This is a genomic window from Nocardiopsis sp. CNT312, assembly GCF_000515115.1.
Lineage (GTDB): Bacteria > Actinomycetota > Actinomycetes > Streptosporangiales > Streptosporangiaceae > Nocardiopsis.
The window spans coordinates 1-115343 of the sequence record NZ_AZXF01000012.1 but is presented as its reverse complement, the minus strand read 5'-3'; the positions used below and the strand labels follow the sequence as shown (position 1 = coordinate 115343).

Below are 115343 nucleotides of genomic sequence, written 5' to 3'. Positions count from 1 at the left end.
GCCGTGGCCGGTGCGCACGTGCACCGGGCGACCGGCGGCGTCACGGCACGGGCCGCCGCGCAGGAGCGTGCGGCGGAGTTCCACGCGGAGGTGGTGGAGACCGCACGGGCCCGGGGCGGGCCAGCGCGCCCCGGCCGGGCGGAGTGGGTGCTGCGGGCGCGGACCTCCCTGGTCCGGGAGCACGGCCGGGAACACCCCGCCCACGCCGAGGTCGTGCTCCTGGCCTCGGGCGGGGAGTGGCGGGCGCTGCTGCCCGGGCAGTCGTTCCGGGCCCGGGGTGTCTTCCTGCCCGCAGAGGACGACCCGCTGACCCCGGCCCTCGTCCTGGTTCGCGGGCCGCCCCGGGAGACCGGCCCGCCCAGCGGGCTCCAGGCCTTCGCCGAACGGGTGCGCTCCGGGCTGCGGGAGGCCGCCTCCGGACTCCCCCAGCCCGAACGCGGCCTCCTGCCCGCCCTGGTGGTGGGCGACGTGTCGGGGGTGCCGGAGGGAACCACCGAGGACTTCCGGGCGACCGGGATGACCCACCTCTTGACCGTGTCCGGGGCCAATCTCGCCGTTTTGACTGGGCTGGTCCTGGGGCTGGCGCGCTGGACCGGCGCCCCCACGTGGTGCGCGGTGGCGGGCGGCGCACTGATGATCTGGCTGTTCGTCCTGGTGTGCCGCCCCGAGCCGAGCGTGGTCCGCGCCGCGTTCATGGGGTCGCTGGGGCTGCTGGCCCTGGCCGCCGGACGTCCGCACGCGGCCCTGGGCGCGCTGGGAGCCACCGTGGTCGGGGTGCTGTTCGTCGCCCCGGGGCTGGCGGCCTCCTTCGGGTTCGCCCTGTCGGTGCTGGCCACCGGCGGCATCCTGCTGCTGGTGCCCTCCTGGGCTGCTGCCTGGTCCCGGCGCATGCCCGTGGCGGTGGCCGAGGCGCTGGCGGTGGCGGTGGCCGCACAGGTGGCGGTCGCGCCCGTGCTGGTGCTGCTCTCGGGCGAGGTGTCGTGGGTGGCGGTCCCCGCCAACGTCCTGGCCGCCCCGGTCGTGGCCCTGGTCACCGTGACCGGGTTCGGCGTCACGGCCCTGGCCTGGTTCTGGCCGGCCGGGGCGGCGGTGGCGGCGTACCCGCCCGGGTGGGGGGTGGCGTGGATCGCCCAGGTGGCGCACACGGGGGCCCTGGTGCCGCACGGCGCGGTGCCGTGGCGTGCCGACGCCGCGGGCTCCCTCCTGCTGGCCGCCCTTGTGCTCGTCCTCGTCGTCGCTCGCGGCCGGGTCCGCCTCTGGCTGGCGGCGGCCGTGGCGGTGGTGCTGCTCGCGGCCACGGCCGTCCGGTGCCTCCCGGACGGGTGGCCGCCGCCGCGGTGGGCCTTCGCTGCCTGTGACGTGGGGCAGGGCAGTGCGTTCGTGCTGTCGGCGGGTCCAGGTGCGGCCGTGGTGTACGACACCGGTGAGGAGCCCGAGGCGGTCGACGGCTGCCTGGACCGCCTCGGGGTGCGGGAGGTTCCGCTGCTGGTGCTCAGCCATGACCACGCCGACCACGTGGACGGGGTGGCGGGCGTACTGCGTCACCGCCGGGTCGGCCCGGCCCTGGCCCCGCCGGGGTTCGCCGCCACGCCCACCGGCCGGGACCTGGGACGGGCCGGGGTGGAACTGGTGGAGGCCGGGCGCGGCCACGCCCTGAATGCGGGCCCGTGGCGGCTGCGCGTGCTGTGGCCGCCGCCCGCCTACACCGGTTCGGTCAACGACCGGTCCCTGGTGGTGCGGGCGGACCGCGAAGCCCTGTCGGTTCTGCTGACCGGGGACGTGGAGGAGGACGCCCAAGGACGACTGCTCGCCGGGCCGGACTCCGGCCTGCTTCCGGTGACCGTCCTGGCCGTTCCGCACCACGGCGCGGGAACACAGGACCCGGCCTTCCTGGAGGCGACCGCGCCCGCGGTGACGGCCACCTCGGTAGGCGCCGACAACCGGCACGGCCACCCGGCCCCGTACACGTGGCGGCTGTTGGAGCGGCTCGGACGGGTCAACCTGCGCACCGACCGCGACGGGGACGTGGCGGTGGTCCGCGACGGCGGGGCGGTCCGGGCCGTGGCCAGGGGCCCCTCTCCCGACCGCTGAGCGCCGGCCGCGCCCCGCCGGTCGGTGGGACATGGCATCCTCGGGTTATGCCTGCACCCGCTCTCGTCACCCTCATCGTCGGCACCGAGGAACTCCTCGTCGACCGCGCCGTGGCGGCGGCCGTCGCGGAGGTCCGCGAGTCCGACCCCGACGTGGACGTCCACGACCTCATGCCCGCCCAGGTGGGGCCGTCCACCCTGGTCGAGGCCACCTCGCCCTCGTTGTTCGGCGACCGGCGCGTGGTGGTGCTGCGTTCGGCTCAGGACCTGGTCAAGGACCTGGCGGCGACCGTCGTCGACTACCTCAAGGCTCCGGCCGACGACGTGCACATGGTCATCGCGCACGCGGGCGGAGCCAAGGGCAAGGTGCTGCTCCAGGCCGCGCAGAAGGCGGGTGCGCGGCGGGTGGACTGCAAGGGGCCGACGAAGGGCCCCGAACGGGTGGCGTTCGTCAGGGGGGAGTTCTCCGGCGCGGGTCGACAGATCACCGCGGACGCCGCGCAGGCACTGGTGGACGCGGTGGGGACCGACCTTCGGGAGATCGCCGCGGCCTGCACCCAGTTGGTCGCCGACACCGAGGGTCGGGTGGACGCCGCGGCCGTGGCCCGCTACCACTCGGGGAAGGCCGAGGCGTCGGGGTTCTCCGTCGCGGACCACGCGATCGAGGGCAGGATCGCCGAGGCGCTCGAACAGTTGCGCTGGTCCCTGGCGGTGGGAACCGCTCCGGTGCTGATCAACAGCGCGCTCGCCGGTGCGGTGCGGGGGGTCGCCGCGGCGGGTCGGCCTCCGAAGGGCATCGGTGAGGCGGACCTGGCGAAGCGGTTGAGGATACCGCCGTGGAAGATGCGCAGCCTGCGGCAGCAGGCCCGGGGCTGGAGCCCCGCCGGGCTCGCCCGGGCGATGGGGGTGGTGGCCGAGACCGACGCGCTGATCAAGGGTGCCGGGCGCGACCCCGAGTATGCGCTGGAGCGCGCGGTTATCGAGATCGCCCGCGCCCGCGGCGTCCGCGGATAGCCCCGGGCGACGGGCGGGCAGGGACCGCGCCGCCGGGCGACCGTCGAGGGCGCGGGCGGGCACGCATGAGGTCGGCGCGGGCGTCCCCACGGGCCCGGGACGGATCCCTGGCCGCCTCCTGGACCGGTGGGGGCACCCGCACCGGAGTGACCGTCCAGCCGAAGCAGGCGGGCGGGGTGCACCGCGTAGCGGGCGTCAATTTCGATGCGGTCGTCGCCGGACCGCCGGAGTTTGGAAGGGGCGGCCACCGCACGATCGATGCGGGCACCGGTCGGGGCCCGCGCCAGCGCAGGGCCGGTGGGTCCGTGGATCGCGCACGCGAGGGTGGAGCGGGCGTGCACGTCCAGACCCACGGCCGCAGGCTCGAAGGACACCGGAACCTCCCACGTGTAGGCACCACCCTCCAGGTTCTGCCTGGTCGGCGACCCACGGCACCGTGCGGGCGAGGCTCCGGTCTTCGGCGCGCCCCTCCTGCATACCGTCTAGTGGATGGTCTGGCCGCCCTGCCACACGCGCAGGGTGTTCAGTCCCATCGACCACGCGAACGCGCCCTCGTGGTCGGCGTCCCACTGGACGAGGTCGGCGAGGGCGCCGGGGGCCAGCACCCCGCGGTCGCGCAGGCCGAGGGCCCTCGCGCCGCCGGAGGTGGCCGCTCCCAGCGCTTCCTGGACGGTCATGGCGAACATGGACACGGCCAGGGAGATGACCAGTGGCATCGACGTGGTTCCGGACTGGCCTGGGTTGTGGTCGGTGCCCAGGCCGACGGGCACGGAGTGGTCGAGCAGGGTGCGTACCGGCGGGGTGCGACGCTCGTGCAGGGACGTGGTGGGGCAGGCCACCACGGGCGTTCTGGTGGCGGCGAGCGCGAGGATGTCCTCCTCGTCGGTCTCGTGCAGCAGGTCCACCGACGAGCAGCCCAGTTCGGCGGCCATCCGCACGGCGCCGTGCCGGGGGCGCGAGCAGGCGTGCAGGGTGGTGCGCAGCCCGGCGGACTGACCTGCGCTCAGCAGCATCCGGGCGTCCTCGGTGGTGAACTGCTGGTTGTCGCAGTACACGTCCACTCCGTCGGCACCGACGACGGCGGCATCGTGCACCCAGGAGGCGGCGGTGACGACGTAGTCCCCGGGGCGGCCGAAGAACTCCGGCGGCACGCCGTGGGCGGGGAAGAAGGTGACGTGCAGGCGGGGCATGCCGGGCTCCTCCTCCAGGGAGCGCAGCAGCCGCACGTCGGCGAGTTCGCCGTCGCGGGTGAGGTGGTAGCCGGTCTTGGCCTCCACGGTGGTGGTGCCGGTGATCACCCAGTGGCGGAGGCGCTCTCGGACCGCGTTGCACAGTGTCCAGGGATCGGTTCCGCGGGTGATGGTGACGGTGGTGGACACACCGCCGCCCGCCGCGAAGATGTCGCCCTTGGAGGCGCCCTTGGCCCACATGTTGACCTCGGCGTACCGGTCCCCGGCGTAGACCGGGTGGCAGTGGGCGTCGATCAGGCCGGGGGTGACGAGCCCGCCGCCGATGTTGACGAGTTCGTCGATGTCGGTGACGTCCTCGAACACGCCGGGGATCCGGTGGGGCAGTTCCGCGGACGGACCGGCCCAGGCCACGCGGTCACCGTTGATCAGGAGTGCCGCCTGGGTCAGCATCTCGGTGCCGGTCCACAGCCGACCGATGTTGGTGAGCAGTACCAGTGCCATAGGCGTGCCCGCCCGTCAGGCCCGCCGGTGCGGACCGGGTGCTCGGTCATGAGGTACACGGGCGGACATGGCGACCTCGTATCTGGGGCGGTCAGACAGAGCCGGGCGGGGCTGCGGCGCCGCAGGGCCGTGTCTGCGGGGGAATGCAGGCCGTCGGGAGACGGCGGCCGCTGACGGCCGGTGTGCTTGCGAAAACCGTAGTCCATCCGCCGACCCCGTGTACACCTCCCCTGCAGACTAATGCGGGTTTCCCCCACCATCGGTTCGCGATCGGGGGCAGGGCCGTCCCGGAACGCGGCGGAGCGGCCGACCCCTTGGCGGGTGTCGGCCGCTCACGGCCACCAGCGCGCGTCACGCGGTGCTGAGCGTGTACCCCTCCAGCTTCGCGGCGAGCATCTCGGGGACGAAAGCGTGCAGCCGGGTCCCCTCACCGGTGTGCTCCTCGCTGAGGATGCGCCCCTCCTCGTAGGCCCGGGCGACGAGGTCGCCGCGCGAGTACGGCACGAGGGCGCGGACTTCGCGCGCCAGTTCGGGCAGCGCGCCGGCGAGCCGGTCCACCAGGGCCGGGATCCCCTCCCCGGTACGGGCGGAGACCTCGACGACGTCGGGGTAGCGGGTCCGCAGTGCCTTGAGCACGTCGGGCGCGGCGGAGTCGACCTTGTTGACCACGATGAGCTCGGGCACGTCGCCCGCCTCGATCTCGGCGAACACCTCGTGGACCGCCCGGATCTGCTCTTCGGGGTCCGGGTGGGAGCCGTCGACCACGTGCAGGATGAGGTCGGCGTCGGAGGCCTCCTCCAGCGTGGAGCGGAACGCCTCCACCAGTTGGTGCGGCAGGTGCCGGACGAACCCGACGGTGTCGCTGAGCGTGAACTTGCGGCCGTCGGGTGTGCGCGCGTGGCGGACCGTGGGGTCCAGGGTGGCGAACAGGGCGTTCTCCACGAGCACCCCGGCACCGGTCAGCCGGTTGAGCAGGCTGGACTTCCCCGCGTTGGTGTACCCGGCGATCACCACCGAGGGCACCTCGCGGGTGCGCCGCACGTCGCGCTTGACGTCGCGGGCCGTGCGCATGTGGGAGAGCCGTCGGCGCAGCTTGGCGATCTTGTCGTTGATCCGGCGGCGGTCGGTCTCGATCTTGGTCTCACCGGGGCCGCGCAGGCCGACGCCTCCGTTGCCCCCGCCGCCGCCGGCGCCGCCCGCCTGCCGGGACAGCGAGTGGCCCCAGCCGCGCAGCCGCGGCAGGAGGTAGTTGAGCTGGGCGAGTTCGACTTGGGCCTTGCCCTCGCTGCTGCGGGCGTGCTGGGCGAAGATGTCCAGGATGAGGGCGGTCCGGTCGATGACCTTGACCTTGACCACGTCTTCGAGCTGGATCAGCTGGCCGGGGGTGAGCTCTCCGTCGCAGATGACGGTGTCGGCTCCGGTGGCGGCGACGATGTCGTGCAGCTCGGCGGCCTTGCCCTTACCGATGTAGGTGGCCGGGTCCGGCTTGGGGCGGCGCTGGGTGAGGCCTTCCAGGACGAGTGCCCCGGCGGTCTCGGCAAGTGCCGCGAGCTCGGTGAGCGAGTTGTCGGCCTCGGCCTGGGTCCCGCGGGTCCAGACGCCGATGAGGACGACGCGCTCCAGGCGCAACTGCCGGTACTCGACCTCGGTGACGTCGGTGAGTTCGGTCGACAGCCCCTGGACGCGTCGCAGGGCGTGGCGCTCGGCCAGCTCCATCTCGCCCCGGTCGGGTGCGTTCTCCGGCCCGGTGCCCGGGGCCTCCCGTCGGCCGGTGCCGGGCCCGTCGGACGTCCCCTCGGCGGTGATCGCCTCGCGGAACACCTCCTCACCGGCGAATGCGTCGGTTCCGTCTCCGGTGCGGGCTCTCCCGCGGGTATCAGCAGTACTCACATATCCCTCCAGGTGGGTCAACGTCCCGGCCGCCGCGGATCTTCCCGGACCCGGGGCCGATGGATCGATGGTCCCACCTCGGAGCGGTCCTGGCACGTCATTATCCCGGGCGGTGCGAGCCCGGCGCGCGGGGCCGGGCTTGCCCCGTCGGCGATGGGATACTCACGAACGGGAAAACACTCCGCGAGAATATTCGCAAATCTTTACATGAGGGAAATTTACCCCACCGCTCACCACGCGATTCGCGTTGACCACCCCCCGGCAAGAGAGTATCTTTTCCACATAATAGAAGCTTATTTCGTATTGCGGAAGGTTTGACATGGGTGCCACGCCAGGGGTCGAGATCACGGGCCCGCTGCACGACCGCTTCGACGAGATCCTCACCGACGACGCCCTCGCCCTCGTCGCCGAACTGCACCGCGCCTTCGAGGAGCGCCGCCAGGAGCTGCTGGCCGCCCGCAAGGAGCGCCAGGAGCGGATCTCGGCCGGCGAGGACCTCGACTTCCTCCCCGAGACCAAGCACATCCGCGATGACACGGGCTGGAAGGTCGCCGCACCCGCCCCGGGCATCGAGGACCGCCGGGTCGAGATCACCGGCCCCACCGACCGCAAGATGACCATCAACGCGCTCAACTCCGGCGCGAAGATCTGGCTGGCCGACTTCGAGGACGCCAACACCCCGCTGTGGGAGAACATGGTCCAGGGGCAGCTCAACCTGCGCGACGCCCTGGACCGCACGATCGACTTCACCTCCCCCCAGGGCAAGAGCTACGCCCTCAAGGAGGACTCCGCACTCGCCACCATGATCGTGCGCCCGCGCGGCTGGCACCTGGACGAGAAGCACATCCTGGTCGACGGCCAGCGCACCAGCGGCGGCATCGTCGACTTCGCCCTGTACTTCTTCCACTGCGCCCAGCGCCAGCTCGCCAAGGGCAAGGGCCCCTACTTCTACCTGCCCAAGATGCAGAGCCACCTCGAAGCCCGCCTGTGGAACGACGTCTTCGTCCTCGCCCAGGAGCGCCTGGGGATCGAGCGCGGCACCATCCGCGCCACCTGCCTGATCGAGACCATCCCGGCCGCCTTCGAGATGGAGGAGATCCTCTACGAACTGCGCGAGCACTCCGCCGGCCTCAACGCGGGACGCTGGGACTACCTCTTCAGCATCATCAAGACCCACCGCACCCGCGGCCGACGCTTCCTGCTGCCCGAGCGCAACGCCGTCACCATGACCGCCCCGATGATGCGCGCCTACACCGAGCTGCTGGTCAAGACCTGCCACAAGCGCGGCGCCCACGCCATCGGCGGCATGGCCGCCTTCATCCCCTCCCGCAAGGACGAGGAGGTCAACAAGAACGCCTTCGCCAAGGTCCGCGACGACAAGTCCCGCGAGTCCGGCGACGGCTTCGACGGCTCCTGGGTGGCCCACCCCGACCTGGTCCCCGTCTGCCGGGAGATCTTCGACGGCGTCCTGGGCGAGCGCCCCAACCAGATCGACAAGCAGCGCCCGGACGTCGAGGTCTCCGCCGCCGACCTGCTGGCCGTGGACAAGACCGAGGGGGGCGTCACCCTGGCCGGCCTGCGCGGCAACATCAACGTCGCCCTCCAGTACCTGGCGACGTGGATGGGCGGCACCGGCGCGGTGGCCATCCACAACCTGATGGAGGACGCCGCCACCGCGGAGATCTCCCGCTCCCAGATCTGGCAGTGGCTGCACAACGACGTCACGCTCGACGACGGCCCCAAGGTCACCGCCGGCCTCGTCAAGCAGATCATCGACGAGGAGATGGCCAACATCCGCCAGGGCCTGGGCAAGGCCTTCGACGAGGGCCTCTACCAGCAGGCCGGCGAGCTGTTCGCCGAGGTCGCCCTCGCCGACGACTACGCCGACTTCCTCACCCTGCCCGCCTACGAGCGCATGCCCTAGCGGGTGCCGGGGCCGCCCCGCGGGGCGGCCCCGCACCTCCTTGCCCCGCCGCGGGCACCGGCGTACGTTGCAAGCCAGAGGCGGCCGAGACGACGAGCCCCGGGGAGGCGCCATGTCCGAGGCCCTGACCACCCTCATCCCCCTGCTGCGGGAGGCCTGCGGCGGCGACGCGGTCCTCACGGGCGACGAGGAGCGCCGCGGCTTCGACCACGACGGCATCACCCACCGGCGCTCACTGCCCGGCGTGGTCGTCCTGCCGACCACCACCGAACAGGTGTCCGCCGTCCTGGCCCTGTGCGCCGAACACGGCGTGCCCTTCGTCCCCCGGGGCGCCGGGACCGGCCTGAGCGGCGGGGCCCTCCCCCACCGCGAGGGCGTGCTGCTGAGCACCGCGCGAATGCGCCGCGTCATCGAGATCGACCCCGACAACGAGTGCGCCGTCGTCGAACCCGGCGTCCCCAACCTCGACGTCACCACCGCCGCGGCACCCCACGGGTACTACTACGCGCCCGACCCGTCCAGCCAGGCGGTCTGCTCGGTGGGGGGCAACGTGGCCGAGAACTCCGGCGGAGCGCACTGCCTCAAGTACGGGTTCACCGCCACCCACGTGCGCGGTCTGGAACTGGTCCTGCCCGGAGGCGAGACCGTCCGCCTGGGCGGCAAGGCCCCCGACGCTCCCGGCTACGACCTGATCCGCGCGATCGTCGGCTCCGAGGGCACGCTCGGCATCGTCACCCGGGTCACCGTCGGCCTCACCCGGCTGCCGGAGAGGACGGTGACCCTGCTGGCCGCCTTCGACTCCCTCGACTCCGGGGGCGCAGCGGTGAGCGCCATCGTCTCCTCCGGGCTGCTGCCCTCGGCGATCGAGATGATGGACGCCCTGTCCGTCGAGGCGGTCAACGCGCTGATGGACACCGGCTATCCCACCGATGCCGCCGCCGTGCTCATCGTCGAGCTGGACGGCCCCGCCCCGGACGTGGACGCGCACCTGGCCGAGGTGCGGGACCTGTGCGCCGAGCACGGCGCCCGCGCCACCCGCACCGCCGCCGACGGCGGGGAGCGGGCCCGGATCTGGGCGGGGCGCAAGGCCGCCTTCGACGCGGTCGGCGCGATGAGCCCCGCCTACGTCGTCCAGGACGAGGTCGTCCCGCGCACGGCCCTGCCGCGGGTGCTGCGCGCGATCGCCGACCTGTCCGCGAAGACCGGTATCCCCGTGGCCAACGTCTTCCACGCGGGGGACGGCAACCTGCACCCGCTGGTGATGTTCGACGACACCGACCCCGACGGCCACCGCCGTGCCGAGGAGGTGTCCGCGGCCATCCTGGACCTGTGCGTGGCCCACGGCGGCTCGATCACCGGCGAGCACGGGGTGGGCACGGACAAGGCGTGCTCCATGCCGCGCATGTACTCCCCCGACGACCTCGACACCTTCGACCGGCTTCGGCGGGCGTTCGACCCGCGGGGCATCGCCAACCCGGACAAGCTCCTGCCCACGCCGCGCCTGTGCGGTGAACGGCCGGGGGTCCGCAGGGGCGTGCACCCGCTGGTGGAGTCCGGCCGGGCGACCCAGTTCTGACCGGAGGATCCGCGTGCGTCCCGATCACCCCGCCCCCGTCGAGGGCTCCCTGCGCACGGCCCTGGCCGAATCCGGGTCCCGTGTCCGTCCGGGCGGCCCCGGGGACGCCGTGGGCGGGGTCGTCCCCGCCCTGGTGGTGCGTCCTGCCGACACCGCTGCCGCCGCCCGCGTCCTGGCCGCGGCCGACCGGCACGGTGCGGCCTCGGTGTTCCGGGGCGGGGGGACCGCCCTGGACTGGGGAGCGCCGCCGTGCTCGGCGGACCTGCTGGTGGAGACCGCCGGTCTGAGGGGGATCGAGCACACCGCCGAGGACCTCGTGGTGACGGTCGGGGCGGGGACACCGGTGTCCGAACTCGTGGACGTGCTGGCCGGGGCCGGACAGAGACTGTCCGTCGACCCGGTGCGCACGGGCGGCACGGTGGGCGGCATGGTCGCCACCGGGGTGTGCGGCCCGCGACGCCTCCTCCACGGCGCCCTCCGGGACCTGGTGATCGGGATGACCGTGGTGCGTGCGGACGGGGTGGTGGCGCGCACCGGCGGCCGGGTGGTCAAGAACGTGGCCGGGTACGACCTGGCGAAGCTGCACACCGGGGCCCTGGGCACCCTGGGTCTGGTGGCGTCGGTCACCTTCCGGACGCACCCCCTCCCGCCCGCCCTGAGGACGGTCACCGCGCCGGTCCCCTCGGCCGCGCGCGGGGAGCGGATGGCGGCCGCACTGCGCGCACGCACGGTCGTACCCTCCGCCGTGGCGCTGGACTGGCCCGCGGAGGGCCGGGCGGACCTGACCGTGGCCCTGGAGGGGACGGCCGAGGGGATGGCCGCGCGCGTCGCCGGGACCGTGGCGGCGCTGGGCGGCGGTGAGGTCGCCGATCGGCTCCCGGCGGGGTGGGGACTGGTCGCCGAGCAGGGCACGCTGGTGTTCCTGTCGGGGCCTCCGGCCGCTTCGGTGGCGGCGTCCGCGCGGACGTGCGAGCTGGCCGGTGCGGTCGGGGCGCGGGTACGCGTCCGGGGGTCGGCGGCCAGCGGCGCGCTCTACGCGGCCTTCGCCCCGGGAACCGGCGCCGCCGCGGTCGGTGAGGTCCTGGCGGGTGTGCGGGCCCTGCCGGAGTGGTCGGCGACGGTGCTGCGTGCCGAGCCCGGTGTACACGGCGCCGGGATCGACCTGTGGGGGACGGTGCCGGGCCTGCCGCTGATGCGCGCGGTCAAGGACGCCTTCGACCCGGGCCGCCGCCTCGCGCCGGGACGTTTCACCGGTGGTATCTGACCTCGTCCGTCCGCTGCCGGCCCCTTCTTCCACCGGCGTGCCGGGAAAAGGACTTTCGCCACCCCTGAAATATGCCCTTCTCTAATTATGAGATGACCGAAACGCTTATCGCGCGATGATCAGGCATGATGACATTCCCACTCCCCATATAGGACACAGAACACACTTTCCCCTCCCAATCAACGGACGATATCCCACCTGCCCCATTGAAAAAATTCACATGCAGGTATATTCTTCCCTCGGGCTCCGCCATGGGACAAAAACGCACAAAGGCGGACACCTCGAAGGGGACACATGAAACTTCTGAAGAAAGCCGCCGTGACCCTGTTGATCGGAGCGGGCGTCGGCCTCGGAGCCGCGGGGATCGCGTCGGCCGCGACCTCCTACGTCGGCGGCGGCACCTGGTCACACGGTGTCACCAAGACCACCGTCTACTCCATCTACCACCACTCCACCCGCTGCCACGGCGCGACGGCGGTCGGCACCTACACCGACCGGACCCCCTCGACGCTTCCCGGGTACACCGCCCAGGCCTACGCGCCCCCGCGCTGGTGGGGCGGCAACGAAGCCTACTGGAACCTGTGCTGAGGGCTCTTCCCGTTCCGGCCCCGTCGGCCCAACGCCGTGCCGGCGGGCCACCCCTCCCCCACCATGGACACCATGCCCCACCGGACCACCGCCTTCGCCCACGTCGCGCTCCTCCTGCTCGCCGCCCTCATCTCCGCGCTCGTCCTGTCCGGCTCCGAACTCCGGATGCCCACCGCCGGAGAGCACTCCGACGTCGTGTGGATCACCGAGAACCCCCGAGGCACCGAGGCCGCCGACGTCGCCCCCACCCTCACACGGGTCGCCGCCGAACAGGGCGCCGCGATCGGGTACACCTTCCCCGACGTGGACGAGCCCGACACGCTCTGGCACATGTACCTCGTCCTGGACGACCCGGACTCCCCCAGGGCCGACTGGCTCACCGACGGCTTCCCGACCTTCGGTCGCACCATGGAGCTGAGCGTCCACCCTCTGGAGGAGTACACCGGCACCTCCCCACGGGGCTACTACACCCTCTTCGGGCCGCCGGAGAGCGAACAGGCCCTGGAGGAGGCCCTGGCCGAACACGGGCTCTCCCAGGCACCCGGCGCCACCGAGTCCGACCAGTGGTTCCTCCTGACCGGCGGCGCACTGTCCAACACCCTGGCCGCCACACTGCTCGTGGTGGTCACCTCGGCCTCCGTCGGCGTCCTCCTCGACTCCAGGGACTACGCGGTCCAGCGCCTCCAGGGGCGCTCCTACACCCGCATCCTCATACGCGACCTGGTCCGGATCGCACGGTTGTGGGCCGTGGCGCTCCCCAGCGCGGCAGCGGCCGTACTGGCCGTGCTCGGCCTCTACAACGGCTGGAGCCGCCTCGACTCCTACGCCCTCACCACCGCGGCCCTGCTCGTCCCCCTGCTCGCCGCAGCCCTGGCGACCCACGCCGCCGCGCTCGGCGCCGTCCACCTCACCGCCGTCCTGCCCGCCCTCAAGGGGCGCCTCCCGGCCCGGACCGCCACCACCGCCGTCTACCTGGTGCGGGTTCCCGTCCTCCTCCTGGTTCTCAGTGTCCTCGGAGCGGTCGTCCACCACACGGCGACGGTACGGGAGCAACAGGCCGGCCTGGAACTGTTCGCGCGAACGGGAGACACCTCCCTCGTCACCGTCAACGGCAGCGTCAGCCTCGACGAGCACGGCACCATGGACGAACGGCTCGGCCCCTGGCTGCGGCGGGTCGACACCGGCGGCGGCCTCATCCTCTCCGACCAGGTCCCGCCCGAGTCGGTCCTGCCGTTGGGCGGGACCCGCCCCGGCTTCGACCTGCTCGTGGTCAACGACACCTACCTGGAGGCGGAGGAACTCCTCTCCCCCTCCGGCGAACGCTACGGCGCCACCCCCTCCGGCGGTCCGGTCCGCGCCCTGGTCCCGGAGCGCCACTCCGGGTTCAGGGAGGACATCGCCTCGGCGGCACCCGCGTGGATCGGGGCCCTCTCCGGCGGAGCGGGCCCCGAGGCCGAGGTCGAGACGTTCCCCCTGGCCGACGGACAGTCCGTGTTCACCTACGGCTCCAGGCCCCCGGCCCCCGGCGCGTCACCGCCCCTGCTCCACGACCCGGTGGTCCTCGTGCTGCCCAACGGCGCGGTCCTGTCCGATACTAGTTACGTCGGCGCCGCGAGCCGCGCCGCGCTCCTGTTCCCCGATCCGGGCATCGTCGAACGGGCCCGGCGGGACCCGGCGACGGCCGAGTACATCAACACGGTGCCCACCGTCGAGAGCCGCGCGGTCGCCGACCACGCCGCCACCCTGACCACGCTGCGCACGGAGACGTTCAACCTGGTCGCGGCGGTCGCCGTGCTGCTGCTGACCGGTGTCGCCGCCTGCGTGATCCACGCCCGGACCCGCGCCCAGGTCATCTTCGCCCGGCACATCAGCGGGTGGTCCTTCGCCGCCACCCACCGGTGGTTCCTGCTCCTGGAGGCGGCGATCGCCCTCGGCTTCGTCGGCTGGGCTGCCTGGACCACCGCGAGCACGCTCCGGGCACTGCGGGACCCCACGGTGCCGACCCTGCCCGCGTACATTCCCACGAGCGGGCTCGAACCCCTCTACGCCCTGGGCACCGCGGCGGCGGGGCTGGCGCTCACTTTGGGAGCGCTCACCGTGTTCCACCGCCGGATCGTCCGCGAGGGGGCCTCCCAGGCCTGAGGTTGCCTCACACCAGGGACGTCTCCCCCTCAGCGACGATGACGGCCGGGCCGTGCAGGCGGGCGCCGTCGGCGTCCAGGAACACGGTGCACGCGCCGCCGGGTACGCGCACCCGCCACGTGGCGCCCTCGCCCTCGGGGGTGGCCGCCGCGGCCGCCGCCACGATCCCGGTACCGCACGAGCGCGTCTCGCCCGAGCCGCGCTCGTACACGCGCATGTCCAGGACGCCCGGCCCGGACTGGGTGTAGACCTCCACGTTGGCACCCTCGGGGAAGGCCTCGGCGTCGAGCTCCGGTGCCGCGGTGAGGTCGACCCCGGACACGGGGCCCTCGACCTCGCAGGCCAGGTGCGGGTTGCCCACGGACACCCGGACGCCGTGCACCGCCTGCCGCGCCAGCTTCGCCGAGGAGGGCCCGCCCCTGCGCACCCGGCCCATGTCGAGGGTGACGCCGCCGTCGTCGGCGATCCGGACCTCCTTGGCGCCGTCCCGGGTCCCGATCCCGAACCGGTCCCCCGCGACCAGGCCGGCGTGCAGCAGGTAGCGGGCGAAGACCCGCGCGCCGTTGCCGCACATCTCGGCGACCGAGCCGTCGGCGTTGCGGTAGTCCATGAACCACTCCGTCCCCTCGGCGGAGCGCGCCGCCGGGGGCAGCCCCTCCCCCAGGGCGCGGGTGCGCACCACCCGCAGGACGCCGTCACCGCCGATGCCCGCGCGGCGGTCGCACAGCAGGCGGACGGCCCCCTCCGTGAGGTCGAGCTCCCCGTCGGGGTCGGGGAGGATCACGAAGTCGTTCTCTGTGCCGTGGCCCTTGGCGAATCGCATGCCGCCATCCTAGGGCGTCGGGAGGGTGCCGCCGCGCCGCTGACGGCGCGGCGGCACCCCCTCACCCGCGCTTCCTGTCGGCGGTCCACCACCCCCGGACCGCCCAGCCGCCCATGGCGACGCCGGCGGCGATCACGGCCGCCGTCATCATCCACTCGTTCGACCCCTCCGGGCCGTAGACGCGGCTGGCTGCCCCGATGTCCACGGCCTCGTCGGGCTCACCGATCAGACAGGTCTCCCGGTCGCGACCGTAGAGGTAGATGTCGCCGCGCTCGGGACCGCCGTCGTCGGGGACGTAGGTGCCGTAGCAGGTGCACGACTCGTGCCCCGGGTGCTGGACGCAGTCGACGTGGGATGCGGTGAACGTGCCCGGCTCCCCCTCGGCGCGGGCCGCCCGGATGCTGCGGTCCATGTTGGAGGCGCCCATGTAGACGAGCATCCCCGCGACGAGGAGGAAGACGGCCGTGAAGGCGCCGCCCCGGCGCGCGCGGGCCCTCACGCACGCTCCTCGTCCGCGCAGTCGCAGTCCATCTCCTCCAGTTCCCGTTCGGTGGGCCAGGTGTGCCGGACCATCGCCACGACCATCGGGACGAAGACCAGCGAGTTGTACAGCAGGTGGAGTTCGACCCTGGGAATGACCAGCTGGACCAGGCTCGTGGGGGCCGCCGCGCCGCCGATGTAGGCCCCGCTGAAGGTCTGGACGAGCAGGAGCAGGTGCTCGAAGTGGTGCCAGACCTGGATGAGCAGCGACGTCTGCCACCAGAAGCGCGACCGGCCTCCGAAGCCGGGCAGGAGGAGGATGAGGCCGACCAGCATGACCAGGGCGTAGCCGTAGTGCAGCCACTCCGAGGTGACCAGCCACGGGAAGGGCATGCCCAGCACCCCTCGGGCCTCGGGGACGGGCCAGGCCAGAACGTAGATCTGGACGGCCTGGACGATGTGCTCCGCCCAGTGGGCGAGGACGATGACCATGAACACGCGCAGGGAGATCCGGTGCCAGCGGGCGTTCAGGGGTGCGACGGCCCTGCGGAGAGGGCCGGTCCGCACGTCGGAGACGGTCATGAGGAGGCTCCCCCGTCCCGGGCCGCCGCGGCGGGCTCGGGCGCCGACGGTTCGGCGGCCCCGGTGCGGCGGTCGAACCAGGGGGCGGCGACGAGAACCGCTCCGCGCAGCAGACAGGTGATGACGAGGGCGAAGAAGAGCCCGAAGACGACGTGGAGGCTGACCAGGACGCCGTACACCAGCGCGGTCGTCAGGCCGAAGACCATCTGGTTGCGGGGGCGGCCGGGGGTCGTCCCCGGGTCGGTGATCATGTAGTTGGTGAACAGGATGAAGGCCACGCCGGTCAGCGGCGCCAGCGCCGCCACCAGCATGTGGTCGAGGAACAGCCACCGCAGGAGGGCCTGGAGGACGAAGCCGCCCACCCAGCCCAGGATCAGAGGCCACCGCTTGGTGAGGTTGGCGTTGAGCATGGTCCCGGCCATGAGGATCCCGAGCGGGATCAGCCAGTCCGCGGTGCCCCAGGTGTCGTTGGTGAAGTGGTACGGCGGAGCGATGCCCACCCACGGGAAGAGCAGCAGCGTCACCGCGATGCCCAGGTTGGACGGGTTGAGAAAGTGCCGCCAGCGCCCCTTGACCGGGATCCGGAAGAGGTACTTGCTGCTCACCGCGATGGACACGGCGAACAGGTACGGCCACAGCGAGGTGTTCCCCCACAGCAGCATCGCGCAGGCCAGCCCGGCGATGTGGGTGGGCAGGAGGTAGTCGACCATGGTGCCGACGCCGCCCCGGTACCCGGGGGTCCGGCATGCGGCCCGCGCGTCCAGGGTCTCCAGGGCGAGATCGAGGACGTAGGCGAACAGGACGGCGACGATGGGTGTGACGGGCGACTGCTCGAACCCCAGGAACACGTGCCCGACGACGGTGAACACGGTGATGGAGGTGGCGAACATGCGCAGTGCCTTCAGGCGCCGGTCCACCGGCGGCTTCGGCGCGGGACCGGACGTGGTGGGCGCCGCGGTCGGCTCCCCGGCGGCGCCCGTGGCGGGCCCGCCGTCTCTGGTGACAGTCATCGGACAACCGCCGTTCCGTCGTCGTTCAGCATGATCGTGTGGGTGCCCGGCCCGACCGCCAGCTCGGCGCTGTGGGTGTCGCCGCGGCCGTCCCGCCAGGTCAGGGCCATCGGCAGGTCGCCCTCGGGGGCGGCCAGGTGGACGATGGAGTCGGAGGCCCCCACGTGGCCGTTGGCCGGGTAGAGCTGGCGGGTCTGCGGGGGGTGCCCCTCGTCGGCCACCACGACCGACGCGCCGATCGCCGGGGTGGACGCACCGTCGACCGCCCCCGGACGCACCAGGCGCAGCACCACGCCGGACTCAGCACCGGGCGCGGTGTTCAGCAGCAGGCGCGAGTCCTCCCACTGGTTGGCGACCACCGCGTCCAGGAGCCCGTCGCCGTTGACGTCGCCGAAGGAGTAGGCGCGGGTGACGTCGTCCTCGGCGATCCCGAGCGGTCCGGACAGGTCGTCGTAGCGTCCGTCCTCGCCCCGCACCCAGAAGGGGTTGTGCTCGTGGCCGGACAGGTCGTCGCCCTCGCCGAAGTTGGGCCAGACCCAGGGGTACTTGAGCAACTGGTCGTTGCCCATGGCGATCTCCTGGAGCTCGGGCCAGCGCGTGTCCTCCCCCTGGATGAAGCCCGTGGCCTGGAACAGCTCCTCGGTGCCGTCGTTGTCGAAGTCGCCGGCCTTGACGTCCCAGGACCAGCCGCTGCGGGCCAGGCCCAGCTCCTCGCTGGTCTCGTCGAAGGGCACGGAGCCCTCCAGCAGGTCGGTGCCCTCCCCGTCGGGCACGAAGGCGAAGTTGCTCTCGTGGAGCGCGTAGGGGCTGGTGATGTTGCTGACGACCATCATGGGCAGCTCCTGGCCGTCCACGTAGGTGAAGGCGATCCCCATGCCCTTGAACGACCCGTTGCCCAGGATCTGGGACTTGGGGGTGGTCAGGTCGCGGTCGCCCTCGACCAGCTCCAGCCGCACGTTCCCGGGCGTGGAGGTGTTGACGAGGAGGTTGTCGTTGCCGAAGTCGTTGCCCAGGTAGAGGTCGGGCAGGCCGTTTCCGGACAGGTCCTGGAAGCCGATCGCCAGGGTCCAGGCGTTCATCGCCCGCTCGGGTAGGCCGATCGAGGCGTCGGTGATCGTGGGCGGGGTGTCGGCCTCGCCGGTGGGCTCGGTGCGCAGGATGCGGTTGCGGCCGGCGTTGGTGGCCAACCCCATGCTCTGCTGCATCTCCATGCGCGTCTCGTCGTCCGCCTCGGGGTCCAGGACGCGGGCGCCGTCGGGGAAGTAGTTGCCGACCAGGACGTCGAGACCGCCGTCGCCGTCCATGTCGGCGACGTTGAGCGCGGTGGTGTTCCAGACCTGCATCGGCTCGACGAGCTCGTGGGCGGTGAAGCCGTCGGCCTCGGGGTCCGTTCCGGGTTCGGCCGTGTTCAGGAACAGGACGGGCGAACGGCCCCAGTAGTAGACGATGAGGTCCTGGTCGCCGTCCTCGTCCAGGTCGGCGGGGACGCAGCCCATGGGGGCCATGGTGGTGTCGTAGGGCAGGCCCTCGGGCAGCAGTTCGACCACGGGGTAGTCGTCCTGGCCGCTGCCGGGGGCGTTGCGCAGGGTGACGCTGTCGTCGCGCGGGTCGACCAGGCACACGTCCGAGGACGTGCCCAGGTTCCGCAGGTCCGTCAGGGCCCCGCCGGCGCCCACCGCGGAGATCCATCCCCGGAAGTGGTGCAGAGCGGGTGCCACGTCCCGCTCGGAGCGGGCGTCGTCGGGTTCGGAGTTGAGGGCGAGTGCTTCGAAGGCGAAGGGCGCGGCCCGGTCCGTGAGCGTCTGCTCACTCGCGACCGGTCGGACGGTCAGGGCGCCCAGGGCGCCGATGAGTGCCACGGCCAGCGCCACGGTCGCCATGCGGTAGACGTACCTCATGTGCGATTCTCCCAGTGCAAGGGTTTGGATCGTACGGGCCTACGGGGAAGGAGGCGCTCAGGCCGCCCTCACAGTCAGGGGGTCGGCCCCTGACCGACCCGGGTGGGTTCGGTGCGGGTTCGGGCGGCCCTGGGTCCCCCGCGCAGCACGCGGAGGGCCAACCGCGGGGTGAGGAGTCCCTCCGGCGGGTCCACCAGACCGATCACACGGAGGAACGCCTCAGAGAGCCGGACATCGTCATGCGCAGCGTGGCGGAGACGGTCCAGGTATCCATTGACGAAGCGGAGCATGGGCGTACGCTTCCCCTCCACCTCGGGGAAGGCCAGGTCACCGCCGGTCGCGATGGACCAAGCCGGGTCCAGGGCCCGGCGGGTGGCCCGGTAGAACGCACGTGGCGAGGGGTCGGCCCCACCCTCGACCTGCTCTCTCAGGACCCGCGCCTGGAGCGCCGCCATCGTCATCCCCTGCCCGTAGACCGGGTTGAACGTGCACGCCGCGTCGCCCATCACCACCAGCCCGGAGGGAAGGCGGCCCATCGCCTCGTACCTGCGGCGGACACTGGCGGGGAATCTGAAGGTAACCGCGTCCCCCAAGGGCTCCGCGTCGCGGATCGCCTCGTACACGTCGGGCACCGGCAGGGACCGGGTGAACTCCACGAACTCCTCCAGGCCGCCGGGAGGCGTGTCCCCCAGCACCCCCGTCAAGGACACGGCGCACCGGTCACCGCCCAACGTGGTGAGAAAGGCACCCCGCGGATGCTCCGGAGTGGCGACCGGGTTGACCGACACGTCCGCGCCGAAGGGGTCCTTGCGGAAGCGGAAACGTCGCGTGGTGTAGCTCAGCCCGATCTTGACGCTCTCCTCGGGAACACGCCCGTAGCCCATCGAGTCCAGCCAGACAGGAGTCCGAGAACCGCGCCCCGAGGCATCGACGACCAAGTCCGCGTCGATCACCTCCGCCGATCCGCCGTCACGGGGCTGGACTCGGACCCCGGTGACGCGCGCGGCCCGGTCGTCGTGAACCAAGGACACGATGTCTGTGTTCTGCCGGAACTCCGTATTGGGCAGCAGCTCGGTACGTCGGCGTATGTGGTGTTCCAGGATCGCCCGGTCACCCCCGATGACCACGAGCCCTGTGCGTACCGGCGCCAACCGCCTGCCGTTGAAGTACCAGCGCAGCTGCCCGCCCAGGTCCCCCATCGGAACCCCGCCGTCCAGCAGGTCGCGTTTCAGTCCGGGGATGAGGTCCTCGGCCATCAACTGGCCGTTGGCGAGCAGGCCGTGCACATGGTGTCCCTGCGGGACACCGCGGCGGGCGGTATCCGTCCCGATCACCTCGTCCCGGTCCACCAGGACCACCCTCGTGTGGTCACGGGCGAGGGCGTGGGCGGCGAACAGCCCGGCGATACTCGCCCCGAGTACCACCGCCGTCCCCCTCTGGGTTCCGGTCATGGTGGCGGCCTCCTTAAGTGATCGATTCAGCGAATCCGGGGGCATTGGAGCGCCCGTTTCCCGAATCTCGCACTCGTTGCTGGCCAACCGCGTCTCCGGAATTGCGACCCTGCTTTTACACACCTTCCTCCTTTGCCGGCAATCCAGGAGATGCCACCGGAACGAAAATGCCGTGACGATGGGCTGGCGCCCGGGAATTCGGTCGCGATCCACAGGCACGAGGAGGCTGACCATGCCCGGAGAAACGACGGTCGCGAACGGGGCGTCCGCCGACCACGGGACGAGCACGGCCACACGCGTCCTCGCTGAGGCGGGGGTGGTGGAGGACCCGGAGTACTACAAGGACTTCCCGGACGACCTGAGCCGCGAGGTGCTCACCGTCCCGCAGCTGATCCAGGCCGCGTGGCTGGCCAACGACGCCGATTTCTTCGCCTCGGTCTTCACCCCGGACGGCAGCCTGCTCATCCAGGACGAGGAACTGCCCGACCGCCGGGCGATCCACTCGTTCATGGCGGTCGGCTTCGAGGGGCCGCTGCGCGGGGCCCACGTCAAGGGATGGCCGATGGCCATGCGTTTCCTGTCCCCCGACGTCGCCCTCGTGGTCACCCAGGGCGGCATCGTCATGCCCGGGGAGGACGCGGTCGCCCCGGAGCGCGAGATCCGGGCGGTGTGGGTGATCGTGCGGCGTTCCGGCCGCTGGCACCTGATGTCCCATCAGAGCAGCCCCATCCGGGGCTGAACCCCGCGCCCACCGGGCGACGGAGAGCACAGCAGAGCCGAGAGCAGACGAGAAAGGACCAGCGATGACCGCAGGCAGCATCCCCGAGGACGAGACCTTCTCCCCCGACCGCCCCTCACCGGCGCGGATGTACGACTACTTCCTCCACGGAACCGATAATTTCCCGGTTGACCGGGAGGCCGCGGACCGGGTGATCGATCGACTCGGCGTCACCCTGACGCGCTCTGTGGTCTGGGAGAACCGGCACTTCCTGGGCAGAGTCGTCCGCCACCTGGCCGCCGAGCACGGAATCCGCCAGTTCATCGATGTCGGGGCCGGTCTGCCCAGCGTGGACAACACCCACCAGGCCGCCCACTCCGTGGCCCCCGAGGCGAAGGTCCTCTACGTCGACAACGACCCCGTCGTGGCCGCCCACGGCGAACGGCTCCTCAAGGGGGCCGGGGACCGTGCCCGAACGCTGACCGCCGACCTGCGCGACCCCGAGTCGATCCTGGACAGCCCGATCACTCGGGAGCTGATCGACCTCACCCAGCCGGTAGCGCTGCTCTTCATCGCGGTCTTCCACTTCATCCCGTCCTCGGAGGACCCGCAGGGCCTCATGGCCCGCTACCGTGAACGGCTCGCCCCCGGCTCCTTCGCCGCTCTGTCACACCTGTGCACGGCGGACTCCCCCGAGAGCGAGCGCCGTCTGATGACAGAGACGTACAAGAACTCCCCCGCCCCCATGGTGTACCGCACCACCGAGGAGATCGGTGCGCTGATGGACGGCTTCGACCTGATCGATCCCGGGCTGGTGCCGCCCGGACTCTGGCGGCCGGAGCCCGGCCAGGAGGAGTCCACCCGACGCTTCCTGAGCGCCGTGGGCCGCCTCTCCTGACCCCGCACCACCATCCGCAACGACTTGGAACGGACCCATGAGAGTCGTCTTCTGCCTCTGGCCCAACGCCGCCCACCTCTACCCCCTCGTCCCCCTCGCTTGGGCCCTCCAAGCCGAGGGGCACGAGGTCCGTGTCGTCTCACACCATGCGCTCGAAGACAAAACGGTCGAGGTGGGCCTTCCCGCCGTCTCCGTGGGCGCACCGGACATGGTCCCCATGGGACCGGGCAACCCCTACCCCGAGGAACGCCGCCACATGGCGGAGTTGAGCGCCGCGCTGTCCCCTTCCGGGGGCGACCGCGACACCTGGGACGTGTTCACCCACTTCATGCTCCCCTCCATCTGGGACTTCTCCCCCATGCGCCCGTCCGGGGAGGACTCGTTCACAGCCGTGGACGACTTCGTGGACTTCGCTCGGAGCTGGAAGCCCGACCTGGTCCTGTGGGACCCGTGCTTCCCCGCGGGGGCCGTCGCCGCGGCCGCCTGCGGCGCCGCCCACGCCCGGCTGCTGTGGGGACAGGACTACTTCGGGTGGAGCCGCGACCTGTTCCTCTCCTCTTCGTCGGCAGACGAGGCGCAAGAGCCCCTGGCCGCCTCGGTGCGTCCGATCGCCGAGCGGCACGGAGTCACGGTCGACGACGAACTGCTTCTGGGGCAGTGGACGCTGGACCCCCTGCCCGAGGCCATGCGCCTGCCCACCGAGGCGCTGACCGTCCCGGTCCGTTGGGTGCCCTACGCGGGGCAGACCCCGGTGCCGGACTGGCTCCGGGGCAAGCCCTCCAGGCCCCGCGTCGCCCTGTCCCTGGGCCTGTCCCAGCGCATGTTCCTCAAGGGCGGCTGGGGGCACGTACCCGCCATCCTGGAAGCGGTCGGCGGGCTGGACGTGGACGTGGTGGCGACCCTGGACTCCACACAGCTGGAGAACGCCGACATTCCGGAGAACGTACGCACCATCGACTACCTGCCGCTCAACCAGCTGCTCCCCACCTGTGACGCCATCATCCACCACGGAGGGGTGGGCACCTTCGCCGCGGCGGCCTCGCTGGGCGTACCACAACTGATCACCGACACCGATGACGACCACGGCGTCATGGCAGCACCCGGTGAGGGCATGGAGGCGTCCAAGCACGCGGAGTCGTCGATCACGGCCGGCTACGTCACCTCCCGGTCCGCCGGACTGCGGCTCAACCACCGCACGCAGGACGTGCAGGACATCAGGGAACACGTGCTCAGCGTGCTCAAGGACACGCGTTTCCGCTCCGGTGCCGACCGCGTGCGCAGCGAGGTCCTCGCGGCGCCGTCCCCTGCGTCCGTCATCGCCACCCTGGAGGCCCTGACCGCCATGCGCAAGGGCACGTCATGATCAACGTGTTCCAGCCGAGCCTGGGCCCGGAGGAACTGGCCGCGGTCGAGGCCGTGTTCAGCGACTCCTGGCCCGGTCTGGGCCGGCGCACCACCGCCTTCGAAGCTGCGTTCGCCGACCACTTGGGGGTCGACCCGGCCCGGGCGGTGTTCGTCAACTCGGCGACCGCGGGGCTCTTCATCGCCGTGGAGCTGCTGGGTCTGGGGCCGGGCGACGACGTGGTGATGCCGAGCGTGAGCTTCGTGGGGGCGGCCAACGCCGTGTGCGCGGCGGGAGCACGCCCCGTCTTCTGCGACGTGGACCCGTTCACCCTGAACCCGACCGCGGCGGACGTGGAGCGAAGCCTGACCGACAGGACGCGCGCGGTGATCCTGCTGCACTACGGGGGCCTGCCGGGAGAGGTCGCGGAGATCTCCCGGCTGTGCCGTGAGAGGGGCGTGCGGCTCGTGGAGGACGCGGCGTGCGCCGTGGCCTCCCGGGTCGGTGACCGCGCCTGTGGGACCTTCGGCGACATCGCCGTCTGGAGCTTCGACGCCATGAAGATCATGAGCACGGGCGACGGCGGGATGGTCCTCCTGCGTGACGGGGAGGAGGCCGAACGGGCGCGACGGCTCGCCTACCACGGCCTGAACCACCACAGCGGCATGAGTGCGTCGCGGTCAGTGGCACGGCGGTGGTGGGAGCTGGACGTGGCGGTGTTCGGCCGCAGGGTGATCGGCAACGATCTGACCGCGGCCATCGGACTCGTGCAGTTGGAACGGCTGCCCGGGTTCGTGGAGCGGCGGCGGAGCGTGGCCGCGGCCTACGACCGGCTGCTGGCAGGCGTCGAGGGCGTGGAGACACCGCCTCCGGTACCTGAGAACCACACCTCCTCCCACTACTTCCACTGGGTGCGTCTGGCCCCGGGCGAACGCGACCGGGTGGCGGCCGAACTCCTGGACCGGGGCGTCTACACCACCTTCCGCTACGCGCCCCTGCACCGTGTGCCCGCCTACGGAGCGGGCCCGGTTCGGCTCCCCGGTGTGGAGGAGGCCGCTGAGCGCACGCTGCTGCTCCCCCAGCACCAGGGACTGTCCGACGCCGAAGTCGAACGCGTGTCCGAGGAGCTCGTCTCCGCGGTCGCACGTCGGCCCCCGCACCGAAGCGAGCCCGACCGATGAGGGCCCTTGTCCTGGCGGGAGGCACAGGGTCGCGTATGCGTCCGCTGAGCCACACCCGACCCAAACAGCTCGTCCCCGTCGCGGGACGCCCGGTCCTCGAACACGTGGTCCGCGGCGTACGTGAACTGGGGATCACCGACATCGGCGTCATCACCGGCGACGGCGGGGACCACGTTCGGAACGAACTCGGGGACGGGAGCCGGGTCGGAGCGGCCCTCACCTACATCCACCAGAGCCGCCCACGAGGGCTCGCCGACTGCGTCCGCGCGGCGCGCGGCTTCCTGGGCCAGGACCCGTTCGTGCTCTGCCTCGGTGACAACCTGCTGCCTTCGGGTTTCACCGGGCTCGCGGAGGAGTTCCGGAGCCGGGCCTCGGACGCCCACATAGCGGTGCAACGAGTCGCCGACCCGTCCGAGTTCGGCGTCGTGGACATGGGTGCGGACGGCAAGGTCGGCCGTCTGGTCGAGAAGCCCGCCGTCCCGGTCAGCGACTGGGCCATCATCGGCGTCTACTTCTTCTCACCGGCGATCCACGAGGCCGTTCAAGCGATCGAACCGAGCTCCCGCGGAGAGCTGGAGATCACCGACGCGATCCAGTGGCTGCTGGAGCACGGATACGGCGTGAGCGCCGGCGCATACAAGGGGTACTGGGCCGACGTCGGACGCCCCGACGACGTGCTGCGCGCCAACCGCCACCTGCTCGACACACTCGATCCCTCCGTGGCGGAGGGCACCGTCACCCCGGACAGCCTCCTGGAGGGACCGGTCTTCCTCGGCGAGGGTGCCAGGGTGGTCCGCTCCACCGTGGTCGGCCCGGTGGTGGTCGGCCCGGCGACCGTCGTCACCGACTCCTTCGTGGGCCCGGCGACGTCGATCGGTGCGCACTGCTCACTCAACGGAGCCGACGTGGCCGACAGCGTCCTGATGGACGGCGTCCGGATCGACGGCCCCGTCCCCCTACGGGGTTCCGTGGTCGGCCGGGAGTCCGTCATCCGGTCGACGGGGACCGGTGCCCGGTCCGGCCACCGGATCGTCGTCGGAGACCACACCCGCATCGAGACGGGCTTCTGACACAGCACGACCACACGAGGAAGGACGAGGGGTGCCGTCATGGAGGAAGCGAAGAAGAGGATCCTGGACGCCGTCCTGGACTATCACGAGCAGACGGAGGCGGAGGGGCCCTTCGTCCCAGGCGAGACCGAGATCTGGCCCTCGGGTGCCGTCCTGGACGCCGACGACCGTGCGGCCTTCGTCGAGGCCGCACTGGACATGCGCATCGCCTCGGGTGCCAGCGCACGCAAGTTCGAGAGCGCACTCGCCCGCAAGGTCGGCGTGCGCAAGGCCCATCTGACCAACTCCGGCTCGTCGGCCAACCTCCTCGCGGTGACCGCGCTCACTTCGCCCCAGCTCGGTGAACGCGCGCTGGTACCCGGAGACGAGGTGGTCACCGTGGCGGCCGCATTCCCGACCACGGTGAACCCCATCCTGCAGAACGGGCTCGTCCCGGTCTACGTGGACATCGAACTGGGAACGTACAACACCACGGCCGAGCGGGTGGAGCGGGCCCTGGGCCCCCGTACCCGGGCGATCGCGATCGCCCACACCGCGGGCAACCCCTACGAGGTGGAGGAGATCGCACGGCTCGCCTCCGCACACGGCCTCTTCCTCATCGAGGACAACTGCGACGCACTAGGATCCCGCTACCGCGGCAAGTACACGGGGACCTTCGGTGACCTGGCCACGGTCAGCTTCTACCCCGCCCACCACCTGACCATGGGCGAGGGCGGCTGCGTGCTGACCTCCGACCTGACCCTCGCCCGCATCGTGGAGTCACTGCGCGACTGGGGACGCGACTGCTGGTGCGCTCCCGGTGAGAGCAACACGTGCTTCAAGCGCTTCTCCTGGCAGCTGGGCGACCTCCCGCCCGGATACGACCACAAGTACATCTACTCCCATGTCGGTTACAACCTCAAGACGACCGACACCGCAGCGGCTCTCGGCCTGTCCCAACTGGGCAAGATGGATCGCTTCTGCGCGGCACGGCGCGGCAACTGGGCACGCCTGCGCGAAGGCCTGGACGGCGTCCCCCACCTCCTGCTCCCCGAAGCGACCGCGGACAGCGACCCGAGCTGGTACGGCTTCGTCCTCACCGTCGCGGACGACGCCCCGTTCGCCTCCGCCGACCTCATCGACTTCCTGGAGGAGCGCAGGATCGGCACACGACGCCTGTTCGCGGGCAACCTCCTGCGGCACCCCGCCTACACCGACCGCCCCGGACGGGTCGCGGAGGACCTGGTCAACACCGACCGGGTCATGGAGGACACCTTCCACCTGGGCGTCTACCCCGGGCTGACCGAGGAGATGATCGACTACGTCGTCTCCTCGGTGAAGGAGTTCGTCGCGGCACGGCGCTGAGAGACCACTCCCTGGCACCCCGCGCCCGGTGGCCAGCGACACCGCGGCACCGGGCCGGGCCCCTCCCACACGACCACTCACACGAGGTGGACCATGCGTTGGATACCCCATGACCGGCTGCCCACGGTGGCGGTGATCGGTCTCGGCTACGTCGGATCGTGCGTCGCGGCCACTCTGTCCGACCGGGGACACGACGTCCTCGGTATCGACACCGACACGGGCCTGGTGGACGAGCTCACACGCGGACACTGCCGGTTCCACGAGGAAGGGCTCCCCGAGAGCCTGGCCCGGGGCCTGGCCGCGGGACGGATCCGGATCGCCACCGACCAGAGCGCTGTCAGCGCGGCGGACGTCGTACTCATCACCGTCGGGACTCCTGTCAGGGAGGACGGCTCGATGGCGGACGACCAGCTCGCCGGAGCCTGTGAGGAACTCGGACGCCACCTACGCGAAGGCCAGATGGTGATCCTCAAGAGCACGGTTCCTCCCGGAACGACCTCGACGAAGGTGCGGCGCGCGCTGGAGCGCCCCGGGCTGGCCGCGGGTGAGGAGTTCGGGCTGGCGTTCGCCCCCGAGCGCCTCGCCGAGGGCACCGCGATGCGCGAGCTCCGTGAACTGCCGATGGTGGTCGGAGGCGTGAACGAGGACAGCACCGCCGACGCCGCCGAGTTCTGGCGGCGGGGCCTGGGGGTTCGGGTGATCACCGTGGGATCGGCGGAGGCCGCCGAGATCGTCAAGCTGACCGACAACTGGTGGATCGACCTGAACATCGCGCTGGCCAACGAACTCGCCCGCTACTGCGAGCTCTTCGGCGTCGACGCCCACGAGGTCATCCCGGCGGCCAACACGGTTCCCAAGGGCTCTGGCAACGTGAACGTGCTCATCCCCAGCGTGGGAGTCGGCGGTTCCTGCCTCACCAAGGACCCCTGGATGATCTGGCACTCAGCACGCGAACACGGGCTGGACCTGCTGACACCGGTGGCGGGACGGGAGGCGAACACGGCCATGCCCGGATACGCTGCCGACCGCATCCTCTCCGGACTCCGGCGCTTGGGCAAGGCACCGGAGGACAGCCGTATCGCGGTCCTGGGCCTGTCGTTCAAGAACGACACCGCCGACCTGCGTGAGACCCCCGTCCTGCCGGCCGTCACGCATCTCGACAAGTCCGGTGCGGACGTGTGCCTGTTCGACCCCCTGGTCGCCCCCGCGGACACGGAGCGGGTGTTCGGCCGCGCCCCGGCCGCGTCCCTGGAGGCCGCCGTGACCGACGCCGACTGCGTGGCGGTCCTCGCCTACCACCGGGAGATGGAGGCGGTCGACCTGACCGCGCTTCCGGTCTCGCGTCCGTGCCTGTTCTTCGACGGCCGCGCCAACCTGCCCCGCGAGTACGTGGACCGACTGCGCGACTCCGGGTTCTCCTACGAAGGAGTGGGACGATGACCGTGTCCGCGCACCGCCGAGCCGTGGTCACCGGAGGGGGCGGGTTCGTCGGCCGCCACTTGGTGGAACGGCTCGTGGAGGAGGGATACGAGGTCACCGTCCTCGACCACGCCCACCCCTCCGACGGCCACCGCCCCCCGGAGGGCGTCCGCTGGGTCTCCGGTGACGTCCGCGATCCGCGGGACGTGGCCCGCGCCGTACGCAGCGGTACGGACGTCGTGTACCACCTGGCCGCCATCGTGGGCGTGGACCAGTACCTCGCGGACCCCCTGGCCGTCATCGACGTCAACTTCACGGGTACACGCCACGTTCTGGAGGCCGCGCTCAGGGTCGAGGCCCGCGTCGTCATGACGAGCACCAGCGAGGTGTTCGGGAAGAATCCCGCTGTCCCCTGGGCGGAGGACGACGACCGGGTGCTCGGGTCGACCTCGACCGCGCGGTGGAGCTACGGAACAAGCAAGGCCCTCGCCGAACACCTGCTGTTCGCCTTCGCGGACCGCTACGAACTGCCGGTCTCCATCGTCCGCTACTTCAACGCCTTCGGTCCCGGCCAGCGGCCTGCCTACCTCGTGAGCCGCCTCGTGCACCGGGCGCTGAACGGCCGCCCCCTGACCGTCTACGACAAAGGTCACCAGACCAGGTGCCTGACCTACGTGGGTGACGCGGTGGAGGCCACGGTCCTCGCCGGCACCGCCGGGTCGGCCGTCGGCGAGGCTTTCAATGTCGGCAGCCGACATGAGAGCACCGTGGCCGAGGTCGCCGAGCTGATCGGTGCGCTGGTGGAGGGCGATGTCCCCGTCCTGCACGTGGACACCGGGACGAGCCTCGGAGCCTCCTACGAGGACCTGGGGCGGCGGATACCCGACACCGGGAAGGCGCTCCGCCTGCTGGGCTGGGAGTGCCGGACACCGCTACGCGAGGGCCTGGCGAAGACGATCGCGTGGGCACGCTCAACACCGTCGTGGCTGGCGCTGCGCGACACCGGGGCCGTGTGACGGGCGGACCCCCACCGCACCCCATCGACACCGGACGATCGACGACGTGAGGAGCACGACTGTGGAGACCATGAGAGAGACCGCCGGAGCGACGACCTTCCAAGGCCGCCCTATGACCCTGTTGGGCGGGCCCCTCCGGGTGGGTGACCCGGCCCCCGAGTTCACCGCCATCGCACCCGACATGACGCCCGTGGGGCTGTCCTGGGCACCGGGCACCGTGCGTGTCCTGTGCTCAGTGCCGTCCGTGGACACCCCGGTCTGTGACCGGCAGACCCGTTTCCTGGGCGATGCGCTGGCCTCCCTCCCCGGGGCCGAGCTGCTGACCCTGTCCGTGGACCTGCCCTTCGCCCAGAGGCGCTGGTGCGGAGCCGCCGGCAAGGAGGGGATCGTCGCCTCGGACCACCGGGACCTCTCCTTCGGCCTGGCCTACGGGGTGGCCGTGAAGGAGCTGCGCCTGTTGTGCCGTGCCGTGTTCGTCGTCGACGCGCAGGACACGGTCAGGTACACGCACTACGCTCCGGCATCGGACGAGCCGATCGACCATGAGGAGGTCCTGGCCGCGGTACACGGATGCCTGTAGGGGCACACGGGGGCGGGCGCTTCATCGAACGCGCCCGCCCCCGCTGTCCGGAGCGGGACGGAGAGAAGGAAGAAGGAGGGGGTGCCCACGGGCACCCCCTCCTCGCCGACCGCTCCAGACGAGCGGGCGGTCAGGCCAGCGGGCTGGACTGGTAGGAGAGCAGCATCCACTCTCCGTCACGCCGCACGGAGACCCACACCGTCCGCGTACGGTACTCCTCGGCCGGAGACTCCTCACCCGAGCGGGCCACGCCGCCCTCGGTCACGACGACCGCGATGTCGTCGCCGAGAAAGCGCATGTCGACAGGCGCCTCCACCAGACGGGTGTCCTTGAAGGGGCCCGAAAGGGCCTTCGACATCGCGCCGCGGATCTCCTCACGGCTGATGTACTGGTCGTCGCCCAGAAGCAGGCTGCCGTTGTCGACGAAGACGTCGGCCAGCGCGTCCGCGTTCCCCTCGGCCCAGGCGGCCCGCGCACGGAGAACGGCACTCAGGGCCGCCCCCTCCTCACCGTTGGGGAAGGGGCCGTAGCTTCCCGCCCACTCCTTCGCCTGCGCGACGAGTGAGGCAGCGTCGTTGGACATTCAGTGGTCTCCTCTCCCGGCCGGGCGGCCGGACTCTGCGGTGCTCCGTGTCCGGACCCGCACACTCACCAGCGAAGGGTGGCGCCTTCGCCGCGCGGACTGTTCTGGTAGGCGGCGAGCTTCCACTCGCCGTCCCGCTTGACGAGGACCCAGGTCGACCGGACCGCCAGTTCAGGGGCGATCTCGGTCTCCCCGGGCGCCAGGATCCCGCCGTGCGTGCGCACCAGGCACACGTCGTCGGCGGCGAAGCGCACGTCCACCGGAGCCCCCGTGACACCGGTGCCCTTGAACGGGCCGGCGTACGCGGCGGTCATGAACGCACGGATCTCCTCGCGGTTCTTCTTGTAGACGTCACCGGGCAGGATCATGACCCCGTCCTCGACGAAGGTGTCTGCGACCTTGTCACCGTCGTTCTCCGACCACGCGGCGACCAGGCGGAGAGGGACGCTCAGCGCCTCCTTCTCCTGGTCGGAGTCGAAGGAACCGTAGTAGGCGTCCAGGTTTCCTGCGTTGGCTGGTGCCTTCGTTGACACACGTGCCTCCATCGTCTGGTGCTCTCGGTTCCGGAGGGGAGACGGGCTCACTACCGCCTTCCGTGTTCTCCGGACCCGCCGTTCCTCCATGGTCTCTCCTGCTTATGCCGTCCACATCTCCTGGATTGTGCTCCTCCCGCCACCACACGAGAAAACGCTTTTCAGACCAGCAATAGAGAAGTCGTCGGAGCGAGGAGAAGATGTGATCCTCCAAAGAGAAAAGTGCACCCGTAGGAAATTCCTGGAATTGTCCTCGGGCCACCGGTAATCGAGACGGAGAAGGAGCACCGGATGGACAGCGATTCCGTTCAGGAGGAGATCGTCAAACGCGTGCGGGCCATCGTGCCCCTCGTGCAGGAACGCGCTCCCTGGCAGGACGAGAACAGGAAGCTGCACCCCGAGGTCGTCGAGGCGCTGGATGAGGCCGGCGTCTTCCGCATGCGGGTACCGGCCAGGTACGGCGGATACGAATCCGACACCCGGACCATGCTGGAGGTGGCGGCCGTCCTGGCCCAGGCGGACGGCGCCACGGCCTGGAACACCTCGGTGTGGTGGATACCGACCTGGATGGTCGGCATGTTCCCCGACCATGTCCAGGAGGAGGTCCTGGGTGAGTACGGCGGCCGTGTGTGCGGCACGCTCAGCCCGGGCGGTGCGGCCGAGCCGGCGGACGGCGGCATCGTCGTCAACGGCCAGTGGGGCTTCATCAGCGGGGCACCGCACAGCCACTGGCAGTCGATCATCGCGATCGCCCCCACAGCCGACGGATCGGGCATGGAGCCGATCATGGCGCTGGTCCCGATCTCCGATCTCCGGCTGGTCGACGACTGGAACGCGGCGGGCCTGCGCGGCTCCGGCAGCGTGACCACCGTGGCCGAGAACGTCTTCGTCCCCTCTGAGCGTGTCCTGCCCCTGGGCGCGGTCATGGGGGGGCAGACCGTCTCCGAGGCCAACCGCACGCTGCCGATGTACAGGGCCCCGCTGCTGGCGGTGGCCGCCGCGACCTCCGCCGGCACCCCGACCGGCCTCGCCGAGGGCGCCCTCGAACTCTTCCTGAAGCGGTCGACCGAGCGCGGAATCACCTACACCGACTACGAACGGCAGGCCGACGCACCGGTCACGCATCTCCAGGTGGCCCAGGCATCCCTGATGGCTGATGAGGCCAGGTTCCACGCTGAGCGCCTCACCGGGCTCGTCGACTCCAAAGGGGCGCTCGGCCAGGAGTGGTCCCTGCAGGAGCGCGCCCGGTGCCGCGCGGACATGGCGGCACTGTGCCGCCGTTCCAAGGACGCGGTCACCCTCCTCGGCGAGGCCAGCGGAGGGCGTTCCGTGTACAGCGGTCACCCGATGCAGCGGATGGTCCGCGACATCACCGCGCTGAACCTGCACGCCCTCATGTACCCGGACACCGGTTTCGAACTGTACGGACGCGTCCTGTCCGGACTCGAGCCGAACACCCTCTACATCTGATGGCGCCCTCAGCGAGCGAAAGGGACGGAAGCACCGTGTTCGACTACGTGATCGTGGGAGCCGGGTCGGCCGGCTGTGTGCTGGCGGCGCGCCTGAGCGAGGACCCCGACACCACCGTGTGCCTGATCGAGGCGGGGCCCGCGGACACCTTGGAGCGCATCCACATCCCCTCGACCTTCGGGCATCTGTTCCGAACCGAGGTGGACTGGGACTACCACACGCACGAGGAAGCACACCTGGGGCGGCGCAAGATCTACCTGCCCCGGGGACGGGTGCTGGGTGGCACCAGCTCCATCAACACGATGATCTACATCCGCGGGAACCAAGCGGACTTCGACGGCTGGGGACAGGAGGGCTGGTCCTTCGAGGACCTGCTGCCCTACTTCCGGCTCGCCGAGGACAACGAACGCGGCGAGTCCCGTTTCCACGGTGTGGGCGGCCCCCTCTCGGTCTCCGAGAACCGGTCCCGCAACCCGATGTCGACGGCGTTCCTGGAGGCCGCGGGGCAGGCGGGCCACCCGGCCAACGATGACTTCAACGGCGCCGAGCAGGAGGGCTTCGGCTTCTTCCAGCTCACCCAGAAGGACGGGATGCGGTGCAGCACCGCCACCGCGTACCTGCACCCGGCCGCGGGGCGACCCAACCTCACCGTCCGCACAGGCACCACCGCTCACCGAATCGTCATCAACGGCTCCAAGGCCACCGGCGTCGCGGTGGGCGGCCCCGAGGGCGAGGAGGTGATCAGGGCCGAACGCGAGGTCCTGCTGTGCGGAGGCGCCTACAACTCACCGCAACTGCTCATGCTCTCCGGTGTGGGCGCACCGGAGTCTCTGGCACCGCTGGGGATCGACGTCACGGCCGAACTGCCGATGGTGGGCACCGGACTTCAGGACCACGTCCTCCTTCCACTGGTCTACACACACGACCACCCCGTCAGTCTGCTGGCGGCGGGCTCTCCCGAGAACGTCCAGCAGTTCCAGGAGACCCGGTCCGGACCCATGACGTCCAACGGACCCGAGGTGGGGGGCTTCGCCCGCACCCGCGGCGACCTGCCCGCACCCGACGTGGAGTTCCTCACCGCACCGGTCATGTTCGTCGACAGCGGACTGGCCGCTCCCACCGGGCACGCCCTGTCCTTCGGTCCGTCCATGCTCACTCCCGCGAGCCGGGGAAGGGTGGAGCTGGCCAGTGACATGCCCACCGCCAAGCCGCGTATCGTGCACAACTACTTCGAGGCCCCGGAGGACATGGACTCGGCCGTCGAGGCCCTGCGCATGGCCTTGGACATCGCCGGGCAGGAAGGCCTGCGCGACTACACGAAGACGGCTCACCAGGTGCCCGACTCCGACTCGGACCAGGACCTGAGGGAGTTCGTTCGGCGCTACGCGCACTCCATCTACCACGCCTCCTCCACATGTGCGATGGGTTCCGTGGTGGACGCGGACCTGCGGGTGCGGGGCGTGGAGGGCCTGCGCGTGGCCGACGCGTCAGTGATGCCGACCCTCGTGCGGGGCAACCCCAACGCGGCGACGATCACGATCGCCGAGCGTGCCGCCGACCTGGTAAGAGGCATCGACCGCCGGGGGAGGGAGTCCGAAGCGGGCGCGTGACGAACGGGGCCGCCGAGTTCGGCGGCCCCTGTACGTGCGGACACGCCGCACGTATCCGTCCCGGGTCCGGCACGGCCGTGCCGGACCCGGGACGGTGTCGTTCAGGACTCCGACACGGTCGGCTCCTGACGGTCCCGCCCCTCCTCGACAGGGCCGGGAACGGCGTCCGCGACGGCGTCATCCGCCCCTGCCTTCGCCGGAGGCACGTGGCGGAGCGCGAAGACGATGACGACGGCGAGCAGCACCAGGAGCGCCGCACTGCCGACCGAGACCGCGTTCAGCCCGTCGACGAACGCCGCCCGCGCCGGTTCCAGCATCCGCGCCGCCTCGGCCGCGGGCATCCCCTCGGCCGAGGCCACGTCCGCGGCGAGCGAGGCGTGCTCCCCTCCGCCCATACTGTTCTGGTAGACGGCCGTGCCGACGCTGCCGAGCACGGCCACCCCCAGCGCGATACCGAACTCACCGCTGCTCTCGGACATACCCGCCGCCGCGCCGGCCTTCTCCTCCGGAGCGGAGCCGACCACCAGGTCCGTGCCGAGCGCGCCCATGGGGCCGGTACCGAAGTAGACGAGGGCGTAGCCGCCCGCCACGACCGCGAGTCCGGCGCCCGGGCCGACGAAGACCAGGATCGTGCAGCCCGCGGCGGCCGCGACCAGCCCCGCGGAGATGACGTAGGCGGGGCGGACCCAGTCGATGAGGACGGGCGCCGCCATCGAACCGATGATCATGCCGACCGCCGCCGGCAGCAGCCACAGCCCCGCGGTCAGGGGGGACAGCCCTCCGACCAACTGGAGGAACTGTGTCACGTAGAGGGAGACCCCTCCCACCGCCGCGGTCGCCAGCAGCAGGCCGACCAGGGCGGCGCTGAAGGAACGGTTCCGGAACAGCCCCAGGTCCAGCAGCGGGCTGGCCAGCGTGCGCTGGCGCACCACGAAGGCCGCTCCCATGGCCGCGCCGACGGCGATGGCGAGCAGGGGAAGCCCGGCGACTCCCTCGGCGGCGATCTCCTTCATCCCGTAGATCACCGGCAGTACCGTGGCCAGGACCAGCAGGGTACTGGCCACGTCCAGTCGAGCCGAACCGCTCGCGGGCGTCTCCGGCAGCAGGAAGGGGCCCACCGCCAGCAACAGGAGCATGACGGGCACCGCGAGAAGGAAGACCGATCCCCACCAGAAGTACTGGAGGAGAAGGCCCCCCACGATCGGCCCGACCGCGATGCCGAGCATGAAACAGCTCATCCAGACCGCCACCGCGATGCCCCGCTGGCGCGGATCGCGGAACGCTGTGCGGACCAGCGCCAGCGTGCACGGCATCAGACTGGCACCGGCCACCCCGAGTACGGCACGCGTCGCGATGAGCATGGCCGCGTTGGTGGACATCGCCGCCGCGACCGAGGCCAGCGCGAAGAGGACGGCTCCGATGAGCAGGAGTCTGCGGCACCCGATCCTGTCGCCGAGCGCCCCCATGACGAGGAGGAAGCCCGCGACCATGAATCCGTAGATGTCGGTGATCCACAGCAGTTGGGTCCCGCTGGCACCGAGATCGGCCGTCAGGTGCGGGAGTGCCAGGAGCAGGACGCTCAGGTCGATCGAGAGCAGCAGTGTCGGGAGCGCCAGGACGGCCAGCACCGTCCACTCGCGTGCGCCCGCTCTGGGCTCGTTACCCGTGGTCGTGTCCATACCGGATCAACTCCCGTACTCGTCGCGCAGCCGCCACCAGGCGTACGGAGATTCCTGGGGGACGCCTTCCGGGCTGTCCTCCCAGCTCTCCTGACGGCCGAGCGGGGTCAGGTCGAGCAGGCTCCAGTTCGTGCCGAGCTTCTCCACGCCCCGCCCCGCGGTGAAGTACGTCCGGTAGGCCGCCTCACCGTCCCAGAAGAGGACACTCAGCCCGAAACCATCGGCACCGTCCACCGTGACGCCCATGTCCTCGTTGAAGGAACCACGGAACGACGAGTACCAGGGCACCTCCCACCCCATCCGGTCGCGGACCCGGGCGATCTCCTCATAGGGCGCTCGGGACACCAGGACGAGAGTGGTGTCCCGAGCGTTGAGGTGTGCGGGATGTCCGAGGTTGTCCACGAACATGGAGCAGCCTTCGCACTGGTGGGTGGATCCAGGCGGCAGCATGAAGTGGTACACGATCAGCTGGCGGCGCCCCTCGAACAGGTCCTCCAGGGAGCTCTCGCCGTCCGGACCGTCGAACACGTAATCCTTGTCGATGCGGACCGCGGGCTGTCGGCGGCGCTCCTCCGCTAGCCGGTCCTGGAGCCGTGTGAGCTCCTTCTCCTGTGCGAGCAGGCGCTCGTGGCCGACCCGCCACTCCTGCTCGGACACCGCCTCTGGCGGATACATGGCTCTCCTCCTCATCCCATGAACGAACGCGGGCGGTGGGTCCGCCCCCACACGAGGCCACACTCGCACCGCCCGCTTACGGTTTCCTGCACGCCGGACTTACCGTCCGCGCGTGCCCGCCGTCAGGAGTCCTCAGCCGTGGCCTTGGAATTCTGGTAGGCAGCGATGAGCCACCCACCGCTCCCGTGGACCAGAGTGCACGTGGCGAAGAACGCCAGGCCGGGTGTCTCCGCGGGGACCCCGGGGATCTCGACCCGCCCCTTGGTGACGAGCAGTGCGACGTCGTCGCGGACGAAACGTACGTCCAACGGCTCGACGACGACGCTGGAGCCCTTGTAAGGGCCCTCGAAACCCTGGGCCATGAAGGCGCGGATGCCCTCACGCCCCCGCATGTACGTGTCGCCGATCAGGCTCGCGTCCGCCTCGAAGAGCGCCGCGAACGCATCCGCGTCGTTGGCCGCCCATGTCCGCATCACACTGTCCGCGACCTCCCGGACCGCCTTGTCGTCCGCACTCGTCCGCGTGTCTCGCGCCATGCCCGGTACTCCTCTCCTACGCCACCGACGACGAACACCCGTCCGCCGAACGCCTCCCATGCTCGCCAGCACGCCTGGAACGAACGTCTCCTTCCTTGCTGGAACGACCATGCGCGGCCACCGCACAAGCATGAGGAAGCCAGGAGAGCGGATCACACCGCAGGATTTCCTGGAAGCAGACCACAGCAACGGAACAAGAGAGGCACAAGCAGTTGACTCGCTCTTCCCCCATGCCCCACCCACGAAGCCAGCCGATCATCAGAGCCACGGCGGGGCTGGCAGTCATCGCCCTGACGGTCTCCCACGCCCCACACGCGTCCGCGCAGACCGAATCCGCCCCCCACGCCGACACCTTCCAGACGACCGTCCTCGACACCGGTGACACCGTGTCGGTGTCACCCGACGGCGCACACGTGGCCATCACCCCCGCAGAGGGACGTGAGGGCACCCGCTTCACGTCCGTGCACTCAGCCGACCGCCATCTCGTCCTGCCCGGCGACCTGCCCCGGACACCGACGGCCCGCCTCCCGACCGCGGCGGCCGCACGCACCCCGGCGTCCTCGGGCACGGGTTGCGGTTCGACCGAGTGCCACGAACTCAGCGTTCGCCACCTGGGACCGGACGGAGCCCCCACCGATGACGCGGAGTCGATGGTGCTGGGGCTGGACAGCGACGTGATGGAGTTCGCGGGCGGTTCGGAGAGTGCCGTCTTCTCACTGCCCGAGGGCCGCTACATGCTGGTCACCGACGTCTCGGACTTCACCGACCCGGACGCCGACTGGCACCGTATGGTCCATCCGCTGGTCACGCTCGACAGCGACGACGAGGTCGTGATGGACGCGACCACGACCCGGCCCGTCAGCACGGACCCCGGTGCGGACGGCACCGAGTCGGCTCTGGTGGAGATCGGTGTCGAGAACCAGGCCGGGAGCGAGGCCGTACGCGTCTCCCTCCAGGCCGACGACTTCTCCGGGCTGCACACCGCCCTGGTCGGCCCGTCGGCCCCGGTGGAAGGCCTGACCTCGTTCGTCGCCTCCACGTGGGCGCACCGCGACAGAGCGGGGGAACTGCGAGGCTCCCCGGAGACCGTCCACCTGCTCGACACGGTGGAGGGGTCGTTCCCCACCGGCTACGACCGGACCGTGGAGCCGGACGACCTCGCCACCGTCGCGGTCGACCACTTCGCTCAGACCCCCGGGAACGCGGCGACGAAGGCCCTGTTCGCCAGCGCACCGGGCGTGAGCGGCATCGCGACGGTCTTCCTCCCCTACGACCTCCCCTCCTCGACCGTCCATCGCGTCGAGGCGGGGGAGACCATGTGGAGCAGCGCGTTCGGAGAGAACCGTGCCATGGACGACGGAACCGTCAGCGACGTCACCGCACTCGGTTCGGTCCCCCGTTCCTACGAGGCGGGCGACTCCTACACGGAACGGTGGAACGCCGCCGTGGTCGGTCCGATGTTCCTGTGGGGCGAGCACGCCGTACGCAGCGGCGACGATCTGTGGTTCGGCATGCCGATGTACTCCGACCAGGACCGCCACCAGGGCGGTTCGGTGACGGACGAAGCCGAGGTCCTGCTGTTCCAGGACGGCGGCCTCGTCGCTTCCTCAGACACGGGGCACCTCCAGGCGTCCCTGGCCCCCGGGGAGAGCGAACTGCGCCTGGAGAGCCGGACCTCGCGGGCGTCGGTAGCGGACCTGTCCACGCGTATCGAGGCGGAGTGGACGGTCTCCTCCGACACGGCCGCGCCCGAAGGCGAACGGCTGCCCCTCTGGGTGGTGCGCTACCAGCCGAGGGTGGACATGTGGAACAGCGTGCGCGCACGGGGCCTGATCCGGATCCCGCTGACCGTCGAGGCCCACCCCGACTCGGTCCACGGAGACGTCGAGGAACTCACGGTGCAGGCGTCCTTCGACGACGGGGACAGCTGGAAGAGGGCCTGGGTGATCCGGCACGGCGCCGACCGCCGCACAGCCCTGATCTGGGTGCCCCGCCGGTCGGACGCCGAATACCTCTCCCTCCGAGCCCACCTGACGGATTCCGACGACAACTCCGTCGAGCAGACGATCATCCGCGCCCTGCGCCTGTCCGACTGACCAGGCCGCACCGAGTCCAAGAAAGGTCCCCATGTCATCCAAGCTCCGCTTGACCCTGGCCTGCCTCGCGGCCTCCACCCTGGCAGCGACCCTCCTGAGCGCTCCGCCCGCACTGGCGGACGCCTCCTCGTCCTCGTCCTCGTGCCTGTCCGTTCCCTCCGAGCCGGCTCTCAACTCCTCCGCGTCCCACATCCAAACCGAGGTCCGCAGCGACTGCGGCGCACCGACCGTGCTGTGGCTCGTGCGGGAGGCGACACCCACCCAACCGCGTACCATTCAGGAGCGCTACGTCCTGCCCGGCACCGAGGCGGCCGTGAGCATGTACTGTCGCCGGAGCGGGACGCACACCTACCAGGCGATCGTGTGGGACCCGAACATGATGTTCCGCCGCACGTCGGACACCGTCACTCTCACGTGCTGAGCGGGACGGCCCTCACCGGGGGTCCGGGACGGCGAGCGCGAACGCCTCCACCGCGCTGATCCTCCGGCCCAGCGCGAACCCGGCCTCGAAGCCCTCGGTGCCGAGCGCCTCCCTCAACAGGCGCTCCACCCGTCGCACGTCCCCCCTCTCCGCTTCGGGGAGGGGGGCTCCGACGGACTCCCTCGTCGCGTACGCGGTACCGAGCAGCCGAGCGGAGACGGCGTGGCGCCCCACCGCCGCGGTGGCCGACGCCAACCCCTCCAGGGAGAGGGCGAGTGCCCTCGGGTCACCGAGTCTGCGGGCGACCGCGTACCCCTCGGCCTGGAGCCGGAGGGCGTCATCGTGTCTGCCCCGCAGTTCGGCGACCAAGCCCAACTCCGTGAGGAGCAGGCCGTCCACCACGTCGGTGTCGACCTCGGAACGACGATTGGTCTCCAGGACACCGGTCAGATGTTCCTGGGCCTCCTCGAGCCTGCCCTCTCGGCGTGCGCCGAGGCCGAGCCCGATCCGGGCGAACAACTCCCCCACCTTGTACCCGCTGTCGACCGCGAGGCGTACAGCCCGTTCGTGGTGCGACCGGGCCTCCGCGAAGTCGCCGACGAGCACACCGATCCTGGCCAGGCCGGTGACCGCGTCCGCCTCCTCTGGCCACATCCGCAGTTCACGGGCCCGGCGGACGCTCTCCCGGTGCAGGTCCCGGGCCTGGTCGTAGTCACCGACCACCTCAGCCCACGAGGCGAGGGCGAACGATGCCTGGATCATGCCCCAGCCGTCTCCGATCCCGGTGAACAGGGTCCGCGCCCGCGTCGCGTCTCGGTGGAGGGCCTCAAGGTCGCCACGCGCCTGGGCCTGGCCCGCCAACACGCACAGGGCCGCTGCCTCGGTCCAGCGATCCCCAGCACACCGCGCGTCCTCAAGCGCACGCTCTGCCACGGGCCTGCCCGCCCCCGCGTCCCCGGTGTTCAACAGGGCATGCGCGAGGAACCAGCGTGTCGACGCCGAGCACTCGGCCGCTCCATCGCGGAACCGCTCCACGACACGTCCCACACGCCCGTCGGTATCGAGCCCCGCCCCGTCCAGGAGGGCGAGGCCGGCCCACCATCCCTCGGCGTCGTTCCTCGTCCGCTGGGTGAGGGAGCCCCCTTGGGCCACCAGTTCGTCGAGCAGGGCACGGCCCTCCGAGAGTCTGCCTCGAAAGAGCCAGTACCAGGTCAGGGAGGCGGCCAGGGACCATGCCCCCTCCGTCTCCTTAGCACGCAGCGCCCGTTCCAGTGCCACCCGTGTGTTGGCTGACTCCGTGTCCAGGCGCATGAGCGCCGAACCCTGCTCCCGCCCTCGCAGGAGCTTCGCGCAACGACTCGCCAGCTCGGTGTAGCGGTCCAGGTGGCGTTGGCCGACCCCGTCCCGCTCCCCCGCGTCGTACAGCCGTTCACCGGCGTAGGCGGCAATGGTCTCCAGCAGCCGGAACCGCCGCGCACGGGGTTCGGATCGCCCGTGGGCCGCAGAAGCCACCAGCGACCGGTCCACCAGGCGAGCCAGGATCCCGGCGACCTCGTCCGGCGCGACCCCGCCGCCCGAGCACACCGACTCCGCGGAGGACAGATCGCACCCGTCGGCGAAGACGGCGAGCCTTCGCAGCACCGCGCGTTCTCCTTCCGCGAGCAGGTGCCAGCTCCAGTCGGTGACCGCGCGCAGGGTCCGCTGCCGTGGAGACGCCGCTCTCCGGCCGCCGTCCAGAAGCCGAAAGCTGTCGTCCAGACGTTCGAGAACCTCGCCCACCCCCAGGGAGCACACGCGTGGTGCCGCCAGCTCCAAGGCGAGGGGGAGGCCGTCCAGCCGACGGCACAGTGTCACGACGTCCGCGGCGTTGGAATCGTCGAGGGTGAAGCCGTGGCAAGCCGCCGAGGCCCGTTCCACGAACAGCATGACCGCCGTGCTCCGCCTCGCCCCTTCCGCACCAATAGCGCCCTGCCGCGGGGGAAGCTCCAGCGGACGGACCTCGTAGCGCCGCTCCCCCGCCACCGCCAGGGGCTCACGGCCGGTGGTGAGGACCCGCAGCCCTTCGGAGCGGGCCAGGAGGGACTCCACCAGCGGCGCGAGGGCCTCGACGACGTGCTCACAGTTGTCGATGACCAGGAGGACTTCCCTGCCCCCGAGAGCGACGGACACCGCTTCCTCGGCCGTGGTCGGCCCGGGGCCCACACGCAGGTCCAGGGCACGGGCCATTTCGGCGGCCAGGCGGGGAACCTCGTCCGGGCCCGGTGCCGGGGCGAGGGATGCCAGCTCCACGAGCACCACCTCCAGCCCCGAGTCCTGTTCCCCTGCCCCGACCTCCAGTGCCACACGAGTCTTGCCGACACCGCCCGGACCGGTGAGTGTGACCAGTCGGTGCCTGTCCAACAGGCAGCGAACGTCCGCGACCGCTTCCTCACGGCCGACGATCCGTGTGAGACCGCGCGGGATCGAACGCCGGGCCGAGGGGACGGAGAGCGCGGTGTGGGACGAGGGGGTCTGGGGGAGCTCACCACGCAGGATCTGCGCCTGGAGCCGACGTACCCCCTCTCCCGGCTCCAGCCCGAGCTCTTCGGTGAGGAGGGTGCGCAGCCGGGAGTAGCTGTCCAGAGCCTCACTCCGACGGCCGGCGTGGTGGAGCGCCCGCATCTGAGCGGCGCGCAGGCGCTCACGCAGAGGGTGCTGGCGGACCAACTCCTCGAGTTCGCCGATGATACGCGTGCACTCTCCCGCGTCCACCGATGCCTCGGCGCGGGCCTCCAAAGCCTCCACCCGTTCCTCGTCCAGCCTCGCGGCCACCGCCCTGAGCGCTGGCTCGTGCGCGAAGTCGGCGTAGGCCGGCCCGCGCCACAGCGACAGCGCCTCGGTGAGGGCGGCGACCCGGGAAACCGCGTCGGCACGTTCACGGGCGGTCCCCACGAGGTCACGGAAGCGCCGGGCGTCCACAGCACCGCGCTCGGCCTCCAGAAGGTATCCGGCCCCCCTGAGCGCGACAAGCTCCCGGCCTCCGGTTTCGGCTTCCCCCAGGACTCGCCTGAGCTGTGAGACCTTGGCGTGCAGGGCGGCCCCGGCGCGCTGCGGGGGACGCTCCTCCCAGATCTCCTCGACGAGACGCTCCGGAGGAACGGGCCGCCCCTCGGCGGCCAGAAGGCAGGCCAGAAGCGCCCGAACCTTGCGTCCCGGCACAGTGACCTGGTCACCCGCGTCCGTCCAGACGGCCACAGGGCCGAGAACTCCGAACCTCATAGCACCGGGGGGGTCAGCGGGCCGTGCGTGTCCGCCACCCCCGCTCCCCTTTTCCGTGCGTTCCGCGCCACCGTGTACGGCGCTCCAGTGATCACGCGGACACGTTACGCCTCAGGGGGCTTCGTTCACCAGCGGGTGGGACACGCGACCCTGCGCGCGGACACGGCCCGACCCGCGCAACGGGTCGGGCCGGGAACACCCTCGGGTCGGACCAGGGGTCAGGACCGGGCGAACTGTCCGGGACGGCGTCCCTCACCGGCCGGCCCGCGGTAGGCCTGGGCGATGTCGAGCCAGTGCTCGGCGTCGGACCCCTCGGCGGTCAGATCGAGGTCGTCGCGGTGGCGGCGGCGGGTGACGAGCAGGCAGAAGTCCGCGGCGTCCCCGGTGATCCGCTGCTCGGCCCCGTCGGGACCGAACTCCCACTTCTGACCGGAGGGCGAGGTGAGTTCGAAGCGGAACTCGGTGTCGGGCGGGGTGAGCCCCCGGGACTGGTAGCCGAACTCCCACACCAGGACGGCGAAACCCACGACGCTGCCGATCCGGTCGGTGCGCTCGACTCCCGTGCCGAGGGCGTCGGCGATGTCCTGGCCGTGGGCCAGGGCCTCCATCATGCCCGCGCAGGCCAGGACCCCCGGGGGGATCGGGCGCACGAGCCAGGGCAGGGGCTGGTCGGCGGGGGCGGCCGCGAGCGACTCCACGGCGAAGTCCCGGTCGGCGCGCCAGCGGGCCAGCAGCGCCTCGGGGTCGTCCAGGGGGTAGGTGTTCAGCACCGCGTTGACGGCACCGTCGAAGTCGTCGGCGGCCTGGGCCGTCATCCGCTCGAACGCCGCCGCGTCGGAGGCGGCGGTTCCGGCGAGCCGGTACACGAAGCACAGGTGGGCGACCTGGTGGGCGACGGTCCACCCCTCGGCCGGGGTCTCGCGTGCCCAGTCGGCGGGGGCGAGTCCCTCCACGAGGGAGTCGATGACCTCGGACTCGGCCCGCAGGTCGGCGATGACCGCGGGCAGCTCGGTGATCACGTTGGGAAGGTTGTTCACGTCTGGTTCCCTCTGTTCGGTTCGATGCGGCGGACGGATGCGGCATTGCGGGCGGTGGTGTGGCGGGCCGCGGCCATCGCGGCCCACGCCGCTGCCCTGACCAGGTCGGCGTCCCCGGCCCCGGCGCTCCTGCACGCGGCGACGGTGTCGTCACCGACCTGGAAGGAGGCGCGCGCGGTGAGCAGGGCCAGCCGCCCCAGGGGACGGTCGGAGGGGGGCAGCGCGGCGACGTGCTCCTCCACCCAGGCGCGGCCGACCCCTGCGGGGCCGGTGCCGTGCGCGGCGAGGTGGTCGCGGACCAGCGCGCGCACGCCCTCCGGGAGCGCACGCGCACCGGCCGCGTCGACGGCGGCGGCCACCCCGGCCAGGACCCCCGCGATCCGCGGCTCCCCGAGCGCCCAGAGCAGATCGTCGGGGACGGGCGCGTTCCGGGCCTCCTCCGGCAGCAGTTCCAGCGACGTGTCCGGCGGCAGCGGCCGCCTGGCACGGGCGGCGATCACCGCCCCCGTGGCGCGCCGCAGCGGTCCGCGCACCGGCCCGGGGGCGAACCCGGGCAGCGGCGAGTCGGGCAGGAACACGTTGACCAGGCGGTTGATGTGCTGGAAGGTCAGTTCGACCGCGCCGAGTTCGGCGCGCTCGGCGGGGGTGAGCGACCCCAGCGGCCTCGGTGCGGGGGTCCCGGCACCGCCCCCGGCCCCGTCGAGGGAGCCGAGGGTGGCACCGTGCACCTCCACGCAGTAGGGGCAGTCGTTGGACCGGGACACGGCCGTGGCCACGGCCTCCCGCTCCTCGCGCCGTGTGCGCCCCGGCACGAGCAGCGACTCGCGCAGCACCGTCCAGGTCGCCGCCGCGCACTCGGGCGCGGGCGAGAGCACGGCCACGGGCGGGGCGAGGACGCCGAAGTCGCGTTCGATCCGCCTGTAGAGGTCGGCGGCGTCCCCGCGGGCCCGCCCCGGAGGGGCAGGCCGGACGTAGCGCGCGTCGCCGAGCGAACGGCGCACGGCCGCCCGCAGGAGGATGGGGAGCACGGAAAGCCTCCTACCGTCTCGAGGACCCGGCGCTCAGGAGGAGCGCCGTCCGGCGAGGTCGAGGACGCCCCCGCGCCCCGACGTGGCGCCGTCGGGAGCGGGGGCGCCGTAGGTGACGTCGACGCCGCGCGCCCGGGCGGCCTCGACGATGCCGGGCACGGAGCGCTCGGCCAGGGCGGCGATGGTCATCGCCGGGTTGACGGTGAGGGCGCCGGGCACGGAGGAGCCGTCGGTGACGAAGATCCCGGGGTGACCCCGCAGTTCGTGGCGGTCGTCCAGGGCCGAGGTGTGCGGGTCGTCGCCGATGCGGCACGAGGCCAGCGGGTGCACGGTGTAGGCCCCGACCAGGTCGTTGGTCCAGGGGGCGACCTCGGCGATCCCGTCCTTCTCCAGGATCTCCTTGATCTCTGCGTCGGCGCTCTTCCAGCCGTGCCAGGTGTTGGCGGTAGGGCGGTAGCTGAGCGGGCCGCGGCCCAGCATCTGCTGGGACAGGCGCACGGCGTTGCCCGTGGGAGGGGGCGGGCCGAAGACGCCCTCGTTGTCGTCCTCGCTCATGATGAAGATGATCAGCCACGACTTCCAGCGGCGCAGCATCTCCTTCTTGTCCGCGCCGAACCACGACGGTCCGGGCACGCCCGGGGTCTGGGCGAGGATGGTGCCCAGGGCCGGGGGGAAGTAGAGCTGTTCGAGCGAGTAGCGCGAGTACTCCGGGAGGGAGGCGTCCAACCGGTCCCAGTTGGCCACGCACGGGCCCTTGCCCACTTGGAACGCCTCGTAGGCGCGCTCGGCGTCGCGGGACAGGCCCAGGACGTCGCGGACCCGGTCCTCGTTGATCACGGCGGTGTTGAGCCGCTCCCCGTTGCCTGAGAAGTAGCGGCCCACCGCGTGCGGCATGGCGCCCAGCCGCTCCTCGGAGCGCTTGAGGATGACGGGTGTGGCGCCGGCACCGGCGCCGAGTACCACGATCTTGGCGTCGATGGCGCCCGAACCGGTGGTGACCCGGTAGTCGCTGTCGTCGATGGTGTTGTAGTGGACCCGGTACCCGCCGTCGTCGAGCCGCTCCAGCCGCTGGACCTCGTGCAGCGGCCGGATCCGCGCCCCGTGGGCGACGGCGGCGGGCAGGTAGTTGAACACCAGCGACTTCTTGGCCTCGAACCGGCAGCCCGCCATCATCCAGTTGCAGTTGACGCAGGCGTCTTTGTCGATGGCGACCGGGACCGGGTTGGCCGTGCGTCCGGAGTGGTTGCACGCCGCGCCCCACAGGCCGCCCGCGTAGCTGACGTCGGACCAGTCCTGGGTGCGCACCCCCAGCGCCTCGGCGGCCCGGTCGTACCAGGGGTCGAGTGTGTCGCGGTCGATGGCCGAGGGCCACATGCGGCGGCCGACGGAGCCGCGCCGCTCGAAGACGAACCGGGGCGCCCGGGGCAGTGCGGCGAAGTACACCATGCTCCCGCCGCCGACGCAGTTGCCACCCAGCACGCTCATCCCGTCGCCCACGGTGAAGTCGAAGGCGCGCGTGTAGGAGGACCCGAGGAGGAAGTCGTGTTCGAGCTCCTCGGTCTCCAGCCAGGGGCCGCGTTCGAGGACGGTGACGTCGGCTCCGCCCGCGGCCAGGTGGTAAGCGGTGATGGCGCCGCCGAAACCGCTGCCGACGACGAGGATGTCGGTCTTCTCCGTGGTGGTCATGCGAGGCTCCCCGAGTCCGTGGTGTCCGGGTGGAGGCGGGCCGTGGCCCTGCCGTAGGAGTACTCCTTGAAGCGCAGCAGCCCGTCGGTGTCGGGGGCGGCGAAGCCCATCGCCGTCAGTCCGGGGTGGCCCTCGGCGAGGGCGGTCGGGGTGCTCATGTGGGCGGCGCTGTCGAAGGCCATGTTGCAGAAGAGCGCGAGCATCACCCAGAACTCCTTCTCCGGGTGGCCGGGCGAGGTCAGCGCGCGGACGAGGGCGGTGCGGTCCTCGAAGGACAGCCGGACGAACGGCGGAAGGTCCCGCCCGTCCTCCAGGCCGTGCTCACCGGCGTAGCGCTCGGCGTGCCCGTTGAGCATGTCGACGAACTCGGGCAGTCCGGAGGCCAGCCCCGTGGCCGGGGTCCGCAGCAGCTCCAGCGCCCCCGCCTCGACCGATCCGGCGTCGTGGGAACGGCCCGCGATACTCGGGTCGTCGGGTGTGCGTTTGGCTCCCGGAAGGATCGTGTCGGCGAACGCCTCCAGGGTCAGGGTCTCGACACGTTCCGTGTCGGGTGTGCCCGTGGGCATGGTCTCTCCTGTCATGGTGGGGTGGGGGCGCGGTGCTTGTCCGCGTCCTCAGAGGGCTTGGACGTTCATGGGCAGGCCACCGCGCACGCGCAGCGAGAGCATGGCCTCGGGGACGACCCGATGGCCGGGGGGAAGGGTGAGCCGCAGGTCGCGGGCAATGAGCGCCAGCACGAAGACGGCCTCCAACATCCCCAGGTTGCTGCCCACGCAGACGCGCGGTCCGGCTCCGAAAGGGATGTAGGCGTAGCGGTGGCGGTCCTCGCGGCGCTCCGGGGCGAACCGCTCGGGGTCGAACCGCTCGGGGTCCGTCCAGGAGTCGGCGCGCCGGTGCAGAGTGTACGGGCAGATGAGGACGTCCGATCCGGCGGGCACGTGGTAGCCGCCGATCTCGTCGTCCTCTAGTGCCACCCGCGGCAGGATCCACACGGCCGGGTACAGCCGCATGGTCTCCTGGACGACCATCGTGGTGAAGGTCAGTCCGTGCAGGTCCTCGTGGGTCGGTTCCCGGTCCCCGAGGACGCGCAGCGCCTCCTCCCTGAGGCGCTCGGCGGTGCCGGGGTTGCGGTCCACGAGGTAGAGCGCCCAGCTCAGGGTGCTGGCCGTGGTCTCGTGGCCGGCCAGCAGGAGGGTGACCAGCTCGTCGCGCACCCGGCGGGCACGGACCTGCGGGTCGGGTTCGGCCGCGGCGTCGGCGAGCACCCGCGAGAGCGCGTCGTCGGCGCCGTCCCCGCCCGTGTGGCGGTCGACCAGCCGCTCCACGATCTCTCCGAGTTCGGCCCGGGCGCGCCGGAACCTCCTCTGTGTGCGCGTCGGCAACCACGTCGGCAGGGCGTTCATCGTGACCATGTCGAGCATGGCCTGGTCCTGGACCGCTTCAAAGGCGCCGCCGATGGTGTCGAAGGCGTGCAGGTCGGTGTCGAGGAGGGTCCGGCCGAGCACGCCCAGGGTCAGGGAGGTGGCCTCCTCCACCACGTCCACGGGACCGGCCCCGGCACGCGAGCGCAGCCGGTCCACGAGGGCGACGGCCTCCTTGGCCACCGCGTCGGCCTGCCCTGCGATCCGCTTCTGCTGGAACACCGGGCGGATCGTCTTGCGCTGCGCCCGCCAGAGCTCGCCCTCGCTGGTCAGGAGACCGTCTCCCAGGGCCCGCTTGGCGTGGGCCTGGCCGATGCCCTTGCGGTAGTTTCCGTGGTTCTCGGCCAGGACGTACTTGGCGTGGTCGGGGTGGTTGAAGAGGTAGAGGGTCTTGGGTCCGGCGGCCATGCGCACGGCGTCGCCGTGGCGTTCGACCGCCGTGGACATCATGGCGAGCCGGTCCGTGAGCAGGTCGCGCAGCATGCTCGGTGCCGCGGAGGGCGGTGTGCGCGGGGGATGGCGGCGCTGGGTGGCGGTCACGGTCGGGCACCTCCCCCGTCCCTGAGGGCGAGTTCGTCGGCCACCCGGACACGCCACTCCTCGTAGCGGGGGCGGGCGGGGTCCTCGGGCCCCGCCCCCTCGGGGCGCAGGTCGCGCGAGGTTCGGGCGGCCTTCTCCGCGTCCGTGCCGCACAGGACGGCGGTGGCGGTCTCGGTGTGGGGGACGAGGAGCCCGGCACGGATCCTGGCCTCGGCCCCGAAGGAGCTGCCCTGGGCGAGGTGACGGGCGTGTGCGCCGGCGCGTTCGCGCAGTCGGCACAGTTCGGCCTCGTCGGCCCCGCCGGCGTAGGTGGCGGCCAGCCCCACCCCGGAGTAGAGGTCGGCGCGGCGCGACTCGGGGAACGCCTCGACCAGGTCGGCGGCCCGCTCAGGGTCGGTTCCGGCCACGAACCACACCGCCCGGCCGATCCCCTGGTCCGCCGCGCGGAGCGCGTAGGCGCCGTCACCGGTGCCGCGGGCCGCGCGATCGTCCACCACCTGCCGGTGCACGTGGTCACGGGTACGGAAGTAGGCCTGGTGGAAGCCGTAGCCGTCGTGGACGAGCCACCGGAGCAGGGGGTCGAGGCGTCCCGTGTCGGGCCAGAGCGGCCGGGGAAGGCGGGCCATCGCCCACCCGATGCCGACGTAGGCCATGTAGACGTGGGGTGCGCCGGCACCCGACAGGAAGCGTCCGGTCCGGTCGCCCCTCAGCGACATCGCGTCGACCAGGGCCAGGCCCATGGCGGCGCCCTCGTAGGCGAAGCCCCTGTAGCGGGTCGGCAGCGCGCGGAGCCGGTCGTCGACGTGTTCCGGGGAGCCCGTCTCCAGTGCGTCGCCCAGGCCGGTCAGGAACGACTTCCCCACCGTCTCCAGGACATCGCGGCCCGCGGGGCCCTTGTCGTGGAAACCACGGGTCTCCAACGTGGTCTCGGTCGTCTTCGGTGTGATGATCCGGCGTCTGAGCGCGCCGATCACGCTGGCCATCTCGTCCTCCCGCCGTGCGCGACGGATATGGTCGTGAGCGTTTTCCATGCTTTCGGGCCGTGGGGGCCGGGTCTACTCCGCGATTGCCGCCCGCGGATCAGTGGAGGCTTTCGCGGATCCCGTGCCGCCAGATCTCGTAGGCGGGCACCCCGCCGCGGTCGCCGGGTTCGACCGCGTGCTCGTCGGCGAGCGCGGACGCGGCGCGGGTGTCCATGCCCGCGAGTGCGCGGACCACGGTCTCGGTGTGGTCGGGAACGCAGCCGGAGTGCACCCGGGCCTTGGCCGCGAACACCGCTCCCTGCGCGAGGTGGGGCGCGGCCGCGCCGGAGTCCCGGAGCAGTCCCTTCAGATCCTCCTCGGCCGCGCCCCCGGCGAAGGCGGCGGCGAGCCCGACCCCGCTCCACAGGTCGGCACGGCGCGGCTCGGGGAAGGCCCGCACGGCGGCCGCGACCTGCGCGGGGCGAGCCCCGTGGATGAACCACAGCGCCCGGCCGACCCCCTGGTCGAAGGCGCGGGGGAAGTAGCCGGGGGCACCGAGCCAGGGGTAGGGGCGGGGCGCCTCCTGGCGTTCGACCCAGCGCCGGGTGTGGAAGTAGGCGAGGTCGAAGCCGTAGCCGTCCACGGCGAGCCAGCTCATCGTGGGGTGGTAGGGGTTGCCGGTGAGCTCGGGGAGCACCCCCTTCCACAACCGTCGGGGCAGGCGGGCCATGGCGAAGCCGATGCCGATGTAGGCGAGGAAGGTGTGCGGGCGGGCCGGGCCGTCCATGAGCTCTCGGGTACGGTCTGAGGCCCCGAAGGGCAGCGCGTCGCGCACGGTGAAGGCCATGGTCGCGCCCTCGTAGGCGAAGCCGCGCAGGGCGGCGTCGACCGTCTCCAGGCGGCGCTGGGCCTCCCGGAGCCCGGAGGCCTCCATCCCCCACTCGAACCCGCAGATCACGGATTCGGGGATGGCCTCCAGAGCGCGTGCGGCGGAGGCGTCGCGTCCCGGGAACCCTCTGCGGGTGAAGCCCACGTCCTCCAGCGGCGGGGTCAGCAAGGCGCGCGCGATCGCGTTGGGGATCCGGGCGGCCATGGTTCAGACCACCGCCGGCTGGAGGCTGCGCCCACGGGTCTGCGTGAGGTCCACCTCCGAGACCGGTGTTCCGGGTGTACCGGCCAGGGTCACGGCGATCGGTGGGGCCGTCTCCTCGGCCGGGCCCATCATCAGGGACACGTACGTGTCCAGACCTGGCTCGACCGTGACGTGGCGACGGGTGCCGGCCGTCAGAACGCGGGCCGCCTCCGTCCCGGCCCCACAGGGCATGGCCACGGCGATGACGTGGTGGGAGCCGCGGGGCACACCGGTCACCTCGAAGTCGGTCCGTCCGTGTGCGGAGAACGCCTCGAAGGCCAGGGGTGCCCCCTGGGGCGCGGCGTCGCCGAAGACCGCGACGAAGGCGTCGACCGCTCCGACCGACAGGGGGACGTTGAGCGATCCGCTCAGCGTGCCGCTGTCCCCGGGCGGAGTCCGCCGGTGCCTTCGTGCCTCGATCATCTCTCCGAGGCCCGGCAGCCGGGCGAAGTCGTCGGATGCGGCGACGACCATTCTGGCGACGTCGGGGGTCCGGTACTGGGTCGGCGACATCCCGACCGCGCGTGTGAAGCGACTGGTGAACGTGCCCACGCTGTTGTATCCAACGCTGCACACGATGTCGGAGACGGTGAGGTCCGTGGTCAGGAGCATGCGTTTGGCCGCGAACAGGCGGACGGCCGTGAGGTAGCGCCCGGGGGTCAGTCCGACGGAGCGCGAGAAGATCCTGGAGAAGTGGTAGGGGCTCACGAAGACCTCGGCGGCCACATCACTGAGCGTGATGGGGTCATGATAGCGACTACGGATGAATGTGACAGCCTCGCGGACAGCTCTTTCCACTGCTATCTCCCAACTTGAGATCAGCCGTCGAACATCGATGAAAAAGGGAAGAACACAAGACGATGGAGGTCAGGCAGGCCGGACAGCGAAGCCGACCGAAAAATCAAGGGGGGCATGGAACACCATTTCGCTTTCCAGCAACCATAAAACTCAATGGATTCTCCCGGAAAGCATTACCGAAGCAATGGAATTCTATGCAATCACACTCCGTAGTCATTCTTCGTCCGGATGAGTAGACGGGGCTCCATGCTGCCACCATCACCTCACCCTTCGACACTGACACCAGCCCATCGTCACACCAATCCCCCCACCCTTCATCTTCATAATTGCGGCACCAGGTCAGAAATCACACCAAAAATATCGAACATGATTTCAATAGGAACGGAGTCCCCGCCACCTTGACCCACACATGCCCACCCCAAAAAGAGAGCCCAGGACACCGACACGTAGCCACATGAGTCACACAAGACACTCTAGCAACATTGAACCTCTTCGAAAAAAAGGATTAAAGCCTCTGAAATCGGGGAAGTATATTCTTCTCTAGTGAAGCTGGATCCATCTCGGAAGACATAGAAAGACTTCCACCAGGGAAAATAAAATCGATGCACCATGAAAACCCGGGATCAATAAGAGACGGACGTTCCCGTGACCATGTCCAGGGCATGCTGAAAAGACCGAACACGAGTAGAGGGGACCAGCGGGGAGAACCGATAGTGGTCCCATGAGTCCCCGCAAGTCAGACCCGCGTCTGCGGGTCTCCCTGATCGACACCGCCGCCCGGCTGCTCGCCGAGGAGGGCCCCCAGTCCCTCTCCACCCGCAGGATCGCGCGGGAGTCCGGCAGCTCCACCATGGCCGTCTACACGCACTTCTCCGGCATCGGCGGGCTGATCCACGCCATGGTCCGCGAGGGCTTCGCCCGTCTGGAGGAGAGCCTGTCCCGGGTCCGCGCCACAGACGACCCCGTCTGCGACCTGGCACTCCTGGGCCGGGCCTTCCGCGCCAACGCGACACACAACGAGCACCTGTACCCGGTCATGTTCGGCGGCTGCTCGATCTCGGGCTTCAGCCTCTCCGAGGAGGACCGGCAGCACGGCCGCTACACCCTCCGCCACGTGACCGAGTGCGTGCACCGCTGCGTGGCGCTGTCCCGCTTCGGCCCGGCCGACCCGGAACTGGTCGCCCACCGGCTCTGGATCTCGGTCCACGGGCTCACCACACTGCAGCTGGGCTCCTACCTCCTCACCCCCTACGACGCCGACCGCTGCTTCGAGGACCAGCTCATCGCGCTCATGGTCGGATGCGGCGACACCCCGGAGAGGGCCGAGCGCTCCGTCACCGCCTCCGCACGGCGCCTGGGCCCGGCGAGCACCAAACCGGTGTGAGGCCGCGGGAGGCCGGTCCCGGCACGGCGAAGGGCCGGCTCTCACACACCGTGTGCGAGAGCCGGCCCCCGCCCAGGCCTCACCCGGCCACGCGCCCCGCCGCCCGCGGGGTGCCCAGTCCCTGGAAGGCGCCCCCGTGGAACAGCAGCGCCGACCGGTCCGGTCCCGTGACCGCGTGCAGGACACGGCCGACGAACACCGAGTGGTCCCCCGCCACGATTTCCTCCGTCACCTCGCACTCCAACCAGCCGAGCGCGTCGGCGACCAGCGGCGCTCCCGTCCCCGGCCCGGGGAACCACTCCACCGAGGCGAACTGCTCACGCCCCTCCGGCCGCGTGCGGTCGGCGAAGTAGCGGGCGGTCCCCTCCTGCTCGGCGCACAGCACCGACACCGCGAAGTGGCCCTCGGAGACGACCGCCTTGTGCAGCCGCGCCGTTCCGGACACACAGCACAGGACCAGCGGAGGGTCGAGCGAGACCGAGCAGAAGGCGTTCGCCGTCATCCCGTGGGGGGTGTCCCCCCCGACCGTGATCACCGTGACCCCGGTCGCGAACGTGGACATCACCCGGCGCAGATCCACCACGTCAGACCACCGCCCCTCGGCCGGACCCGACCGTCGGCACCGCCCCGTCCGTCGCGTACGGGGCCAGCGCCGCGCGCAGCTCCTCCGGAACCCGGGTGGGCACGGTCGCCGTGTTCGGCCCCCTCATGCACGCGATCCGCTGCGACCCGCGGGCCACCAGGGTCTCCCCCTCCGGGTCCAGCCGGACGTAGTCGAAGGAGAACCCCACCTGCGTCTGGGTCAGCTCCCCCAGCCGCATCCGCACGGACAGCTCGTCGAAGGCGGTGATCTCCGCGAAGAACTCGCAGTCCACCCGGAGCGTGAACAGCTTCAGGTCCCCGCGCACGTCCGCCAGGACACCGGGCGCGCGCTCCTTGAGGAACAGCTCCCGGCAGCGCCCCTGCCACCTCAGGTAGTTGACGTAGTACACGTTGCCCACCAGATTGGTCTCCTCGAAACCGACCGTGTGGCGGATCTCGTAGTAGTCGGACATCAGCTCTCCCCTCCGTCCAGGACGGCGAAGACCACCGGGTCGGGGTCTCCGTTCAGCGTGGTCACCCAAGTCGCGATCCGGACCCCGCCCGCGGCGAGGACCACCCACCCGTGGTCCAGGACCCGCTCCAGCGTCAGCGCGCGCCCGGTGTCGCCCGCCTTGCGCAGGCACTCCAGCGCCCCCCACACGCGGGTCGCCGAGACGTGGACGGACTCGTCGGCCTCCTTGGCCACCAGGTGCCGCACCGATGCCGCGTCCGGGCCGAGCAGCCCGTCCCACTCGGGCTCGGAGCGCTCTCGGACGGTCTCGGCGTCGCAGGCCAGGCGCCCCTGCCCCGCGACCGCCAGGGTGAGGCCGCCACCGTGGGAGGCCGACACCACCGCGCCGGGAACCTCGGGCCGCCCGTCGGGGCGGTGGCGCACCCGCACCGGCTGGTTCAGAGCCCGGCCGAAAGCCAGCTCGGACCGTTCCCGCCGCTCCTGCGGCCCGTCACCGGACACCGGATCGACCACCACGGCCCTGGAGCCGCCGAGCACCCGCTCCAACTCCCGCTCCAGGTGGGAGCCGAGCAGCGCGGGCACCCACGGCCCAGCACCGCCGCTGCGGCGCACAGCGCGCAGCCGCAGGCCCTCCCAGCGTTCGACCGTCCTGCCGGAGGGGTCGCGCACGTCCACGTCGTAGACGTAGGAGTCCCCCTCCTGGAAGCGCTCGCGGGCCTCCAGCAGGACACAGTCGGACTCCTGGTCCTCCGGCCGCGCCAGGACGATCCGGTCCACCCCCTCGGGCAGGAGGGTGCCGTCGGGGACACACGCCTGGAGGACGTGCATGGCGGCGTCGCGCACCCCCGGGTCTGCCAGGAGCCGGTCCTGGGGCAGGAACGAGCCGAACCAGTCGCCCGGCGCGGTCGTGGCGAGTTCCGCGACCACGTGCCGGGCGCTCGCCCTGCGGTAGGAGAGCAGTCGGCGGAACCGCTTGCCCTGGAAGAGCACGTCCCCGTACATCTCCCCGGGGTCGATCGCCACCGCAGGCAGCAGGGGAGCCGCGGCCTGCTCGGAACCCGCCTCATCCACCCGGTCGGGACGGGGCCAGCGCAGGAGCGCACGGAAGTGGTCGGCGTCGTAGCCCGTCTCCTCACTGCGGATGACCACCTCCACCGTCGACGCGTCGCGCACCAGCGCGGCCACCCGAACGGTGGTGTTCCCCCCCGGCCGGACCGCGACGGGACGCAGGAACCGCGCCCCTTCCATGACCGGCGGACCCTCGTGCCCGCTCACGGCGGCGGCGACCTGGGTCATCGCCTCCATACCGATCACGGCCGGGAACAGCATGTCGCCGTCGAGCAGGTGGTCGTCCAAGTAGGGGTCGTCCACCGAGGTCAGGGTGGCCTCGGTGATCAGCTCCACGTCCGGGTAGTGCACCAGCACGCGGTCCACGAAACGGCCCAGGGGCAGCTCGCGCGCCTGGGTGGCCAGCGTCGGCAGACCGCCGGTACGCCCGCTGACGACCAGGACCGGGCCCACCGAGCGGTCGGCGAGGATCCGGTGCAGCAGCGCGATCCCCTCCTCCGCCGCCACGGGGGTGATGCCGTCGCGCATCAGGGCCTCGACCACGCCGAGGCGCTCGCCCATCCCCGCGCCGGACCACACCGACCACTCCAGGGCCAGCACCCGCGTGTGCGGGTGCCGGCGCCCGTACTCGACGGTCATCTCGGTGAGCCAGTCGTTGGCGGTGGAGTAGTGCGCCTCACCGCGCAGCCCGGCCCGGCCGATGATGCTGCCGAAGGTCACGAGCAGCCGCAGGCGATCCGGGTCAAGGGCGTCGAGGACCGCTCCGAGACCGCCCGTCTTGGGTGCGAGGGTGTTCCGGAAGGCCGGCTCGGTGAGGCTGCCCACCGCGGTGGGCTCGTTGCGGCCGGCCCCGTGCAGGACCGCGGTGACGGTGCCCAGCTCCTCCTGGAACCGGCGCACCGCGCCCTGGACCTCCTCCGGCCGGGTCACGTCGGCACGGGCGTACCGGAAGCGCACGCCCGCCGCCGCCATCCGCTCCAGGTTGGCGGCCAGCTCGGCGTCCTCCTGCTCCGAAGCACGCCCCAGGAGGGCGAGTGCGGTCCCGTACTCGGCGGCCAGGGACAGGGCGCACTCCGCGGTGATGCCCTTGCCCCCGCCGGTCACCAGGAGCACGTCCTCCGGGCCGAGCGGGGGAGCCTCCCCCTCACCCTCGGGGAGCACCGCGCGCAGCACCGGCACCGTGCGTCGGCCCCCGGCGTCGTAGTACACCTCCGTGTAGGCGGCGTCCGCCGTCACGGCGGCCTCGGCCGCCACCCGGTGCACCGCCTCCGCGACCGTTTCGTGGGCACCCGGCTCGGGGTCGTGGAGGGTGACCACGGTAGTCGTCACCCCCGGGAGCTCCTGGTGCAGGGTCCTGGCCACGCCGGACGCGCCGCGCCGCCCCTGGACCACGACGAACCGCGTCCGCTCACCGGAGGCCAGCACCGATCGGGCCGCGTCGAGGAACGTGCCGACCAGCCGCTCGCCCCCCTCGGCGGGAAGGCACAGCAGGACGCCGTCCCCAAGCCCCGCCAGCGCCTCGCGCAGCGGCTCGGCCAGCGGGTGGCCGGGCGAGGAGTACACGCTCCACCCCGCGCCTCCGTCCCCGGCCGCCGCGGGCACGGCCGCCTCGGGGACGTCCGCGGCGACGCGGTCGACCTCGAAGGCCCGGACCCAGGAGGCCACACCGGGCGCCTGCCCGGACGCCCCCCTGCCGTCGTCCGTCCCCGCCAGCGCGTCGATCGTCTCGGCCAGCTCGCTCAGGGTCGACGTGGCGTAGCCCGAGGTCGCGCCCATCGGGGGCAGCCCCAGGCGCTGTGTCACCTCGTTGACGACCTGGCCGACCGTGATGGAGCTGAGGTGCAGGTCGTCCAGCGGCCGCATGCCGTCGCCCACCATGGACTCGGGCAGCTCGACCCGCTCGGCCACCAGAGCGCGCAGCAGTCCCAGCGTGTCTGCGCCCTCCGGCGTCGGGGCGCCCGACGCGGCACCGTCCGCGGCCACCGCAGGCACCGCGCCGTCCGTGCGCCCCACCGAGGTGCCCGGCGCGGTCTCGCACGGACTGGTCAAGAACTCGAACTCCTCCGGGAACTCGCGGACCAGCCTCCCGGAGAAGAGCGACCGCACGTCCACGGGCGCGCCCAGGGCGTAGGCCGCGGCCACCACCGCCAGGAAGGGCCGCAGCGACGCGGCGTCGGTATCCACCGACAGGGTCGGGACGTCCGGGACGGCCGCGGCGGCCAGACCCGTCAGGACGCGCCCCGGGCCCGCCTCGATGAGCAGGTCCGCGCCGTCCGCGAGCCGGGTGAGCGCCTCCTGGAAACGCACCGGGCGCACGATCTGCTCCCGCAGCAGCGCGCGCGGATCGGTGTCCGCGCCCAGCTCCGCGCCGGTCACCGTGGAGACCACGCCCGGGGCGAGGGGGGTGAACCCGGTCTCGGCGAGCCTTGCGTCGAGCACCTCCGCGGCGGGTGCCACGAACGGCGAATGGAAGGCGTGCGAGACGTTCACCCGGGTGGCGGTGGCCCCCTCGGCGCGCGCCCGCTCACAGACCCGGTCCACCGCCTCTGCGAGCCCCGAGACCACCGTCTGCTCGGGGCCGTTGTAGCCCGCGACGACCACGTCGGGCTCATCGGCGACCAGCGCCCGCGCCCGCTCCGGCGCCACCGACAGTCCGGCCATCGCGCCGTCGCCGCGGCCCGCCCGGGCCATGGCCCGGCCGCGCGCGGCCGCCAGGTCGAGCACCTCGGCGGAGCCGAGGCCGCCCGCCCAGTGCAGGGAGGTCAGCTCGCCCAGACTGTGGCCGGTCGCCCCGTCGGCCCTGACACCGAGATCGCCCAGGACGGCGAGCGCCGCCAGGGAGCCGGCGACGATCCGTGGCTGGGCCACCTCGGTGGCCACCTGGTCCCCGCCCTCGGGCAGCCCCGCCGAGGACAGGACCTCCTCGGCGCGCGCGAAGCGGCGCCGGAACGCACCCGTGCGGCCGCTGCCCGACCCCTGGCCGGGGAAGAGGTAGCGGATGGCGGGCGGCGCGGTGCGGTGGGCGAGGAACATCCCCAGAGCCGGGGCGACGACCTCGTTCTCCCCCGCGTCGATCCGCTCGACGAGGGCCCGCACCGACCGTGCCGCCTCCTCGGGCGAGGAGGCCACGACCGCGGCACGGGCCGAGCCCTCACCGGGATCGGCCGCGAGCGCGCCCGCCAGGTCGGTGAGCTCGGCGTAGGACAGCTTGTCCAGGACCTGCGCGGTCTCCGCCAACCGTCCGCGCAGGGCCGGCAGGTCCGCGGCGGCCACGGTCAGCAGTTCAGCGTCCTGGCGTCCGGACACCAGTTCGCGGACCCGGGCGGTCACACCGGACCCCTGGCTCCCGGGCGCCGCCTCGACGGTGACATGGGTGTTGACCCCGCCGAACCCCATCGCCGACACCCCGGCGCGCACCGGTCGGCCCTCGGGCCAGGCCAGCGCCCGGTCGGGTACGCGCAGCGGCGCCGACTCCTTTTCCAACAGGGGGTGGGGGTCGTGGTGGCCGGTGGCGGGCGGGATGACCCGGTGGTGCACGGCCAGGACCGCCTTGATGAGCCCGGCGACCCCGGCCGCGGCCTTGGTGTGGCCGAAGTTGGCCTTGATCGTGCCGAGCGCGGCGGGCGGCGCGGAGGGGTCGGCGTCGGAGCGTCCGCCGCCGAGCGCGGCCAGTTCGGTGGCGTCGCCCAGAGCCGTACCGGTGCCGTGCCCCTCGAAGTAGCCGACCGTCTCGATCCCGTACCCCGCCCGGTCGTAGGCGCGCTCCAGGGCGCGGCGGTGCCCGCTCTCCTCGGGCCGGGTGATCCCGCCGCTGCCGTCGGAGGAGACCGCCCAGCCCGTGATGACCGCGTAGACGCGCTTGCCCTGGGCCAGCGCGTCCTCCTCACGCATGAGCACCAGCGCGCCGGAGCCCTCCCCGGGCCAGAAGCCGTTGGAGTCCTTGTCGTAGACCTTCATCTCCCCCGTGGCGAGGGCACCGGTCTTGGCGAAGCCGATCACCTCGAAGGGGTCGATGGACAGGTCGACCCCGCCCGCGAGCGCCGCGTCCAGGTCCCCCGAGGCCAGGGCGTTGGCCGCGGTGGAGACCGACAGCAGGGACGACGAACAGGCACCGTCCACGGTGTACCCGCCGCCGCCCAGATCGAAGTGGTTGCAGACCCGGCCGGCGATGGTGTTGGACAGCCCCCCGGCGAGCGTGTCCTCGTCGATACGGGGGAAGGGCGCCTTGTAGGACGGCTCCAGGTCGGCCAGGAAGGCGTCCGCGTCCTCCTCCGACCACCCGTGGTCGAGCAGCGCCGAGGCGACCGTGCGGCGCACGTAGGGCCAGCGCAGGCGCATGGTGTTCGCCCGGGAGAACTCACCCGTCAAACTGTTGCCGATGACGACGCCGGTGGCCGCGCGGGGCAGGCCCGCCCCTTCCGGGAACCCCGCGTCCTCCAGGGCACGGGACATCGTTTCGAGGGCGAGCCAGTGCGTCATGTCCGTGGACCGGAAGGAACTCCCCGACACCCGGTAACGGACCCGGTCGAAGGAGAATCCACGCAGCACCGCCGCCTTTTTGGAGTAGAAGCGGTCCTCCGCGGACGGATCCTCCGACCAGTAGTCATCCAGGTTCATCCGCTCGTCCGGCAGCCGCCTGAAAGCCCGACGGCCTGCGAGAACGTTGTCCCACAACTCCACTGGTGAATTGGCGTCGGGATAGCAGAGCCCGATGCCGACGACTGCTATTCTGCTCTTTTTCATACCGCGCCCAAACGTGATTTAACAGATATCCCGAAATCCGGGAGCACCATCAATCATGCGACGAATCACGGAGCCCGTCTTCTCCGTTTGTGCGAAGCGGGGGAAAAGCTATTCCATAACACCGTGATCATTGATATGGACGCGGAAGCGCCGGTGCCCCTCAGCGGCCGCGCAGGGCCGAACCGGCGCGGGGCCGCCCACGGCGTGCGTAGGGTGGGGTGTTGACTTACTCCCTCTCGTGAACGAGGGGGATTCCGGCAGCCGCCTACCGGCGGCTGGGGGCCAGGGCCCCGTCGCGGGTCGCCCCGCGGCCTTCCTGCTTCACCGCCGGCCGCCCCGTCCGGGAGGACTCCCGTTGAGGTCTCACACCGGCTCCACAGGCCACGGCCGCCAGCCCGGCGGCCTCCAGATTGCGCGCCGCGTTCACGTCCCGGTCGTGCACGGCGCCGCAGCGCGCACACGTCCACTCACGCACGTTCAACGCCATCTTCCCGTTCACATACCCGCAGTCCGCCGCCGAGCACAGCCGGGTGGAGGGGAGGAACCGGTCCACCACGACCAGCTCCCGCCCCCGCCAGTCGCACTTGTACTCCAGCATGGACCGCAGCTCCCGCCACTCCGCGTCCGAGATCGCGCGGGCGAGTTTCCCGTTCTTGACCATGGTGCGCACGGTCAGGTCCTCGATCACGACCACTTGGTTCTCGCGGACGAGACGAGTGGTGAGCTTGTGGAGGAAGTCCCTCCGCCGGTCGCTGATCCGCGCATGGACACGGGCGGCCTTCTTACGGGCCCTGTCCCGATTGGCCGACCCCTCGGCCTTGCGGGCCAGCTCCCGCTGCGCCTTGGCCAGGCGGGCGCGGTCGGCCCGCTCGTGGCGGGGGTTGGTCACCTTCTCCCCCGTGGACAGGGTGACCAGGCAGGTGATCCCGGCGTCGACACCGACCACCTCGCGGGGCGCGGGGTCGGCATGGACGGTGTCCTCGCACAGCGGGGACACGAACCAGCGGCCCGCGCCGTCACGCGAAACGGTGACCGTGGACGGCCGCGCGCCCTCGGGCAGGGGGCGCGACCAGACGGTGTCGAGCGGGTCGGCCCTCTTGGCCGGGGTGAGGCGGCCATGGCGGTAGCGGAACGCGCTGGGGGTGTACTCCGCGCTGGCGCGGGACTTCTTGCGCGACGTGAACCGGGGGGAGCGGGCGCGCCCGGCGAAGAAGCCGGCGAACGCGCCCTGGAGGTGGCGCAGTGTCTGCTGGAGCGGGACGCTGGACACCTCGGTGAGGAAGGAGAGTTCGCCGGTCCTCTTCCAGGCGGTGAGCACGGCCGGGGTGGCGTTGCAGTTCACCCGTTCCCGGCGCTGGTACCAGGCCCGGGTGCGGGCGGCGAGGGCCTTGTCGCAGACGAGGCGGACGCACCCGAACGTGCGCGACAGCTCCGCTGCCTGCGCTGGGGTGGGGTGGAAGCGGTACGTGAACGCCCGTTTCACGGTCTTCCCCGCCACAGCTCACATTCCACTGGTTCGTTGGTAAGCACATGACAGGAAGGAGAGGGCGTTTCCTCCCCGGCCTGAAGGCCGGGGTCTCCACGCCCAACAACCCCATGATCAAGATGATCGCGGTCGTCGGCCCGACCGCTGTGGGCAAGTCGGACCTCGCCGTCGAGATGGCCCTCCGCCTGGAGGAGCGCACCGGGACGCGCGCCGAGGTGGTCAACGCCGATTCCATGCAGCTCTACCGCGGTATGGATATCGGCACCGCCAAACTCGGCCGCGAGGAGCGGCGCGGCGTCCCCCACCACCTCCTGGACGTGTGGGAGGTGAGTGAGACCGCCGATGTCGCCCGCTACCAGGCGATGGCCCGCGGCCAGGTGGAGGAGTGCGCCGCCCGCGGCGTCCTCCCCGTCCTGGTGGGCGGCTCCGGACTGTACGTGCGCGCCGTCCTGGACCACCTGGAGTTCCCCGGCACCGACCCGGCGGTACGCGCCCGGCTGGAGGCGGAACTGGCCGCGACCGGGCCCGGACCGCTCCACGCCCGCCTCGCCGGGCTCGACCCCGCCGCGGCCCGCACCATCCTGCCCGGCAACGGACGGCGCATCGTGCGCGCCCTGGAGGTCATCGAACTCACCGACGGCCCCTTCACCGCACGGCTGCCCGACCACACCCCCTTCTACCCGTGCGCACAGGTCGGGCTGACCGCCCCCCGACCGGACCTGGACGAGCGGATCGGCCTACGGGTGGACCGCATGTGGGAGCGGGGCCTGGTCGACGAGGTGCGCGGCCTGACCGACCACGGGCTGCGCGAGGGCCGGACCGCCTCCCGCGCGCTCGGCTACGCACAGGCGCTGCGCCAGATTGACGGGGAACTGACCGAGCGGGAGGCCCGCGAGGACACCGCGCGCGCCACCCGGCGGTTCGCCCGCCGCCAGGAGTCCTGGTTCCACCGCGACCCCCGGGTGCACTGGCTGCCCTACGATGCCCCCGACCTCACCGAGCGCGCGCTCGCCCACGTCCAGGCGGCCATGACCGCCCCCCGGCCGGACGCCGACGCCACCCTGGTGGACATCGCCACCCTGCACCCCACCGGCCGCTACGCGGACACCGACACCTCCGGATGAGGCCGGGGCCGCGCCCGGCGGCCCCGGACCGGGTCAGGCGTCGCAGCAGCCGCCCACCGGTTCCGCGGGCGCGGGGGGCGCCCCCACCCCCGGCATGCCCAGCAGTACGTCCGGACCGCTCCCCTGGGCCGGCGCACCGTTGCGCGCCGCCCAGGCGTCCCCGGCGCGGGTGCGGCGCAGATCCCGTACCCCGGAGTCGGCCACCAGGTGGTGCGGGGCGGCGTAGGTGACCTCCACGGTCACCGTGTCACCGGGGCGCGGCTCCTCGCCCCCGCCCACGGAGAAGTGCACCAGCCGGTTGTCGGGGGCGCGGCCGGACAGGCGGCGGTGCTCGCCGTCCTTGCGCCCGTCGCCCTCGGTGACCAGCAGTTCGACCTCGCGGCCGACCAGCTTCCGGTTCTCCTCCCACGAGATGCCGTCCTGGAGCTCCACCAGGCGCTGGTAGCGCTCCTTGACCACCTCCGGCGGCACCTGTCCGTCCATCGTCGCCGCAGGGGTCCCCGGACGCTTGGAGTACTGGAAGGTGAACGCCATCGCGAACCGCGCCCGGCGGACCACGTGCAGCGTCTGGGCGAAGTCCTCCTCGGTCTCGCCGGGGAAGCCCACGATGATGTCGGTGGTGATGGCGGCGTGCGGCATCGCCGCGCGCACCTTCTCCACGATGTTCAGGAAGCGCTCCTGGCGGTAGGAGCGGCGCATGTCCTTGAGCACCTTGCTGGACCCCGACTGCAACGGCATGTGCAGTTGCGGCATGACGTTGGGGGTCTCGGCCATCGCCTCGATGACGTCGTCGGTGAAGTCGCGCGGGTGCGGGGAGGTGAAGCGGACCCGCTCCAGGCCCTCGACCTCGCCACAGGCGCGCAGCAGCTTGGAGAACGCCTGCCGGTCGCCGAAGCCGCTGCCGTAGGCGTTGACGTTCTGCCCCAGCAGGGTCACCTCGCTGACCCCCTCCGCCACCAGGGCGCGGATCTCGGCCAGGACGTCGCCGGGGCGGCGGTCCTGCTCCTTGCCGCGCAGTGCCGGAACGATGCAGAACGTGCACGTGTTGTTGCAGCCCACCGAGATCGACACCCACGCCGCGTACGCCGACTCGCGGCGGCTGGGCAGTGTGGAGGGGAAGTGCTCCAGCGACTCCGCGATCTCCACCTGGGCCTCCCGCTGGACGCGGGCGCGCTCCAGCAGGGCGGGCAGGGAACCGATGTTGTGGGTGCCGAACACCACGTCCACCCAGGGCGCGCGGCGCACGATCTCACCGCGGTCCTTCTGCGCCAGGCAGCCGCCCACGGCGATCTGCATCCCCGGATGGGCGTCCTTGACCGGACGCAGGTGCCCGAGGTTGCCGTAGAGGCGGTTGTCGGCGTTCTCACGGACCGCACAGGTGTTGAAGACGACGATGTCTGCGGTGGTGTCCTCGGCTGCGCGCGCGTACCCAGCGTCCTCCAGCAGACCGGAGAGGCGCTCGGAGTCGTGGACGTTCATCTGGCAGCCGTAGGTCCGCACTTGATAGGTACGACTCTGGCTCACCGCTCCAGGCTACCGCCGCGCGGAGAGGGGTCCGTGCCGTCCGGCACGGACCCCGGGATGCGGACCCTATTCGCCCACGGCGGCGGGGACCTCCTCGGCCGGAGCGCCCTCGCTCCGGCGCCCGCCGCGGCCGGACCGCGCCTTCTCGTAGCCGATGACCGCCGCGATCAGCACCAGGCCGACCACGTTGGTCTCCCAGCTCGCCGAGACCAGGAGCAGACCGCCCACGACCAGGCCCAGCCGCTTGTACCAGGACAGTCTCCGGTCCAGATACCCCACCAGGCCCAGCGCCACCATGGCCGCGCCCAGGACACCGGACACCGCGGCCACCGCCCCGCCGACCCAGCCCACGCCCTGCAGCAGAAGCTCCGGCGAGAACGCGAACATGAACGGCATGACGAACGCCGCCACCGCGATCCGCATCGAGTAGAACCCGGTACGGATCGGATCGCCCCCGGAGATCCCCGACGCCGCGTAGGCCGCCAGACACACCGGCGGGGTGATGTCGGCCAGGACACCGAAGTAGTACACGAACAGGTGCGCCGTCAGCAGCATCGCCAGTGTGCGCGTCTCCAGGTCCCCCTGGAGGACCGCGATGATCGCCGGGGCCGCCAGGGTCGCGGTGATCACGTAGTTCGCGGTCGTGGGCAGCCCGATCCCCAGGATCAGGCAGGCCAGCATCGACATGAACAGGATGAGGAACAGGTCGACGCGCATCGAGGCGACCGCCTCCGCTCCGAAGCCCGCGCCCGCACCGGTCCACGCCAGCACCGGCGAGGCCGCCACCGCCGTCAGCAGCGACGCCAGGGCCGAACTGATCGACTCGGCGATGCCCAGCAGCCCGTCACTGAGCTTGAGCCCCAGGTCGGTGGTGGTGATGACCCCGGCGATGATGCCCGCCGCCGCGCACGCCACGATGATCGGGATGGCCAGCCGGGACGCGCCCACCAGGCCGTCCAGGAACGAGTGCAGGTTGAGCTGGTCCTCACCGCTCGCCTTCCAGCGTCCGAAGAGCAGCATCACCGCGATGGCCAGTACCGTCAGCGCCGCGGTCGCCACCAGGGCCACCATGCCGCGGTTCAGCTCCGTGGCCTCGCCGATGAGACCGGCCAGGAACACCACGCCCACCGCCGCGGCCGCGGCCACCGCGATCGGCAGCGACAGACGGACCGCCGTCCCGGCCATGTCGCCGAGCGAACGCCGCCGCAGCCTCCCGTCCACCCGCTCCCAGGGGGCCGCGACGAGCTGGGTGACCAGGTTCACCGCCACCGTCGCCACCACGGCGCCCATCGCCGAGAACATCGGCGAGAAGCCCATCGACAGCAGCGCGAAGATCGCCACCACCGGCGCGATCAGGTAGCCGCGCGTGAGCAGGAGCCGCCGCAGGTTCGGCAGCATCTCCTTGGGCAGCCCGCCGATCCCCATCCGCTTGGCGTCGTAGTGCACCACCACGTACTGGGAGACGAAGAACATCACTGCGGGGATCGCCGCCGCCGTCAGGATCTGCTGGTAGCTCGCCCCGGTGAACTCGATCATGATGAACGCGCCCGCACCCATGATCGGCGGCATGATCTGCCCGCCCGTGGACGAGGCCGCCTCGACCGCGCCCGCGTACTCCGGCTTGTACCCCGACTTCTTCATCATCGGGATGGTGAACGCGCCGTTGGAGACGGTGTTGGCCACAGAACTCCCGGTGATCGTGCCGGAGAAGGCGCTCGTGACGATACCGACCTTGGCCGTACCGCCCACCGAGGAACCCGTCGCGCCCAGCGCCAGATCGGTGAAGAACCGCTCCATACCCGTGCGCTGGAGCATCGACGCGAAGATCATGAACAGGAAGATGAACGTGGCCGAGATGCCCAGCGGCGTCCCGAACACCCCCTCCGTGCTCACGTACAGGTTGGTGACGATCTGGTCGACACTGGAGCCGCGGTGGCGCAGGAACCCCGGCATCGCCTGCCCGAAGTAGGCGAAGGCCACCAAAGCACTGGCCAGCACCACCAGAGCGGCGCCCAGCACCCGCGAGGCCGCCACCAGGATCAGCAGGATGCCGACCGTGCCCACCATCACGTAGGTCGGGTTGAGGATGCCGACCGTACGCGTGATCTGCTCGTAGTTGACGAACATGTACAGGCCCGCGAACAGGCCCAGCCCGGCCAGCACCGCGTCGAACAGCGGCATCCCCCACACCGTGAAGGGCACGTACCGCGCCCCCTGCACCAGCACCAGGATCGCCACCGCCGGACCCAGCACGTTCCAGTCGGCGACGCCGGCCAGCCACATGTAGAGGACCGCCCCCAAGCCGGCGGCGGTCAGGCCCCACCGGCTCACCAGGGGCCACAGCCACCCGGGCAGCACCGACGGGAAGCGCAGCAGCACCACGGCCGCCGCGATCGCCGCCACCACCAGTACCAGGCCCAGGATCGGCAGCCAGAAGAACCCGCCGCCCGCGTCGCTGGTGACCAGGTCCACCGAGACCAGCGCCGTCCCGGCCAGCAGCACCGCACCCGCCCCGGTCTGGGCCCGCGAGGCCGCCGCCGAGGCGCGCGTCCGCCAGAGGTAGAACGCCGTACCCGCGAGCAGCACCGCCGCCAGACCGCCGAACACCGCCTGCGGCAGGTACAGGTACAGGCTCGCGTTCTCCCCGGAGAGCACCCCGACGAAGACATAGGCCACCAGCAGGGCGCTGAAGGCCATCACGGCGCCGTAGAAGGGCCCGTGCGGCCCCTCCTTGCGCTCCTTGGCAGGGTAGAGCAGGAACACCAGCCCCAACCCCAGCGCCAGGTGGAAGGAGCGCTGCTGCAACGGCGGCAGGGTCTGCGTGAACGCCGTCCACAGGTGGAACACGGCCAGGGCCAGGGCTACGGCGAACACCCCCCAGCGCCACACCGCGCGCAGGTCCCCGCGGACCTGCTCGACCCCGGTGTCGTCGGTGAAGTCGTGTTTCTCCAGAGCCTCGATGTCGTGCTCGATACTCTCCAGTGCCCGCTCGTCGAGCCCGCCGCCCGCGGTTCCCCCGCCGGCGGTGGTGGCGGCACCGGACTCGCCGGCGCCCTTGGGATCGGTCGTCATCACCCTCATCCTCATCGTCGGTGGGGGATCGCCCCCACGTCTCCCGCCGGGTTCACCCACCCGGATGGGTCTGCACGTACAGTTCGACCCCCGCCCCCGGACCCACCAGGTCCAGAAGCCGGACGGTCCGTCCCTCGAAGGTGAGCCGGTGGTCGACGTCGGCGGTCCCCACGACCATCCGCACCGACCCCAGCGGCCGGCCGTGGTGGTCGACCCGGTAGCCCGAACCGTCGCGGGCGAACGTGCTCGTCGCACCGTCGACCGTCTCCGGCCCCGAGGGGAGGTTGGCACCGTGCGCGTCGGCCCGCAGCTCCTCGATCGCCAGCCCCGCCGCAGGGGAGACGGAGTAGACCTCCGTGACCGGGCGGCGGTGCACCGAGTGCGTGTGGTCGAGCCCGACCAGGTCGCCGACCCGGACCGGAACGCTGAGGACCGGCCGGTCCTCGCCGACCACCCGGACACAGAACCAGGCGCTCGCCGTGTCCGTGGAACCGGTGAGGAGCAGCGCGCACCCCAGCAGCACCGCGACAAACACAGGACCGCCCGGCGTCCACCGGGCGGCCCTGCGCGACAAGGTCATCGTCAGAGGATCCCCTGCTCCTCGTAGTAGCGCTGAGCGCCCGGGTGCAGCTCGACGTCGCCCAGACCGTCGATCGCCGTCTCCAGCAGGACCTGGCTGCCGACGTCGTGGCCGATGTCACCGGCGTTCTCGTACATCACGCGGACCAGCTCGTAGGCCGTGTCCTCGTCCAGCGCCGACGTGGTGTACAGCGTCGCCCACTGGGTGAGCGTGTTCACCGGGTCGTCCTGGCCGTTGTAGGTGCCGCCCGCGATCTCCAGGATGCTGTAGCTCGGGTCTTCGGCCATCAGACCGGACTCGATCTCCTCGGTGTCCAGCGGCAGGAGCCGGACGTCGTTGCTGGCCGAGACCTCGACGATGCCCGCGGCGGGAACCGACAGGATGCCGAACGCGGCGTCGACCTGGCCGTCGCCGAGCGCGGTGGCCGCGTCGCCGAAGGTGCTGTCGAAGGCGTTGATGTCCTCGTCCGGGTCCAGGCCGTAGGACTCCAGGATCGCCCGGGCCGCCACCTCGGTACCGCTGCCGGGCGGGCCGATCTCGACGTTCATGCCCTCCAGGTCGGCGATCGACTCGATGTCGGAGTCGGCGCTGACGACGACCTGCATGACCTCCGGGTAGATGTTGCCCAGGGCCCGGATGTCACCGGGGTTGGCGAGCGGCTCGTCGGCGAAGGGGCCCTCACCGGCCAGGGCCTGGTTGGCCACGCCGTTGATCGCCATCACCAGCTCGCTCTGGTCGATCGACTCGCCCTCGTTCTCGACCGCGCCCTCCAGGACGCGCATGTTCTGCACGGAGGCGCCGGTGGCGAAGGTGTCGACCTGAATGCCCTCGATATTGTCGCCCCACAGCTGGGCGATCTCACCACCGAGCGGGTAGTAGGTACCCCCGGTGGAGCCCGTCGCGAGCTGGAGGAAGGTGGTCTCCTCCTCCCCTCCGCCGCTGCCGGGGCCCTCGGTGTCCTCGGGTGCCGCGCAAGCGGACAGACCGACCACACCGGCCAAGGCGATCGCCGCCGAGGCACGCACGGTCCTGCGTCCCACGCTCATCCTGGCTTCCTCTCTAGCAAGTCTGCGGTGGCGGGACCGCCTCCCACGGCTTGTGGCCGCGTTGAGACCCGGTCCCGTTGTCACCATGTGACGTCCGCGAAAGCATAGAACGCCCTCCCGTTCACCTCGAAGTCACAGCAGTCACAAATGAAGAACAATGGGCGGAAGCCGGACGGGGTCGGAATCACATGCGTACACCACCGCCTCAAGCCTCCCCGGAAGCACCGGATGACCACTAAGGTCGGTATGTCAACTCTTCACCCACGACCCTTACCTGAGAGGGACATGTCTGACCTGTCGATCCCTCACGGCACCTGGCCCTCACCCATCAGCGCCGACGACGTCGCCCGCGGGGTACGCCGGATGGCCTTCCCCTCCGTCGTCGGCGACGAGATCTGGTGGGAGGAGGAGCGCCCCGAGGAGGGCGGACGCGCCACCGTCATGCGCCGCGCCCCCGACGGCACCGTGGCCGAACTGCTCCGCGCTCCCTGGGGGGTCGGCACCCGGGTCCACGAATACGGAGGCCGGTCCTACCTCCCCGTCCCCAGACGCGACGACAAGGCGCTCACCCACATGGGCATCGCCTTCGCCAACGCCGAGGACCAGCGGCTCTACCTGCTGGAGCACGACGCGACCGTCCCCGTCCCCCTCACCCCCCAGCCCGAGGCCCCCGGAGCCCTGCGCTACGCCGACCCCGCCCTGAGCGCCGACGGCAAACACCTGTTCTGCGTCCGCGAGGAGCACACCGGCGACAAGGTCCACCGGTCGATCGTCGCCGTACCGCTCTCTGGCCGCGCCTCCCACGACCCCTCCGCCGTACGCGTCCTCGTCTCCGGCGCCGACTTCTACGCCTCCCCCGTCCCCTCCCCCGACGGCAACCGCCTCGCCTACGTGCGCTGGAACCACCCCCTCATGCCCTGGGACGGCACCGAACTCCGGCTCGCCACCCTCGGCGAGGAGGGCATCACCCGCGAGTTCCGGCTCAAGGGAAGCTCCGACGAGTCCGTCCTCTCCCCCACCTGGGCCGACGCGGACACCCTCTACCTGGCCTCCGACTGGCCCGGCTACTGGAACCTCTACCAAGCGGGCATCCACGGCCAGGCCATCGCCCTCTACCCCGCCGAAGAGGAGTTCCACGCCCCGCCCGGCCGCCTGGGACACCGCTCCTTCACCGTCCTGGACTCCGGCCGCGTGGTCGCCCTGCACGGCACCGGCGACCTCACCCCGAGCGTCTACGACCCCGACACACTGGAACTGGCCCCCGTCGCCACCGACCTCACCTCCTGGTCCCAGATCGACGGCGACGGACGGACCGTCGTGGCACTCGCCGCCTCCGCCACCCGGCCCCAGTGCCTGGTCCGCCTCACCCCCGACTCCGGACGGGTCGAGGTCCTGCGCGAATCACTGGAGAGCGTGCCCGAGGCCGCCTACCTGCCCGTCCCCGAACACGTCACCCTCCCCGGCCGCTACGGCTCCCGCGTGCACGCCAACGTGTACCGGCCCACCCACCCCGAGGCCGCCGCCGAGGGCCCCGCCCCCTACGTCGTGTGGGCCCACGGCGGCCCGGTCTCCCACGCCACCCACGAACTCGACCTCGCCAAGGCCTACTTCACCAGCCGCGGCATCGGCGTCGTCGACGTCAACTACGGCGGTTCCACCGGCTACGGGCGCTCCTACCGCGCGCGGGTCCGCAAGGAGTGGGGCGTGGTGGACGTGGAGGACACCGCGGCCGTCGCCCGCGCCCTGGTCGAGCAGGGCATCGCCGACCCCCGGCGGCTGGCCGTCCGCGGCCCCAGCGCCGGCGGGTTCACCGCCCTGCTCTCGCTCACCGGCGACACGTTCGCCTGCGGGGTGTCCTACTTCGGCGTCGCCGACCTGCTCTCCCTGGCCGAGACCACCCACGACTTCGAGTCGCGCTTCCTGGACTCGCTCGTGGGCACCCTGCCCGGGTTCTCCGAACGCTACAAGGAGCGCTCCCCGATCAACCGGACCGCGGAGATCGACGTCCCCGTCCTCCTGCTCCAGGGCACCGACGACCCCGTGGTCACCCCCGACCAGGCCCACGCCATGGCCACCGCCCTGGGCGAGCGCGCAGTCCCGCACGCGCTGCTGGAGTTCGAGGGCGAAGGGCACGGCTTCCGCTCCGCGGAGTCGCGCGTGCGGGCGCTGGAGGCGGAACTGGCCCTCTACGCCCACGTGTTCGGCTTCGACACGGACGTGGCACCGCTCACCCTGTCCACCGAGCCTCCCCCGCCGCGCCCCGGACCCGACACGGCACCGGAGCCGGAGAACACCGGCGAAGACAGCGAAGCGAACCCGCCCGGAGAGGCGGAGACCGAGGAGAACGGCACCGCCGAAGGGGCGACGGCCCGGCCCTGAGCGGACGGTCCTCCGGCCGGCCCGGCGGAGACGGTCACGGGTCGGGGGCGTCGAGGTCCACCTCGGCGCCCTCGGCCTCCAGCCCCTCCCGCACCACCCGGTAGGACAGACCGGCCGGGTAGCCCTTGCGGGCCAGCACGCCCAGCGCGCGCCGGATCCGCGTCTCCTGCGCCTTGGCCCGGCTCCCGGCCAGGCTCTTGCGGGCCAGCGCGCGGGCGGCGTCCGCCTCGTCCTCGTCCGACAGGTGCGACACCGCCTCCCGGACCGTGTCCTCCTCCACCCCGCGCGTGCGCAACTCACGCGCCAGAGCCCGCCGGGACAGCCCCCGCGCGTGGTGGCGCGAGTCCACCCAGGCCCGGGAGAACGCCTCGTCGTCGATCAGCCCGGCCCCGGTGAACGCGCCCAGGACCGCCCACACGACCTCCTCCTCGAACCCCCGCCGCAGCAGCGCCCGCTCCAACTGGGACCGGGTGCGCGGCGTGTGCGCGAGCATCCGCAGGCACAGCGCCCGCGCCTTGGCCTCGGGGTCCTCCCCGGGCGGCTGTGCCCCGCCCGGGGAGACATCGTCGCCGACCGCCTCCGCGGACCGGCGCCGCTCACGCATCCGTCGCGGGCGCCTTGGCGGACTTGGCGGCCGAGGCGCGCTTGGCGGTGGTCTTGGCGGCGGGCTCCTTGGCCTTGGCCTCGGCCGCGGGCTTCTCCGACTCCGCACCGGAGGCGGAGCCGTCCTTCCCGGTGGGAACGCCGAGCTTCTCCTTGATCTTCCTCTCGACCTCGTTGGCCACGTCGACGTTCTCCAGCATGAACCGGCGGGCGTTCTCCTTGCCCTGGCCCAACTGGGTGCCCTCGTAGGTGTACCAGGCACCGGACTTGCGCACGATCCCGTGCTCTACGCCCAGGTCGATCAGACTTCCCTCACGAGAAACGCCCAAACCGTACAGAATATCGAATTCCGCTTGCTTGAAAGGGGGAGCTATCTTATTCTTTACGACCTTTACCCGAGTTCGGTTTCCGACCGCGTCGGTTCCGTCCTTGAGCGTTTCGATTCGCCGCACGTCCAGCCTAACAGAAGCGTAGAACTTCAGCGCCTTTCCACCGGTAGTGGTCTCAGGGCTGTTGTGCACCATGACGCCGTCGACGAAATAGTTGTGATTCCCCTCGACCTCGATGTCGAACTTGTGCATGCCGCGCGTCTGGGGTTTGACGTGGATGTCCAGGATCGGCGAGGCCACCAGGCGCTCCACCGGCGCGGAGAACTCCGGGGCCACCTCGCACTGTCCCTGGAACCGCGGAAGGAGCTTGTAGCCCATGGACTCGTGCACGTAGGGGGCGACGATCTTCTGGAACTGAGCACTGGCCGCCGTGGTGAACTGGATGAAGGGGATCCGTCGGCTTCCGTGCAGAACGAGCTTGCAGTCCAGTTCGTAGGTGTCGCGCAGGTGCTCGGTGAGCCGCTCCCGAGTTCCGGGGCTCATGGCCTCGACGCAGATCTCGATCCGCCCACTGCCACCCTCGGTCCTGGTCTGGGCACCCTTGGAGCGAAGGGTGAAGCACCCATCGTCCATGTACCAGACTGCCAGGGCCAGCGGGGTGAGCCGCTTGAGGTACTCCCAGCTCAGGTGCTTCTTGCCGTCACCGAAGTAGACCGCTTCGCGGAGTTCGGCCAGTTCCGGCAGGGGCGTGAAGTCGGCGAACACCGCGCCCTTGCCATTGGTGGTGCGTGAGCAGCCGATGTTGCCCAGGAGCGAGACCTTCCATTCCAGGTAGGCCGCCTGATCCGCACCGTGCCCCATCCGGAAACGGGTGCCATCGCGCCCCCTGGTGTTCGGGGAGAGGGTGCCGTCACCCATCACCGAGCCGAGGACGACCTGACGCTGCTGCTCGCTCAGGTAGTGATCCTGCGAGGTGAGCACCCGGTCCCCGGGAAGCAGTTCGCCGGCCTCCCGCCAGCCTCCAGGGGTGCGGATGAGGTGGTTCGGGGTCGCCGCGAACTGCGAGCGCCCGTTCTTGCCCGAACGTGCGACGGTGAACTGGAGGAAATGGTCGGCCACACCGTTGTCGAACCAGTTGACGACCTTCCGAGGAATGACCTCGTCCCGTTCCGGGTCGTAGGAGAGGACTTCGACGTCCATTTTCTGGTTGACGATCTTCCCGATCTTTTCCCGCGTTCCATCGGCAAGAGTTACGCGAGTATCATAATGCATACATCCGAACATCACGCCGACTTTTTCGCGCAACTGGTTGATGAAGACCGCGGTGGTGCCGGTCTGGTGCAGGGCACCGGCGATCTTGCGCAGCGCCTGGGACATCAGGCGAGCTTGGAGGCCGACGTGGCTGTCGCCCATCTCGCCCTCGATCTCGGCGCGGGGCACCAGGGCGGCCACGGAGTCGATGACGATGATGGAGATCGCGCCGGAGCGGATCAGCATGTCGACGATCTCCAACGCCTGCTCACCGGTGTCCGGCTGCGACAGCAGGAGGTTGTCGGTGTCCACGCCGATCTTCTTGGCGTAGGCCGGGTCGAGGGCGTGCTCGGCGTCGACGAAGGCGGCGATGCCCCCGGCCTTCTGCGCGTTGGCCACCGCGTGCAGGGCGACTGTGGTGTTGTGCGAGAGGACCCCGTTGGCGAGGAAGCTGTGCGACTCGGGGAGCATGATGTCGAAGGTCGGCTGCTCTCCGCCGTCCTCGATCGCGGTGACCGCCTCGTAGGTGCGGGCCGCGGCGGCCAGCCCCTCCAGGTGGACGAGGATGGCCTCGGCGGAGGCGGGCAGGTGCCGCTGGCGGCTCCTGGCCCATTCGATGAGGGCGGCGAGCCGGTCACGGCCGCACGACAGGTCGGCCCCGCCGCGAAAGAGGTCTCCGGCCACCCGGTCGAAGTCGCGGTCCCCGCCGACGGCGTCGCGCAGGTCGGCGATCAGCCCGGACAGGTGCGGGATGTTCTCGAACCGGGCGCTGTGGGCGGAGAGGCGGAAGTTCTTCCGCGCCTGGGCGGCGCGGCGCCGGGAGCGGAATCCGATCTCGTTGAGGAAGCGGTGGGCCCCCGAGGGGTTGACCGCGACGGTCCAGTAGTGGCGCTCGTAGGCGGTGTTGAACTCGCGGTGGAGCGAGGCGGGGATGCCCAGGCCGTAGAGGAGGGCCTGGACGTCGCGAGCCAGGTGTTCGGAGGCACTGGCCAGGCCGATGGTGGAGCTGTCGTCGATCCAGCCGTCGCCCTCGTAGAGGGCGGAGAGGAAGGCGCGCTGGATCTTGCCGCCGCCGGTGCGCACCGCGTGGGGGATCCGCTTGCCCGCGGAGCCGACGTGGTCGAGGCCGTAGCGCTCGGCGATCTCCTGGCGCAGCCGGACGCCCGGCAGGACGTACTCGCGGCAGTTGCTGCCCTGGTACACCTTGACCTCGGTGTCGAAGAGCCAGCGGGCGATGGAGGTGAACTCCTGTCCGACCTCGTCGTCGCCGTTGGTGAAGCGGATGGAGGTGGTGGAGCCGAGTGTGCCCTCCGCGACGAGGTAGCCGAGGAAGACCGCCTCGTCCTCGCTCAGGCCGCCGCCTTCGGCGGCCTCGTCGGCACCGAAGCGGGCGGAGACGAGCGTGTCGCCCTCCTGGAGCCGTCCGGCCTTGCGCCAGACGACGAAGCCGCGCTCGTTGAGGACCCGCAGGGGGTGGTTGTGGGTGACGGTGACGCGTCGGCCGGACTCGGTGGTGATCCGCAGGACGGGCTTGCGGTTGTTGTGGGTGAGGGCGGCGACGGTCTCCAGTTCGCCGCGCTCGTTGACCACGCGGATGCCTTGGTCGCGCACGTCCGTGACGCGGCTGGTGCAGGTGGCGCGCTGTCCGGCGCGCTCGAAGAGTTCGGCGATGGTCTCCATGCCCCGGTCCGTCCACACGTAGGTGTCGGCCGTCAGGCACTTACCACTCGATTCGGGACCGTACACCTCCACGATCCGCCCCTTGGGGATACCCCCGATGCCGAGGGCGACGTCGAGGGCGATCGCGCCGGTGGGGATCGCCTCGATCGGCGGGCGGTCGTCGTCGCCCAGGCGCATGACGGAGCCCTTGCCGAACTGGCGCTCGATCTGTGCGAGGGCTGTTTCGAGAGCCTTGTCTCGGTCTCCAGATGCCACGGGGTACCCCTGCTGTTGGGTGGATGCCTTCTTCTTCATGATGGGCACGACGCTACGCGGGCGCTAGGACAAACGCGATGCACGGCGCAGCGCCTGTGGACAACCCACACTACCCGAAACTGTGTTCGATTTTGGGCCGAATCTTCGAACGGGTCGAAGACCCGACGGCCGGGGTCAGCGGGCGGAGAGGGGGAGATCGAAGGCCTCGCACACGGCGCGCCACACCTGCTTGGTGTCCACGCCGTCGGCGAGGGCCTGGTGCACGGTGCGCGAGCCGAGCCCCTCGATGACGTAGTCCCGGGCCAGGCTGTCGGCGTAGGCCGCGCCGAACTGCTCGTGCATGTTGTTCCAGAAAACCGTGAGTCTCATCGGCCCCAGTATCGGCGATCGGCGCGCCCGGGGCATCCCTCCTCGGCGATGTCGCCGGCGGTGGCGGCGCGGGGGTACGCCGGCCACCTCCTGCGCCCGCCCGCGGGAGCGCTCACACGGTGGAGGAGAAGACCTCCTCGCGGGCGCGTTCGAGGGCGCTGAGGAGGGCACCGCGGGCGACGGGGCTGCCCTCGACGGTACCGAGGGCGACCTCGGCGGCGTTGGGGGCGATGCGCGCGGTGGCCTTCTGGACCCGTTCGGCGAGCTTGGCCCCTCCGGCTCGGGCGACGTCGCCGCCCAGGACGACCAGTCCGGGGTCGAGGATGACGGTGACGGCGGCGACCCCCCGGGCGAGGCGTTCGGCGAAGGCGTCGAGGAAGGCGTCGCCCTCCGGGGTGGCGGCCCCGGCGGCCTCGGCGACGACCTCGGTGACGTCGGAGCCGCCGATGCCGTACCCGGCGGCGAGGTCGACGACCTGTTTGGCCTTGACGAGGGCCTGGAAGCCGTGGGAGAGGTCGCCTCCCCTGGGTTCGTAGGCGCCGGAGGCCCCGACCTCGGAGGGCATGGGCGCGCCGGGGACGGGCAGGTAGCCGATCTCGCCGGCGCCGCCGGACCGGCCGCGGTGGATGCGGCCGTCGATCATGGTGGACATGCCGACGCCGCCGGCTGCGCTCAGCCAGATGAGGACGAACTCGGAGGTGTCGGCGGCGGCGCCCTCGGCGTGTTCGGCGAGGGCGGCGAGGTTGACGTCGTTCTCGATGACGACGGAGCGTTCGAGGTCGGCGCGCAGGGCGTCGAGGACGCCTTCGTGCCAGGACATGAGGTCGAAGGAGAAGCGGATGTCGCCGGTGCGGGGGTCGACGACGCCCGGGGTGCCGATGACGCAGGCACGTACCCTGTCGAGGGGGACTCCGGCGGTGTCGGCGAGGCGCATGACGGAGGTGTGGACGAGGGCGACGGGGTCGTCGGAGTCGGTGGGGTCGACGGTCACCTCGCTGACCACGGTGCCGGTGATGTCGGCGATGGCGGCGGTGACGCGGCGGGCGCTGACGTCGAGTGCGGCGACGTAGGCGCTCTCGGGGACCAGGGCGTAGAGGGCGGCACTGGGTCCGCGTCCGCCGGCACGGCTGCCGACGACGCGGACGAGGTCGCGCTCCTCCAGGCGTGCCAGGAGCTGGGAGGCGGTGACCTTGGACAGGCCGGTCCTGGTGCCGATCTGTGTCCTGGTCAGGGGGCCTGACGACAGGAGTAGTTCCAGTGCCGCGCGGTCGTTGAGTTGGCGCAGCAGTCGGGGAGTCCCCGGGCGTTGAGACATAACCGTGACACCTCGTCCTGTTTTTATTAGGAAAGTTTCCTGTTAATTTAGCTCACAACCTCAGAGGAGGCCATGTCCCGGCAGGGCCCGACGTTCGGAAAGACCCCGGACCAGGACCGTCCCGGCGGCACCCGCACCGTCGGGACCAGGCGTGGCCGACGTGCTATCCCAGCACACCCCCCGATCAGTCGTCGAGGCGGGCGGGGTCCTCCCGACCCGCTTCGAGCACAGGCGTCCCGCGCGGCACGTCGTGCGAAGGGAGAACAGGTACACATGAAGTTCCCGAAGATCGCCGCGGCCTCGGCCGTGGTCCTGCTCGCCGCAGCGTGCGGTGGCGGCTCCGACTCCACCGGCGACGGCGGAAGCGCCTCGGCCGACAGCCTCACCGTCTGGGTCATGGGCAACTCCCGTGACGACCTCGTCGAGTACTTCGACGGAATCGAGGCCCGCTTCCAGGAGGACCACTCCGACACCGCGGTCGAGGTCGAGTTCATCCCGTGGCCCGACGCCCAGGAGTCCATCACCAACGCCGTCGCCGGCGGTGACGCGCCCGACGTCATCGAGATCGGCAACGACCAGGTCTTCAACTGGGCCTCCCAGGGTGCTCTGCTGGACATCACCTCCCAGGTCGAGGGGTGGGACGCGGTCTCGGAGCTGGACCAGAACGCCCTGGAGTACGGCTCCTACGACGGTTCCCAGTACGGCGTGCCGTGGTACTCCGGCGTACGCACCCTGTACTACCGCGCGGACTGGCTGGAGGCGCTCGGCAAGGAGCCGCCGACGACCTGGGACGAGGTGCTCGACGTCGCCGAGGCCATCGAGGGCGAGTACGACGTCCCCGGCTTCGCCGCTCCGACCGACTTCACCAACGGTATCGCCAGCTTCGTCTGGAGCAACGGCGGCGAGATCGCCACGCAGGACGCCGACGGCTCGTGGGTGGGCCAGCTCACCTCCCCGGAGACCGTGGAGGCCATCGAGTTCTACGCGGGCCTGTCCCTGGACGGCGTCTCACCGCAGAGCTACGTCGGTGAGAACGAGCTCATCCCGCTGGCCGACATGGCCAACAGCGAGCTGGGCATGTACATCGACGGCGGCTGGGCGCTCGGAGCCATGGCCGACCAGGCCGAGGACCCGGCGGTCCTGGACGCCATCGTCGCCGCGCCGATCCCCGGAGCCGACGGCATCGCCCCGGCCTTCGCCGGCGGCTCCGCCCTGTCGGTGTTCTCCACCACCGAGCACCCCGAGCTGGCCTTCGAGCTGCTGACCGTCCTGGGCGACCAGGAGGGCGGCAAGGGCTTCGCCGACGTGGCCGGCTTCTTCCCCGCCTACCCCGCGCTGCTGGACGGCGAGGAGTACCGGGAGGACCCGAACACCGCCGCCGCGGCCACGCAGATGCAGAACACCCGCTTCTTCCCGACCACCCCGCGCTGGACCGCGGCCGACCAGGACAGCAAGATCCTGCCGGGCGCCGTCCTGGACATCGCCCGGGGCGAGGACCCGGAGACGGTCCTGGAAGAGGCCAACCAGGAACTCTCCACGATCCTCAACGAGCCGGTCGAATAGCCGGAACCGACTCACCGTGCAGTGCTGTTGCCGGGCGGGGTCCGCGTGGGGCCCCGCCCGCCGTATCCGGCCCGCGCCTCGATTGAGAAGACCATGGCACAAACCGTCGAACCAGCGACCACAGACGGGGCCGAGCGACCCGCCGAGCCCCCCGCGGCCCGAGCCGCGAAGCGCCGTCGCACCATCCCCGCCCCCTACCTGCTCATCGCCCCGGCACTCCTGATCCTCGCGGTCGTGCTGCTGTGGCCGATCGCGCAGATGGTGGGGTACTCGCTCACCGATTTCACCACCCGCAACCTCCTGCCCAACCAGCCCGGACCGAGCTGGAACGGCTTCGCCCACTACCGCGAGCTGCTGACCGACGGCGGGTTCTGGACGATCCTGCGCAACACCGTCGTGGTGTGCGTCCTGATGGTCGGTATCACCATGGTGCTGGGCACCCTCGTCGGACTACTGCTGCACCAGACGCCGAAGTGGTTCGCGGGCTTCGTCTCCATCGGCATGATGCTCGCCTGGGCCACACCCGCGCTGAGCGCCTCGCTGGTCTTCCGCTGGCTCTTCCTGCCCGAGCGTGGACTGGTCAACGTCGCCCTCGACCAGCTGCCGGACTGGCTGGTGGGCGACGGGTGGCTGGAGTACAACTGGTTCCTCGAACCGCTCTCGCTGTTCTCCGTCCTCGTCATGGTGATCGTCTGGCAGTCCTTCCCCTTCATCGCCGTCTCCGTCCTGGCCGGGCTCAAGAGCATCCCGAGCGAGCTGTACGAGGCGGCGAAGATGGACGGCGCCAGCGCGTGGAAGGCCTTCTGGAACATCACGTTCCCGATGCTGCGTCCGCTGTTCGCCCTGCTCCTGGTCCTCCAGATCATCTGGGACCTGCGGGTGTTCACGCAGCTCTACACCCTGGCCAACAGCTTCGCGAACAGGGACGTCTACCTGCTCTCGTACTACATCTACCAGCAGGGCTTCAGCGCCACCCCGGCCAACTACGGCATGGGGTCGGCGATCGCGGTGGTCATGACCGTGATGATCCTGGCCGTCACCGCCTACTACCTGCGCATCATGATCCGCCAGGGGGAGACCCGATGACCGCCGACGCCACCACGACCACATCCGCAGCGCGCGGGGCCGCCGGGCAGGGCGCCCGCACCGGGAAGGGCTACCGGCGCAGCCCGCTCAAGCGCCTGCGTCAGGCACCCCTGTACCTGGCGGGACTGGCGGTGTTCCTGTTCTCCGTCTTCCCCGTGTACTGGATGGTCGTCACAGCCTTCAAGCCCACGGGCGAGATCTTCACCAGCGACCAGCGTGCCTTCCCGCAGGAACCGACAGTGGAGCACTTCGACCAGGTGCTCAACGGACAACTGATCCCCGGGGTGAACTTCTGGCATTTCCTGGTCAACAGCCTGATCGTCACGGTCGGCGCCGTGGCCCTGGGCGCCGTCCTGTCGCTGCTGGCCGCCGTCGCGGTGGCGCGGTTCCGATTCCGGATGCGCAGTGCCTTCATCTTCGTGCTGCTGGTGATCCAGATGGTGCCGATGGAGGCGATGATCATCTCGCTCTTCATCAACTTCCGCCAGCTGTCCGACATCACCGGGGCGGAGCTGCTGGGCAACCTGTCCGGGCTGCTCATCGTCTACACGGCCGTGTCCCTGCCGATCACCGTGCTGATGCTGCGCGGTTTCGTCGAGGCGGTCCCCCAGGAGTTGGAGGAGGCCGCGGCGATCGACGGGGCCGGCCCGTGGACGGTCTTCTGGCGCATCCTCATGCCGCTGGTCGCGCCGGGCCTGGTCGCGGCGAGCATCTTCGCCTTCATCACGGCTTGGAACGAGTTCGTCGTCGCACTGACGTTCCTGGGCCGCAGCACGGACGACTTCACACTGCCGTTGACGCTGTCCTACTATTTCGGCCGCTACGGCACCGAGTGGGGGGCCATCATGGCGGCGTCCACGCTGCTCACGGTACCCGTGATGGTTTTCTTCCTCTTCGTCCAGAAAAGGATGGTCTCCGGCCTGACCATGGGTGCCGTCAAGGGCTGAGGCCCGCCCCCGTCGAACAGGCCGCCCCGCCCGGATGGTCCCCCGAGCCGCGTCCGCGGGACCACCCCCTTCACCAGCCACACGTCTGCCTCGTGCGCCCCCGAGCGCCCGGGCACCCGCGCCCACCGAACGGAAAAGATCACCATGCGCAACGACCGGACCCTGGAACGGTTGGCCAACGCCACCCTCCTGGTGCCCTTCGAATCCCACCACGCCCCGCGCTGGGTCCTTGAGGGTCTGGCGGACGGTGTCGCCGGTGTCTGCCTGTTCCACAACAACCTGGAGGGCCCCGAGCAGGTGGCCGCGCTCAACGCGCGCCTGTCCGAGGCCGCCGACACCCCCCTGATCTCACTGGACGAGGAAGGGGGCGATGTCACCCGCATCGGCCAGGCCCAGGGCAGCGACTACCCCGGCAACGCCTCCCTCGGCGCGGTCGACGACCCGGAGCTGACCCGGGCCACCCTGCGCTCGCTGGGCGGGGTGCTGGCGGGCCTGGGCTTCAACCTGGACCTGGCACCGTCGGTGGACGTCAACGTCGCCGACGACAACCCGGTCATCGGGACCCGCTCCTTCGGTTCGGACGCCGCACTGGTGGCGCGCCACGCGGCGGCGTCGGTGGCCGGTCTCCAGGAGGCGGGTGTGGCGGCGTGCGCCAAGCACTTCCCCGGGCACGGTGCCACCTCGCAGGACTCGCACCACGTGCTGCCGCGCGTGGACGCCGCCGCCGACCTGCTGCACCGGCGCGAGCTGCGGCCGTTCCGGGCCGCGGTGGAGGCCGGGGTCCGGTCGGTGCTGACCGCGCACATCGAGGTCCCCGCGCTGGGTGCCGAGGGTCCGGCGACCCTGTCGGCGAACGTGGTCACCCGCCTGTTGCGCGAGGAGCTGGGGTTCACCGGCACAGTAGTCAGCGACGCCATCGAGATGCGCGGGGTGAGCGCACGCATCGGGATCCCCGAGGCGGGTGTGCGGGCGGTGGCGGCCGGCTGTGACCTGCTGTGCCTGGGCCGCCTGGTCTACGGCGAGGAGGTCGCGGCCGTACGCGACGCGCTGGTGGCGGCCGTGCGCGAGGGGCGGCTGCCCGGCGAGCGTCTGGAGGAGGCGGCCGGGCGGACGCGGGAGCTGCGTTCGTGGATTCGCGCCGCGGCGCCCCTGCGGGCCGCGGCAGCGGGGTCGGCGACCGGGGGGATCGGGCTCACCGGCGCCCGGCGGGCCGTGCGGGTGGAGGGCGGTCTGCCGTCCCTGTCCGACCCGTACGTGGTGGAGGTGGAGGCCCCTCCCGGTATGGCCGTGGGCGACGTCCCGTGGGGGCTGGGGCCGTGGTTCCCCGGCACCGAGCGGGTGGCCCCCCTGCCCGACCTGGCCGGGGAGATCCTGGACCGGTCGGGCGACCGCGACCTGGTCGTGGTGGTCCGAGACGCCCACCGCTATCCGCAGACGCGGGAGCTCGTCACACGGCTGCTCGACGCCCGGCCCGGCGCCGTGGTCGTGGAGATGGGGCTGCCGGTGTGGCGGCCCGGCACGGGCACGCATGTGCGCACGTACGGGGCGGCACACGTCAACGGGCTGGTCGCGGCCGAGCTGCTGGGGGCCAGGGACGCGGTGGGGACGGTCCGCTGACACTCTGTCGCGGTGTATGTCCCATCGACCCGGTCGGAGAAGTACTCTTGACGGTAGCAAGTCGGGCAGCGGCCTCTCCGCCACCGCCCGGTGCCCTATTCGCCCTTCCAACCACGGCATAATCACAGCATGCGCCTTTCAGCCCGGGTCGACTACGCGCTACGCGCGGCCGCAGAACTCGCCGTCGCCGGCGAGGGGCCGGTGACGGCCGAGCAGCTCGCACGCGCCCAGGCCATTCCCGGAAAGTTCCTGGAGAACATCCTCACCCAGTTGCGCCGGGCCGGCCTGGTGCGCAGCCAGCGCGGTCCCGTCGGCGGCTACTGGCTGGCCAAGCCCGCGGCGGAAATCTCGCTGGCCGACATCATCCGCGCGGTCGACGGGCCCCTGGCGAACGTGCGCGGGGAGCGTCCCGAACACGTGGACTACGACGGTGCGGCCCGCAGCCTGCAACAGGTGTGGATCGCGCTGCGGGCCAGTGAGCGGGCGATCCTGGAGGGGGTCAACCTCCAGCACCTGGTGTCCGACGAACTACCGGAGACCGTGCGGGTGCTGGCGGAGGATCCGGAGGCCTGGGTCAACCACACGCACACCTGAGCGCACCGTGACCACGGAAGGAGCCGACCACTGTCGGCGGTCGGCTCCTTTTCCGTGGTCACATCGACGAGACCGGACGGACTTCGGGGGCGTCAGACCCCCACCATGTCGGCGACTTCGGGAACGCGGTCCGGCACCGGTTCGATGCCGAGCTCCTCGGCGGCCACAGGATCGGCGACCGTGTCGCCCAGCAGCGCGGCCTCCTGGAGTTCCGCGAGGGCGAGCTGGTCGGAGACCTCCCGCAGAACCTGTGAAAGCGGGACACCCAGTGCCCCGCAGATCGATGAGAGCAGCTCGGAGGAAGCCTCCTTCTGCCCGCGTTCGACCTCCGACAGGTATCCGAGGGACACCCGAGCATCGGCCGACACCTCGCGGAGGGTTCGGCCCTGGCGCTGTCGCAGCCGCCTGAGCACGTCACCAAGTAGGTGACGAAGCAGGACCATCATTCGCGCTCCCTCCCACCGGTAGCGACCTTCATATACAACACCGTACCTGTCCCACGCCCGATTCGGGCATCTCTTCCCCTCCTGTTCGCTGGAGGGGGAACCACCAGGTGAGGCGGTGGTATTCCCTGTGGCCGGGGGATGGGGCCCGTCTCGGGGTCAGGGTCATACGGGGTCCGCGGCGCCTGCGCGGACGGTCGCCTCCAACAGTTCCAGGGCACCCTCGACCGTGAGATACCGGATACCCGCACGATCGCCGGTGAAACGGAATTCCCTGACGGCGTCGGTCTCACCGGGTGTGGACACGGCGGCGAACACGGTTCCCACCGGCCTGCCGTCCTGGGGGTCGGGACCGGCCACACCGGTCACCGCGACCCCGTAGTCGGCGTTCAACAGCGCGCGCACACCCACGGCCATGCGGGCGGCCACGTCCGGGTGCACGGCTCCGCTGGCGGCCAGCAGGGCGGCGGGGACGCCCAGGAGCGCGGCCTTGGTGTCGGTGGCGTAGGTGACGACGCCGCCCCGGTAAGTGTTCGAGGCACCCGGCACCGAGGTGAGGTGGGCTCCGATGAGCCCGCCGGTGAGGGATTCGGCGGTGGCGCAGGTGGCACCGCGCTCCAGCAGGGCGCGGTGGACCGCCGCGGCGGACGCGGCTGCGGGGTCCGTGCTCTGCGGGGCACTCACTCGGGGCGCTCTCCCCCGCCGTTCCCGGCCTCTCTGGTGGAGCGGACCAGACGGACCGCGTCGAGCACGTAGACCAGGCCGGTCCACAGGGTGACGGCCAGTGCGGCGGCCATCGCGATGTGGGCGATCCACGCGAACACGTCGGTGAACGGCAGCAGCCCGAACGGGAACAGGTAGAGCAGCAGCGCGGTGATCTGGAGGACGGTCTTGAGCTTGCCGCCCTGGCCGGCGGGCATGACGCCGTAGCGCAGGACGGCGAAGCGCAGCGCCGTGACGCCCCACTCGCGGACGAGTATGGCGATGGTCACCCACCACCACAGGTCGCCCTGGAGGGAGAGGACGACCAGGGCGGCACCGGTGAGCGCCTTGTCCGCGATCGGGTCGGCGATCTTGCCGAAATCGGTGACGAGGTTGCGGCGGCGCGCCAGTTCACCGTCGATCCGGTCGGTGATGGCGGCGACCGCGAAGAGGGCGAACGCGGCGAGCCGCCACCACGGCCCGTCGAGGAACATCCACCACACGAACACCGGCACCATGACCAGGCGGCTCATCGTGAGGATGTTCGCGATGTTCCACAGCGGAACGCGGGGGGCGGGGGACGCCGCGGAATCGTGGCTGCTCATCGATCTCCGATTTCACCGTCCGGGGTGGGCGCCTCCTGTTCGGCGACCAGGTCGGCGCCCAGGGACTGGACCACGGTGGCCGGTACCAGGTCGCCCACGGCCAGGCCCTCGCCGTAGAGGATGGTGCCGCCGTCCACCTCGGGGGCCTGGTGGTCGGCGCGGCCCTCGTAGGCGCCGTCCTCCAGGACGGCCTCGACCAGGACGTGGATGCGGTCGCCGACGCGCTCCTCGGCGCGCTGGGCCATGAGCTCCTCAGCGAGGCGGCTGAGCCGGTCCACGCGCTCCTCGATCACGTCGTCGGGGAGCTTGCCCTGGTGGCCGACGGCCTCGGTGCCCTCCTCGTCGGAGTAGCCGAACACGCCGATGGCGTCCAGCCGGGCCTCGTTGAGGAAGGCGACCAGGTCCTCGAACTCCTCCTCGGTCTCGCCGGGGAAGCCCACGATGAAGTTGGAGCGGGCTCCGGCCTCGGGAACGCGTTCGCGCACGGTGCGCAGCAGGTCGAGGAAGCGCTCGCGGTCACCGTAGCGGCGCATGCGGCGCAGCAGCGTTCCGCTGGCGTGCTGGAAGGAGAGGTCGAAGTAGGGGACGACGCCCGGGGTGCGGGTGAGGACCTCCACCAGGTCGGACCGTATCTCGGCGGGCTGGAGGTAGCTGACGCGGACCCGGTCCAGCCCCTCCACGGCGGCCAGGCGCGGCAGGAGCTTCTCCAGGGCGCGGACGTCGCCGAGGTCCTTGCCGTAGGAGGTGGAGTTCTCGCTGACCAGGAACACCTCGCGCACGCCCTCGCTCGCGAGCCACTGGGCCTCGCGGACGATGTCGTCCGGGGTCCGGGAGATGTAGGCGCCGCGGAAGGCGGGGATGGCGCAGAAGGTGCACCGCCGGTCGCAGCCGGAGGCGATCTTGAGGTTGGCGACCGGGCCGCCGGTGAGGCGCCTGCGCGGAACGGCGGCACGGTAGGGCAGCGCGGTGCCCTCGGCGCCCTCGGAGTCGGCGAAGGCGGCGTGTCCGGGCACGTGGACCTGGGAGGCGTCACGCTCGACGGGGCTGATCGGCAGCAGGGTACGCCGGTCGCGGGGGTCGTGGGGGACGAGGGTGCGTCCGGCGACGACGTCGTCGAGGCGTTCGGAGATGGCCGCGTAGTCGTCGAAGCCGACCACCTGGGCCTCGGGCAGGGAGGCGGCGAGTTCGGAGCCGTAGCGCTCGGCCATGCATCCGGCGGCGACGACGTGGCCGCCGTTCTCGGTGGCCTCCAGGATGGTCTGGATGGAGTCCTGCTTGGCGGCGTCGATGAACCCGCAGGTGTTGACGACGGTCACGTCGGCGTCGCCGTCCACGAGTTCCCATCCGCCTTGCGCGAGGCGTCCGGCCAGCTCTTCGGAGTCGACCTCGTTACGCGCGCACCCCAGGGTGACGAGCGAGACAGTACGGCGCGATGACATGGCTTCCAAGGTGTGGGAGAGCTTCGTTTGCGTGTGGGATGCCGCGGATCCGTCCGCGCACGGCCTTGGCGCCGACCGGCACCGCCCACAGCCCCCCACACTACCGCGCGCGGCCCACCCGCACGTACCCGCCCGTCCGGCTCCAGACAGCGCCCGAGCGCCCCGGAGGAGAACCGCGCCGAAGACGTCCTTGGGGGTGGGTGACGGGCGGGCCCGCGGGGCAGCACGAACACGGCGGGGTATCGGTGCGGTGTGCCTCAGTGCACGACACCGTCGGCTCCGACGGTGACGGTCGTGACCTCCCTCTCCGCGCTGAGGGGACCCATGCCGCGTCCGTCGACGCTGAGGTCGAGGGTGTTGGCGTTGCCGACCCACAGTTCGAGGGTGTCCGGGGTGGTAAAGGTGCGGGTGTCCCCCGCCAGGAGGAACCCCGTGTAGAGGGGGGTGCCGTCGGAACGGGAGACCTGGAGCCAACTGCGTTCGGTGGCGGTGAGGCCGATGGTGGTCTCGGTGTTCCCGGCGGCAGTACCCTCGGCGACGGTGCCCTCGCGCGGGGCGGCCGGTGTGGGGCCGCCGTCCGGGGAGAGCGCTTCGGAACTGCCCAGTCCGGCTTCGAAGGCCGAGCGCAGGTCCTGTCCCCTCTCCCAGTCGTTCCAGGCGCGTACCCCCGCGAGGACCGCCAGGGCGAGGATGATACCGACCACGGCCCAGGGCCAGATGCGGCGGACCCGGTCGGAGCGGCGGGTGGCGCTGACGGCCGGTCGGGGGGCCGGACGGCGTTCTCGCGGGCGGCGCCCGCTCGGGCCCTCCGGGCTCGTACGGGGCGCGGGGACGGTGCCGCGCCGGGGCACTCTCCCGCGGACGGAGACGGGCAAGTGCTGTCGGCGTTCGAAGTGGCCCCAGCGCTCGGAGCCCTCGGCGGAATCGGTGCCGCCTCCCTCCTGCGGGGTGCCTCGTGGCGCCACGTGCACCTGTTCCCGGTCGTCCCCGGCGTGCTCCGGGGGCGTCTGGGAGCGACGGGGGAGGGGGGCGAAGGCGGGTCTGTCGCGGCCCGCGTGCTCGCGGTCGAACTCCTCCAGGAGCGGTGCGGGGTCCATGCCGAGGGCGCGGCAGAGGCCGCGGATGTGGCCGCGGGCATAGAAGTCACCGCCGCAGGGGTGGAAGTCCTCCGCCTCGATACCCAGCAGGACCGGAACCCGGATGCGTGTACGGGTGCTGAGGTCCGCGACCGTGAGCCCGGAGGCCGCTCGGGCCGCCGCCAGGGTCTGACCGATCGTCGCCATGCACACTCCCCCGCTACTGTGGGCACTCACACGTCTCCACTCTGCTATCAGAGTCGGGTTCGCGCAGGTCACCACGCCCAAGAGAGGATCAAAAACCATCCCAAAAACGGAGAGACCGCCCCGAGCGGGCCTCATCCGCCGCGGAGGTCCTCCAGGACGGCGGGGAGGTCGTCGGGGGTGACGAGGACGTCGCGGGCCTTGGAGCCCTCGCTGGGACCGACCACGTCGCGGCTCTCCATAAGGTCCATCAGCCGCCCGGCCTTGGCGAAGCCCACGCGCAGCTTGCGCTGGAGCATGGAGGTGGAGCCGAACTGGGTGGTGACCACCAGTTCCACGGCCTGCACCAGGAGGTCGAGGTCGTCGCCGATGTCCTCGTCGACCTCCTTCTTCCTGGTCTCCGCGGTGGCGACGTCCTCGCGGTAGTCCGGTTCCGATTGCTTCTTGCAGTGCTCGACGACCGCCCGGATCTCCTTCTCCGACACCCAGGCGTTCTGGAGCCGGATCGGCTTGCCCGCGCCCATGGGCAGGAAGAGCGCGTCGCCCTTGCCGACGAGCTTCTCGGCACCGGCCTGGTCGAGGATCACGCGGCTGTCGGAGAGGCTGGAGGTGGCGAATGCCAGGCGGGAGGGCACGTTGGCCTTGATCAGGCCGGTGACGACGTCGACGCTGGGCCGCTGGGTGGCGAGCACCAGGTGGATGCCGGCGGCGCGCGCCAGCTGGGTGATGCGCACGACGGCGTCCTCGACATCGCGGGGGGCGACCATCATGAGGTCGGCGAGCTCGTCGACGATGACCAGCAGGTAGGGATAGGGCATGTATTCGCGTTCGCTGCCGGGGGGCGCGGTGAGCTCGCCCGCGCGCACGGCGGCGTTGAAGTCGTCGACGTGGCGGTAGCCGGAGGCGGCCAGGTCGTCGTAGCGCCGGTCCATCTCGCCCACGACCCACTGGAGGGCCTCCGCAGCCCGTTTGGGGTTGGTGATGATGGGGGTGATCAGGTGTGGAATGCCCTCGTACATGGTCAGTTCGACCCGTTTGGGGTCAACGAGGATCATGCGCACCTCGTCGGGGGTGGCACGCATCATCAGCGAGGTGATGAGCCCGTTGATACAGGTCGACTTACCGGCTCCGGTGGCACCCGCGACCAGCACGTGCGGCATCTTGGCGAGGTTGGCGACCACGTTGGTGCCCTCGACGTCCTTGCCGAGTCCGACGAGCATCGGGTGGTCGTCCGCGGTGGCCGAGGACGAGCGCAGCACGTCACCCAGGCTGACGATGTCCTTGTCGGTGTTGGGGATCTCCACGCCGATGGCGGACTTGCCGGGGATGGGCGACTGGATGCGCACGTCGGCGCTCTTGACGGCCAGGGAGATGTTCTTGGCCAGCGCGGTGACCTTCTCGACCTTGACCGCCGGTCCCAGCTCGATCTCGTAGCGCGTCACGGTGGGGCCGCGGGTGAAGCCGGTGACCTGGGCGTCGATACCGAACTGGGTGAGCACGCCCGACAGCGCCTCGACCACGGCGTCGTTTGCCCTGGTGCGCGGCTTGGCCGGGCTGCCGGGTTTGAGCGCCGCGGGCGGCGGCAGTTCGTAGTCGCCCTCCACCACGCGGGAGGGGATGGAGAGCTGCTCGGTGGCCTCGGGCGGCGGCGAGGGGTCGGGGGCCCTGCCGCGCTTGCGGGAAGAGCCCTGGCCCGGAGCGGGCTTCCTCCCCCGTCCCTTCCCGTCCCGCTCCGCCTCCTCGTCGTCGCCGAGGGCGGGGGTCAGTGGCGCCTGGTCGCGGTCGCCGGGCAGGACGGGGCTGTCATAGGGGCGCTCGTGGTCCCCGGCCACCGTCTCGCCCTTGCCGGGGCGCCGCTTGGGTCCGCGCCGCGGCCTGCCCTTGCCCCTGTCGGACCCGTCACCCAGGATGCCCAGGCCGGAGTCGGGTCCGCCGTCGCGCTCCATGAGGGCACCGAAGAGCGCGTTGAGCCGTTCGGGGATGCGCCGGATGGGGGTGGCGGTGACGACAAGGATCCCGAAGAGCAGGACCAGCAGCAGGAGCAGGCCGGTGAGCCAGGGGGTGATGACGGCGCTGAGCGGGCCGGAGGCCACGAAGCCGATGAGCCCGCCCGAGCCCATGAGCGCCTCCAGGCCGTCGGAGGGGCCCGGCACGCCGTGTCCGATGTGGATGAGCCCCAACAGCCCGAGCATGATCGCCGTGCCGCCGATGAACAGGCGTCCGGCGTCGCCCTCCCGGACGGTGCCGGGGGTGCGCATCAGCCTGACAGCCAGGGGCAGGAACAGCAGGGGCAGGATCGGGGAGAACGTACCGAAAGCGCCGACCACCACGGCCCGGGTGACCTCCAGCAGCAGGCCCTCGCTCTGCCACCACACGGCGCCGGCGATGAGCAGTCCGGTGGCGAGCAGGACCAGCCCCAGGCCGTCCCTGCGAAGGTCGGGGTCGAGGCCGCGGGCGCTGCGTCCCACCGCGCGGGCGGCGCCTCCGACGGTGTGCGCCACGATCTTCCACAGCACCAGCATGAGCTCTCCGAGCATGGTGAAGGCGTAGGCGATGGGTCCGTCGGGCATCCTCGGGGCCGAGGACCCCTTCCGCTTGGAGCGCCCGGAGGGGGTGGAGCGCGGGGCCATCGGGGGTTACCTCCAAGAGACGCCTCGTTCGACTCCGGCGGGCAGGGCGGCACGCCGCGCCCGGCCATTTTACTAGGGCGGTGCCATGCCGTCGGATTTCACGCGGCGTGTCCCCTGTTCGGTCCCGTGAAGAGCGCACGGCCCGGCGGCGCCGGCTGCGCCTCGGGCCGTGCACGGGTCGGACCCGGTCAGACCTCCACCAGGACCGGGATGATCATGGGGCGCCGACGGTAGGTCTCGTTCACCCAGCGTCCCGCGCTGCGCCGGACGAGCTGGCGAAGCTGGTGCGGGTCGTTGACGCCGTCGGCGGCGGCCTTGTCGAGGGCTGCCTGGAGGCGGTCGATGACGTCGTCGTAGGCGTCGGGCGCGATGCCCGCTCCGCGGGTGTGGATCTCGGGTTCGCCGAGGATCTTGCCGGTGGTGGAGTCCACGGCCACGACCACGGAGATGAACCCCTCTTCGCCGAGGATGCGGCGGTCCTTGAGCGAGGCCTCGGAGACGTCGCCGACCGAGGAGCCGTCCACGTAGACGTATCCGGCCTGGACCGCGCCGACGATCTTGGCACGGTTCTTGTACAGGTCGACGACGACGCCGTCCTCGGCGATGGAGATGCGGTCCTTGGGGACGCCGGCGAGCTGGGCGAGCTCGGCGTGGGCGCGCATGTGCCGCCACTCGCCGTGCACGGGCAGGAAGTTGCGCGGACGCACCATGTTCAGCACGTACAGCAGTTCACCCGCGGAGGCGTGTCCGGACACGTGGACCAGGGCGTTGCCCTTGTGCACGACCTTGGCGCCCCAGCGGGTGAGGCCGTTGATGACCCGGTTGACGGAGTTCTCGTTGCCCGGGATCAGCGAGGAGGCGAGCAGGATGGTGTCGCCCTGCTCGATCCGGATCTGGTGGTCCCGGTTGGCCATGCGGCTCAGGGCGGCCATGGGCTCGCCCTGCGAGCCGGTGCACACCAGCAGGACCTCCTCGGGCGGCAGGTCGTCGAGCTGCTTGACGTCGACGATGGTGCCGCCGGGGATGCTGAGGTAGCCCAGGTCGCGCGCGATGTTCATGTTGCGGACCATGGAGCGGCCCACGAACGCGATCTTGCGCCCGTGTTTGACGGCGGCGTCGATGACCTGCTGCACGCGGTGCACGTGGGAGGCGAAGCAGGCCACCACCACGCGCTTGTCGGAGGTGCGGAAGACCTTGTCGATGGCCTCGTTCAGGTCGCGTTCGCTGACGACGAACCCGGGCTGCTCGGCGTTGGTGGAGTCCGACAGCAGCAGGTCCACGCCCTCGTCACCGAAGCGCGCGAAGCCGCCCAGGTCGGTGAGGCGCCCGTCCAGCGGCAGTTGGTCCATCTTGAAGTCGCCGGTGTGCAGCACCGTGCCAGCGGGGGTACGGATACCGACCGCCAGTGCGTCCGGGATGGAGTGGTTGACCGCGAAGAACTCCAGACCGAAGGGGCCGAAGTCGTGCCGCTCGCCCTCCTCCACCAGGAACGTCTCGGGCTTGATACGGTGCTCACCGAGCTTGGCGGTGATCAGCGCCAGGGTGAGCTTGGATCCGACGATCGGAATGTCGGGGCGCTCGCGCAGCAGGAAGGGGACCCCGCCGATGTGGTCCTCGTGCCCGTGGGTGAGCACGACCGCCTCGATATCGTCGAGCCGGTCCCGGATGTAGTCGAAGTCCGGCAGGATGAGGTCGACGCCGGGCTGCTCCTCCTCGGGGAAGAGGACACCGCAGTCGACGATGAGCAGGCGGCCGCCGTACTCGAAGACCGTCATGTTGCGGCCGATCTCACCGAGGCCGCCCAGCGGGACGACGCGCAGGGCCCCGTCGCCGAGCGGCGGCGGGGGCCCCAGTTCGGGGTGCGGGTGGCTCACAGCGACCCCTCCGCCAGGCGCTCGACGTGGACGGCGCTGGCGGGAACGGCCTGGTGGGGAGCGAGGCCGATGGGGCCCTTGACGCCGGCCGCGGCCAGGTCCTCGCGCAGGAGCGCGGTGAGCTCGTTGGAGGCCTCCGCCAGGGGGGTGCGCACCGGACCGGCGGGCAGGCCGAACAGGTTGAGCACCGCCTTGGTGGTGATGACGCCCTGGGTGCGGAACATCCCCGTGTAGACGGGCGTGAGGCGGCGGTGGATGGCCAGTGCCTGGCCGACCTCTCCGCTCTCGAAGACGTCGATCATGTCGTGCAGGTCCTTGCCGACGATGTGGCCGCAGACGCTGACGAACCCGGCGGCCCCCACCGACAGCAGGGGGAGGTTGAGGATGTCGGTGCCGCAGTAGTAGGCGAGGTCGGTGCGCTCCATCACCCACGAGCTGGCGCCGACGTTGTCCTTGGCGTCCTTGTTGGCGACGATGCGCGGGTGGTCGGCCAGCCGGACCAGTGTCTCGGAGGCGATCGGCGTCCCCGTGCGGTGGGGGATGTCGTAGAGCATCACCGGCAGTTCGGTGGTGTCGGCGATCGTCGTGAAATGCTGGATGAGCCCTTCCTGCGGGGGCTTGTTGTAGTACGGGGTCACGGCGAGAAGGCCGTGCGCCCCGGCCTTCTCCGCGCCCCTGGCGAGCCTGACGCTGTGGCGGGTGTCGTTGGTGCCCACACCGGCCACGATGGTGGCGCGGTCGCCGACCGCCTCCAGGACCGTGCGAAGGAGCCGGTCCTTCTCGTCGTCGCTGGTGGTGGGCGACTCCCCCGTCGTCCCACTGATGATGAGGCCGTCGTTGTTCTGCTCGTCGACCAGGTACGTGGCCAGTCGGGCCGCGCCGTCGTAGTCGATTTCCCCGTCTTCGAGCATGGGCGTGACCATCGCGGTCAGCATCTTGCCGAAGGGACGGTTCTTCGTGTCCGTCATGGCTTCTTCAGGCTTCCGGGCCGCCCGCCTCGTGTGCGTGGTGGCCCGGGGTGCCCCTCCCCCTCTCGTCGGTGTGTCAACAGTCGAAAGAACCCGTGCGCGGGCGCGGGTCTGCGGCACCGCGTACCGCCGCCGCGACCGGTGGAGTCCGCTCCGGTCGCGGGAAAGATCGTGTGGGCTCCGCGGTCGGCGCCGCGGTGCCGTTGCGGGTCCGCCCGTCCTCGTGGGTCGAGGTAGGGGGCCCGGGAAGTGAACCTACCCCCTCCGGACCCGCCCCACGCGGGCGGGCCCGGATCCGCCGCAGGTCAGGGCGACGGGAACGGGAGGTCAGGGGGGATGGGTCAGTCGTCGCCGTCGGGCAGGAACAGCCCCAGCAGCCAACTGACGACGGAGATGACGATCGCCGCCCAGAACGCCGGCCAGAACCACTCGACCTCGAAGGCGAGGCCGACCTGTCCGGCGATCCACCCCGTGAGCAGAAGGAGCAGCGCGTTGACGACCAGCCCGATCAGTCCCAGGGTCAGGGCGTAGAACAGGCATCCCACGGCCTTCACGATCGGTTTGATGATCGCGTTGACCAGGCCGAAGATCACACCCACACCAAGGTAGACGAGGATCTGCCCGAAGGTGTCCTGGGCCGTGACGTCGACGCCGTCGATGAGGAAGACAGCCGCCCAAAGGGCGAGCGCGTTCACGATAACTCTGATAATGAGGCTCACGACGTAGATGTTCCCATGCCATGGCAAGGTCGGGAAACTCCGATCACGATGATCTTGCCTCGACAAGGAGGCCGCCCGTGTCCGGCGCCCAGTTCGTCCGCCCCGCCCGCACCTCCGACGTGGACGCCGTCGTGGCCGTCCAGGTGGAGTCGTGGCGGGCGGTGTACGGGGACCTGATCCCCGGGGAGGTCCTGGCGGAGATGTCCGGACCGCAGGCGCGCGCCAGCTTCCACGCGCAGTGGACCGCAGCGCTGGAGTCCCCGCCCACGTCCAAGCACCGGCTGGTGGTGGCCACGGACCTGATCGACGGGGAACGGACGGTGACGGGCTTCGCCGCGTTCGGTCCGGCCGGGGACCCCGACCTGTGGCCCGCCAGGGACGCGGAGGTGTTCGCGCTGCACGTGGACCCGGGGCATGTGCGCCGGGGGCACGGGAGCCGCCTGCTGAACGCGGCGGTGGACCAGCTCGTGGAGTCCGGCTGCGCGACCGTCCACGTGTGGGTGCCGGAGGCCGGCAACGCCCTGCGCGCGTTCTTCGAGTCGTGCGGGTGGCGCGCGGACGGGGCCCGGCGGGAGATCGACCTGGGCGAGCGGCTGCCGATGGTGCGCCTGCACGCCGCCATCGGGGAGTAGTGGTCCGGGCGGACCGCCCGCGGACAGCGGCTACCGTGAAGGGACTACTGTTCGGTAAGTGAAGTCGTGGGAGGACCGCCGCGTGGCCACGTTCAGTCAATGGGTCTCGGGGACGCGCCCCCGCACCTTCCCGAACTCGGTCGTCCCCATCGCGGCGGGCACCGCCCTGGCCCTGGCCCTGGACGGGTTCGTGTGGTGGAAGGCTCTGCTGGCGATGGCGGTGGCGGTGGCGCTCCAGATCGGGGTGAACTTCGCCAACGACTACAGCGACGGTGTCAGGGGCACCGACACCGAACAGCGGTCCGGGCCGGTGCGGCTGACCGCGGCCGGGCTCGCCCCGCCGCGCCAGGTGCTGGCGGCGGCGCTGGCGAGCTTCGCCGTCGCGGCCGTCGTGGGCCTGGTGCTGGTGGCCGTGTCGTCGTGGTGGCTGCTGCCGGTGGGCGCGGTCGCGATCGCCGCCGCCTGGTACTACACCGGCGGGCGCTCCCCGTACGGGTACCGGGGCCTGGGCGAGGTGTCGGTGTTCGTGTTCTTCGGCCTGGTGGCCGTGGTGGGTACCGTGTTCGTGCAGGTGGGTTCGGCTCCGTGGCAGGCGTGGGTGGCGGCGGTGCCGGTGGGGCTGCTGTCGTGCTCGGTGCTGGTGATCAACAATCTGCGGGACATTCCCACCGACCGGGAGACCGGCAAGATCACCCTGGCGGTGCGGCTGGGCGAGGTGCGGACGCGGCGGCTGTACACAGGCGCGATCGCAACCGCCTACCTGGGGGCGCTGTCCCTGGCACCGCTGTCCTGGTGGGTGGTGCTCGTCCTGCTGTCACTGCCGCTGGCGGTGGCCCCACTGCGACGGGTGCTGGGCGGGCAGACCGGCCGCGACCTGGTGCTGGGGCTGGGCGAGACCGGCAAGCTCCAGATGGCGTTCGGGGTGCTGTTCTCGGTCGGGATCGCCCTGGGCTGACCAGGGTCCCCTTCGCTAGGGTCGGGGGCGTGGAAACCGAGGAGGAGTTCTTCGCGAACCTGCCCGCCACGCGCGGGGCGGCGGGCGCGGTGATCCGTTCGCCCGCCGGTCGTGTGCTGCTGGTGGAGCGCGTCTACGTCCCCGAGCAGCCGTGGGGCATCCCCGGCGGGGTGATCGAGGAGGACGAGTCGCCGCTGGCGGCCTGCCTGCGGGAGCTGCGCGAGGAACTGGGGGTGGCGGCGCGTGTGGTGCGCCTGGCCGCCGTGGACTGGGTTCCGGCGCGCCCGCCGCGCACCGCGGCGGTGCAGTGGCTGTTCACCGCCCAACTCCCCGAGGGCGCCGAGCTGCGGCTGCCGCCCGAGGAGCTGTCGGGGTGGGCGTGGCACGACCCGGCCGACCTGCACGGGGTGCTGTCGGCGAACGCGGCGCGGCGGATGCTCGCCGCGTTGTCGGTGGCCGACGGCGGCGGCCCGCTCTACCTGGAGGACGGCACACCGGTGCTGTCGTCCCCCTGATCGGGCGGGCCCCTCCTACTCCAGCTACTCCAGACCCAGGAGCGGTTCCAGTCCGAGGGTGAGCGGCTCGGGCAGGTCGGCGACCCGTCGCACGCCCAGCAGCACGCCCGGCATGAAGGAGGCGCGGTTCATGGAGTCGTGCCGGATCTTGAGGGTCTCACCGTCGGTGCCGAACACGACCTCCTGATGGGCGATGAGCCCGGAGATGCGCAGTGCGTGGACGCGGACGCCGTCGACGTCGGCACCGCGGGCCCCGGGGATCTCCGAGGTGGTGGCGTCGGGCATCGGGGCGGCACCGGCCTCGCGCCGCGCCTGGGCGACGAGTTCGGCGGTGCGATAGGCGGTGCCGCTGGGGGCGTCGGCCTTGTTCGGGTGGTGCAGTTCGACGATCTCGGTGGAGTCGAAGTAGGGGGCGGCCCTGCGCGCGAAGTCCATCATGAGGACGGCGGCCACGCCGAAGTTGGGGGCGACGAGGACCTTGGCGCCGGACCCGGCGGCGGCCTGCATGGCGCGCACCTTCGCCAGCCTGGCCTCGTCGAATCCGCTCGTGCCGACGACGGCGTGGATGCCGTGGCCGATGAGCCACTCCAGGTGGTCCATCACCGCGTCGGGGTGGGTGAAGTCGACGACGCAGTCGGACCCCAGCACCCTGTCGCGGTCGTCGCCGGTGTCGACGCCCGCGGTGAACTCCATGTCGTCTGCGCCCTGAACCGCCTTGACGACCTCTGACCCCATGCGCCCGTCGGCGCCGAAAACCCCTACCTTGAACACGGCACCACCGTACCGGAGCCGGGGACGCCGCCGGTCGTCCACGCTGTGGTCGGCCCGTCGCCGGCGGTCAGCGGGCGGTGGCCAGGACGAGTGCGAAGTCGTCGGCGGGGTCGGTCCACCAGCGGGCGGGGGCGAACCCGGCCCCCTCCAGTTCGGTGCCCAGGCCCTCGCGGCGGAACTTGGCGGAGATCTCCGTGCGCATCTCCTCCCCCTCGGCGAAGCCGACGGACAGGCCGAGGTCGGCGACCCGGACGCGCTGGGCGGTGCGGGCGCGCAGGCGCATCTCGATCCACTCCCGTTCGGCGTCCCACAGGGCGACGTGGTCGAAGGCGGCCGGGTCGAAATCGGCCCCCAGCCGGTGGTTGATGACGCGCAGGACATTGCGGTTGAAAGCGGCGGTGACCCCTTGGGCGTCGTCGTAGGCGGCGACGAGGCGGGCGGGGTCCTTGACGAGGTCGGTACCGAGCAGGAGGGAGTCCCCGGCGTCCAGGACGCCTCTGACGTCGCGGAGGAAGGCGGCACGGGCCCTGGGTTCCTGGTTGCCGATGGTGGAGCCCAGGACGGCGAGGAGGCGGCGTCCGCCGTCACGGGCCGCGGGGAGCAGCCCGAGGTGCTCCTCGAAGTCGCCGACGACGGCGTGCACGTCCAGTCCTGGATAGTCCCCGGCGAGCTCGGCGGCCGAGGCTGCGAGGAAGTCGCCGCTGACGTCGACGGGGACGAATCCGGTGATGCGGCCGTGGCGGAGCATGGCGTCGAGCAGGAGGCGGGTCTTCACGCCGGAGCCGGAGCCGAGTTCGATGAGGACCTCGGCGTCGGCGGCGTCGGCGATCTCGTCGGAGCGCTCGGCGAGGATCGAGCGCTCGGCGCGGGTGGGGTAGTACTCCGGCAGCGCGGTGATGTCCTCGAACAGGGCGCTGCCGTGTTCGTCGTAGAACCACTTGGGCGGGAGCCGCTTGGGGGAGGCGGTGAGTCCCTCGGCGACGTCCTCGCGGAGGGCCTTGTCGAGGTCGTCGGCGGTCAGGTTTCGGTCGATCCGGAACATACTGCCTCCTGGTGTGGTGGTGGGGCGTGCTCCGTCAGAGGGCGCGTCAGGGTGCGCTCCGCGGTGGCGAGAACCACCGATTCGTCGGGCACCTCGCGCCAGTCGGGACGGTCGTCGAAGGGTTCGGAGGCCAGGAAGACCCCTCCCCCGGGTTCGCGCAGGGTGAAGAGCGTGTCCCCGGCGGCGGTGGCGGCGATCGAGGCGCCGTCGCTCGCCAGGAGGTTGTACCGGCCCGCGGAGTGCTCGCGGGCGCGGGCGACCACGGCGGCCAGGGTGCCCGCCAGGTCGCCGGAGGAGCGCCACAGCCGTACCGTGTGCGCGAACAGCGGGGCCGAGTCCACGGGGGCGCGGGCGTCCAGCGCCCCGGGCGGCGGGGGGCCGGACAGCGCGGCGGCGAGCGCCTCGTCGTCCTCGGCGGCGCCGTTGTGGCTGAACAGCAGCCGGTCGGCGCGGAAGGGCTGGGCACCCGACTCCTCCGACCCGAAGCCGACGGTGGCGTCGCGGACCGCGGCCACGACGCATCCGGAGGAGATGGACCGGGCGGCGTCGGCGAAGGAGGCGTCGCCCCACATCGGCATGGCGCGCCGGTAGCGCAGCGGCTCGCCGGGGCCGGGGTACCAGCCGACGCCGAACCCGTCGGCGTTGACGGTGCCGTGTCGCTGTATCCGGGGCGCCCAGGACTGGACGAGCAGGGCGTGGGGCGCCGCGTACAGCAGGTCGTGCACCGTACGCGGCGGCCCGAGGTAGGCGAGGTGTCGGCACATCAGGCGGGCTCGGCGTCGCGTGCGCAGCGGAACCCGCTGAAGATCTGCCTCCGGATGGGGAAGTCCCAGTTGCGGAAGGTGGAGCGCACCGCCGTGGGGTGTGTGGCCCACGAGCCGCCGCGCAGCACCTTGTACCCGTCGTCGAAGAACACCTCGGAGTACTCCCGGTACGGGAAGGCCCTGAACCCGGGGTATCCGGTGAAGGTGGTGGAGGTCCACTCCCACACGTCGCCGATGAGCTGGTGCACGCCCAGCGGGGAGGCCCCGTCGGGGTGGCGGCCCGCGGCCGTGGGGCCGAGCCGGCGTTGGCCGAGGTTGGCGTGCAGGGGACCGGGCTCGGTGTCGCCCCACGGGTAGCGAGTGGAGCGGCCCGTGGCGGGGTCGAAGCGCGCGGCCTTCTCCCATTCGGCCTCGGTGGGCAGGCGCTTGCCCGCCCAGCGGGCGTAGGCCTGCGCCTCGTGGTAGTTGACGTGCTGGACGGGCTCCTCCGGGGGCACCATCTCCAGGCGGCCGAACCTGCGGCGCGACCACTGGTCGTCGCCCTCGCGGCGCCAGAACGCCGGGGAGGCGGCCTCGCGCCGCCGGACCCACTCCCATCCCTCGTGCGACCACCAGCGGCGGGTCCGGTAGCCTCCGTCGGCCATGAAGGCCTGGTACTCGGCGTTGGTGACGGGGCGCGTGTCGATCCAGTACGGCGGCAGGTCGACGGTGCGGGCGGGGCGTTCGTTGTCGTAGGCCCAGGGGTCGTCGGCGGTGCCCATGGTGAACGGCCCGCCGGGGACGAGCACCTCCGGTTCGGCGGGCGGGCGCAGGGGCGCCACGTCGGCGGTCTCCTCCAGCAGCACGGGCTCGCCCTTGCGGAGCTGGTGGGTGGCGAGCATGGTCTCGTCGTGCTGGTGCTCGTGCTGGATGACCATGTGGAAGACGAACCCCGCGTCGAGGAGGGCGCCGCGCGGGTCGGAGCCGTCGCGCTGCCGGGGCACGAGGGGGCCGAGGTCGGCCCGGTCCAGGACGTCGAGGACGCGGCGGCGCACCCGGTCGTTGTAGTCGGCCGCCTCCTCGGGGGTGAGCAGCGGCAGTTCGACGCGGTCGACGCGCGGGTTCTCGAAGGCGTCGTAGAGCTGGTCGATGTCGGGCCGCAGTGCCTCGCGCCCGCCGGCCGCGCGCAGCAGCCACTGCTCCTCGTAGTTGCCGATGTGTGCCAGGTCCCAGACCAGCGGCGACATGAGTTCGGAGTGCTGGGCGAGCAGCCCGGCGTCGTCCAGCGCCTCGAGTGTCAGTCCGTTGCTGCGGCGGCGGCTCGCGGCGAGCTCGGCGGCGATGCGTTCCTTGACGGTCCCCTGCTCGTGGTTCACTCTGCTTCCTCCGCGTGGGTCGGACGGGTGTCGGCGGGGCACAGGCCCCGCCGGGTGTACTGGTCCGCGTAGTCGTCGACGAGGGAGGCGAGTTCAGCGGCTCCCATGCGGGGCAGTGCGTCGACGGCGGCGTCGAGGCAGGTGCGTGCGCACGCTCCGATCCGGGGGTCGGCGACACCGCGCAGCGCCGATCGGAGCCAGAGCCGGGGCGCGGGGGCGCCGTCACCGCACATGCGGGCGGTGGCCTCCTCCGCGGTGGCGCGCGCGGCGGGGTCGTCGACCAGCGCGGCGGCCAGCGCCATGGGGACGGGCCACCAGCGGTGGGGCAGGGCGTCGATCATGCGCAGTTCCCACCATCCCCGGGGGCGTACGGGCGGGAAGAGGGTGCTCAGGTGCAGTTCGAGGTCGGCGAGGGTGGCCGGGCGGGGACCGCGGCCCTGGAGCCACTCGGCGAGGGTGAATCCGGGGTCGGCCGTCCAGGGGGCGTCGGTGCCGTGTGCGGACACCGCCATCACGGGGGCGCTGAGCGCGTACTCGGTCCATGCTGTGGCGGGGTCGCGGTGGTCGGTGCCGGACAGGACGGGGCGGGTGCGGGCTGAGTCGATGGCCGCCCAGACGGCCCAGCGGGCCGACTTCCAGCCGGTGGGGCGTCCGCGCCAGAGGGCGGAGTTGGCGAACGCGGCGACCAGTACGGGGCCGAGGCGGTGGAGGAGTTCCCAGCGCGACCGCAGGTCGGCGGCGTCGGCGCCGTTGTCCAGGCAGACCTGGACCGAGGCGGTGCTGCACATCATGGTGCGTCCACTGGCGTGGCGTCGGCCGGAGTAGAAGCCGTCCATGGCCTCGTAGCGGGGCGAGCGGAGTTGGCGCAGCGGCGGCCGGACCGGGTCGAGTGCCTGTCCGGACAGCCGGAGGCCGTCCCCCTCCAGAACCTTGCCCACGTGTTCGAGGTCGGCGGCGAGTGCGGTGTAGGCCGCGGCCGGGCCGGGCAGGGCGGGAGAGCTGAGTTCGACCTGCCCACCGGGTTCGAAGCTGATCCTGCTTCCGGCGGGCGGCGGTCCGCCCGTGTCGAGCACGCCGCGGAGACGGTCGACGCGGACCGGTTCGGCGGGATGTGCGGGGTCGGTGACGAGCCATTCGGTCTCGGCTCCGACCTTCCCGGGCGGGCCGGTCTTGAAGCAGACCCCGTTGATGTGGTCGTGGACGTCGTCTTCGGTGATGTGTGCCATGGGACGCCTCTCACACGCTGCTCCGGATGACGCCCCAGGGTTGTGCCCATGACTCGGTGCGGTCGAACCTGGGAAGTGGCCAGGAATCGGGCGGAGGATCCGGCCTGGAGGGTGATGTCTGGCGCGTGCGCGCCGACATGCCTGGCCACTCCGGATGTTCACGTGCGGACGAAAGGCACGCGCACTCCAATGTGTTCCATGTCACCCTCCAAGGGGTCCGCCCGTGGGCTGCTCCGCCTGCCGCGACGGCCGGATCCGGCCACTTCCAGGCCTTGACCCGCCAACATCGGACACGCTAGGGAGCCGTGCGCGGGGGGCTTCCCCGGAGCGCTCCGCCCCGCCCCGGGAGGGAGGGGGGACGCCCCGCACCCTCGGCCAGGGCGGGGCGCGCACCTCTCCAAGCCACCGTCGATCGACGGTGCCCTGAAGGCAGAACACAAGGAAACGGAACTCTCAGGCCGGCATCACCCACGGTTGCTTCTCGTCAGGATGAGTGAATGTGGATGTCCGGAATAGTCGACTCGATTCGCGCTGATTGCCGTGCTCCGCTACCGTTCCCGCCATGATGGGGCACTCTCACGCCTTGAGCGGCGTGGTCGGTTGGATGGCGGTCGTTCCTCTGATCCAGGGGAAGGAGTTCTACTGGCTCAGTTTCGACCTCGGGCCGGGCGAGATCGTCGCCGGCGCGCTGGTGTGCGCCGGGGCCGCCCTGCTGCCCGACCTCGACCACAAGAGCGCGACGGTGACCAAGACCTACGGCAAGGTCACCGAGACCCTGAGCGGAATGCTCGGGTTCCTGTTCGGCGGGCACAGGAACGGGACGCACTCATTCCTCTTCGCTCTCATCATGGGCGTGCTCGTCCAGCTCCTGGCCCTGTGGTCGGAGCTGGCCGTGCAGGTCTTCGTCTTCCTGCTGATCGGTGTGGCCCTCCAGGGGCTGGGCTTCGGCCTGGAGAAGAACCGGGCCGCCTCGGGGATCATCAACGCCCTGGCCACGGCGGCGATCACCCTCGCCCTGTTCACCATCGGCACCAACTACACGTGGCTGGGCCTGGCGGTGGCCTTCGGGTGCATCCTGCACTTCATCGGCGACATGATCACGAAGATGGGCGTACCGCTCTTCTGGCCCTTCTGGAAGAAGAAGATCGGGCAGAACATGGGCTTCGTGACAGACGGCCCGGTGGAGAAGAAGTTCATCACCCCGCTGCTGACCACGGGTGTCATCGTCTACTCGATCTACCTCTTCGACTGGCCCGCCCTGCTGCTCAACGCCTGACGGAGAGCACGTCTAGTGTGGGGTGCGTGACACGCACCACAGAGACCATCACCCCGGAACTGCACTCCTACGTCGCCGCGCACAGCGAACCCGTCGACGACTGCCTGACCGACCTGGCCGAGGAGACCGCGCAGCTCTTCCCCGACCGGGCCGGCATGCAGATCGGCCCCGAGCAGGGGGCCTTCATGACCCTCCTCGCCCAAGTGGCCGGAGCCCGTGACGTGGTCGAGATCGGCACCTTCACCGGTTACTCCTCGATCTGTCTGGCACGCGGCATCCCCGCCAACGGCACGCTCCTGGCCTGCGACGTCAGCGAGGAGTGGACGTCGGTCGCCCGCCGCTACTGGGAGCGCGCCGGGGTCACCGACAAGATCACCCTCGAACTCGGCCCCGCCCTGGAGACCCTGCGCGCCCTGCCCCGGGAGCCGCGGTTCGACCTGTCCTTCATCGACGCCGACAAGGTCGGATACATCGGCTACTGGGAGGAGATCGTCCCCCGCACCCGTGCGGGCGGTCTCATCCTGGCCGACAACACGCTCTCCCACGGCAGGGTGGTGGACCCCTCGGAGACCTCGGAGGCCGTCCAGGGGATCCGCGACTTCAACGACCACGTCATGGCCGACGACCGGGTGAGCCGGGTCCTGCTGCCCATCGGCGACGGCCTCACCCTCGCCAGGAGGCACTGATCCCGAGGAGGCCGCGGGTCCGCGCCGCCTGTCCACAAGGTCAGCACTTCGCCAGCGGGTAGGGCTGTATCTCCGATATCGTCCGGTGCCATGCGCCTGCTGCACACCTCGGACTGGCACCTGGGCCGCTCCTTCCACCGCGAGAACCTCGTCGACGCCCAGGCCGTCTTCCTCGACCACCTCGTCGACACCGTCCTGAACCGGAGCGTGGACGTGGTGGTGGTCGCCGGCGACCTCTACGACCGTGCGCTGCCCCCGGTGGACGCCGTCAAGCTCTTCGACCGGGCGCTGGGCCGCATCCGCGCCACCGGGGCCCGCGCCGTGCTCATCAGCGGAAACCACGACTCGATGGCCCGCATGGACTTCGCCACCGGCCTCATCGACGCCGCCGGGGTCCACCTGCGCAGCTCCCTGGACGGGGTCGGCACCCCCGTGGTCATCGACGACGGCCACGGCCCCGTCGCCTTCTACGGCATCCCCTACCTGGAGCCGGAGATCGCCCGGCACCGCTGGGAACTGCCCGGGCGCGGACACACCGCGGCGGTCGGGCACGCCATGGACCTGGTCCGCGCCGACCTGGCCGAGCGCCCCGGGACCCGCTCGGTGGTCCTCTCCCACGCCTTCGTCACCGGCGGGGAGCCCTCCGACAGCGAACGCGACATCTCCGTCGGCGGCGCCTCGCACGTGCCCGCCTCGGTCTACGACGGTGTGGACTATGCCGCCCTCGGGCACCTGCACGGCCGCCAGACCATCACCCCGTCGGTTCGCTACTCCGGCAGCCCTCTCGCCTACTCCTTCTCCGAGGAGCACCACGTCAAGGGGTCCTGGCTGGTGGACCTGGATGCCGACGGGCTGGCCGGAGCCGAGTTCGTCGAGGCGCCCGTCCCCCGGCCGCTCTCGCGGATCCGCGGACGGCTGGAGGACCTGCTCACCCGGCCCGAATGGGAGTCCCGTACCGGGCACTGGCTCCAGGTCACCCTCACCGACCCCCGCAGGCCGGCCCGGCCCATGGACCGGATCCGCGAGCGCTTCCCGCACACCCTGCTGCTGGACTTCGCCCCCGAGGGCGCCGCCGCCGAACACCGCGCGGCCACCGCGCCCGTGGCCGACCGCGGAGAGCGGGAGGTCGTCGCCGACTTCGTCACGTGGTCCCGCGGCGAGGCCATCACCCCCGAGGAGGCCGCACTGGTGGACACGGCGGTCGAACGGATCCGGATCCAGGAGGCGCGCTGATGCGGCTGCACACACTCACCGTCCAGGCCTTCGGCCCCTTCGCCGACGAGCAGCGCGTCGACTTCGACCGCCTCAGCGCGGGCGGCCTCTTCCTCATCCACGGCCCCACCGGGGCGGGCAAGACCTCGGTGCTGGACGCGGTGTGCTTCGCGCTCTACGGCCAGGTACCCGGGACCCGCGGAGCGGAGCGCTCGTTCAAGAGCGACCACGCCCCGCCCGACCGCGAGCCCCGGGTGGACCTGGAACTCACCGTCGCGGGCCGCCGCCTGTGGATCCGGCGCAAGCCCGCCTGGCTGCGGCCCAAGAAGCGGGGCGAGGGCACGACCAGGCAGAACACCAAGGTCCTGGTCATGGAGCGCCACACGGACCACTGGGAGGACGTCACCAACCGTCCCGACGAGGCCGGGCAGTTCATCGGCGACCTGATCGGACTCACCCTCCCCCAGTTCTGCCAGATCGTCCTGCTGCCCCAGGGCGACTTCGCCCGGTTCCTGCGCGCCAAGGCCGAGGACCGGCGCCAGTCCCTGGAGCGGATCTTCAACACCCGGGTGTTCCGGGACGTGGAGGACTGGTTCCAGAGCCACGCCAAGCAACTGCGCTACCAGGTGCAGTCCGCCCAGGAGCGGGTGCACGAGACGGCGGGACGGATCTCCGAGGCCGGCCGCTCCCCCGCGCCCTCCGACCCGGAGGAGCTGTCGGCGTGGGCCGCCGAACTCGCCGCCGTCACGGCGGCCACCGCCCGGGACGCCGCGACCGTGGCGGCCGGGGCCACCGGCGCCCGCGACGCCGCACTCGACGCGCGTGAGGCGGGGCGGCGCACCCGGGAACGGCAGGATCGGCTCGCACGGGCGCGCCTCCAGTACGAGGAGTCCGGCGAGCACGCCGAGGAGCGGGCCGAGATCGACGTCCGGCTGGCGGATGCCGAGCGCGCAGCGTCGGTCCTCCCCTTCCTGGAGGCCCGCAACCGCTCATGCACCGAACTGGAGAAGGCCGAGGCGACGGTCGCCGAACGCGTGCTGCTGGTGCGCGGGCTGCCCGGCGCGGTCACCGAGCCCGTGACGGCCGGCCCCCTGGAGGGTGCCGAACGAGACCGCCGCGACGAGACCGCCCGCTTGGACGCGCTGCTGGGCGACGCCGAGCGGCACTCCTCCCTCGGGCACACCGTCACCGCCCTCAGCGGACGTCTCGACAGGCTCCGCGAGGACCTCGACGGCACCCGCCAGAAGGTCGCCGCCCTGCCACCGGAGGTGGAGAAGGCCGAGGAGGAACTGTCCAGGGTCCGGGAGCGGGCGGTCCGTGCCGAGGTCGAGCAGACGGCCCTGGAGGCGGCGCGGCGGCGCCTGGCCGCCGCCGAGGAGCACACGGCGCTGGTCCGGGACCTGGCCGCCGCCGAGGACGCGGCCAGGGCTGCCGTGGACACCGACCAGAACACGCGTGAACACGCGCTGCGCCTGCGTGAACGGCGCACCTCCCACATGGCCGCCGAACTGGCCGGGAGACTGGTCGGCGGCGAACCGTGCCCCGTGTGCGGGTCTCCGGACCACCCTGCCCCGGCCCGGCCCGCCGAGGAGGGCCTGGTCACCGACGAGCAGGAGCGGGCCGCGCAGGCCGCGGCGGACGCCGCGGCCGCGCACCGGTCCGAGGCGGAGAGCGCCGTGGCGGCGCTGCGCGAACGGCGCGAGGGGGCCGCGACCCGCGCCGAGGGCCGCACGGCCGCGTCGGCGCGGGAGGAGGTCGACACGCGTGAACACGCGCTGGCACGGGCGCGGTCCGCCGCCGACGAGGCGCGCCGCCTGGAGAAGGCCGTCGGGGAGCTCACCGCAGCCCTGGAGCGCCACCGGGAGCGGGAGGGCGACCTGGTCCGCCAGGAGGCCCAGGTCCGGACCGAACTCGACCACAAGGCCGCCCAGCGCGACGAGCTGGCACGGAAGCTGGACGCGGCACGCGGGGACGATCCCGGGATCGGTGAGCGGATCACCCGTCTGCGCGGTGAGGCCGACCTGCTGCGCGCGGCGGCCGACGCGGTGCACGCGCGTGAACGCGCCGCCGAGGAAGCGCGCACCGCCGCCGCCGAGGCCGAGGTCCGTTGGGAGGAGGCCGGTTTCGGCTCCGAGGGACTGGTCCGGGAGGCCGCACTCGACGAGCGGGAACGGCGGGGGCTGCGGGAGAGGGCCCGTGGCCTCGACAGGCTCAGGGCCGCCGCGGAGGCGGACCTGGCCGATCCGGAGCTGGCCGCGGCGGCGGCCGAGCCCTCCCCCGACCTGGACGCGCTGGCCTCGGAGGCCGCCCTCGCCGCCGAGGCCGCCGACCACGCCGTGTCCTGGCGGAGCGGGCTGGAGGAGCGGGCCCGCAGGCTCGCCGAGCTGCGCGGCGAACTCGGGACGCGGCTGAGCGGGTGTGAGCCGCTCCTGCACGAGTACGGCGTGGCGGAAGGGATGCGCGCCCTGACCGCGGGGACCTCCGCCGACAACACCGACGGGGTCCGCCTGTCCGCCTACGTGCTGGCGGCGCGGCTGGAACGGGTGGTCGCCGCGGCCAACGACCGCCTGCTGACGATGTCGGACGGCCGGTACGAGCTTCGGTACACGGTGGACAAGGCCTCGGGTGACGGCCGCTCGCGTTCGGCGGGCGGCCTGGGCATGCGGGTGGTGGACGCCTGGACGGGGGCGGAGCGCGATCCGGCCACGCTGTCGGGTGGCGAGACCTTCTTCAGTTCGCTGGCGCTCGCCCTGGGTCTGGGGGACGTGGCCGGGGCCGAGGCGGGCGGCGCCGACATCGACACCCTGTTCGTGGACGAGGGGTTCGGCACACTGGACGAGGACACACTGGAGGAGGTTCTGGACGTGTTGGACCGGCTGCGCGACGGGGGCCGCGCCGTGGGCGTGGTGAGCCACGTGGCCGACCTGCGCCAGCGCGTGTCCACTCGTCTTCGGATCGTCAAGGGGGCCTCGGGTTCGCGGGTGGAGCACACGGGCTGAGCACCGGCCCCACGGCTGCCGCGCCCTGGAGCGGTGCGACAATACCGGGGTGCATTCCCTGGTCGACATCGCCGTGTTCGGAATCGGGGGCGCCATCGTCATGGCGGCCCTCATCGGTCTCCTCCTCGTGGTCTCGCGGGGCGGGCGCGAAGGCTCGCCGCTGACGCGCGCGCTCTTCGGCAGCGCCTCGGTGGCGGTGCTGGTCGTCCTGCCCGCGCTGGCGGCGGCGACGGCGCTACCGAAGGGGTTCTGGGCGGCCTTCGCTGCGGCGGCGTGCGTGGCGGCGGTCCTGTGCACCGTGAACGTGCTCCTGCTACCCGCCGTGACGCGCCGGGGCGCCGGGGCGGGCACCGCTCTGGCCGCGGTCCGGCCGACCCTGCCCGTGCTCGCGGCGGTGCTGGTGCTCTGCGCGGCCTTGGGCCTGCTGGGTGCGGGTGCGGCTGCGCTGCTGGCCTGAAGGCCGCTCCCGCCACGCGTGAGCGCGAGGAGGGCCGCCACATGTTCGGGTGGCGGCCCTCCTCCGTGTGTTCGGGCGCGCTTCAGCGTTGTGAGCGCCGGTCCAGTTCGGCGAGGTAGGCGTTGTAGGCGTCCAGGTCGGCGTCGTCGGAGCCGTCGCGGCGGCTGTGCCGTTCGCGCCTGCGCTCCTGTTTCTGGTCGTCGCGGAACCACTGTCCGACCAGCATGACCAGGACCAGGGTGGTGGGGATCTCCCCGAGCGCCCAGGCGACGCCGCCGCCGGTGTACTGGTCCTCCGCCAGGCCGTCGCTCCAGGGGACCTCGAACTGTCCGTAGAACTCCGGGGCGATGGGGCCGGTCTGCATCATGATCGTGATGCCGAAGAAGGCGTGGAAGCCCATGGAGACCATCAGCAGGAGGATGCGCAGGAAGTAGGGGATCTTCCGGGGCGCGGGGTCCACGCCGATGATGATCCAGTAGAAGAGGAAGCCCGAGACCAGGAAGTGGGCGCTCATGAACAGGTGGCCGAGGTGGTCGTTCATCAGCGTGCCGAACAGCGGCGTGAAGTACAGCGCGTAGGGGCTGAGGACGAAGAGCGGTGCGGCGACCGCCGGGTGCGTCACCACCGTGGAGAAGCGGCTGTTGAGGAACAGGGTCAGCCACTCGCGCGGCCCCCGGTCCCCGCGTCGGCGTGCGGGTCTGAGGGCGCGCAGGGCCAGGGTGGCCGGGGCTCCCAGGACCAGCAGGATGGGGGTGAGCATGGCGAGCACCATGTGCTGGATCATGTGCGCCGAGAACAGCACCATGGCGTAGGTGGCGAAGCCGCTCAGCAGGACGGCGACGACGCTGAGCAGGCCCAGGGCGAAGAAGACCGTGCGGCTGGCCGGCCAGGTGTCCCCCCGGCGCCGCAGCCGGACGACGGCCGCCGCGTACAGCCCTCCGGCGACGGCGACGAACATGATGAAGAACAGGTCGGGGCGCCAGAGCGTGAGCAGCTGCACCGTGTCCATGGGCGGCGGCACGGGGAAGCCGAGGATCACCGCGGCCGGGTCGACCTCGCTGTCCAGCGGCGGCGGGGGCGCGGTCCGGCCCAGCGCGACGGAGATGCCGATGACGGCGGCCATGACCATGGTCTCGATGCCCGCGAGGAACAGGAACTGCCGCCTCTGGAGGGTGCCGTCGCCCTTCGCGCTGTGGATCCGTTTGAGGGCGTACTCGCGTTGCATGTAGCCGAACACCCCGAGGAGGGCGAAGAGCGCGAGCTTGACGAGCATGATGAGGCCGTAGGCGGTCGTGAAGAGTTCGGAGACGCTGTAGAGCCGGGCCAGCGCACTGCCGATCCCGCTGATGGCCACCCCCGCGTACAGCCACAGGGCCATGCGGCTGAAGCGGGCGACGGCCGTCTCCGGCACCTGGGCGTCCTTGCGCATGGCGTGGTAGGTGACGGCGGCCAGGCCGCCCGCCCAGGCGGAGATCGTGATGATGTGCATGGCCAGGGCGGTGATGGCGAGTTCGTGCGCACCGGCGGAGGCCGAGTGGCCGGTCAGCCCGGGGGGCGTGAGCGCCGCCACGGCGGCGATGAGCAGCCAGAGGGCTCCTGTGGCGGAGGTGACCGTCCGACCGAACAGGGCGATCCCGGTCGTGATGAGCACGACGAACATCATGGCGATGCCGGTGTCGACCGAACCGGCGAAGGCGGTGACCTCGTCGACGCTGACACTGCCGACGGGCAGGGCCAGGAACTCCGACGCCTGGAAGTAGAGGGTGGACACGGCAGCGGTCGCCCATGCCAGGGCGGCCCAGGTGGCTCCGCGCACGTAGTAGCCGGCCTGGTCGCCGAGGACCCCCTTGTCGGAGGGGAGCAGGACCGCTCCCAGCAGGAGGAGGCCGACCGCCAGGACGGCGGAGGCGTCCATCACGACCTTGGCCAGGGGCAGGCCCCAGCGCACCCCCTGGCCCGCGTCCGGCAGGCCGGGGATGAGTTCGGGGTAGGCGGCACCGCCCAGGAGGAGTGTGCAGGCCAGTGCCGCCAGGCACAGGAGTGCGGCCGCCCCGGCGAAGAGCGGCCCCCGGGCGGTGCCGGGGGCGTCCTGGGTCGGTGTCGTGTCGTGCAGGGGAGGAGCCACGCGCCACTCCGTCTTCGGGTTCGTTCTCGGCTGGTCGGCGCTCCCTGTCGCGGGATACCGCCCCTGGGGCGCGGCCGGACCGGTCGGTGGCCTCGCGGGGAGGACGCACCGCGTTCCAGGTTAAACCGCCCGTCCGACTCCCTCTTCTCGGGGATGCTCGGAATTCACGCGTTCCGCCCCCGCGGTAGGTGCCCCGGCGGTACGGTCGTGCCGACATCGCGAAAAGGTGGCGTATGGCCGAGTTCGACAGTGTGATCAGGTCCCGGCGCGTGGTGACGCCGGAGGGGTCCGGACCGCGCGCCGTCGGGATCAGGGACGGCCGTATCGAAGCCGTCGCGGGTTACGACGCGGCGATGCCCGCCCGCACGGCCACCGACCTGGGGGACACGGCCCTACTGCCGGGCGGGGTGGACGTGGGCACCGGGGTGCACCGGCCAGGCGAGGACCTGGCGGAGTCCTACCGGGCCGTGGGCAGGGCCGCTCTGCGCGGCGGGGTGACCAGCGTGGTGGCGTCCGCGGCTCCGGCCCGGCCCGCAGTAGACCGTGTCGGCGCACTCGGTGCCCACCGGCGGGCGGCGGCGGGCACGGCCGTCTCGGTGTCCTTCCTGGGCGGGGTGGGCGCGGGCAGCGGATCGCTGGACCTGACCGATCTGCTGGCCGAGGGGGTCACGGCGTTCCAGTGCTCGCTCTCGGACGGCGGCGAGCCGGACCTGTCGGCGCTGGACGACTCCGCGCTGCGCAGGGTGATGGCCGAGCTCGCCGCCGTGGACGCGGTGCTGCTGGTGCACGCGGAGGACTCCGGGGAGCTGGGCAGCCCTCCTGTGGGCGCGGGTCGGCCGCCTCGGGCCGAGCGGCGCGGTCTGGAGCGAGTGCTGGCCGCGGCGCGGATGGCCGGTGCGCGCACGCACGTACACCCGTTCACGGCCGCCGAGTGCGCGGCGCTGCTGGCCGCGGCCGGAGCGGTCGGGGTGGAGCTGACCGCGCAGACGTGTCCCCACTACCTGTGCCTGCCCGCCGAGTCGCTGGTGCCGGCCTCGCCCGCGCACGCCTGCCGCCCGCCGCTGCGTTCGGAGGCCAACCGTGCGGCGCTGTGGAGTGCGCTGGTGGACCCTGCCGGTCCAGCGGTCACCACGGTCGGTTCGGGCCACCTGCCCGCGCACGGGCTGTACACCCTGGAGTGGAGTCTGTCCGCTCTGTGGACGGCGGCACGCAGGCGGAGGCTGGGGCTGGAGGACGTGGTGCGGTGGACGGCCCAGGGCCCGGCCGACCTGCTGGGGCTGCCGGACAAGGGACGGATCGGTGTGGGCGCCGACGCCGACCTGGTCGCCTTCGACAGTGCACGGCCGGTGGCGGTGCCCACCGGGGACCCGAGTCCGTACGCGGGGAGGGAGCTGGCCGGTGCGGTGGGCCCGGTGTGGATCGCCGGGCACCGAGTCCGCCCGGAATAAGGCGTCTCACCCGGTTTTCGTGTTCTTCGCATTTCCTGTTCCTCACACCGGCGGTGCACCTCGCGTGCCGCGCTGACACGCTGTCAACAACCAGGCCCGGACAGAGGCATGTTGTCGATGGCGCGGAGGTACCCGAGCAGGTCAGAGTGGGGGGTATCAACGGAGATACCAGTTGGAGGAACCGTGCGCATCGGTGTGCCCCGCGAGATCAAGAACCACGAGTACCGAGTGGCCATCACCCCCGCCGGGGTCCACGAGCTCGTCGGCCGTGGCCACACCGTGGCCGTCGAGCGCGATGCCGGGGCGGGCTCCTCGATCACGGACGGGGAGTACGCCGCCGCGGGCGCGCGCGTCCTGGACACCGCCGACCAGGTGTGGGAGTTCGGTGAGCTGATCCTCAAGGTCAAGGAGCCGGTCCCGGAGGAGTACCACCGGATGCGCGAGGGGCAGATCCTCTTCACGTACCTGCACCTGGCGGCCTCGCGCGAGTGCACCGACGCGCTCCTGGACCGCAAGGTCACCGGTATCGCCTACGAGACGGTGCAGACCCCCGACGGCGCGCTTCCGCTGCTGGCCCCGATGTCGGAGGTCGCCGGGCGTCTGGCCACGCAGGTGGGGTCGGTGGCGCTCCAGCGGCCCAACGGCGGTCGCGGGGTCCTGATGGGCGGGGTTCCGGGCGTGCGCCCGGCGCGGGTGACCGTGGTCGGCGCGGGGGTGTCCGGGCTGAACGCGACCCAGGTCGCCGTGGGCATGGGCGCGGACGTGACGGTGCTGGACCTGAACGTGAACAAGCTGCGCCACGTGGACGCGCTGTACCGGGGCCAGGTCAAGACCGTGGTCTCCAACACCTTCGAGCTGGAGCTGTCGGTGCTGGAGTCGGACATGGTGGTCGGTGCCGTCCTGGTGCCCGGTGCCAGGGCCCCCAAGCTGATCTCCAACGAGCTGGTCGCGCGGATGCGCCCGGGGGCGGTCCTGGTGGACATCGCGATCGACCAGGGAGGCTGCTTCGAGGACTCGCGGCCCACCACGCACACCGATCCCACGTTCGCGGTGCACGACACCGTGTTCTACTGCGTGGCGAACATGCCGGGCGCGGTGCCCAACACGTCCACGCACGCCCTCACCAAGGACACCCTCCGCTACGTCGTGGCGCTGGCGGACCAGGGCTGGCGACTGGCCCTGCGCGAGGACCCCGCGCTGGCGAGCGGGCTGAACACCCACGACGGCGAGGTGGTCTACGCGTCGGTGGCCGAGGCGCACGGCCTCAAGCACCGCGAGCTGGAGGAGGTCCTCGCCCAGGGCTGAGCGGGCCCTCCGGTGCCATCGGGGACGCGCCCGGGCTGGTCGGGCCGGTCGGCCGGAGGTACGGTCGAATCGGATAGCCCGTCTCCGGGCGGGACACGAGGCACCGAGGTGGGAACGCACGTGGCACATACCGGATCGGCGACCGTGACCAGGATCGTCGAGGTGGAACTGGTCCGGCTGCGCCCTCCGTCCGGAGGGCGCGGCTCCGGCGGCGATGCCACGGTCCTGGTCCGAGTGGGCGACGGCGAGGGGCTCAGCGGCTGGGGGGAGATCGCGCGTGCCTCTCCCGCGCGGTGGGAGACGCTGGTTTCGGCGTTCGCCCCCGCACTCCTGGGCCACCTGTGGCGGCGCCCGACCGAAGTGGTCGACGCCTTCGCCGACCTGCCCTGGGACGCGTCCGTGGCGGGGGCGCTGGACACCGCGTGCTGGGACCTGTGGAGCCGCCAACGGGGCATGCCGCTCTCGCATGCCCTGGGCGGGGAGCGCACCGCTCTGACGGCAGGGGTGACCCTGCCGCCCCGGCAGCGGCTGGAATCACTGGTCACCGAGGTGAACCGGCAGGTCGGAGCGGGTTTTCGCCGGATCAGGATCCCGGTCGGCCCGGGGTGGGACGCCGACGTGGTGCACGCCGTGCGAGCCGCATTCCCGTTCCTGGTCCTGCAGGTGGACGCGGGCGGACGCTACACCGAGGACCCGGCCGATCTGGACGCCCTGTGTGTGCTGGACGAGTTGGGGCTGCTGGCGATCGAGGACCCCTTTCCCGCGGACGACCTGCGCGCGCACGCCCGGTTCGCCACACGGGCGCGCACACCGGTGGCGCTGTACCGCTCTTTGGGGTCGGCGGAGGACCTCGGCGAGGCCGTGCGGCTGGAGTGCGGCGGTGCGGCGCACGTGGACCCCGCCCGGCTGGGCGGGCTGACGGCGGCCCGCCGCGCTGTGGACCGTGCGGCGGACGCCGGGTGGCGGGTGTGGTGCGGTTCGTCGGCTGTGACCGGTGTGGGCCGTGCCGCCACCGTCGCCCTGGCCTCGCTGGCCGGGGCGTCCCTGCCGGTAGAGGCGATGCCCGCCGGAACGCGCGGCAGGGATCTGGTGGTTCCCGCGGTACGCGCGCACGAGGGCGTGCTTCCGGTGCCGCTGGCGGAGAGCGGGCTGGGGCACGGTGTGGACCGGGCCGCGCTGGCGGAGCGCACCGCGCGGGCGGTGCTCGTGGACGCCGACGGGGCGCGGGAGCTGCCGGCGGGACGGCACCCGCGGAGCGGGGGCCGAGGCCTTCAGGACACCGGTCGTCCGGATGCCGCCACACCATAACCGAACGCCGTTAGGTAGAGTTGCCGGGCACTCTCCGGCTCTGCCGGAACCCGACGATCAGGGAGGCCTCGTGCGCGTTTTCGCCGACATCCAAGAGGTGGCCGCAGCCAAGGGCGAACACCTGGGCTGCACCGACTGGTTCGAGATCGACCAGGAGCGCATCAACACGTTCGCCGACGCGACCAACGACCACCAGTGGATCCACACCGACCAGGAGAAGGCCGCCTCGGGCCCCTTCGGTGCGACCATCGCCCACGGTTACCTGTCCCTGTCGCTGCTTGCCTTCTTCTCGCCCCAGGTCATCTCGATCGAGAAGAAGCCGACCATGTCGATCAACTACGGACTGAACAAGGTGCGCTTCGTGCAGCCCGTGACGGTGGGCTCGCACGTGCGCGACGACGTCGTCCTGTCCGACGTCAAGGAAACCGGCAAGGGCGTGCAGGTCACCATGGCCCACACCGTGGAGATCGAGGGCAAGGACAAGCCGGCGCTCGTGGCCGAGGCCCTGGCCCTCTGGGTCCCCTAGCGGACGATCCTGCGCAGGATTCGGCGTGCCAGGCCCGGGGTGAACCAGCGCAGCCTGCGTTCGGCGCGCTTGGCCCGGGCCCGCATCCGCTCCGCCTCGGCCCGCGCCCGGTCCAGTCGGCGGCGCAGTTCCCGCACGCCGGGACCATCCTCCGGTTCGGTGGAGCCGTCGTCGGGCAGCGCGGCCCAGCGGCTCCCGTAGACCCGCGCCACGACGCCGTCGAGATCCGTCCCCTGCACCCCGGGGGCCAGGTGGCGGGCCCGCGCGAAGGCGCAGCGGCGCTCCAGGCGCAACTCCCCCTGCGTCGCGGCCGTGACGCCCGGCAACGGTGTGCGCAGAAGCCCGACCCCCTCGGTGTCGGCCTCCCTCACCAGGTCGGCGACGGCAGTGACAGCAGGTCTCGCGCCCACGGGAACATGGAGACGGAACGGAACGCGCGGGTCCTCCTCCGGAACCTCCCCAACCAAGCGCACCCGCCGATCACCCCGGAAGGTCTCCCCCACCAGCCGCAGATCCAACCACTCCTCGTCCAGCGGAGACCTGCGCCCCCCGTCCAACTCCCCCCACGGACCCACCAACCACAGCCGCAGATCCGGAGTGCTCCCGCCCAACAGAGCCGAAACCGTAGCCTCGACCTCCTCCAGAGCGCGGCCCTCCACGTCCAGGACCACATCGACCAACGGCACCTCCCAGACACGTCCGGGACGCTCACGGCGCGGCCCGTAGTCGGGCACCCGGTTGGCCACGTAGGGGAGACGGTAGCGCTTGCCCTCCTCCCTGCGGGACTGCATCTGTGAACTGCCCAGGTGCCAACTGCTCGTGTCCAGATCCGGAACGAACACCGCACCCTGCTGCGACAACCGGTACCCGAACTCGGTGTCCCCACCCAGCACCATGCCCGGATCCATCCGCCCCGCCGCCTCGAACAGATCCCGGTGCAGCGACCCCGTCGCCCCCACGAACACCTTGTAGGCCTGCGAGGCAGCGGACCTCAACTTGTCCTGCCGGTCGATGGTCTTCTCCACCCAGTGCGGATTGGCGCTCTCCCGATCGAACAAGGTGTCCGCCCGACCCTCGGCCACCTCGGCCTGCACGTGCTCAGGCGTCATCGCACCGGGAACGAAGTCCACGAACAGCTTGTGCCCCAGCACCACCCCGTAGTCCACCAGGTGATGCCAGCGCATCTGCGACTCCACATGCTCGCGGTACACCACCATGTCCGCGTCCAACCGCAGCACCACCTGCCCCGAAGAGACCGCCACACCGCAGTTCACCGCGTGCGCCGAACCCCACCCCCCCGGACCGGAAGAGATCAGCCGCGTGTTCTCCGGACACACCTGCGGCAGCACCAACGGCTCCGGAGAACCGTCATCGACCACCACCACCTCCATCAGATGCCCCGGATAGCTCTGCCCCGCCAACGCCGCCAACACCAGATCCAACTTCTCCTGGTGCCCGTGCGCCGGAATCACCACACTCACCGACAGCACCGGCGTCCACCCACCCAGAACAGGCGGCTCAAGCACCGAATAATCATTACCCCTGACACGAGGCTG

General features: G+C 71.5%; 90 protein-coding genes (1 of these 90 running past the window's edge). 40 read left to right on the top strand and 50 right to left on the bottom strand.

Annotation, left to right across the window (positions count from 1 at the left end):
* On the top strand, window positions 1-2091 hold the 3' portion of the coding sequence (locus B042_RS0104270; RefSeq protein ID WP_028647208.1) for a ComEC/Rec2 family competence protein. Its footprint begins 237 nt before the window's first position; only the last 2091 of its 2328 coding nucleotides appear in the window; its start codon lies off the left edge, out of view; it ends in the stop codon at window positions 2089-2091.
* Between the two features lie 47 nt (window positions 2092-2138).
* Window positions 2139-3104: a DNA polymerase III subunit delta gene (gene holA / locus B042_RS0104265; RefSeq protein WP_028647207.1), complete on the top strand. Its 966-nt coding sequence runs from the start codon at window positions 2139-2141 to the stop codon at window positions 3102-3104.
* A 482-nt stretch (window positions 3105-3586) separates the two neighbouring features.
* Here the strand turns inward: holA and B042_RS0104255 are convergent, their stop codons facing one another.
* Complete coding sequence (locus B042_RS0104255) at window positions 3587-4795, bottom strand: amidohydrolase family protein (protein ID WP_028647206.1); 1209 nt, start codon at window positions 4793-4795, stop codon at window positions 3587-3589.
* A gap of 351 nt (window positions 4796-5146) precedes the next feature.
* Window positions 5147-6685, bottom strand: coding sequence for a GTPase HflX (hflX, locus tag B042_RS0104250; RefSeq protein ID WP_028647205.1), 1539 nt, complete (start codon window positions 6683-6685; stop codon window positions 5147-5149).
* A 319-nt stretch (window positions 6686-7004) separates the two neighbouring features.
* On the opposite strand from hflX, the gene aceB reads away from it, so the two are divergent.
* From aceB to B042_RS0104225, 5 genes are all read left to right on the top strand, one after another.
* A complete protein-coding gene (gene aceB / locus B042_RS0104245; RefSeq protein WP_028647204.1) occupies window positions 7005-8609 on the top strand; it encodes a malate synthase A in 1605 nt (534 codons plus the stop codon).
* A gap of 112 nt (window positions 8610-8721) precedes the next feature.
* Window positions 8722-10185, top strand: a complete 1464-nt coding sequence (locus B042_RS0104240) for an FAD-binding oxidoreductase (RefSeq protein WP_028647203.1) — start codon at window positions 8722-8724, stop codon at window positions 10183-10185.
* Between the two features lie 49 nt (window positions 10186-10234).
* Window positions 10235-11449, top strand: a complete 1215-nt coding sequence (locus B042_RS0104235; RefSeq protein ID WP_028647202.1) for an FAD-binding protein — start codon at window positions 10235-10237, stop codon at window positions 11447-11449.
* 294 nt (window positions 11450-11743) lie between these two features.
* Entirely contained in the window at window positions 11744-12037 is a 294-nt protein-coding gene (locus B042_RS0104230) for a lactococcin 972 family bacteriocin (RefSeq protein WP_028647201.1), read from the top strand.
* A 72-nt stretch (window positions 12038-12109) separates the two neighbouring features.
* Window positions 12110-14179, top strand: a complete 2070-nt coding sequence (locus tag B042_RS0104225; protein WP_028647200.1) for a hypothetical protein — start codon at window positions 12110-12112, stop codon at window positions 14177-14179.
* A gap of 7 nt (window positions 14180-14186) precedes the next feature.
* Here B042_RS0104225 and dapF read toward each other — a convergent pair whose 3' ends face one another.
* From dapF to B042_RS0104195, 6 genes are all read right to left on the bottom strand, one after another.
* Window positions 14187-15002 carry a diaminopimelate epimerase gene (gene dapF / locus B042_RS0104220; protein WP_028647199.1) on the bottom strand — a complete coding sequence of 272 codons (816 nt, stop codon included), beginning with the start codon at window positions 15000-15002 and terminating at the stop codon, window positions 14187-14189.
* Between the two features lie 61 nt (window positions 15003-15063).
* The gene (locus B042_RS0104215) at window positions 15064-15501 is read right to left on the bottom strand and encodes a hypothetical protein (protein ID WP_051415463.1); all 438 of its coding nucleotides are present in this window, start codon (window positions 15499-15501) and stop codon (window positions 15064-15066) included.
* A complete protein-coding gene (locus B042_RS21925; RefSeq protein WP_036553850.1) occupies window positions 15498-16064 on the bottom strand; it encodes a hypothetical protein in 567 nt (188 codons plus the stop codon). The genes B042_RS0104215 and B042_RS21925 overlap by 4 nt, the downstream gene beginning before the upstream one ends.
* A complete protein-coding gene (locus B042_RS21920) occupies window positions 16061-17074 on the bottom strand; it encodes an UnbU protein (RefSeq protein WP_028647198.1) in 1014 nt (337 codons plus the stop codon). The genes B042_RS21925 and B042_RS21920 overlap by 4 nt, the downstream gene beginning before the upstream one ends.
* Entirely contained in the window at window positions 17071-18972 is a 1902-nt protein-coding gene (locus B042_RS0104200) for a VCBS repeat-containing protein (protein WP_028647197.1), read from the bottom strand. Before B042_RS0104200 ends, B042_RS21920 begins: the two co-directional genes overlap by 4 nt.
* Before the next feature lie 74 nt (window positions 18973-19046).
* The gene (locus B042_RS0104195) at window positions 19047-20423 is read right to left on the bottom strand and encodes an NAD(P)/FAD-dependent oxidoreductase (RefSeq protein WP_028647196.1); all 1377 of its coding nucleotides are present in this window, start codon (window positions 20421-20423) and stop codon (window positions 19047-19049) included.
* A 232-nt stretch (window positions 20424-20655) separates the two neighbouring features.
* Here B042_RS0104195 and B042_RS0104190 point away from each other — a divergent pair, with 232 nt between their 5' ends.
* The 9 genes from B042_RS0104190 to tpx all read left to right on the top strand — a co-directional run bounded on the left by B042_RS0104190 (window position 20656) and on the right by tpx (window position 29991).
* Window positions 20656-21162, top strand: a complete 507-nt coding sequence (locus B042_RS0104190) for an SgcJ/EcaC family oxidoreductase (RefSeq protein WP_051415462.1) — start codon at window positions 20656-20658, stop codon at window positions 21160-21162.
* A gap of 64 nt (window positions 21163-21226) precedes the next feature.
* The gene (locus B042_RS0104185; RefSeq protein ID WP_081748591.1) at window positions 21227-22039 is read left to right on the top strand and encodes an SAM-dependent methyltransferase; all 813 of its coding nucleotides are present in this window, start codon (window positions 21227-21229) and stop codon (window positions 22037-22039) included.
* Between the two features lie 37 nt (window positions 22040-22076).
* On the top strand, window positions 22077-23402 hold the full coding sequence (locus tag B042_RS0104180) for a nucleotide disphospho-sugar-binding domain-containing protein (protein WP_028647193.1): 1326 nt from the start codon (window positions 22077-22079) through the stop codon (window positions 23400-23402).
* Window positions 23399-24562, top strand: coding sequence for a DegT/DnrJ/EryC1/StrS aminotransferase family protein (locus B042_RS0104175; RefSeq protein ID WP_028647192.1), 1164 nt, complete (start codon window positions 23399-23401; stop codon window positions 24560-24562). The genes B042_RS0104180 and B042_RS0104175 overlap by 4 nt, the downstream gene beginning before the upstream one ends.
* A complete protein-coding gene (locus B042_RS0104170; RefSeq protein ID WP_028647191.1) occupies window positions 24559-25632 on the top strand; it encodes a glucose-1-phosphate thymidylyltransferase in 1074 nt (357 codons plus the stop codon). The genes B042_RS0104175 and B042_RS0104170 overlap by 4 nt, the downstream gene beginning before the upstream one ends.
* Window positions 25633-25671: 39 nt before the next feature.
* On the top strand, window positions 25672-26976 hold the full coding sequence (gene rfbH / locus B042_RS0104165) for a lipopolysaccharide biosynthesis protein RfbH (RefSeq protein ID WP_028647190.1): 1305 nt from the start codon (window positions 25672-25674) through the stop codon (window positions 26974-26976).
* Between the two features lie 93 nt (window positions 26977-27069).
* A complete protein-coding gene (locus B042_RS0104160; RefSeq protein ID WP_036553849.1) occupies window positions 27070-28416 on the top strand; it encodes a nucleotide sugar dehydrogenase in 1347 nt (448 codons plus the stop codon).
* Window positions 28413-29411: an NAD(P)-dependent oxidoreductase gene (locus B042_RS0104155; RefSeq protein ID WP_036553848.1), complete on the top strand. Its 999-nt coding sequence runs from the start codon at window positions 28413-28415 to the stop codon at window positions 29409-29411. The genes B042_RS0104160 and B042_RS0104155 overlap by 4 nt, the downstream gene beginning before the upstream one ends.
* Window positions 29412-29481: 70 nt before the next feature.
* On the top strand, window positions 29482-29991 hold the full coding sequence (tpx, locus tag B042_RS0104150) for a thiol peroxidase (protein ID WP_028647187.1): 510 nt from the start codon (window positions 29482-29484) through the stop codon (window positions 29989-29991).
* A 130-nt stretch (window positions 29992-30121) separates the two neighbouring features.
* On the opposite strand, the gene B042_RS0104145 is transcribed toward tpx, so the two are convergent.
* Together B042_RS0104145 and B042_RS0104140 are read right to left on the bottom strand one after the other, a co-directional pair.
* The gene (locus B042_RS0104145; RefSeq protein WP_028647186.1) at window positions 30122-30574 is read right to left on the bottom strand and encodes an SgcJ/EcaC family oxidoreductase; all 453 of its coding nucleotides are present in this window, start codon (window positions 30572-30574) and stop codon (window positions 30122-30124) included.
* Window positions 30575-30639: 65 nt separating this feature from the next.
* Window positions 30640-31107, bottom strand: coding sequence for an SgcJ/EcaC family oxidoreductase (locus B042_RS0104140; RefSeq protein ID WP_231493798.1), 468 nt, complete (start codon window positions 31105-31107; stop codon window positions 30640-30642).
* A gap of 291 nt (window positions 31108-31398) precedes the next feature.
* Between B042_RS0104140 and B042_RS0104135 the strand changes: the two genes are divergently transcribed.
* Window positions 31399-32577 (top strand): acyl-CoA dehydrogenase family protein, encoded by a 1179-nt coding sequence (locus B042_RS0104135; protein WP_028647184.1) that lies wholly within the window; start codon window positions 31399-31401, stop codon window positions 32575-32577.
* Between the two features lie 35 nt (window positions 32578-32612).
* Window positions 32613-34187, top strand: coding sequence for a GMC family oxidoreductase (locus tag B042_RS21915; RefSeq protein WP_051415460.1), 1575 nt, complete (start codon window positions 32613-32615; stop codon window positions 34185-34187).
* A gap of 101 nt (window positions 34188-34288) precedes the next feature.
* Here the strand turns inward: B042_RS21915 and B042_RS21910 are convergent, their stop codons facing one another.
* The 3 genes from B042_RS21910 to B042_RS0104115 all read right to left on the bottom strand — a co-directional run bounded on the left by B042_RS21910 (window position 34289) and on the right by B042_RS0104115 (window position 37077).
* Window positions 34289-35866: an MFS transporter gene (locus tag B042_RS21910; protein WP_051415459.1), complete on the bottom strand. Its 1578-nt coding sequence runs from the start codon at window positions 35864-35866 to the stop codon at window positions 34289-34291.
* A 6-nt stretch (window positions 35867-35872) separates the two neighbouring features.
* Entirely contained in the window at window positions 35873-36541 is a 669-nt protein-coding gene (locus B042_RS0104120; RefSeq protein ID WP_028647183.1) for a DUF899 domain-containing protein, read from the bottom strand.
* 122 nt (window positions 36542-36663) lie between these two features.
* On the bottom strand, window positions 36664-37077 hold the full coding sequence (locus B042_RS0104115) for an SgcJ/EcaC family oxidoreductase (protein ID WP_028647182.1): 414 nt from the start codon (window positions 37075-37077) through the stop codon (window positions 36664-36666).
* Between the two features lie 230 nt (window positions 37078-37307).
* Between B042_RS0104115 and B042_RS21905 the strand changes: the two genes are divergently transcribed.
* Together B042_RS21905 and B042_RS0104105 are read left to right on the top strand one after the other, a co-directional pair.
* A complete protein-coding gene (locus B042_RS21905; protein ID WP_028647181.1) occupies window positions 37308-39173 on the top strand; it encodes a hypothetical protein in 1866 nt (621 codons plus the stop codon).
* A 31-nt stretch (window positions 39174-39204) separates the two neighbouring features.
* Window positions 39205-39594, top strand: coding sequence for a hypothetical protein (locus B042_RS0104105; RefSeq protein WP_028647180.1), 390 nt, complete (start codon window positions 39205-39207; stop codon window positions 39592-39594).
* A 12-nt stretch (window positions 39595-39606) separates the two neighbouring features.
* Here the strand turns inward: B042_RS0104105 and B042_RS21900 are convergent, their stop codons facing one another.
* The 9 genes from B042_RS21900 to B042_RS21895 form a co-directional block, all read right to left on the bottom strand.
* The gene (locus B042_RS21900) at window positions 39607-42828 is read right to left on the bottom strand and encodes a BTAD domain-containing putative transcriptional regulator (protein ID WP_051415458.1); all 3222 of its coding nucleotides are present in this window, start codon (window positions 42826-42828) and stop codon (window positions 39607-39609) included.
* A 242-nt stretch (window positions 42829-43070) separates the two neighbouring features.
* Entirely contained in the window at window positions 43071-43889 is an 819-nt protein-coding gene (locus B042_RS0104095; protein WP_231493790.1) for a TIGR03084 family metal-binding protein, read from the bottom strand.
* Window positions 43886-44917, bottom strand: a complete 1032-nt coding sequence (locus tag B042_RS0104090) for a carboxymuconolactone decarboxylase family protein (RefSeq protein ID WP_028647178.1) — start codon at window positions 44915-44917, stop codon at window positions 43886-43888. Before B042_RS0104090 ends, B042_RS0104095 begins: the two co-directional genes overlap by 4 nt.
* 33 nt (window positions 44918-44950) lie before the next feature.
* Window positions 44951-46603, bottom strand: coding sequence for an FAD-dependent oxidoreductase (locus tag B042_RS0104085; protein ID WP_028647177.1), 1653 nt, complete (start codon window positions 46601-46603; stop codon window positions 44951-44953).
* Window positions 46600-47169: a DUF5987 family protein gene (locus B042_RS0104080; protein WP_028647176.1), complete on the bottom strand. Its 570-nt coding sequence runs from the start codon at window positions 47167-47169 to the stop codon at window positions 46600-46602. The genes B042_RS0104085 and B042_RS0104080 overlap by 4 nt, the downstream gene beginning before the upstream one ends.
* A gap of 48 nt (window positions 47170-47217) precedes the next feature.
* Window positions 47218-48564, bottom strand: a complete 1347-nt coding sequence (locus B042_RS0104075) for a cytochrome P450 (RefSeq protein WP_028647175.1) — start codon at window positions 48562-48564, stop codon at window positions 47218-47220.
* Window positions 48561-49547, bottom strand: a complete 987-nt coding sequence (locus B042_RS0104070; protein WP_036553845.1) for a DUF1702 family protein — start codon at window positions 49545-49547, stop codon at window positions 48561-48563. The genes B042_RS0104075 and B042_RS0104070 overlap by 4 nt, the downstream gene beginning before the upstream one ends.
* Window positions 49548-49644: 97 nt before the next feature.
* On the bottom strand, window positions 49645-50619 hold the full coding sequence (locus B042_RS0104065; RefSeq protein ID WP_051415456.1) for a DUF1702 family protein: 975 nt from the start codon (window positions 50617-50619) through the stop codon (window positions 49645-49647).
* 3 nt (window positions 50620-50622) lie between these two features.
* Entirely contained in the window at window positions 50623-51456 is an 834-nt protein-coding gene (locus tag B042_RS21895) for a helix-turn-helix transcriptional regulator (protein WP_197024166.1), read from the bottom strand.
* A gap of 721 nt (window positions 51457-52177) precedes the next feature.
* On the opposite strand from B042_RS21895, the gene B042_RS21890 reads away from it, so the two are divergent.
* Window positions 52178-52840 carry a TetR/AcrR family transcriptional regulator gene (locus B042_RS21890; RefSeq protein WP_036553844.1) on the top strand — a complete coding sequence of 221 codons (663 nt, stop codon included), beginning with the start codon at window positions 52178-52180 and terminating at the stop codon, window positions 52838-52840.
* Between the two features lie 79 nt (window positions 52841-52919).
* Here the strand turns inward: B042_RS21890 and B042_RS21885 are convergent, their stop codons facing one another.
* The 4 genes from B042_RS21885 to B042_RS0104035 form a co-directional block, all read right to left on the bottom strand.
* Window positions 52920-53423, bottom strand: a complete 504-nt coding sequence (locus B042_RS21885) for a flavin reductase family protein (protein WP_036553843.1) — start codon at window positions 53421-53423, stop codon at window positions 52920-52922.
* Window position 53424: 1 nt separating this feature from the next.
* Entirely contained in the window at window positions 53425-53895 is a 471-nt protein-coding gene (locus B042_RS0104045) for a thioesterase family protein (protein ID WP_028647172.1), read from the bottom strand.
* On the bottom strand, window positions 53895-59705 hold the full coding sequence (locus B042_RS0104040; protein WP_028647171.1) for a type I polyketide synthase: 5811 nt from the start codon (window positions 59703-59705) through the stop codon (window positions 53895-53897). The genes B042_RS0104045 and B042_RS0104040 overlap by 1 nt, the downstream gene beginning before the upstream one ends.
* Window positions 59706-59970: 265 nt before the next feature.
* Window positions 59971-61188: an RNA-guided endonuclease TnpB family protein gene (locus B042_RS0104035; protein WP_028647170.1), complete on the bottom strand. Its 1218-nt coding sequence runs from the start codon at window positions 61186-61188 to the stop codon at window positions 59971-59973.
* A 113-nt stretch (window positions 61189-61301) separates the two neighbouring features.
* Between B042_RS0104035 and miaA the strand changes: the two genes are divergently transcribed.
* The gene (gene miaA / locus B042_RS0104030) at window positions 61302-62315 is read left to right on the top strand and encodes a tRNA (adenosine(37)-N6)-dimethylallyltransferase MiaA (protein ID WP_028647169.1); all 1014 of its coding nucleotides are present in this window, start codon (window positions 61302-61304) and stop codon (window positions 62313-62315) included.
* Window positions 62316-62348: 33 nt separating this feature from the next.
* Here miaA and miaB read toward each other — a convergent pair whose 3' ends face one another.
* The 4 genes from miaB to B042_RS0104010 form a co-directional block, all read right to left on the bottom strand.
* A complete protein-coding gene (gene miaB, locus B042_RS0104025; protein ID WP_028647168.1) occupies window positions 62349-63815 on the bottom strand; it encodes a tRNA (N6-isopentenyl adenosine(37)-C2)-methylthiotransferase MiaB in 1467 nt (488 codons plus the stop codon).
* Between the two features lie 90 nt (window positions 63816-63905).
* Complete coding sequence (locus B042_RS21880; RefSeq protein WP_051415455.1) at window positions 63906-66911, bottom strand: TRAP transporter fused permease subunit; 3006 nt, start codon at window positions 66909-66911, stop codon at window positions 63906-63908.
* 52 nt (window positions 66912-66963) lie between these two features.
* Window positions 66964-67491, bottom strand: a complete 528-nt coding sequence (locus tag B042_RS21875; RefSeq protein ID WP_081748589.1) for a DUF1850 domain-containing protein — start codon at window positions 67489-67491, stop codon at window positions 66964-66966.
* Between the two features lie 2 nt (window positions 67492-67493).
* Window positions 67494-68537, bottom strand: coding sequence for a TAXI family TRAP transporter solute-binding subunit (locus tag B042_RS0104010; protein WP_028647166.1), 1044 nt, complete (start codon window positions 68535-68537; stop codon window positions 67494-67496).
* A 285-nt stretch (window positions 68538-68822) separates the two neighbouring features.
* On the opposite strand from B042_RS0104010, the gene B042_RS0104005 reads away from it, so the two are divergent.
* A complete protein-coding gene (locus tag B042_RS0104005; protein WP_051415454.1) occupies window positions 68823-70916 on the top strand; it encodes a prolyl oligopeptidase family serine peptidase in 2094 nt (697 codons plus the stop codon).
* Between the two features lie 34 nt (window positions 70917-70950).
* Here the strand turns inward: B042_RS0104005 and B042_RS0104000 are convergent, their stop codons facing one another.
* From B042_RS0104000 to B042_RS0103985, 4 genes are all read right to left on the bottom strand, one after another.
* Window positions 70951-71520, bottom strand: coding sequence for a regulatory protein RecX (locus B042_RS0104000; RefSeq protein ID WP_028647164.1), 570 nt, complete (start codon window positions 71518-71520; stop codon window positions 70951-70953).
* On the bottom strand, window positions 71513-75073 hold the full coding sequence (gene recA, locus B042_RS0103995) for an intein-containing recombinase RecA (RefSeq protein WP_036553862.1): 3561 nt from the start codon (window positions 75071-75073) through the stop codon (window positions 71513-71515). The genes B042_RS0104000 and recA overlap by 8 nt, the downstream gene beginning before the upstream one ends.
* A 135-nt stretch (window positions 75074-75208) precedes the next feature.
* On the bottom strand, window positions 75209-75403 hold the full coding sequence (locus B042_RS24705; RefSeq protein ID WP_081748588.1) for a DUF3046 domain-containing protein: 195 nt from the start codon (window positions 75401-75403) through the stop codon (window positions 75209-75211).
* Window positions 75404-75515: 112 nt separating this feature from the next.
* Window positions 75516-76718, bottom strand: coding sequence for an ROK family transcriptional regulator (locus B042_RS0103985; RefSeq protein ID WP_028647162.1), 1203 nt, complete (start codon window positions 76716-76718; stop codon window positions 75516-75518).
* A gap of 273 nt (window positions 76719-76991) precedes the next feature.
* Here B042_RS0103985 and B042_RS0103980 point away from each other — a divergent pair, with 273 nt between their 5' ends.
* From B042_RS0103980 to B042_RS0103960, 5 genes are all read left to right on the top strand, one after another.
* Window positions 76992-78281: an extracellular solute-binding protein gene (locus B042_RS0103980; protein WP_028647161.1), complete on the top strand. Its 1290-nt coding sequence runs from the start codon at window positions 76992-76994 to the stop codon at window positions 78279-78281.
* Window positions 78282-78374: 93 nt separating this feature from the next.
* Window positions 78375-79367 (top strand): carbohydrate ABC transporter permease, encoded by a 993-nt coding sequence (locus B042_RS0103975; protein WP_028647160.1) that lies wholly within the window; start codon window positions 78375-78377, stop codon window positions 79365-79367.
* Window positions 79364-80314, top strand: coding sequence for a carbohydrate ABC transporter permease (locus B042_RS0103970; RefSeq protein WP_028647159.1), 951 nt, complete (start codon window positions 79364-79366; stop codon window positions 80312-80314). The genes B042_RS0103975 and B042_RS0103970 overlap by 4 nt, the downstream gene beginning before the upstream one ends.
* A gap of 144 nt (window positions 80315-80458) precedes the next feature.
* Window positions 80459-81931 carry a glycoside hydrolase family 3 protein gene (locus B042_RS0103965; RefSeq protein ID WP_028647158.1) on the top strand — a complete coding sequence of 491 codons (1473 nt, stop codon included), beginning with the start codon at window positions 80459-80461 and terminating at the stop codon, window positions 81929-81931.
* A 129-nt stretch (window positions 81932-82060) separates the two neighbouring features.
* A complete protein-coding gene (locus B042_RS0103960; protein ID WP_028647157.1) occupies window positions 82061-82525 on the top strand; it encodes an Rrf2 family transcriptional regulator in 465 nt (154 codons plus the stop codon).
* A 92-nt stretch (window positions 82526-82617) separates the two neighbouring features.
* On the opposite strand, the gene B042_RS0103955 is transcribed toward B042_RS0103960, so the two are convergent.
* The 9 genes from B042_RS0103955 to B042_RS0103915 form a co-directional block, all read right to left on the bottom strand.
* Window positions 82618-82971, bottom strand: coding sequence for a helix-turn-helix domain-containing protein (locus B042_RS0103955; RefSeq protein WP_028647156.1), 354 nt, complete (start codon window positions 82969-82971; stop codon window positions 82618-82620).
* Between the two features lie 162 nt (window positions 82972-83133).
* Window positions 83134-83652: a CinA family protein gene (locus B042_RS0103950; protein ID WP_028647155.1), complete on the bottom strand. Its 519-nt coding sequence runs from the start codon at window positions 83650-83652 to the stop codon at window positions 83134-83136.
* On the bottom strand, window positions 83649-84275 hold the full coding sequence (gene pgsA / locus B042_RS0103945) for a CDP-diacylglycerol--glycerol-3-phosphate 3-phosphatidyltransferase (protein WP_028647154.1): 627 nt from the start codon (window positions 84273-84275) through the stop codon (window positions 83649-83651). Before pgsA ends, B042_RS0103950 begins: the two co-directional genes overlap by 4 nt.
* On the bottom strand, window positions 84272-85714 hold the full coding sequence (gene rimO, locus B042_RS0103940) for a 30S ribosomal protein S12 methylthiotransferase RimO (protein WP_028647153.1): 1443 nt from the start codon (window positions 85712-85714) through the stop codon (window positions 84272-84274). The genes pgsA and rimO overlap by 4 nt, the downstream gene beginning before the upstream one ends.
* Window positions 85715-85971: 257 nt before the next feature.
* Entirely contained in the window at window positions 85972-86997 is a 1026-nt protein-coding gene (locus B042_RS0103935) for a helix-turn-helix domain-containing protein (protein ID WP_051415453.1), read from the bottom strand.
* A 131-nt stretch (window positions 86998-87128) separates the two neighbouring features.
* The gene (locus B042_RS0103930; protein WP_028647151.1) at window positions 87129-89624 is read right to left on the bottom strand and encodes a DNA translocase FtsK; all 2496 of its coding nucleotides are present in this window, start codon (window positions 89622-89624) and stop codon (window positions 87129-87131) included.
* A 188-nt stretch (window positions 89625-89812) separates the two neighbouring features.
* Window positions 89813-91498: a ribonuclease J gene (locus B042_RS0103925; protein ID WP_028647150.1), complete on the bottom strand. Its 1686-nt coding sequence runs from the start codon at window positions 91496-91498 to the stop codon at window positions 89813-89815.
* The gene (gene dapA / locus B042_RS0103920; RefSeq protein ID WP_028647149.1) at window positions 91495-92466 is read right to left on the bottom strand and encodes a 4-hydroxy-tetrahydrodipicolinate synthase; all 972 of its coding nucleotides are present in this window, start codon (window positions 92464-92466) and stop codon (window positions 91495-91497) included. The genes B042_RS0103925 and dapA overlap by 4 nt, the downstream gene beginning before the upstream one ends.
* A gap of 341 nt (window positions 92467-92807) precedes the next feature.
* A complete protein-coding gene (locus tag B042_RS0103915; RefSeq protein WP_081748587.1) occupies window positions 92808-93185 on the bottom strand; it encodes a phage holin family protein in 378 nt (125 codons plus the stop codon).
* A gap of 77 nt (window positions 93186-93262) precedes the next feature.
* Here B042_RS0103915 and B042_RS0103910 point away from each other — a divergent pair, with 77 nt between their 5' ends.
* The 3 genes from B042_RS0103910 to B042_RS0103900 all read left to right on the top strand — a co-directional run bounded on the left by B042_RS0103910 (window position 93263) and on the right by B042_RS0103900 (window position 95287).
* Complete coding sequence (locus tag B042_RS0103910) at window positions 93263-93817, top strand: N-acetyltransferase (protein WP_028647147.1); 555 nt, start codon at window positions 93263-93265, stop codon at window positions 93815-93817.
* Window positions 93818-93899: 82 nt separating this feature from the next.
* Entirely contained in the window at window positions 93900-94772 is an 873-nt protein-coding gene (locus B042_RS0103905; protein ID WP_028647146.1) for a 1,4-dihydroxy-2-naphthoate polyprenyltransferase, read from the top strand.
* Between the two features lie 29 nt (window positions 94773-94801).
* Window positions 94802-95287, top strand: coding sequence for an NUDIX hydrolase (locus B042_RS0103900; protein WP_028647145.1), 486 nt, complete (start codon window positions 94802-94804; stop codon window positions 95285-95287).
* A 24-nt stretch (window positions 95288-95311) separates the two neighbouring features.
* Here the strand turns inward: B042_RS0103900 and dapB are convergent, their stop codons facing one another.
* The 5 genes from dapB to egtA all read right to left on the bottom strand — a co-directional run bounded on the left by dapB (window position 95312) and on the right by egtA (window position 100445).
* Window positions 95312-96058 (bottom strand): 4-hydroxy-tetrahydrodipicolinate reductase, encoded by a 747-nt coding sequence (gene dapB, locus B042_RS0103895; protein WP_081748586.1) that lies wholly within the window; start codon window positions 96056-96058, stop codon window positions 95312-95314.
* A gap of 67 nt (window positions 96059-96125) precedes the next feature.
* On the bottom strand, window positions 96126-97100 hold the full coding sequence (gene egtD, locus B042_RS0103890; RefSeq protein ID WP_028647143.1) for an L-histidine N(alpha)-methyltransferase: 975 nt from the start codon (window positions 97098-97100) through the stop codon (window positions 96126-96128).
* Window positions 97076-97864 (bottom strand): ergothioneine biosynthesis protein EgtC, encoded by a 789-nt coding sequence (gene egtC / locus B042_RS21870; protein WP_051415452.1) that lies wholly within the window; start codon window positions 97862-97864, stop codon window positions 97076-97078. The genes egtD and egtC overlap by 25 nt, the downstream gene beginning before the upstream one ends.
* On the bottom strand, window positions 97864-99219 hold the full coding sequence (gene egtB, locus B042_RS0103880; protein WP_028647142.1) for an ergothioneine biosynthesis protein EgtB: 1356 nt from the start codon (window positions 99217-99219) through the stop codon (window positions 97864-97866). The genes egtC and egtB overlap by 1 nt, the downstream gene beginning before the upstream one ends.
* Window positions 99216-100445, bottom strand: a complete 1230-nt coding sequence (gene egtA, locus B042_RS0103875) for an ergothioneine biosynthesis glutamate--cysteine ligase EgtA (protein ID WP_028647141.1) — start codon at window positions 100443-100445, stop codon at window positions 99216-99218. The genes egtB and egtA overlap by 4 nt, the downstream gene beginning before the upstream one ends.
* 562 nt (window positions 100446-101007) lie before the next feature.
* Here egtA and B042_RS0103870 point away from each other — a divergent pair.
* From B042_RS0103870 to B042_RS0103850, 5 genes are all read left to right on the top strand, one after another.
* Entirely contained in the window at window positions 101008-101721 is a 714-nt protein-coding gene (locus B042_RS0103870; RefSeq protein WP_081748585.1) for a metal-dependent hydrolase, read from the top strand.
* A 26-nt stretch (window positions 101722-101747) separates the two neighbouring features.
* Window positions 101748-102407, top strand: a complete 660-nt coding sequence (locus tag B042_RS0103865; RefSeq protein WP_028647139.1) for an O-methyltransferase — start codon at window positions 101748-101750, stop codon at window positions 102405-102407.
* A 90-nt stretch (window positions 102408-102497) separates the two neighbouring features.
* Window positions 102498-103640 (top strand): exonuclease SbcCD subunit D, encoded by a 1143-nt coding sequence (locus B042_RS0103860; protein ID WP_028647138.1) that lies wholly within the window; start codon window positions 102498-102500, stop codon window positions 103638-103640.
* Window positions 103640-106618 (top strand): AAA family ATPase, encoded by a 2979-nt coding sequence (locus B042_RS0103855; protein ID WP_028647137.1) that lies wholly within the window; start codon window positions 103640-103642, stop codon window positions 106616-106618. The genes B042_RS0103860 and B042_RS0103855 overlap by 1 nt, the downstream gene beginning before the upstream one ends.
* Window positions 106619-106667: 49 nt before the next feature.
* On the top strand, window positions 106668-107075 hold the full coding sequence (locus tag B042_RS0103850; protein ID WP_028647136.1) for a hypothetical protein: 408 nt from the start codon (window positions 106668-106670) through the stop codon (window positions 107073-107075).
* An 82-nt stretch (window positions 107076-107157) separates the two neighbouring features.
* Here the strand turns inward: B042_RS0103850 and B042_RS0103845 are convergent, their stop codons facing one another.
* Window positions 107158-109200 carry a cytochrome c oxidase assembly protein gene (locus B042_RS0103845; RefSeq protein WP_028647135.1) on the bottom strand — a complete coding sequence of 681 codons (2043 nt, stop codon included), beginning with the start codon at window positions 109198-109200 and terminating at the stop codon, window positions 107158-107160.
* Between the two features lie 233 nt (window positions 109201-109433).
* On the opposite strand from B042_RS0103845, the gene B042_RS0103840 reads away from it, so the two are divergent.
* The 4 genes from B042_RS0103840 (at window position 109434) to B042_RS0103825 (ending at window position 113787) form a co-directional block, all read left to right on the top strand.
* Window positions 109434-110648: an amidohydrolase family protein gene (locus B042_RS0103840; protein WP_028647134.1), complete on the top strand. Its 1215-nt coding sequence runs from the start codon at window positions 109434-109436 to the stop codon at window positions 110646-110648.
* Between the two features lie 183 nt (window positions 110649-110831).
* The gene (gene ald, locus B042_RS0103835) at window positions 110832-111953 is read left to right on the top strand and encodes an alanine dehydrogenase (RefSeq protein ID WP_028647133.1); all 1122 of its coding nucleotides are present in this window, start codon (window positions 110832-110834) and stop codon (window positions 111951-111953) included.
* Window positions 111954-112073: 120 nt separating this feature from the next.
* Window positions 112074-113261, top strand: a complete 1188-nt coding sequence (locus B042_RS0103830) for an enolase C-terminal domain-like protein (RefSeq protein WP_028647132.1) — start codon at window positions 112074-112076, stop codon at window positions 113259-113261.
* Between the two features lie 70 nt (window positions 113262-113331).
* Window positions 113332-113787: a MaoC family dehydratase gene (locus tag B042_RS0103825; RefSeq protein ID WP_028647131.1), complete on the top strand. Its 456-nt coding sequence runs from the start codon at window positions 113332-113334 to the stop codon at window positions 113785-113787.
* Here the strand turns inward: B042_RS0103825 and B042_RS0103820 are convergent.
* On the bottom strand, window positions 113784-115343 hold a 1560-nt coding region (locus B042_RS0103820), incomplete at its 5' end, for a glycosyltransferase family 2 protein (protein ID WP_028647130.1). The two genes, B042_RS0103825 and B042_RS0103820, sit on opposite strands and share 4 nt — an antisense overlap.

Coding starts and splice junctions, on each gene's coding strand:
- B042_RS0103870 (WP_081748585.1), top strand. CDS start 101,008: ATGATGGGGCACTCTCACGCCTTGAGCGGCGTGGTCGGTTGGATGGCG.
- tpx (WP_028647187.1), top strand. CDS start 29,482: ATGAGAGAGACCGCCGGAGCGACGACCTTCCAAGGCCGCCCTATGACC.
- rimO (WP_028647153.1), bottom strand. CDS start 85,714: ATGTCATCGCGCCGTACTGTCTCGCTCGTCACCCTGGGGTGCGCGCGT.
- B042_RS0104080 (WP_028647176.1), bottom strand. CDS start 47,169: ATGCCCACGGGCACACCCGACACGGAACGTGTCGAGACCCTGACCCTG.
- B042_RS0103960 (WP_028647157.1), top strand. CDS start 82,061: ATGCGCCTTTCAGCCCGGGTCGACTACGCGCTACGCGCGGCCGCAGAA.
- dapA (WP_028647149.1), bottom strand. CDS start 92,466: ATGACGGACACGAAGAACCGTCCCTTCGGCAAGATGCTGACCGCGATG.
- B042_RS0103930 (WP_028647151.1), bottom strand. CDS start 89,624: ATGGCCCCGCGCTCCACCCCCTCCGGGCGCTCCAAGCGGAAGGGGTCC.
- B042_RS0104010 (WP_028647166.1), bottom strand. CDS start 68,537: ATGAGCGTGGGACGCAGGACCGTGCGTGCCTCGGCGGCGATCGCCTTG.
- B042_RS0103975 (WP_028647160.1), top strand. CDS start 78,375: ATGGCACAAACCGTCGAACCAGCGACCACAGACGGGGCCGAGCGACCC.
- aceB (WP_028647204.1), top strand. CDS start 7,005: ATGGGTGCCACGCCAGGGGTCGAGATCACGGGCCCGCTGCACGACCGC.
- recA (WP_036553862.1), bottom strand. CDS start 75,073: ATGAAGAAGAAGGCATCCACCCAACAGCAGGGGTACCCCGTGGCATCT.
- miaA (WP_028647169.1), top strand. CDS start 61,302: ATGATCAAGATGATCGCGGTCGTCGGCCCGACCGCTGTGGGCAAGTCG.
- B042_RS21905 (WP_028647181.1), top strand. CDS start 37,308: ATGCCCCACCCACGAAGCCAGCCGATCATCAGAGCCACGGCGGGGCTG.
- B042_RS0104135 (WP_028647184.1), top strand. CDS start 31,399: ATGGACAGCGATTCCGTTCAGGAGGAGATCGTCAAACGCGTGCGGGCC.
- B042_RS0104120 (WP_028647183.1), bottom strand. CDS start 36,541: ATGTATCCGCCAGAGGCGGTGTCCGAGCAGGAGTGGCGGGTCGGCCAC.
- holA (WP_028647207.1), top strand. CDS start 2,139: ATGCCTGCACCCGCTCTCGTCACCCTCATCGTCGGCACCGAGGAACTC.
- B042_RS0104000 (WP_028647164.1), bottom strand. CDS start 71,520: ATGCGTGAGCGGCGCCGGTCCGCGGAGGCGGTCGGCGACGATGTCTCC.
- B042_RS0104005 (WP_051415454.1), top strand. CDS start 68,823: ATGTCTGACCTGTCGATCCCTCACGGCACCTGGCCCTCACCCATCAGC.
- B042_RS0103860 (WP_028647138.1), top strand. CDS start 102,498: ATGCGCCTGCTGCACACCTCGGACTGGCACCTGGGCCGCTCCTTCCAC.
- B042_RS0104115 (WP_028647182.1), bottom strand. CDS start 37,077: ATGGCGCGAGACACGCGGACGAGTGCGGACGACAAGGCGGTCCGGGAG.
- B042_RS0104200 (WP_028647197.1), bottom strand. CDS start 18,972: ATGAGGTACGTCTACCGCATGGCGACCGTGGCGCTGGCCGTGGCACTC.
- B042_RS24705 (WP_081748588.1), bottom strand. CDS start 75,403: ATGAGACTCACGGTTTTCTGGAACAACATGCACGAGCAGTTCGGCGCG.
- B042_RS0104065 (WP_051415456.1), bottom strand. CDS start 50,619: ATGGCCGCCCGGATCCCCAACGCGATCGCGCGCGCCTTGCTGACCCCG.
- B042_RS0104040 (WP_028647171.1), bottom strand. CDS start 59,705: ATGAAAAAGAGCAGAATAGCAGTCGTCGGCATCGGGCTCTGCTATCCC.
- B042_RS0103955 (WP_028647156.1), bottom strand. CDS start 82,971: ATGATGGTCCTGCTTCGTCACCTACTTGGTGACGTGCTCAGGCGGCTG.
- B042_RS0104145 (WP_028647186.1), bottom strand. CDS start 30,574: ATGTCCAACGACGCTGCCTCACTCGTCGCGCAGGCGAAGGAGTGGGCG.
- B042_RS21880 (WP_051415455.1), bottom strand. CDS start 66,911: ATGACGACCGATCCCAAGGGCGCCGGCGAGTCCGGTGCCGCCACCACC.
- egtD (WP_028647143.1), bottom strand. CDS start 97,100: ATGTTCCGGATCGACCGAAACCTGACCGCCGACGACCTCGACAAGGCC.
- B042_RS0104180 (WP_028647193.1), top strand. CDS start 22,077: ATGAGAGTCGTCTTCTGCCTCTGGCCCAACGCCGCCCACCTCTACCCC.
- B042_RS0104160 (WP_036553849.1), top strand. CDS start 27,070: ATGCGTTGGATACCCCATGACCGGCTGCCCACGGTGGCGGTGATCGGT.
- B042_RS21910 (WP_051415459.1), bottom strand. CDS start 35,866: ATGGACACGACCACGGGTAACGAGCCCAGAGCGGGCGCACGCGAGTGG.
- rfbH (WP_028647190.1), top strand. CDS start 25,672: ATGGAGGAAGCGAAGAAGAGGATCCTGGACGCCGTCCTGGACTATCAC.
- pgsA (WP_028647154.1), bottom strand. CDS start 84,275: ATGAGCAGCCACGATTCCGCGGCGTCCCCCGCCCCCCGCGTTCCGCTG.
- B042_RS0104225 (WP_028647200.1), top strand. CDS start 12,110: ATGCCCCACCGGACCACCGCCTTCGCCCACGTCGCGCTCCTCCTGCTC.
- egtA (WP_028647141.1), bottom strand. CDS start 100,445: ATGGCACACATCACCGAAGACGACGTCCACGACCACATCAACGGGGTC.
- B042_RS0104255 (WP_028647206.1), bottom strand. CDS start 4,795: ATGGCACTGGTACTGCTCACCAACATCGGTCGGCTGTGGACCGGCACC.
- B042_RS0104170 (WP_028647191.1), top strand. CDS start 24,559: ATGAGGGCCCTTGTCCTGGCGGGAGGCACAGGGTCGCGTATGCGTCCG.
- B042_RS0104085 (WP_028647177.1), bottom strand. CDS start 46,603: ATGACCACCACGGAGAAGACCGACATCCTCGTCGTCGGCAGCGGTTTC.
- B042_RS21890 (WP_036553844.1), top strand. CDS start 52,178: ATGAGTCCCCGCAAGTCAGACCCGCGTCTGCGGGTCTCCCTGATCGAC.
- B042_RS0104185 (WP_081748591.1), top strand. CDS start 21,227: ATGACCGCAGGCAGCATCCCCGAGGACGAGACCTTCTCCCCCGACCGC.
- B042_RS0104105 (WP_028647180.1), top strand. CDS start 39,205: ATGTCATCCAAGCTCCGCTTGACCCTGGCCTGCCTCGCGGCCTCCACC.
- B042_RS0104070 (WP_036553845.1), bottom strand. CDS start 49,547: ATGGCCAGCGTGATCGGCGCGCTCAGACGCCGGATCATCACACCGAAG.
- B042_RS0103985 (WP_028647162.1), bottom strand. CDS start 76,718: ATGTCTCAACGCCCGGGGACTCCCCGACTGCTGCGCCAACTCAACGAC.
- B042_RS0104045 (WP_028647172.1), bottom strand. CDS start 53,895: ATGTCCGACTACTACGAGATCCGCCACACGGTCGGTTTCGAGGAGACC.
- B042_RS0104230 (WP_028647201.1), top strand. CDS start 11,744: ATGAAACTTCTGAAGAAAGCCGCCGTGACCCTGTTGATCGGAGCGGGC.
- B042_RS21920 (WP_028647198.1), bottom strand. CDS start 17,074: ATGACTGTCACCAGAGACGGCGGGCCCGCCACGGGCGCCGCCGGGGAG.
- B042_RS0103980 (WP_028647161.1), top strand. CDS start 76,992: ATGAAGTTCCCGAAGATCGCCGCGGCCTCGGCCGTGGTCCTGCTCGCC.
- B042_RS0103935 (WP_051415453.1), bottom strand. CDS start 86,997: ATGGCGACGATCGGTCAGACCCTGGCGGCGGCCCGAGCGGCCTCCGGG.
- B042_RS0103840 (WP_028647134.1), top strand. CDS start 109,434: ATGGCCGAGTTCGACAGTGTGATCAGGTCCCGGCGCGTGGTGACGCCG.
- B042_RS0103855 (WP_028647137.1), top strand. CDS start 103,640: ATGCGGCTGCACACACTCACCGTCCAGGCCTTCGGCCCCTTCGCCGAC.
- B042_RS0104195 (WP_028647196.1), bottom strand. CDS start 20,423: ATGACCGGAACCCAGAGGGGGACGGCGGTGGTACTCGGGGCGAGTATC.
- B042_RS0103970 (WP_028647159.1), top strand. CDS start 79,364: ATGACCGCCGACGCCACCACGACCACATCCGCAGCGCGCGGGGCCGCC.
- B042_RS0104155 (WP_036553848.1), top strand. CDS start 28,413: ATGACCGTGTCCGCGCACCGCCGAGCCGTGGTCACCGGAGGGGGCGGG.
- B042_RS0104175 (WP_028647192.1), top strand. CDS start 23,399: ATGATCAACGTGTTCCAGCCGAGCCTGGGCCCGGAGGAACTGGCCGCG.
- B042_RS0103965 (WP_028647158.1), top strand. CDS start 80,459: ATGCGCAACGACCGGACCCTGGAACGGTTGGCCAACGCCACCCTCCTG.
- B042_RS0104190 (WP_051415462.1), top strand. CDS start 20,656: ATGCCCGGAGAAACGACGGTCGCGAACGGGGCGTCCGCCGACCACGGG.
- egtC (WP_051415452.1), bottom strand. CDS start 97,864: ATGTGCCGACACCTCGCCTACCTCGGGCCGCCGCGTACGGTGCACGAC.
- B042_RS0104240 (WP_028647203.1), top strand. CDS start 8,722: ATGTCCGAGGCCCTGACCACCCTCATCCCCCTGCTGCGGGAGGCCTGC.
- B042_RS21925 (WP_036553850.1), bottom strand. CDS start 16,064: ATGACCGTCTCCGACGTGCGGACCGGCCCTCTCCGCAGGGCCGTCGCA.
- dapF (WP_028647199.1), bottom strand. CDS start 15,002: ATGCGATTCGCCAAGGGCCACGGCACAGAGAACGACTTCGTGATCCTC.
- B042_RS21875 (WP_081748589.1), bottom strand. CDS start 67,491: ATGACCTTGTCGCGCAGGGCCGCCCGGTGGACGCCGGGCGGTCCTGTG.